The following is a 115,013-nucleotide window of genomic DNA, read 5'->3' on the forward strand; positions in this document are numbered from 1 at the left end:
CGGTCGTCATCGCGATGGTCTTCCGGGGCCAGGTGCTTGCCGCGAACGATGGCACCGAGAACATGAAAACGATCGCCGCGGCGGTTCAGGAAGGCGCCTCGGCGTACCTGAACCGGCAGTTCCGGACATTGTCGATCTTCGCCGTGGTCGCGTTCCTGCTGCTGTTCCTGCTGCCGGCGCACACCGACGGCGGCAACGAGACCACGCTGAAGATCTTCCGCTCTGTGTTCTTCCTGGTCGGCGCGGGCTTCTCCGCCGCGATCGGCTACCTGGGCATGTGGCTCGCGACGCGCGCCAACGTCCGGGTGGCCGCGGCCGCGCGGGACGAGGGCCGCGATCCGGCCATGCGGGTCGCGTTCCGCACCGGCGGCACCGTCGGCATGGCGACCGTGGGCTTCGGCCTGTTCGGCGCCGCGCTGGTCGTGCTGCTGTTCAAGGGTGACGCCCCGACGGTGCTCGAGGGCTTCGGCTTCGGCGCCGCGATGCTCGCGATGTTCATGCGGGTCGGCGGCGGTATCTTCACCAAGGCTGCCGACGTCGGCGCCGACCTGGTCGGCAAGGTCGAGCAGAACATCCCCGAGGACGACCCGCGGAACGCCGCGACGATCGCCGACAACGTGGGGGACAACGTCGGTGACTGCGCCGGTATGGCGGCCGACCTGTTCGAGTCGTACGCCGTGATGCTGGTGGCCTCGCTGATCCTCGGCAAGGCCGCGTTCGGCGAGCAGGGCCTGATCTTCCCGCTGATCGTGCCGGCCATCGGCGCGCTCACCGCGGTCCTCGGTGTCTTCCTGACCCGCCCGCGGACCGGCGAGAACGGTCTGCGCACGATCAACCGCGCGTTCTACATCTCCGCGGTGGTCTCCGGTGTGCTCTGTGCGGTGGCGGCGTTCGTCTACCTGCCGGGCAGCTTCAAGGACCTCACCGGCGCGACCGAGGCGATCGCCGCGCACGACGGCGACCCGCGGCTGATCGCGACCTTCTCGGTCCTCATCGGCATCGTGCTGGCGGCGATCATCCTGGCGCTGACCGGCTACTTCACCGGCACCGAGGACAAGCCGGTCAAGGACGTCGGCAAGTCGTCGCTGACCGGTGCCGCGACCGTGATCCTGTCCGGTATCTCGGTCGGCTTCGAGTCCGCCGTCTACACCGCCGTGGTGATCGCGGCGGCCGTGTACGGCGCCTTCCTGGTGGGTGGCACCGGTGTGGTCGCGCTGTTCGCGATCGCGCTCGCCGGTTGCGGTCTGCTGACCACCGTCGGCGTCATCGTCGCGATGGACACCTTCGGCCCGGTCTCCGACAACGCGCAGGGCATCGCGGAGATGTCCGGTGACGTGGACGGCGAGGCGGCCCAGATCCTCACCGAGCTGGACGCCGTCGGCAACACCACGAAGGCCATCACGAAGGGCATCGCGATCGCGACCGCCGTACTGGCCGCGACCGCGCTGTTCGGTTCGTACACCGACGCGATCCGCACCTCGCTGGCCGAGAACTACGCCAAGTTCGAGGCGGACGCGCTGGTGTTCAACCCGGGCACGCTGGTCGGCCTGATCCTCGGTGCCGCGGTCGTGTTCATGTTCTCCGGTCTCGCGATCAACGCCGTCGGCCGCGCCGCCGGTGCGGTCGTCTACGAGGTACGTCGCCAGTTCCGCGACATCCCCGGGATCATGGAGGGCACGGGCAAGCCGGAGTACGGCAAGGTGGTGGACATCTGCACCCGCGACTCGCTGCGGGAGCTGGCCACCCCGGGTCTGCTCGCGCTGACCGCGCCGATCGCCGTGGGCTTCGGTCTCGGCGCCGCGGCGCTGGCCGGCTACCTGGCCGGTGCGATCGGCTCCGGCACGCTGATGGCGGTCTTCCTGGCCAACTCCGGTGGTGCCTGGGACAACGCCAAGAAGCTGGTCGAGGACGGCAACCACGGCGGCAAGGGCTCGCCCGCGCACGAGGCCACCGTCATCGGTGACACCGTCGGTGACCCGTTCAAGGACACCGCCGGTCCCGCCATCAACCCGCTGATCAAGGTGATGAACCTGGTCTCGGTGCTGATCGCGCCGGCCGTGGTGGGGATGTCGTCGATCGGCGACGACACCAACACGCCGCTGCGGATCGTCATCGCGGTCGTCGCCGTGGTGATCCTGGCCGCGGCCGTGTACGTCTCCAAGCGCCGGGAGTCGGTCATCTCCGACACTCCGGCCGAGGTGAACGCCGCAGCCTGATCGCAGGATCTGCCGAGACGGCCCGCCGGTTCCGACCGGCGGGCCGTTCCGTATGTCTGGACCCGAACCGTCCGCTCACTTACTGTCATGGTGTGAGGATTGCCCGGGTGTCCGCGCTGCTGCTTCTCGTTGCGGCGGGCGTTCTGGCAATGCTGCCGCCGGCGAACGCGGCGACACCGCAACCGGATGTCTCCTATCTCAACGCCGCCCACCAGCTCAACCTGACCATCAGCGAGTCCGCCCACACGGCGGCGGCCAAGGGCCGCACCTCCTGCGTACGGCGGGTCGCCGCCCAGCTGGAACGTGACCATCGCAAGCTTTCCGCACAGGAGCTCGACGTCGCCACGCGGCTCAATATTCTGCTGCCGACGGCACCCTCGGCGGCTCAGCGTCGTCAGCTCGACGCACTTGCGGCCAAGGCCGGCACCACGGCGTACGACGCCGCGTGGCTGGCCTTCCAGCGTCAGGAGCACCAGCAGTATCTGGCGCTGGTAGAAGGCGAGCTGCCGATCAGTGCGTCGCCTGCCGTCGAGGCACTGGCCGACGGCGCCAAGCCGGTCATCCAGATGCACCAGCGCTCGATCACGGGTACCTGTCGCGTCGGGACCACCACCCCGGTGGTGCCGACTGGAGAGGGCGGCCAGCAGGCCGAAGCCAACCTTGCCCGTACCAGGGCCGCACTGATCCTCATGGGTATCGGAGTGGTGCTGCTTCTGGTCGGCAAGTCGATCTCGCTGAAGCGACGCGTCCTGGGGATCGCAGCACTCGCGGCGGGTCTCGTGATGATGTTCGGAGGCCAGCCCGCCAACACTGGAAAGGTCCCGGATGCGGGTAAGTCGACCGCGGACCGAGAGGCCGCCGTACCGCCTGTCCGTCTGAAACTGCCCGGTGTGCTGGAGGCCTCGGTGCAGCCGGTTGCTGCCGGCGGCGACGGTCGGCTGGAGGTACCCAAGTCGGCCGCTGACGTGGGTTGGTGGGCCGCAGGTGCGGCGCCAGGCTCTGTTGGTGGCACAGTGCTGCTCGCGGGTCATGTGGACACCACTCGCGGGCGCGGGGTCTTCGCAGCGCTCTCCGGCGTACCGGTCGGCGCCAGGGTCGCGGTGACGGGTGGAGACGGCGGCGAGCACTGGTACCGCATCGTTGCGCGCCGTACCTATAAGCAGGAGGCCCTGCCCGCCGACCTGTTCCACGGTGCAGCGAAGCCCCGGTTGGCGTTGGTGACCTGCACGGGTTCGTACGACCGTACGGCGCACCGCTACAGCGAGAACCTCGTGCTCTACGGCGTTCCGCTGGACTGACCTTCTGGTAGTCACTTCCAGACCGAAGTACGTCGTACGTCGACTTTCGGCTGATGTGCGGGACCCTCCGCATGGGGGATCGTCGGGGTTGTGGTCAGGGGCATAACCGATAGCAGCCGCCCGCGGACCGGCGGCAGAATCAACCCAGGGGTGGACACACCGGATCCGCCCGGGGTCCGATGCCCGGCACCCGTCCGGCCTCGATACTGATCTCATCACGACACAACCCGCCCGACCGGGGACACTTCACGCAGGCGAACGAGGAGCACGGCGATGATCGAGGCAAAAGGCCTCACCAAGCGATACGGCGCAACAGTTGCCGTTGACAACCTGTCTTTCGAGGTGAAACCCGGCAGGGTGACCGGCTTCCTGGGCCCGAACGGGGCCGGCAAGTCCACCACCATGCGGATGATCCTCGGACTCGACACCCCGACGTCCGGCGAAGTCACCATCGACGGACAGCGGTACCGCGACCTGCACCGGCCGCTGACCAAGGTCGGCGCGTTGCTGGACGCCAAGTGGGTGCACCCGAACCGCTCGGCGCGGTCCCACCTGATGTGGATGGCCGCGTCCAACAAGTTGCCGAAGTCATCGGTCGACAAGGCGCTCGACATGGTCGGCCTGACGTCGGTCGCGAACAAGCGGGCCGGCGCCTTCTCGCTGGGCATGTCCCAGCGGCTCGGTATCGCCGGCGCGCTGCTCGGCGACCCGGAGGTGCTGCTGTTCGACGAGCCGGTGAACGGTCTCGACCCGGAGGGCATCGTCTGGATCCGGACCTTCATGCACCGGCTGGCCGACGAGGGCCGCACCGTGCTGGTCTCCAGCCACCTGCTGTCCGAGATGGCGCTCACCGCCGAGGACCTGGTCGTCATCGGCCGCGGCAAGCTGATCGCGCAGAGCACCACCCAGGAGTTCGTCGATCGCGCCAGCGGTACGACGGTGAAGGTGCGGACGCCGCAGCTCGACCAGTTCGCCGGCGTGCTGAACCAGCAGCACCTGACCACCCGGATCGAGGACGTCGAGGACCAGGGCAAGGTGCTGTTCGTCGAAGGCGACCTGACCACCGACCAGATCGGCGAGGCCGCCGCCGCGCACGGCATCGTGCTGCACGAGCTGACGCTGCAGCGCGGTTCGCTGGAGCAGGCATTCATGCAGATGACCGGTGATTCGGTCGAGTACCACGCGCACGAGGAGATCGCCGCTGTGACCTCGCTCGACGCACCCGACGCCGCCGAGGTGGCCGCGGGTCCGAAGGAGGACAACTGACATGTCGGTGATCGCTGTCGAACGCATCAAACTCTTCTCCACCCGCTCACCGTGGTGGTGCATGATCATCGCGGCCGTGCTGACCGTCGGGTTCGCGGCCTTGACGACCGGCTTCCTGAAGGGCGCCGACGAGCAGCAGGCGACCATCTTCATCACCCAGCCTGGCGCGCAGCTGAGCCAGATGGTGATGATGGTGATGGCCGCGCTGGCCGTCACCACGGAGTACCGGTTCGGCACCATCCGGACCAGCTTCCAGGCCGTTCCGCAGCGCGCCGCGCTGCTGCTCGGCAAGACCGCGGTGGTTGCGTTCCTGGCCGGCGTCATCGGCCTGATCGCGTCCTTCGGCGCCTGGGGGATCGGCAGCCTTTTCGCGAGCAACGCGGACCTGGCGATCGACACCGGCGCCGAGTGGCGGCTGCTGGCCGGTAAGGGCCTGGTGTTCGCGATCTCCGCGGTGATCGCGGTCGCGGTCGGCATCCTGATCCGGCAGAGTGCCGGGGCGATCGCGATCCTGATCCTCTGGCCGCTGCTGGTCGAGAACCTGCTCAATTTGATCCCCAAGGTCGGCGACGACCTGTCGATGTGGTCGCCGTTCCAGAACGCCGTCTCGTTCATGAACCAGGGCCAGGACTTCGGTCTCGCCGGTCAGCAGGGTGACTATGCACTGAGTCCGTGGTGGGCCTTGCTGTACTTCGCCGGCTGGGCGGCGGCGCTGATGACGATCGCCCTGGTGTCGGCGAGCAAGCGCGACGCCTGACAAGTCCACCCCGGTCAGCGGTTGAGGGGCCCCTGACCGGGGCAGGGGCCCGGCCGGGCTGAGGGGTCCTGGTCGCGACGGCCCGTGGTGCATCCGGTCTCCGGATGAACCACGGGCCGTTTCCCGTCCTTATTCCGGCCTGGCCGCGTGGCCCGCCGACGCATTACGGTGCCGCGCATGACGGACTGGGCGCAGGTGCGGGATGCGGGGTTCGAGGTTCCGGGAGGTCGGCCGGTGGGCGAGATGGTGGCCGAGCTGGTAGGGATGCTGCGGTCACCGGATCCCGTCGTGCGGGACCGGCAGGCGTACTCCGTGTTGGCGACCTGGATCGGGCGCGGCGTGCTGTCGACGGACGAGCTGCGGGCGCTCGGCGACGAGATGGTGCCGCGGTTCACCGACCCGGAGATCCAGGCGCGGACGTTCGCTCCGCTGATCCTGGACTCGATCGTGACGGCCGGCGTCTTCGAACCGAGCTGGGTGCCGCCGTTCGAGCGCTGGTACGTCGCCGAGGAGGACCTGCGGGGGTACGACGAGAAGCTCGGCTGGTTGCACGCGGTGGCGCACGGCGCGGATCTGCTCGGGGCGCTCGGGCAGCACGCGGCGGTGGAGCCGGTGCAGATGCTGCGGCTCGGGATCGGGCGGTTGCTGACCCCGACGCCGTACGTGCTGCGGGACATGGAGGACGACCGGCTCGGGTACGCGCTCGCGGCGACGCTGACGCGCGACGACCTCACCGGCAGCGACGCGACCGACTGGCTGGACCCGGCGATCCGGCAACTGTCGAACCCGCCGGCCGAAGGGATCACGCCCGAGGTGACGAACACGATCCGCACGCTGCGGGTGCTGTACGTGCTCGCCGACCACGGTCTGCGGGTCGGGGATGCGAAGAAACTCACACCGATTCCGCAGGCCGATCAGGTCAAGACAAAGCTCGCGGACGTGCTCCGGATCGTCACGCCGTACTATCTCTGAGCCTGAAGTGGTCGGCGGCAACTACCTGCAGGGGTACGACGCATCCGACTTTCGTCTGGACTTTCCCTGAATCCTCCCCGAGGAACGGCACGTCGTAGTCCAGGGCGGAGTACAGGTGGTTTCAGGTGGCAGTGGAGGCTCGGTCCGTGACAAGGTCTCTGCTGGCACGCCATGGCCCCCTCCCATGGTGGAGCCAACGCCACTACCGGAGTAGTGCCAACACCATCAGATCTGGTCCCCGGCGAGGTTAGCTTTGACTTACACAGCCGCTGGGGGCAGCGGGTTTCAGAGAGGGCGCGTGGAAGTCATGGTTGCGACATACCTGAAGAGATGGGTGGGCAACCGCATTCTCAACAGGACCACCCGCAAGGGTGGCCTCGACCTGTCGAAGATGCGGATGTTCCCGCGCCAGGTCTCGATGCCGTTGCGCCGCGAGGGGCTCGATCCGGTCCCGGAGCTGGCCCAGGTGCGCGAGACCGAGCCGGTGCACAAACTGGCTCATCTGTTCGGGCTGAACGTCTTCGTCGTGAGCGGTCATGCCGAGGCGAAGGCAGTGCTCGCCGACAGCACGAACTTCAGCAACGACATCCGGCCGCTGGTCGGCTCGGACCCGAACAAGCCGTCCGAGGGCATCGGGGGTCTCGGGTTCACCGATCCGCCGGACCACACCCGGCTGCGGAAGCTGCTGACGCCTGAGTTCACCAAGCGCAAGCTGGCCCGGCTGGAGCCGGCGATCGAGAAGATCGTCAACGACCAGCTGGACCTGATGGAGGCCAAGGGCCCGGTCGCCGACATCGTCGCGGACTTCGCCTTCAACGTGCCGTTCCTGCTGATCGCGGACCTGCTCGGTGTCGAGGAGTCCGACCGCGATCGCTTCCGTGCGCTCGGGCCTGCCCGGTTCGACCTGTCCGGCGGCGGGATCGGGGTGTTCGGGTCGGCGTCGGAGTCGCGGGACTTCCTGTTCGAGATCGTCCGCAAGCAGCGGGAGAACCCCGGCGACGGGCTGATCGGGTCGATCATCCGCGAGCAGGGTGACGACCTCGACGACATCGAGCTCGGCGGGCTGGCGGACGGGGTGTTCCTGGGCGGGTACGAGACGTCCGCGAGCATGCTGGCGCTGGGCACGCTGGTGCTGTTGCGCGACCCGTCGAACTTCGAGCGGATCCGCAACGAGCCGGGTGCGGTCGACGTGATCGTCGAGGAGCTGCTGCGGTACCTGACCGTGGTGCAGGTCGCGTTCCCGCGGTTCGCCCGGCACGACCAGGAGCTGTTCGGTCAGCAGGTGAAGAAGGGCGATCTGGTCGCGGTGTCGCTGTCCGGCGCGGATCGGGACAAGAAGGTCTTCGGCGCGGACGCCGAGGACTTCTACCCACGCCGTACGGTGTCGTCCGCGCATCTCGCGTTCGGACACGGCATGCACCGGTGCGTCGGCGCCGAACTGGCCCGGATGGAGCTCCGCGCGGCGTTCACCGCCCTCGCGCACCGCTTCCCGGACCTGTCGCTGGCCGTCCCCGAGGAGCAGCTCCGCTTCCGCGACTTCTCGATCGTGTACGGCGTCGAGTCCCTACCGGTCCGCCTCCACGCATCCCCCGCCGAACAGGTCGCCGGCTGACCCGTGGGTTAGGTCAGCTGGAACCGTTCGGCGAACTGGGTCAGTTCGTCCAGGTCTGGGGTGGTCACTACCAGGCGGGTGACGCCTTGGGACTCGTAGGTTGCTGCGGCTTCTGGTGTTAGGTCGATGGAGGCCCAGCGGCTGTACTCGAGGTTGGGGCGGGTCGACGTGGCCAGCTTCCATTGGGCCGCGCGTTCGGCCGGGGTCAGCGCGCCGCCTGGGAAGTACCCGTCGCCCCGGGTGCCTGCGCGGCGGGCGGCCGCGCGGCTGGAGCCGCCGATGTGGATCGGCAGGGGCGCCAGCGGATGCGGGAAGCTGCTCAGGTCCTCGAACTCGAAGAACTCGCCCGAGTAGCTGACGCGATCCCCCGACCACAGCAGCCGCAGTACGTCGATTGCCTCGTCCGTACGTCGTCCGCGGGACGCGAAGTCCACACCCACCACCCGAGCTTCCCCCGGCAGACTGCCCACGCCGACGGTCAGCAAACGCATCCGCCCCTTCGACAGTACGTCGAGGGTCGCCAGCCGCTTCGCCAGCACCACCGGGTGGTGGTACGGCAGCAACAGCACCGCAGTCCCGAGCAGGAGCCGTTCCGTGGACGCCGCCACGAACCCGAGCAGCTCGAGCGGATCGCCGTACGGCAGGTCGGTCGGCATCTCGTACCCGCCGAAGGTGGCGCCGCGATACAGCGCCATGTGTTCCGGCACGTACAACCCCTCGAACCCGCACTCCTCCGCGCGCCGCGCGAACCTGACCAGCCGCTCCGGATCCATCCCGTACGCCGGCGTGCTGTAACTCACCGCGAATCTCATCGCCGAACCGTAAAACCCTGTCCCCGGGGTCAACGCAAACAAAGAGAAAATCTGTACGCCGAGTGCGGTTCTTGTGGCACTAGGTGGTCGTTGGCTGGATCGGGTCGTGACAGGACCGGGGGTGGGTGGTCACAATGGGCGGTCCGGCCCGAGGTGCGGGTGACGGAACAGGGAAAGGCCGTCGCGGTATGGGGAATGGCGAGATGGCGGCGGACGACGCGCTGACCGCACGGATCGCCGCCGCGATGACCGCGGCCCAGTCGGGTGGGCATGCGACGGCGGCTGCGGAGATCGAGGCAGTCCGGGCCGAGCTGGGCGGAGTGCCGAGCTACACGTTGGCGGCCGCGGAGTACGTCCGGGGTGTGACGGCCCACCATGCCAGTGACGCCGACGAGGCACTCAGAGCGGTCGATGCGTGTATCGAGATCGCCCGCGCGATCGACGAACCGGGCTGGGAAGCGAACGCCCTGCCGATCCGCATCATCAACCTCGCCCGCAGCGGCCGTGGCGGCGACACGGTCAACGACCTGGTCGCCGCTGAAGCAGCCTTGAACCGCACCAGGGACCCCGGCCTGACCGCCTGGGCGCACACCGGCCTCGGCTACGCGTACGACGTCCTGCGGCTTTTCGAACTGTGCATTCCGCATTACGAGCTCGCCACCCAACTGGACGCCGATGTCTTCGAGCTGGCGGAGTCGCAGGCGATCGACCGGCTGAACCTCGCCGAGACGCACCTGCGCTGGGCGCACGAACTCGAACGCCTCGGTGATCCTTTGTATACAAGGGAGATCGAGGAGCGCCTGGCGTCGGCGGCGTACTGGGCGCGCGAGGCCGAGCGGGTGGTGGTCGACGACGAGACCCAGGAGTTCTGGAAACTCAGCGCCCGGCTGTGGATCGCCGCCGCCGCGACCGCCGCGAACCCGGACCAGGCGGTCGCCGACCTGACCGAGATCCGCGACGAGATCAGCAAGCTCGGCGAGACCGAGCGGCTCGCGATCGCCGGCGCCTACCTGGCCCGGGCCCTGCAGGCGCAGGGGAAGTCCGAGGAGGCCAAGGTCGCGGCGGACCGGGCGGCCGACGACCTGCTTCCGTTGGCCGACCCATCGACCCACGTCCTGGTGCTGCAGACCCGTTCGGAGGTCGAGGCGGTCGACGGTACGGCGGGTGCCCTGGCGGGCCTGGCCTACGCGCGATCGGTGGCGCGGGGGTGGTGGAAGGAGCGGCAGCGCGCGCTGAACGCCGTACGGCATGCGCTTGCCGCGCACGACCTGCCGGCCCGGCACGACGCCGAGTGGCACGCGGCGCGGCAGGATCCGCTGACCGGGGTGGGGAATCGCCGCGCGCTGGACGAGCGGCTGACCGCGGCCCGGGACTCGGGCCGGGCGGTGACGTTGCTCGCGATCGACGTGGACGATCTGAAGCTCGTCAACGACACGTTCGGCCACGCCTGCGGGGACGAATTGCTGCAGGTTGTTGCAAATCTCCTGGTAGAACAGGCGCGAGCGACCGATGCCGTGATTCGATCAGGTGGCGACGAGTTCTTCGTGGTGCTCGACCAGCCGGACGCCAAGGGCGGTGCCCAGCTGGCCGAGCGGATCCGGGTGGCCGTCGAGGCGATCGCGGCGACGACGGACACACCGTGGCTGCGCCGGGTCGGGTTGAGCCTCGGGTACGCCGCAACCGCCGAAGGAATCGCCGTGGAGCAGTTGATCTCCCGGGCGGACGAGCGTCTGTACCGGGAGAAGCGCCGCAAGAAGTGACGAAGGGTGGGAGGTGTGGTGCGGGAGACGTCCGGGGTGACGACGCGGATCGCGGCGGCGATGACGCGGGCACAGTCGGGCAATCCGGCCGAGGCGGCGCTCGAGCTGAACGCGTTGCTCGCCGAGCTGGGCCCGGAGCCCACCCACGAGCGGGCCGCCGCGGAGTACGTGCGAGCCGTCGCGGCGCATCACGCCACCGACTCGGTCGAGGCGCTGGACGCAGTCGACAGTTGCATCCGGGTGGCCCGCGCGATCGACGAGCCGGGCTGGGAGGCGAACGCGATCGCGCTCCGGATCGTCACGCTGATCCGGACCGGCGAGGGCGGTGACTCGGTCGCCGATCTGGTCGCCGCGGAGAACGCGCTGTCCCGGACCCGCGACCTCGGCCTGGCAGGCTGGGCGCACACCGGCCTCGGCTACGCGTACGACCTGCTTCGGCTGTACGAGCTGTGCATCCCGCACTTCGAGCTCGCCGCCGAGGGCGACCACGACCCGCTCGGCCTGCCCGAGGCGCCGGCGATCAACCGGCTGAACCTCGCGGAGTCGAACCTGCGCTGGGCCCACGAGCTCGAGCGGCTCGGCGACACGTCGTACGACGAGGAGATCAAGGAACGTCGGCGCGCCGCACACCGCTGGGCCGGCGAGGCGGTCGAGGTGATCCTCGCCGCCGACCTGCTCGGGTACTGGCCGATGGCCGGGCGGATGTGGCTCGCGGCGAGCAACGACAGCGCGGACGCGGGCGAGGCGGCCGTGATCCTGAAGGACTGCCGCGACCAGCTGGCCAAGCTCGGTGATCTCGAGCTGGCTGCGATCGCGGGCGCGTACCTGGCCAAGGCGTACCTGGAGTGCGACCGGATCGGTGAGGCGATGGACGCCGCGGACCGGGCGGCGAGTGACCTGCCGCCGACGTCCGATCCGCCCGTGGAGGCGTTGGTCCGGCACACCGCCGTACAGATCAGTGCGGAGTCCGGGGACACTGGTGCGTCCTCCGGGCTGCAGTACGCGCGGGCGATCAGCCGGGGCTGGTGGGCGGAGCGGTTGCGTGGGTTGTACGCCGTACGGAGCGCACTGGCCAACCACGAGCTCTCGATCCGCCACGATGCCGAGTGGCGCGCTGCGCGTGAGGATCCGCTGACCGGCGTGGGGAATCGGCGTGCGCTCGACGAGCGGATGTCGGTGGCGCAGGACTCCGGCCGCTCGATCGCGGTGATCGCGATCGACGTGGACAACCTGAAGGTCATCAACGACAGCTACGGGCACGCCAGCGGCGACGAGGTGCTGCGGCGGGTCGGGACACTGCTGACCGAGCAGTGCCGCGCGGAGGACGTCGTCGCGCGCGCGGGCGGGGACGAGTTCGTCGTCGTACTCGACAACCCGGACGAGCGTGGTGCGCCTGAGCTGGTCGAGCGGATCAAGTCCGCGGCGGATCGTGAGGCGGAGCGGGCGGAGGAGCCCTGGTTCGCGCTGCTGCGATTGAGTGTCGGGCAGGCAAGCAGCACGGACGGTACGGCGGTTGCGGAGCTGCTGAAGGAGGCGGATCGGCGCATGTACGCCGAGAAGCGCCGACGCCGGCGCGCCGCTCAGTAGGTTAGGAAGCCTTCTATTACGAGGTTTCTGATCTGTGGGAGGTAGTCGGCGAGTACGTCGACCACTGGGCGGTCCATGAGGTCCGCCAGCGCTGCGAGGATCTGTCCGGTGCTCAGGTCGCCGTCGCAGGCGCCGACGAAGCCGGCCATCACGGTGTCGACCTGCTCGGCCCTCCGCATGCCGCGCTGCCGTCGGAGCACGATCGTGGCCGGGTCCTCGGCTCCTGGCTGCCCGGTGGTCTCCTGGATGACGTCGTCGGCTACGTGCAGGTGCAGAGCGGTGAGGTCGGCCGGGAGGCCTTCGAGGCGTTCGAAGCGGTGGAGGACGTGCGGGCCGATCGGGCGCTCGATCTCGTACGGCCAGGCCTCCGCGGCCAGGGATCCTTCGACGTTGTGCAGCGTGATCCAGCCCATGCCGATCGCCTCGACGTTGTGCTCTTCGAGGTAGCGCATCCATTCGTCGTACCTGGTGGTGTACTGCGGTGTGCCGTGCAGACCGGCGTCGCGGAGCCAGAGCTCGACGTACTCGGACGGGTCGAGTTGCTCGCGCTGGACCGCCCAGGCCGAGCGGTCGCCCGTCCAGGCGGCGATGCGGTCCTGCCAGTCCTCGCCGCGGACACAGGTCCAGTTGGCGAGCAGTTGGCACCATCCGCCGTCGGTCAGGTGGTCCGGTGCCTGGCGGACGAGCTGCTCGACCACGGCGTCGCCGGTGAACTCGGTCTCGCGGTAGGTGAGATCGCCGCCGGGCGGGGAGATCACGTACGGCGGGTTGCTGACGATCAGGTCGAAACGCTCGCCCCGGACGGGCTCGTACAGACTGCCGTTGCGGAGATCGAGGTCGATGTGGTTGAGCGCGGCCGTCGCTCTGGCGAGTTGAAGGGCGCGCGGGTTGACGTCGGTTGCTGTGAGCTGGTTGACGTGGTCCGCGAGATGCAGCGACTGAATACCACATCCGGTGCCGATGTCGAGCGCCCGATCAGCCTTGATCGGGACGGTCAGGTGGATGAGGCTGAGGCTGGCCGGCGCGATGCCGAGCACATAGTCCGACCGCATCGCCTCCCGCCGCCCGTCGAGCCCCGGCGTGAGGTCCGCCACCACCCACCAGTCCCGCCCATCCTCCGCAAACGGCCTGATGTCCAGCACCGCCCGCACCTCGTCCCCACCACGCTCTGCGATGCCTAGGGCAATCAGATCGATCCCCGGAAACGCCTGCTCTACAAGGCTTTCCGGAACCGCCCGCTGGAGCAGGAACAGACGGATCATCGTGTCGAGCGCATCACCCGACGCCGTACGACGCGCTGCCGCCGCAGTCTCGTTCCGCGCCAACGCCCCGTTCGCCTGTACGCCGAGCCGCTCCGCAACCCCTTCCACGGTGTACCCCGCCCCGGCGAACGCCGTACGCAGCCGCTGCACCACCTGCCCCGTCAGTTCCCGCATGCCCATATCCTCGCACTCCGCGACTTGCCTACTGAGGTGGAGGGTTGCCCCCTGAGATTTCCGGCGGGCAACCCTCCAGCTGTGGGGGCTAGGGGTTGCAGGTGAGTTTGGCGTCGGCCCAGTCGGCGTGGTCGCTGGTGACGCCGTCGCCGCCGTCCGTTACTTGGAGCGTGAGGGTTTGGGCGCCGGTGACGTCGACCGTGGTGGTGGCGGTCGGTGAGGTGCCGGTCAGTTGGTCCGACGTGTAGCGGGCGGTGCCGTCGGTCAGGATCTTGAAGGTGACCTTGCCGCGGTCCTCCATTTCGTCGTCGATGCCCAGTTTGGTGGTGAAGCTCGTGCAGTTGCCGCCGAGGCGGACGCTCACCGACGAGGGGGCGTGAGCGCCCAGGCCCTTCGCGTACTGGACGCCGTCGAGCGTGATCGGGCCGCCGTCGCCGGCCGCGTCCTCGCCGTTGCTGTGGTCGCGCTCGACCGGGCCCCAACCGTTGGTGGAATCAAGGAACTCGAGGTCGCTGACCCAGTTCTCCCCGGTCGGTGCCGGCGGCAACGGCTTGTCGGCGATCGTGGCCGCGAAGAAGCCCAGCCCGCCGCCTGGCAGCTTGATCGCCTTCACGGTCTTCCCGGGATCGAGAGGTACGGCGGTGTAGAACACCCGGTAGTCCGTCGTCGTGTTGCTCAACCCGGCCGCCGTGTACCGCCCCTTGACCGACACGGCCAGCTTGGCGCCACCCGTCGTCGGATCCTGACAGCACCAGTTCGGCAACTGGAACGTGCCCTCGGACGTCGACCCGTCGGTGTAGATCACCGTCACCGTCCCGCGGGCGTTCAGGCTCGCGCCGGCGCCTAGCAGTGCTAGATGCGAGCCGGTCCCCGACACGAGGATCGGAGCCGACTGGTTCTTCACGAGGTTCGGCGTACCGGGCGCGCCGCTCGGCCAGGTGAAGTCGGCGCCCTGCACGTTCACGGTCGCGCCGGGTGTGTACCCGGCCGCCGCCAGTGCCTCGCCGTTGAAGCTGTTGCCCGACCCGTCGAAGTTCCCTTGCTTGTACGTCGACGCGTCGCTCACCCCGACCACGTTCGCGGCCTGCGACACCGAGGCGTACGGCAACTGCGCCGTACCTGTCGAGGTGTTCGTATAACTATTGCCTTGAGCAACATACGACGCCTTCAACGTCAACGTGAAGCTCGCGGGTTTCACGTTCGCGCCGGGCGTCACCTGCAGCTTGGTCGTCACGGTTCGACCGGGATCCACCGACGCGAAGGTGTTCGCGCCGCTGACGCTCCACCCGGCCGGAACCTGGACGTCGAGCCGTACGTCGCGCACCGTCGTCGCGGCGCCGTTGCGGAAGGACGCGGTCACCTCGGTCGCCTGACCCGGAGCGTTCCACAGTGACGGCGTGGTGAGCTCAGGCGTTCCGAAGGTGTTGGTGACATCAGGCCCGCCCACAGCGGACGTTCCCGACAGCACCACGACAGCGGTGCGGGAGGTCGGGATCGATACCGTCTGCACGCGGACGATGCCATTGGCATAGGTGAAGGCGGCCAGGCGCCCGTCGATCGTGACGTTGCGCGGGGCGGAGCCGGTGTGGACGGTGAGCTCGTACGGGCGGGTGGCCGGCTTGCCGTCGTACGACCCGATGCCGGCGCCGATCTTCACGGTCACGTCGCCGCGGCCTTGCGTCGGTGCGTCGACCGCGAACGTCTGCGTCGCGGACTTCCCGGACCGGGTCACGCGATCGTCCTCGTACATCGAGAACGACGACTTCCCGGACGGGTAGATGTCGAGGCTCACCCGGTCGCCGAAACCCTGCTCGGCGGCGGTGTTGATCCCGGGCTTCCACATCGGCACCACCGCGCCCGCCTTCACGAACAGCGGCAATGTGTCGAGTGCGGCGTGGTACCCGTTCACAGTCGTCGGGCCTTGGTACACACGGCCCGTCCAGTAGTCGATCCACCGGCCCGCGGGCAGGTAGATCCCGTTCTTCACCTCGTCCGCGCCGTACATCGGCGCGACCAGGAACTCCTTCCCGGCCAGGAACTCGTACTTCGTCGTGTCGTCCCACGTCTTCGGGTCGGTCGGGTACTCCAGCACCAGCGACCGGTTCAGCGGAGCGCCGGTCCGGTGGGCCTCGGCGGCGTACGTGTAGAAGTACGGCAGCAACCGCTCCCGCAGTTTCAGGTACTTGCGGTTGATCGAGGTGTACGGATCGCCGTACGCCCAGGGCTGCTTGTACGCCGGGGTCGACCAGCCGGACATCGTCATGAACGCCGGGTTGAACACCTTCCACTGCATGTCCCGCACGTACGACGTCGCGGAGCCACCGAAGATCCCGTCCACATCGCCCGCGCTGTACGCGATGCCGGAGTTGCCGGACCCGGTGATCGCCGGGATCTGCCACTTGATGGCGTCGAGCGAACCGCTGTGGTCGCCGGTCCACTGCACCGCGCACCGCTGCGCGCCGGCCCAACCCTCGACCATCCACGCGAAGCCGCGGGCGTTGCTGTACTGCTCGATCCCGTCGTGCGCGGTGTCGCAGGCAGTCAGTGCGTACCGGTACCCCGGACCGACCCACGCGACGTCGAGCTTCCGGACGCGGACACCGGCTTCGCCGACCTCGGCCGGCTGCCGGTCCAGGTTCGACTGCGTCCACAGACCCATCTGGATGTTGCGCGCCCGCAGGTCGTCACCGGCCTGCTTCAGCGCCGGGATGTCCCGCTTGCCCCACCAGGTGCCGTCGACCTGCTCGGACTCGGTGTTGGCGGAGTACCCGCAGCCGTAGTCGTCGTTGACGAGCATCCAGCCGCCCGGCATGTCCTCGTCCTTGAAGCGCTGCGCGACCTTGACCGCGTCCAGCGTCGTCACCTTGTCCGGGTTGACCTTCCAGTCGTTGCTGGGATCCGGATCCGTCCCGTAGTGCCCGCGGTTGTAGCAGTCCGAATCGCCGTACTCGAGTCCGTAGATCGGCGGCATGAACGGCCGGCCGGTGAGCTCGGTGTAGCGGTCGAGCGAGGTCTTCAGGTCGCCGATGAAGTAGTACGCGTCGAACCGCTTCTCGTCGTGCGTAGTGACAACGGGACTAGTGAAGTTGTAACTACCCGGGCTGAACGTGTTGCGGAGTACGCCGTACCCCGCGGTGCTCATGTAGTACGGCGAGGCGTTCGGGTTGCCGCCGTCCTCCCAGTTGAAGTCCCGCGAGATCTTGATCGTCTGGTCGCGGTGCGAGAAGCGGCCGTTCTGCATGCCGCCGCCGAAGAACTGCTCGTTCGCGCCGCGGCCGAGGGTCTGCGTGGTGGACGTGTCGGTCCAGGACAGTGGTGTCGCCTCGGCCCACACGAGTTGGCCGTTCGAGCGGTACACCGAGAACGTCAGCGGCTGCTTCTGCGCGCGGACCTCGATCTTTCCGGTGCTCAGCGAGTAGTAGGCGCCGCGGTCCCGCCAGGTCGTCGGCGGCGTCCCGTAGTCGGTCTTGGTGACGATCTTCGAGCCTTCGCCGGTGTTGGCGGGATCGGTGAAGTTCCCGTCCGGCGCCATCCAGAGCCGGAACACGTCGTCCTTGAGGAACACGACCCGGACCTTCGCGGCCCCGGCGCTGAGGGTGTACGTCGCCTGGTCGGCGGAGAACCCGCTGACGTCACCGAGCGTGATGCCGGCGGCCTGCGCGGAGCCAGCGGTGTGCACCAGCGCGCCGGCTAGCAACGCTAGTGCGACTACTGAACGTTTCATGCGGACAAAGATGCTCACGACTGCCTCACTTCACGCATCAATGAACAAGGTGCGGACATTGAAGCTCACCGGCGACCGGTTGTCATCAGGTCAGCTTCATCAAGTTGAAACGGTGTCGCTATCACGGAGTGAAACTCCGCGATGACGATGAGTCGCATGACGAACAGGCGTCCCACCAGCCCCAGCGGCCACGTCTTCACCAGGCGTCACGTCCTGTCGGCCGGTGTGCTGGCCGGTCTGGCGGCGGGTGTCGCGGCGGCGACGCCGGGTCTGGCCAAGGCCTCGCCGTTCGACCCGGACGCCGCGGACGGCCCCGCGCTGGACCGCGTCCGCACGCAGGGTGATCCGGACTTCCACCCGGTGCGGTTCCGGCTGCCCGAGCCGACCGGGCGCAAAGCGCTCGGGACGACGGCGATCCACCTGATCGATCGGTCCCGGCCGGATCCGAGTATGCCGAGCGGGCAGCGGGAGCTGATGATCAGCCTCTGGTACCCGGCGGGCATGTTCGGCCGAGCACCGTTCGCGAAGTACATGCCGCCGCGGACCGCGGTCGAGGTGGACGACCTGTGGACGGGTGACTACGGGCTCGCCCTGCCGAGCGGTTCGTTCGACTTCGCGAACACCGAGACACATGCGCGCGTCGACGTACCGATGCAGCGGCTGCGGCATCCCGTCGTACTGTTCTCTCCCGGCTACCGGTACAGCCGGTTCGTGAACACCGCGCAGGTGGAGGATCTGGCCGGGCGCGGGTACGTCGTGGTGACTATGGACCACTCGCACGAGACGCCGGTGGAGTTCCCCGGCGGGCGCTTCCTGCCCGGTGCGCCGACCGCGGAGCCGGCCGATCCGGCGGAGATCCGGAAGGCGGTCGAGACCCGGACCGCGGACGCGCGGTTCGTGCTGGACGCGTTGGAGCGGCTCGCCCGCGGCGAGAACATCGATGCCGAGGGCAAGGATCTCCCGGACGGGCTGGCGGAGGGGCTGGAGCTGCGCAAGGTCGGCATGTTCGGGTTCGCGCTCGGCGGTTACACGGCCGCGAACACGATGCTCGAGGACGAGCGGGTGCTGGCCGGGCTCGACCTGGACGGCACGCTGCAGGACGACCGGCTGAAGGGCCCGCTCGGTGAGGTCGCGGAGAAGGGGCTGGACCGGCCGTTCCTGCTGTTCGGCTCGGCCGAGACGCAGCGGACCGATCCGGGCAAGGAGTACTACGACAGATCGTGGGCGAGTTTCTGGGAGGCGCAGCGCGGCGGGAAGCTGAACCTGACGCTGGCGAGCACGAAGCAGCGGGCGTTCACCGACTACCAGTTCATCTTCTCCCAGCTGTTCCATGAGATCTACGGCGAGGACCCGATCATCACGTCGGTGATGAAGGCGCTGGTGGGCAGCGCCAAGCCGGCGCGGAGCGTGCTCGCCCAGCGCGAGTACGTCGCCGCTTTCTTCGACCAGACACTGCGCCGCCGCCCGTCTCTTCTGCTCCGCGGAGACTCCTCCAAGTTCCCCGAGGTCCGCTTCACCCGCTGAGACGGCGTACGCTCGTTAGGCGCCCAAGGGCAGTCTGTGGCAGTCTCGCGACGCGCGGTGACGGTGGGTTGTTCGCCACTTTCTGGAACCCTGAGGGGCATAAAGGGGGCCGCAGCGGTTACCGTGCGTTGAGAAATGCGTTGCCGTCGGCCGTACCCTGTCCTCGGGCAGGGTCGGTCTGTGCCCGGGGGAACAGACGACGGAGTAGGGGCGTTGTCGGCAGGACGAGAGTAGGGAGCGCAGTGGCAGGGGCAGCAGGGACGAAGACAGCCGCAGGGACCCGTCTGGTGATCGTCGAGTCGCCGAAGAAGGCGCGGATGATCGCCGGTTTCTTGGGGTCCGGGTACGTGGTGGAGTCCAGCTTCGGCCACATCCGCGACCTGCCGAGCGGGGCGGACGAGATCCCCGCCAAGTACAAGGGCCTCCCGTGGGCCCGGCTCGGCGTGAACGTCGAGGACCACTTCGACCCGCTGTACGTCGTGCCCGCCGACAAGAAGGCCCAGATCCGTAAACTCAAGGACCTGCTCAAAGGCGCTGACGAGCTTTTCCTGGCGACAGATGAGGACCGCGAGGGCGAGGCGATCGCCTGGCACCTGCTGGAGGAGCTGAAGCCGACCGTCCCGGTCAAGCGGATGGTCTTCCACGAGATCACCCCGAAGGCGATCCAGGACGCGGTCGGCAACGCCCGCGACATCGACGAGGACCTGGTCGACGCGCAGGAGGCCCGCCGGATCCTCGACCGGCTGTACGGCTACGAGGTCTCGCCGGTGCTCTGGAAGAAGGTCATGCCGAAGCTGTCGGCGGGCCGGGTGCAGTCGGTTGCGATCCGGATGGTGGTGGACCGCGAGCGCGAGCGGATCGCCTTCCGGAGTGCGTCGTACTGGGACCTCGATGCCACGCTGGACGCCGGTGAGAGCCGGACGCCGCGGCAGTTCCCCTCCCGCCTGGTCTCGGTGGACAGCAAGCGGGTGGCGCAGGGCCGCGACTTCAGCTCGACCGGTGAGCTCAAGGGCGCGAACACGGTTCATCTGAACGAGCAGACCGCGACCGCACTGGCGGCCGCGCTGCGTGACTCGCAGTTCACCGTCCGGTCGATCGAGTCCAAGCCGTACACCCGCAAGCCGTACGCGCCGTTCCGGACCACCACGCTGCAGCAGGAGGCCGGCCGCAAGCTCGGCATGTCCGCGTCGCAAACCATGCAGGTCGCCCAGCGGCTGTACGAGAACGGCAACATCACCTATATGCGTACCGACAGTGTCACGCTGTCGGACACCGCGATCACCGCGGCCCGGGCCCAGGTCCGGGAGCTGTACGGCGCGTCGTACCTGCCGGACAAGCCGCGTGTCTACACCTCCAAGGTGAAGAACGCCCAGGAGGCGCACGAGGCGATCCGGCCGGCCGGCGAGGTCTTCCAGACCCCGGCGCAGACCGGCCTGAGCGGCGCCGAGTTCCGGCTCTACGAGCTGATCTGGATGCGGACGATCGCGTCCCAGATGAAGGACGCCGCCGGGAACAGCGTGTCGATCAAGATCGACGCGACCGCCTCCAGCGGTGAGAAGTGCGAGTTCACCTCGTCCGGCCGGGTGATCACGTTCCACGGGTTCCTCAAGGCGTACGTCGAGGGGCAGGACGACCCGTCCGCCGGCAGCGACGACCAGGAGACCCGGCTGCCCAACGTCGAGGAGGGCGATGTCCTGCCCGCGATCGACGTTCTCGCCTCGGGCCATGAGACGAAGCCGCCGGCACGCTACACCGAGGCCACGCTGGTCGGTGGGCTGGAAGAGCGGGAGATCGGGCGGCCGTCGACGTACGCCTCGATCATCGGCACGATCCAGGCCCGCAAGTACATCTACAAGAAAGGCCAGGCGCTGGTTCCGGCCTGGCTGGCGTTCGCGGTCGTCCGGCTGCTCGAGGAGCACTTCACCCGGCTGGTGGACTACGCGTTCACCGCGACGATGGAGGACGTGCTCGACGAGGTCGCGGCCGGTGACCTGCAGCGTGAGGGCGTGCTGTCCCGGTTCTACTTCGGCGACGACAACCTCGAGGGCCTGAAGTCGATGGTGACCGACCTCGGCGACATCGACGCCCGGGAGATGTCGACGTTCCCGGTCGGCGGCGACGACAGCGGGATCGTCGTCCGCGTCGGACGGTACGGGCCGTACGTCGAGGACAAGGACGAGCGGCGCGCGAACGTGCCCGAGGACCTGCCGCCGGACGAGCTGACCGTCGACAAGGCGAAGGAGCTGCTGGAGCAGCCGTCGGGTGTCGAGCACGAGCTGGGTACGGCGCCCGACACCGGTCTGCGCGTGGTGGCCAAGGCGGGCCGGTTCGGGCCGTACGTGACCGAGGTCCTGCCGGAGGACGCGCCGAAGAGCGCGAAGCCGCGGACCGGGTCGCTGCTGAAGTCGATGACCCTGGAGTCGATCGGGCTCGACGACGCGATGAAGCTGCTGTCGCTGCCGCGCGTGGTCGGGAAGGACCCGGAGTCCGGTGACGAGATCACCGCGCAGAACGGGCGCTACGGGCCGTACCTGAAGAAGGGCACGGACTCGCGGTCGCTGTCGTCCGAGGAGCAGATGTTCGACATCACGCTCGAGGAGGCGCTGGCGATCTACGCCGAGCCGAAGCAGCGCGGCCGGCGGGCCGCCGCGCCGCCGCTGAAGGAGCTGGGCGAGGACCCCGAGTCCAAGAAGCCCGTCGTGGTGAAGGAGGGTCGCTTCGGTCCCTATGTCACCGACGGGGAGACGAACGCGACGCTCCGCAAGGACGACTCGGTCGAGACCATCTCGCTGCTGCGTGCGGCCGAGCTGCTGGCGGAGAAGCGCGCCCGCGGTCCGGTGAAGAAGACGGCGAAGAAGGCCGCCAAGAAGACCGCGGCCAAGAAGACGGCCGCCAAGAAGACGGCTGCGGCCAAGAAGACGACTGCTGCGAAGAAGACGGCGGCGAAGAAGACGGCCGCCAAGAAGACGGCCGCCAAGAAGACGGCTGCGAAGAAGAGCTGACCGGCCTCAGCCGCCGACGCTGCTGAAGCCGCGGATGATGAAGTAGAGCACGAACGCGAAGAACGCGATGAAGAGGATCGCGACCGGCACCGCCACCCACAGCGGCGGCCGCCGGGCGCGGAGCGAGGCGCCGGTGGTCTGACTGACCACCTCCTTCGCGACGACGCGGCCGTTGCGCCACTTCCCGGCGACGGTCACCTCTTCGCCGTCGGCGACCTGACCCTCCAGCGACAGCCCGCGCAGCTCGACCAGCACGGGCTGCAACTGCTTGCCGACGGCGTCGTGCTGCTCGAGCTGGAAGGTCAGCACCTGGACGGAGCCGTTCTCACCGCGCAGTTCGGAGCGGAACTGCACGTTCCGCACCACACCGCTCAGTTCGGCGGCGCCGCGGCGTACGACGGCGTTCGACTGATCACTCATCGCAGTTCCCCAAGGTGTGAGACGTCGTACGCGGAAAGTACATTGGTCTGGGTGCTCACCGGGGGACGGCTCGGTAGCTGAAGCCCGATTGCAAAGGAGCGCCTGTGACGAGTGCGGTGGAAGTCAGCGCGCAGCGGTTGCGGGAGCGTGGGGAGCGAGTCACTCCGGCGCGGCTCGCGGTGGTGGAGGTGCTGGCCGGCACCGAGGAGCACCTGAGCGCCGAGCAGATCGGTGAACGGGCCGAGCAACTCCGTCCGGGGATCCACCGCGCCACCGTCTACCGGGCGCTCGACGCGCTGGGTGAGTTCGGTCTCGTCACGCATGTGCATCTGGGCCGGGCGGGTACGACGTACCACTTGGCCGGGGACCTCGCGCCGCGGCACCTGCACCTGCGCTGCTCCGAGTGCGGCACCGTGTACGACGCGCCCGGCGACGTCCTGGAGTCCGCCCGGAAGAAGCTCGCCCGCGAACTCGGCTTCCATCTCGCCCCCGAGCAGGTGGCCCTGGTTGGAGTCTGCAAGAACTGCGCCGAGAGCACCTGACCCAAGCTCTGGGCGCAGGGGCCGAGCGGGCTTACGCTGACGCCGGACACGTTTGTCACGGCCCAGGCCATTCCCGTGGTGAACCCTCCGCTTGCCCGGACCTGGGCCGCGCGGAGAGGAGTCCCCCGTGCGTTCCCTGCGACGATGTCTGATCCTGGCCGCTGCCCTCGCGCTCAGTGCGATCGGAGTTCAAGCCGCACAGTCCCAGACGGTGACCGACGCTCTCGTCAGCGTTGCCAGCCCCACCAACCTCCACCCCCGGAACTCGTCCAACGAGCCGTCCCTGGCGGTCAGCGCCATCCGGACGAATGTGCTCGCCGCGGGTTCCAACGACCTGGTCGACATGCAGCCCTGCTCGCGGTTGGCCGCCACGGAGCACGCCGCCTGCTCGTTCCCGCTGGGTACCTTCAACCTTGGCGTCGGCTTGTCCGCGGTGCACTTCTCCTTCGACCGCGGTCACACCTGGATCCAGCCGACCTACTCGGGCCTGACAGCAGCCGACTGCAGCCCGACCGTCGAGCCGTGCGTCCCGCACGTCGGCCCGATCCACACCGTGCCCAACTACTACGAGAACGGCCTGCGCTCGCGCAGTGACACCGGCGTCGCCTTCGGGCCTGCGCCCGGACCGAACGGGTTCTCCTGGGCCAATGGCGACCGGCTGTACTTCTCCAGTCTGGCCACGAACCTCACCGACACTGTGATCCGGAACGGGACCGGCCAGAACAGCAATTTCGCGGTGACCGTGTCGAGCATCGACAACGTGACGCCGGCCCGGATCGCCAACCAGGCGAACTGGTCGAGGCCCTACTTCGCCGCACCGCACGCGGCGTTCAGTGCTGGCCTGGACAAGGAGCAGATCTGGGCGGACAACGCCGAGTCCAGCCCGTTCTTCGGCAATGCCTACGTCTGCTACTCGGACTTCCACAGCTTCAGCCAGGGCAACGCCTTCCCGCTGAAACCGATGGTGTCCACGTCCCGTGACGGCGGCGTCACCTGGAAGCAGCACCAGGTCGCGCCGGCCATCGCCAACGCCAGGCAAGGCGCGTACGACGGCTGCACCGTGCGGACCGACAGCCACGGTGTCGTCTACGTGTTCTTCACGCACTTCGGCGGGACGAGCCTGGCCGGCTTCCACACGGTGATCAAGTCACTGGACGGCGGTCAGACCTGGCGGAAGCCACAGGATGTCGTGGCGATCACGGATCCCTGCTTCCACAATGACCCGGTGACCGGGCGGTGCGTCATCGACGGTGTCGCGGGGGCCCGGACCGACCTCTCCGCGATGCCGAGCGTCGACATCGCGAACGGGGCGCCGACCGGTGTGGACGCGACCAACGAGATCGTGGACGCCTGGGTCGACGGGCGGGACGGCCCTGACCACGAGCGGGCGTTCTTCGCGTACTCGATCAACGGGGCGGCCTCGTTCAGTACGCCGACACCGATCTCGCCGCCAGGAGACATCACGGCGTACGCCGCGCCGGCCATCAGCCCGAACGGCAATCGCGTCTACGTGGTGTCGCAGGCGTTCACGTCGCCGTTCCAGGCGACGACAACCAACCCACGGCCAGAGCATGGAGTGCTTCAGACCGCCGCTATCGGGGCAGGTGGTGCCCCGGGCGCCTGGACGACGGAGTACTCCGGACCGCTCGGTGACGCGCGTGGTTCGTCACAGGGCCGGATCCTGTACAACGAGTTCCTTGGTGACTACGTCTATGCCATCGCGACGCGCGCCTACGGCGCCGGAGTATGGACGGACGTCCGCCGCACCGCCGACTGCCCGGCCTTCGACGCCTGGCGTCAGGCGTCCGCGAATGCCGGCACGGTGGTCCTGCCGGCGCCCTGGCCGCTGGGAGACTGTCCGGCGGCCTTCGGCAACAACGACATCTTCAGCGCCACTACGGGATAGGAAGTGCACCAGCCAGCCCTGGCCAGATGAGGCCAGTGCTGTCCATATCTGTTGATCGGTGTGGAGTTGTGAACGGGATGGGCTTAGGGTCGACTCCTGTGACGGACTATGTCGAGGACTTTGCTTCGGGCTTGAACGTGCTGGCGCCGCGGGCCTGGCTGGATGACGACTCCGGGCGTGTGGCGCTCAGCGGGGACTGGAGCTTCCGGCTGTCCCCGACCGTGGCGGATGCGCCGGACGACCTGAAGGACCCGGACACCTCCGGCTGGGACACGATCGCGGTCCCGGGCCACTGGCAGCTGAGCGGGTACGGCGCGCCGGCGTACACGAACGTGGTCTACCCGTTCCCGCTCGAGCCGCCGTACGTGCCGACCGACAACCCGACCGGCGACTACGTCCGGACCGTGACGTTGCCGGCGGACTTCGAAGGCGCCCGGATCGTGCTCCGGTTCGAGGGCGTGGACTCGCGGTTCGCGGTGTACGTGAACGGCGAACGGGTCGGCTGGTCGTCCGGCTCCCGGCTGCCGTCGGAGTTCGACGTCACCTCGTTGGTTGCTCCGGGCAAGGAAGCGCGGATCGCGGTCCGTGTCCACCAGTGGTCGACCGGCAGCTACATCGAGGACCAGGACATGTGGTGGCTGTCCGGGATCTTCCGCGAGGTCAACCTGCTCGCGTTGCGCCCGGACGCGCCGACCGATGTTTTCGTCAAGGCTGCGTGGGACCACGTGGACGGCGCGGGCACGCTGCTCGTCGAGTCCGACGTACCGGGCACGGTGACCGTCCCCGAGCTCGGGCTGGAGCTGCCGACCGGCGAGCACACCCGGGTCGAGGGCGTGCAGCCGTGGAGTGCCGAGGTGCCGCGGCTGTACGACGCCGTACTGCGGACTGCCGGTGGTGACGTGCGGCTGCGGATCGGATTCCGGACCGTCGCGATCGTCGACGGGATCTTCACGGTCAACGGCAACCGGGTGCTGTTCAACGGCGTCAACCGGCACGAGTTCCACCCGGACCGGGGCCGCTCGCTGACCGAGCAGGACATGCTGGACGACGTACTGATCATGAAGCGGGCCGGGATCAACGCGGTCCGCACCAGCCACTACCCGCCGCACCCGCACTTCCTGTCGCTGTGCGACGAGTACGGGCTGTACGTGATCGACGAGTGCGACCTCGAGACGCACGGGTTCGGGTACGAGCCGCAGCCGCCGAAGCTGCCGAACCCGGTGATGGACGAGCGGTTCCGCGACGACATGGTGCTCCGGATGCGCCGGACCGTCGAGCGGGACAAGAACCACCCGTCGATCGTGATCTGGTCGCTCGGCAACGAGTGCGGGATGGGCGACAACCTCAAGGCGATGTACGACCTGGTCAAGGAGCTCGACCCGTCGCGTCCGGTGCACTACGAGCGCGACACCGAGGCCGAGTGGGTCGACATCTACTCGCGGATGTACACCTCGCCGGAGGGTTGCGCGGAGATCGGCGCGGACAGGGGCCTCTACCGGAACCTGCCGTTCATCCTCTGCGAGTACGGCCACGCGATGGGGAACGGGCCGGGCGGGCTGGTCGACTACCGCGAGGTCTTCGAGAAGTACCCGCGCTGCCAGGGCGGGTTCATCTGGGAGTTCATCGACCACGGCCTGCGGACCACGATCGACGGCCGCGAGGTCTACGCGTACGGCGGGGACTTCGGGGAGACGATCCACGACGGGAACTTCGTCTGCGACGGTCTCCTGTTCCCGGACCGGACGCCGTCGCCCGGCATGCACGAGTACATCAAGGTGATCGAGCCGCTGCGCATCGTTGCTGATGGCAACCGTGTGTCGATCACCAACCGCTACGAGGTCCTCGACACCAGCCACCTGAGCTTCGGCTACGTCGTCGAGACCGAGGGTGAGCAGGTGGACTCCGGGAGCCTGTCGGTTCCCGTGATCGCACCTGGCGAGACCGTGACGGTCGAGCTGCCGTCGGTGGATCCCTCGAAGCCCGAGACCTGGGTGACCGTGACCGCTTCTTTTACCGAGGCGACGTCGTGGGCGGAGGCCGGACACCGCATCGCGTGGGGCCAGATCCGGCTGGACGAGCCTGCTGCCGCCGAGGTTGTGGTGAACGGCTCTCCGGCCACAGGTGAGGCCGGGATCGACGGGATCACGGTTGCCGGCGTGAAGAACGCTCGGCTGGATGTCTGGCGGGCGCCGATCGACAACGACGCGATCCCCGGTGTCGCCGCGGCCTGGCGCGAGGAAGGGCTGCACCGCGTGCAGCACCGGATCGTGTCGCAGGGCGAGCGCGACGGGGCCTGGGAGGTCGTCACCCGGACAGCGCCGCCGCAGTTGCAGTGGGGCCTGCGCGCCACCTGGCGCTGGACCGCTGTCGACGACGGCGTGGTGCTGGAGCTGAACGTCGTACCGGAAGGGCTGTTCCCCGAGGTGCTGCCGCGGCTCGGCATCACGTTCGAGCTGCCGAAGGTGCGGCGGGTCGAGTGGTTCGGCACCGGCCCGAACGAGGCGTACGTCGACACCCGCGAGGCCGCCGCGGTCGGCAAGTACTCCGCCACGGTCGCCGAACTGCAGACGCCGTACGTCCGTCCGCAGGAGAACGGCCACCGCATCGACACCCGCTGGGCCACGCTCGACGGCCTGCGGATCGAGGCGGTCGACCGGCTCTTCGGCCTGACCGTCCGCGACTGGACGTCGGCCGACCTGGAGAACGCGACCCACACCGCGTTCCTCACCCCGGGCGACACCACCCACGTCACCATCGACATCGCCCAAACCGGCGTAGGCACCGCCGCCTGCGGCCCCGCCCTCCCCGACCGAGACAAACTCAAAACCGCCCCGGCTAACCTGACCCTCCGCTTCAGGAACGTGTAACGAGCGGACCTGGGCCACTCACCAACCGGCACACCCCACGCTCACCACCAACCCGGTCACGTCCCACCGACCGGGTTGGTGAGTGCGGCAGGTCCGCCCTCAGATGGCGATGGCTGGGCGGGGGTGTACTCGGTCGGTGGGTGGGTGGTATGCCGACCAGGCTTGGGTCAGGCGGTGGATGGCTTCGGTCAGGTCGGCGGGACGGGCGCGGAAGTGTAGGCGGACGTAGGCGTCGCTGGCGCCGGTGACGTCCAGGCCGGAGCCGGGGAGGATGGCCAGGCCGTGGCGGAGGGCGGTCTGGGCGAAGGACGTGCCGTCGCCGTACGGCAGGCGGGCCCAGATGCACTGGCCGCCTGTCAAAGGTGTGGTGTGCCAGGTGGGGAGGGCCCGGGTCAGAGCGGCAAGTAGGTGGTCGTGGCGGGCCTTGAGGGTTTCGTGCAGGGCTGGGCCGTCCAGGAGCGGTAACAGGTGTACGGCGGCCAGCTGGGTCGGGACGTTGCCGCCTAGGTCGTGGACTGCGCGGAGGCGGGCCAAGCGGTTGATCAAGGGCGGCGTTGCGCGGATCCAGCCGATCCGCAACCCGCCCCAGATGCTCTTGCTGAGTGAGCCGATCGAGATCACAGAGTCGCCGTACGCCGCTATCGGCGTGGGCAACGCCTCGCCAGGGAACCTGAGGTCGGCCGGCACCTCGTCCTCGATCACCGGGATCCCCGCGCCGGCCACCCGCTGACGCGCGAGTGCCGACATCACTGAGCCGGTCGGGTTCTGGTACGTCGGGATCACGTAGGCAAGCGCCGGTCGCCGCTCCCGGATCGCCGCCTCGAGGCCCTCGAGTCCCACCGGCAGACCACGCAGTACGGCGCCCTCCTCTCGGAACACCTCCAGCGCGCCCGGGTACGTCGGCGCCTCGACGAGCACCTGGTCCCCAGGCGACACCAGCGCGTGAGCCAGCAGGGACAGGGCCTGTTGACCGCCGTTCGTCACCAGAATCTGCCCCGGACCGGTTGGCACGCCGCGAGCCGAGTAGCGATCCGCCAACGCCTCGCGGAGCGCTGGGTGACCGTACGGGTAGTAGCCGATGTCGTCGGTGATGCGGGCGAGCTCTGGCGCGATCTTGGCGAACGCTTCCGCCAGTTGCGGCGGCGGATCACCTGGTGCGGCACAGATGGCCAGCAGTACGTCGTCGTCCCGGGCCTCCAGGGAGTCCAGGAAGATCGGGTCGACCGGAGCGTCCTCGACCTGGCCGTTTCGAGGTACACCGGCCACGCGTGTGCCGCTGCCCTGCTTCCGGGTGATGCGCCCTTCCGCCCGAAGCAGGTCGTAGGCGGCGACCACCGTCGTACGGCCGACCGCCAGAGCACCTGCCAGCGCGCGGTCCGGTGGAAGTAGCACGCCCGGCGGGAGTTCGCCGTCGTCGATCAGTTGCCGCAGGCGGGCCGCGAGCAGCACGTACAGCGGGCCGCGGCCGGACGACCAGCGGCCCAACCGGTCGACTACCTCGATTGGTCTCATCTGCGAACCAATTCTGCCGGATTGGCTCTCCACCGACCAGTGCGAGTCCAGAACGATGGCGGTATGCCGACCTTTCCGAGAAACCCGATCATGTCCCTGACCGCCGAGCAGCCGCGGCACGAACTGGGGGAGAGCTACGGCCCGGACCTCCGGCTCGCGGACCTGCTCACACCCGAACTGGGCGACCTCGAACTCGGCTATGGCACAGCGGCCGGTGACGTGAGGCTCCGTACGGCGATCGCCGACCGGCACGGTGTACGGCCCGAGGAGGTGGTCGTCACTGTGGGCGGGATGCACGGGATCTTCCTCCTCGCCTACTTGCTGGAGGGCGAAGTGGTGACGACGGCGCCGCAGTTCCCGATGACGCGCAACGCGTTCGACACGGTCGGTGCGTCGGTGCAGGTCGTTCCGCTGACCTTCGACGAGGGCTACCGGCTCACTGCGGACGCGGTGCGCGCGCAGCTCACCCCACAGACCAAGCTGGTGAGTCTGGCAACGCCCCAGAACCCGTCCGGTGTCGCCGTACCGCTGGAGACCCTGCGCGAGATCGTCGAGGCGATGAGCGAGATCTGCCCGGATGCGTACCTGATGGTGGACGAGACCTATCGGACCGCGGCGTACGGCGACGATCCGATCGTGGACACGGCACTCCGGCTCGGGCCGAAGGTGGTGTCGGTCGCGTCGCTCTCGAAGTGTCACGGGGCGGCGGGGTTGCGGATCGGGTGGGTGATCAGCACGGACAGCGACCTGGTCGAGCAGTTGAGGACGGCGAAGTTCAGCACGGTGGTGTCCGCCTCCACGGTCACGGAGGCGCTGGCGATTCGGGTGTTCGAGCAGGAGGACGAGATCCTCGCCGTACGGCGGACTTGGCTGGAGCAGAACCTGCTGATCACGCAGGACTGGGTCACCGCGAACAGTGAGCTCGTCGAGTGGGTTCGGCCGGATGCCGGGGCGTTGTGCGTGATCCGGCTCAAGTCGTCGGTCGATCTCGAGCGGTTCCGGCGTACGGCGGCGGAGGTCGGCGTCCGGCTGGCCGAGGGGAACTGGTTCGGGGACGAGCCGCGGGTGTTCCGCCTCGGGTTCGGCTTCCTGCCCGCGGGCGAGTTGAAGGCCGCACTGGACGCACTCGGCGAAGCCCTCCACGCCGCCCGCCGATGATGCGCTGCGATGCGCTGTCCGACCCGCCCACTAGGCTGGCGGTGTGCCGGAGGTTTATGACCCGTTGACCGATCCTGCACCGGCGCACGATGTGCGGGCGGTGTTGCGGATCCGGGCGTTCCGGCGGCTGTGGATCGGGTTCGGGCTGTCCAGCCTCGGGGACTGGATCGGCCTGCTGGCGCTGACCGCGATGGCGAAGTCGTTCGCCGGCGACGACTACCAGGCGGCCAACTTCGCGATCGGCGGCGTGCTGTTCCTGCGCGTGCTGCCCGCCCTGGTGATGGGCCCGGTGGCGGGCTGGATCGCGGACCGGCTGGACCGGCGCTGGACGATGATCGTCGGCGACCTGATCCGGGCCGCGTTCTTCGTCAGCATCCCGATCGTCGGCACGCTGACCTGGGTGCTGGTGGCGACCGTGCTGATCGAGATCGTCAGCCTGGTCTGGGGTCCGGCCAAGGACGCCAGCGTGCCCAACCTGGTGCCCCGGCACCGGCTCGAGGCGGCCAACCAGCTCAGCCTGATCACGACGTACGGGACCGCGCTGCCGGCCGCGGTCATCTTCACCGCGATCACGCTGGTGTCGCGCTGGGCCGGCGACTTCGCCATCGACCTGGCCGTGTACGTGAACGCCGCGACCTTCGTCATCTCGGCGTTCGCGATCGTGTCGGTCGCCGAGATCGGCCGCGCGATCCACGAGCACGAGGACCATCCGACGCTGTGGCGGACCGTCGTCGAGGGCTGGTCCTACGTCACCGGCACTCCGGTGGTTCGCGGTCTGGTGATCGGGATCTCCGGCGCGTTCGCGGCCGGTGCAGTCGTGATCGGCCTCGGTCGCACGTACGTCGAGGGGCTGGGCGCCGGCGACCCCGGGTACGGCGTGCTGTTCGGTGCCGTGTTCGGCGGTCTCGCGCTCGGCATGGGGTTCGCGCCGCGGATCTTCTCCGGGTTGTCCCGGCGCCGGCTGTTCGCGGCCGGGCTGGTCGGGTCCGGGATCTGCCTGGCCGGGCTGGCGTTGATCCAGCAGATCGAGATCGCCACGATGATCGCGGTCCTGCTCGGGTTCTGCGCCGGCGGCTCGTGGGTCTCCGGGTACACGTTGCTCGGTCTCGAGGTGCCGGACGCCGTGCGCGGCCGGACGTTCGCGTTCGTGCAGTCCGCCGTCCGCACGGTGCTCGCGATCACGCTGGCGATCGCGCCGTTCGCCGCGGGCGCGATCGGCCGGCACACGTGGACGATCGGCGGCCGTTCGGCGACGTACAACGGCGCTTCGATGACGATGGTCGCGGCGGCCGTCCTGGCAGGGGTGATCGGCCTGCTCGCCTGGCGGCAGATGGACGACCGCCCGGGCGTTCCGTTCTGGCGCGACGTACGGCGCAGTTTCGGCAAGACGCGTGGTGACTATCCGACGACCGGCCTGTTCATCGCCCTCGAGGGCGGCGAGGGCGCCGGCAAGTCGACGCAGTCCGCGCTGCTGGTGAAATGGCTGGAGGAGCAGGGCCAGCAGGTGCTCCTGACCCGCGAGCCCGGTGCGACCGAGCTCGGCAAGACACTGCGACAGATCGTCCTCGACCCCGCGACCGGTGACATCTCGCACCGCGCGGAGGCGCTGCTGTACGCCGCCGACAAGGCCGAGCACGTCGACTCGGTGATCAAGCCGGCGCTGAAGTCCGGCGCGGTCGTGATCACCGATCGGTACGTCGACTCCGCGCTGGCGTACCAGGGGTCCGGGCGGGACCTGGACCTGTCCGACGTCGAGCGCGTGAATCGTTGGGCCACCAACGATCTCCGTCCGAACCTCACGATTCTGCTGGACCTGCCGCCGAAGAAAGGGCTCGGCCGGTTCGCCGAACGGGACCGGATCGAGGCGCAGTCCGACGCCTTTCACGAGCGGGTGCGGAACGCGTTCCTCGAGCTGGCTGCCGCCGAGCCCCAGCACTACCTGGTTCTCGACGCGACCCAGGACCGCGAGGACATCGCGCAACAGATCCGCGCCCGGCTGCAACCGATGCTTCCCAAGGTGAGCTTATGAGTGTTTGGGACGACCTGGTCGGGCAGGAGCCCGCGGTCGCCGTACTGCGGAAAGCTGTCGAAGGCGCTGCTGCCGTACTGCGGGGTGAGCGAGGTCCTGCGGTCGCCGGGATGACGCACGCGTGGCTGATCACCGGGCCACCCGGATCCGGCCGGTCGAACGCGGGTCGCGCGTTCGCGGCCGCGCTGCAGTGCAAGAACAACGGCTGTGGCGAGTGCAACGAATGCCGTACGGCGCTCAGCGGCGCGCACCCGGACGTGTCGCTGATCCGCACCGAGCTGCTGTCGATCCGGGTCAGCGAGGTCCGCGAGCTGGTCCGCCGGGCTGCGATGAGCCCGACGCAGGGCCGGTGGCAGGTGATGGTCGTCGAGGACGCGGATCGGCTCACCGAGCAGGCCGCGGACGCGTTGCTGAAAAGCATCGAGGAGCCGTCGCCGCGGACCGTCTGGGTGTTGTGCGCGCCGACGGTCGAGGACGTCGTCCCGACGATCCGGTCCCGCTGCCGTCTGCTGGTGCTGCGGACGCCGCCGGTCGCCGCGGTTGCGGAGATGCTGAGCCGGACCCTCGACATCGGCCAGGACCTGGCCTGGTTCGCGGCGCGGGCCGCGCAGGGGCACATCGGCCGGGCACGGGCGCTGGCCCGCGACGAGGCGGTGCGCGAGCGGCGGAACAAGGTGCTCGAGGTGCCGTTCGCGCTGCGCGATCTCGGGGCCTGCCTGAAGGCGGCGCAGCGGCTGGTCGAGGCGGCCAAGGAAGAGGCCAAGGCCAGCGCCGAAAAGGTCGACGAGAAGGAGCGGGCCGCGCTCGAGCAGGCGCTCGGGGTCGGCACGAAGGGCGCCCGGCCGCGCGAGGCGAACGCGGCGCTGAAGGAGCTCGAGGAGCAGCAGAAGGCCCGCGCCAAGCGGTGGGAACGCGACGTTCTGGACCGTTCGCTGGTCGACCTGATGGCGCTCTACCGCGATGTGCTGGTGGTGCAGACCGGGGCCGGCAGCGAGCTGATCAACGCCGAGCTGCAGCGCAACATCGAGCAGCTCGGGAGCCGGACGACGCCCGAGCAGACGGTACGCCGGATCGACGCGATCGCGATGTGCCGGGACGCGATCGAGGCGAACGTGGCGCCGCTGGTCGCCCTCGAGGCCATGACGGTCGGACTGTTCGAGGGCCGCAGCGACGGCTTCACGATCCCCAGGCGCCCGCAGCGCTGAGTTGTGCGTCACGCACGTCCGATAACTGGGCGGAACGTGTAACACCGAGACCCGTGGGTCCGATGACTGGGTGACTGGGCGGAGCGGTCCGCCCGGCCTCACCCTGCCGTGAAATGGACCCCAATGACCGTGCTTATGCCACGCCTCCGGCGCAGCGGGTCATGGGGCTGTGACTCCCAGCCTTCCCTCGTCGCTCCAGTCGCTTCGCTCCTTCCGCTCCTCAGTCCAGGCCGGGAGGCCCCATGACCGGGCCGCCCTCCCCGATGCAGCCTGCGCGGCAGTCGTTGCCGTCGGCTGAGTCGTGGTTGGAGGGCATTCCGACGCCGAAGGGGCGGCAGGACGGGTACGCCGTCGCGGCCTTCGCGGTCAGCCTGCCGGGGCTGGTGCCGATCGCGGTCGTACTGGCCGGGGTGGCGCTGCGGCGGATCAAGCGCGCCGGCGGGCACGGGAAGCGGCTCGCGTACGGCGCTTTGGCGGTGTCGCTGTGCTGGGTGATCGCGATCGGTGTCGCGGTCACGCTCAACCTGGTCGGCGAGCACCGGCGCGGCATCGGCAAAACCGTGTCGATCTCGCAGGTGGAGGTCGGCCGCTGCTTCGACGCGGACCTCGAGGCCGCGACGCTGCGGCTGGTACGGATCGCGGACTGTGCCGCGGCCCACACCGGAGAGGCGTACGCGAAGGTGCAGGCCGCACTGGTCGGGTTGTCTACCGCGCAGACCGGGACCGTCGCCACACAGCAGTGCGCCGGCGCGTTCGTCGAGTTCGTGGGGACGCCGTACGAGCGGTCCGAGCTGGACATGTACTACGTCGTCCTCGACGACCGCGCTGTTGCTGACGGCAACGTCCTGTGTCTGGTCGGCATCCCCGGGACCCACCTGACGGGTACGATGCGCGGATCACAGCGGTAATGCCCGCGGGGGATTCAGTGGGGGTAGTAGCGTGAGTCAGCCACCGTACGGCCCGGAGCCGGAACGACCACAGGACGACCGGCCACAGGATCGGCCGCACGATCCGACGCGGGCGTTCCCGACGTACGGACGGCCGCAAGCGCCTGGGGGACCTGGAGCGCCCGGTAGTGCGCCCGGTAATGCGCAGGGCGGGGCGCCGTGGGCTGCGCCTGGGCAGCCGTCGTACGGGTCGCAGCAGTCGCCGTACGGGCAGGCCCCCGGTGGTCAGGCGTACGGGCAGGGTTACGGGCCCGGGCAGTATCCGCCGGCCGGGCAGGCGCCGGGGCCGTACGGATACGGCTATGGGTACGGCGGTTACGGCTACAGCGGCTCAGGTGGGACGAACGGGCTGGCCACCGCGGCGCTCGTGACCGGGCTCGGCGGGTTCGTCATCGGGGTGTCCGCGCCGGTGGCGATCGGGCTCGGCATCGCCGCGCTGGTGCAGATCAACCGGAACAAGCAAGAAGGCAAAGGGATGGCGATCGCCGGTCTGGTGATGGGATCCCTGGTGACGCTCGGCTACACGCTGCTGATCGTCCTCTTCGTCGCGCTCGGTTCCTCCGACGACGACTACAGCGGACCGGATCCGGTGACGTCCTCCAACTCGGGTCCGACCACGTACGTCGACGAGCTGGCGGTCGGCGAGTGCTTCGACGAGGGCGGAGAAGAGGACGAGGTGGTCCGGCAGCCCTGTCCGGACGAGCACGACGGCGAGGTCGTGGGGGTCGTGACGCTTCCCGGTACGACGTACCCGGGTGACAGTGCCATCAACAAGCAGGCTGACCGCGCTTGCGGACCGGTGTTCGGCACGTACGTAGGGAAGTCGCGTGACCAGTCCGAGCTGTATCTGGACTGGTGGACACCCAGCAAAGGTGCCTGGAACGACGGCGATCATCGGGTTCTGTGCGCCGCGTTCGGCCCTGACGACGACAAACTCACCGGCACCGTGAAGAACAGCCACCGGTAGGGGCGTAACCCGCGCGCCGGGGGCGGTGAACAGGCTATTTCCTGTGTAGGGCGACCACTTCCTGTGCAACGCCCCGTACTCTGACCCCGTGGGCATGGTGATGGCGGTGTCGTTCGAGCGGTACGGGCGGCTTTACTACCTTGACCCGGGTGAGTTTCGGCCTCGGGTGGGGGAGAAGGTGCTGGTGCCTACCGACGACGGCCCCGAGGTGGCGGAGTGTGTGTGGGCGCCGCAGTACGTGACCGAGGACATCGGTGGGCTGCCGTTGTGCGCGGGGATCGCGACCGCCACGGACCTGGACCGCGACGAGCAGAACCGGCAGCGGCGCGCGGACGCGCGGGTGATCGCCAAGCGGACGATCCGGGAGCACGACCTGCCGATGAAGGTGGTCGGGATCGATTTCGTCGACCGGCGGCCGGACATCGACCAGTTGGTGATCGTGTACTTCTCGGCGCCGCACCGGGTCGATTTCCGTGAGCTCGTCCGGGATCTGGCGCGGGCCCTGCGGGCGCGGATCGAGCTGCGGCAGGTCGGCGCCCGCGACGAGGCGCGGTTGCAGGGCGGTATCGGGCCGTGTGGGCGGGACCTGTGTTGCGCGACGTTCCTGAAGGACTTCGAGCCGGTCAGTGTCCGGATGGCGAAGGACCAGGACCTGCCGCTGAACCCGTTGAAGATCTCCGGCGCCTGCGGCCGCCTGATGTGCTGCCTGAAGTACGAGCACCCGCTCTACCAGGAGTTCAACGCGAAGGCTCCGGCGCTCGGGACCGCGGTGGAGACCCCCGCGGGTGATGGAGTGGTGGTCGGGCACAACGTGCCGAGCGACACCGTGGTCGTCCGGCTCGCGGCGTCGGGCCGGCGCTGCGCGTGCAGCCGGGCGGACGTCTGCTCGCCGCGGCAGCAGTACGAGGCCTCGGATACGACGACCCCGGACGCAGCACCCGTCGTACCGGAAGCGAGTGCAGCGCCCGAACAGCCGGAGCCGACCGAGGAGCGGCGGGCGCGGAAACCACGCCGCCGGCGCCGCCTGCACCATGACGACGAGGGAGAAACCGGGCAGTGAGATTCCGCAGGTCGACCGTGCTGGTGGCAACTCTGGCGGTGCTTGCGAGCGGATGTGGGGTAGCGAGTCGCGCGCAGGACGCCGACGGCGGTACGGCGCCCGGCGTCGGCAGCAACCCGCCCAGCGGACCGGTGGGCCCGATCCCCGCCGGACTGGAGAAGTTCTACCAGCAGCAGCCGGACTGGGAGCGCTGCGGGACCAACCAGCAGTGCGCGACCATCGAGGTCCCGCTGGACTACACCAAGCCGACCGGCCAGACGATCGAGCTGCGCGCCCGCAAGGTGCTCGCCAAGGACCGCGGCGGCCGGATCGGCACGCTGTTCATCAACCCGGGCGGCCCCGGCGCCTCTGGACAGGACTTCGCCGCGCAGGCGCCGATGCTGTTCGGGTCGTCGCTGCTGCGGAAGTTCGACATCATCGGCTGGGACCCACGCGGCGTCGGCGAATCCACTCCGGTGAAGTGCCTGGACACCGCCCAGCTGGACGCGATGATCGCCGCCGACGGCAGCCCGGACACCCCCGCCGAGGTCGCCGACGTCGAAAAGCAGGCCAAGACCTTCGTGGCCGGCTGCAAGCAGCGCTCCGGTGAGCTCCTGCCGCATGTGAACACCAAGGACGCCGCCCGCGACATCGACGTACTGCGCGGCATCGTCGGGGATCCGCAGCTCTACTACCTGGGGATGTCGTACGGCACCTACCTCGGTGCGACGTACGCCGAGTTGTTCCCGAAGAACGTCGGCCGGCTGGTGCTGGACGGCGCAGTCGACCCGGCGATCTCGTCCCAGCAGATGGGGATGGCGCAGGCGAAGGGCTTCGACAAGGCGCTGGACGCGTTCGCGGAGGACTGTGCGCAGCGCTCCTGCAAGCTGGGCAGCAGCAAGAACGAGGTGCTGGCCAAGGTCGACAAGCTGATCAAGGACAGCGACGCGCATCCGCTGCCGGGCGACGGGCAGCGCCAGGTCACCCAGGCCCTGGTCGTCCTCGGTCTGGTCTACCCGCTGTACCTGAAGGAGTTCTGGCCGCGGCTCGAGGACGCCGTCGTCGACGGGCTCGCCGGGAACGGCGCGCGGCTGCTCGCGATGGCCGACGAGTACACCGACCGCAAGCCGTCCGGATACTCCGACAACGCGAACGAGGTCCAGATCGCGGTCAACTGTTCCGACCGGCCGGACGTCACCTCGATCGCGCAGCTCCAGGCGGAGGTGCCGGAGTTCAAGGCCGCCTCACCGCGGTTCGGGGAGTTCCTCGCCTGGTCGTCGGCGTCCTGCATCAACTGGCCGGTGAAGCCGACGGACAAGCCGCACCAGATCAAGGCGGCCGGCTCGAAGCCGATCATGGTCCTCGGTACGACGCGCGACCCGGCCACGCCGTACGAATGGGCGGTCGGCCTCGCGCACCAGCTCGAGAACGGCATCCTCGTCACCCGCGAGGGCGACGGCCACACGGCGTACCTGTCGGGCAACGCGTGCGTGAAGAACGTCGTGGAGAGCTACCTCGTGCAGGGCAACACGCCCGCCGCCGACATCAAGTGTTAGTTCGGGCGGTCGTCGCCCGGGTCGACCGGGAGTTTGAGGGTGTCGGTGGCCTGCTGGAGGACAGCACGCAGGCCGGCCTCGTCCTGCGGGCGGCCGCCGACGGTGATCTCGACCGCTGACGTCTTGCCGTCGTCGAGCGAGACCCAGCGCGACAGACCCATCCGGGGACCGCGGCTCTGGTCGACGTACGTGTAGACCAGCGTGCCGTTGTCGCGGCTCAGCACCTTCAGGCCGGGCTCGTCGATGCTGCGCTCACGGTTCGCGACCAGCTCGTCCGGGGTCTGCTTGCTGCCCCGTGTGTCGAACCGGATCTGCCAGACGCCGGTCGGGTCGACGAACTTCGGGCGGGTGCCGCTCTGAGCGCTCTTCCACCCGGCCGGGACCTCGGACGACACCGGGTCGTCGTCGGTGCCGAAGTTCTGGACGACGTACTGCAGCCCGTCGGCCTGCAGTCCGTCCCCACGGCTCGGGGTGCCGGACGGCGACGGACTCACGATCCCCACCGGCGTGTCGTGGGCGGTGAACGGATTGCCACCGTTCACGGCGACGACTGTGCCGAACACGGCGACACCGACGGTCATTCCCGCCAGCGTCATCAGCAGCGCCTGGTGCCTGGGCGTGAGCATCCCGACCTCGCTTCCCTCTCTCCGGGCCGATTATCCCCGACGAGAGGGGCGTCACCGCAAACTGCCGCGTACGCTGGCACGTCGTGGAGATGTCCGATGCCGCGTTCCGGCAGGCCTTGCGACGCTACGACGACGGTACGGCGGAACGCGCCGACCTGAAACTGCTCACCAAGGAACTGTTGCAACGCCTGGTCGCGAAAGCACCCGGCCACGCGGTCGAGGTAAGAGTCCCGCCGTACGGCGCCGTGCAGTGCATCGAGGGCCCGCGACACACCCGCGGTACGCCGGGCGCGGTCATCGAGATGCCGCCGGACCTGTGGATCGACGTAGCCCTCGGCCGCACCACCTGGCCCGACGCCCGGATGACCGGCAAACTCCGCGCGAGCGGCGAGCGCACCGACCTGAGCGGTTTGCTCCCCCTGATCCCGCATTTGCCTGGCTGACCCCCGACTTGCTGGGTCAGCCAGGCAAATTGCTGGGTCAGCCAGGCAAATGGGTCAGGCGGAAATCAGGTTCGTTTGGTGTGGTCGGACCTGTCACTATGTTCCGGTGGCAGCAAGTCTGAGCGCGCGGCTGGCCCGGTTGCGTGTCGATCTGACTCCGTGGCGTGGTTCCCGCGATTTCCGCATCCTGCTCGTCGCGGGGTCGGTGTTCTTCCTCGGCGGCATGGTCGGGTACGTCGCCCTGCCGTACCAGCTCTACCAACTCACCGGATCGAACTTCGCGGTCGGTGCGATGGGCCTGGTGACGATCGTCCCGCTGGTCGTGTTCGGCCTGTACGGCGGTGCGCTCGCCGATCACGTCGAACGCCGTACGCTGCTCGTCGCCACCGGCCTCGCGCAGGTCGTGATCTCCGCGCTGATGGTCGCCAACACGCTGCTCCCGAACCCGCAGGTCTGGCTGATCTACGTCTGCGGCGCCCTGAACGCGATCGCTACCTCGCTGCAGCGGCCTTCGCGCGAAGCGCTCCTTCCGCGGGTGGTGAAGCACCAGGAGATTCCGGCCGCGGTCGCGCTGAGCTCACTGACCTCGCAGATCGGTCAGCTCGCCGGTCCGGCCCTGGGCGGTGTCCTGGTCGGATCGGTCGGCGTGACCTGGGCGTTCTCGGTGGAGTTGGCCGGCATCGTGTTCGCGACGCTGCTCTACGCCCGGCTCGGTTCGTACCGCGCCGGCGAGCAGTCCACGGCGCCGAGCCTGCGGGCGATCGGCGGCGGCATCGTCTACGCGTTCCGCCGCAAGGACCTGCTGGCGACGTACCTGGTCGACATGGTCGGGATGTTCCTGGCGATGCCGATCGTGCTGTTCCCGGCGTTCGCGACGGACGTCCTGAAGGAACCGAAGCTGCTCGGCCTGCTGTACAGCGCCGAAGCGATCGGGGCGATGTGCGCCAGCCTGACCAGCGGCTGGGCGAAACACGTCCATCACCAGGGGCGGGCGGTGGTGCTGGCCACGATCGGCTGGGGCGCCGCGGTCGGGATCGCCGGGCTGGCGCCGAACATCTGGTTCGCGATCGCGTTCTTCGCGGTGGCCGGCGCGGCCGACATGGTGTCGGTGCTGTTCCGTTCGGTGATCTGGAACCAGACGATCCCCGACGAGATGCGCGGGCGGCTGGCCGGGATCGAGATGCTCGGCTACTCGCTCGGGCCGCTCGGCGGTCAGGCCCGCTCCGGGGTGGTCGCCGACCTCACCACGGTCCGGACCGCGATCGTCAGCGGCGGCGTGCTGTGCGTCGCCGGCGTGGTCGCCACGTCCGTCTGGCTGCGCGAGTTCTGGCGGTACGACGCCCGTACCGACGAACACGCCGTCCGCGAAAGAGAGCTCCGATCCGCGGGCTAAGGTTCCTGTCATCATGCGTATCCGCCGGGTAGTGACCGCCTCCGCGCTGACCGTCGTACTGCTCGCAGGCTGTAGTGGTCCGGCGGACGAGAACTCGCCGAGCGTGCCGCCGCTCGTGTCGATGAGCACCGCACCGAACTCGGAGACCCCGTCGCCGACGCCTTCGGTGACGCCGTCCGGGACGTCCAAGGTCGCGGACACGTTGTGCGTGCGGATGGACCCGACGCTGGTGCAGACGACGCTCGCGGTGCCGGTCGCGAACATCCAGCCGAAGGCGCCGCCGCCCGAGTTCGACATCCCGACGTACGACGTGTGTCAGTTCGCGCTCAGTGCCGGCCCCAACGGCCCGGTGCTGAGGGTTGGGGTGTCGGTGCTTCCGGCGACTCCGGCGATGCTGGCGGCTACCCAGAAGGCGTACGCCGCGCATCCGCGCGAGCCGGCCAAGCCCGTCAAGATCGGTCGAGGCGGGTACGGCACAAGTACGTTCCTGGTGTTTCTGTCGGCCGGCAGGATGTACAAGCTCTCCGGGCCGCAGGCGACCCTCGCGAAGTACGTCGCACTCGGCCAGGAGGTCGTGCGGCAGGCTGCCGGGCTGGCGGACGCCGATCGGCTGATCACGCGCCCCGAGTGTGATCGCGGTACGGCGGCGGCCGGGAAGGTGATGGGCGCACCGGCGATGGCCCGGCGCGACGGTCAGACCCTCGCCGGCGACCCGGTCTGCGGCTGGCTGACCTCGACGAGCGTGATCTCCACCTCGGTACGCCGGGAGCGGGACGCCAAGGCCCTGATGGCCCCGATCCGCAAGCTCGCGACCTCGCAATCCATCCCGCTCGGCGACGAGGGGTACGTCGACACCGCCACCGGCCGTACGACGATCCGCGTCGGCGACGACAAGCTCGTCGACCTGGTCCCGCTTCCCGCCCGCGCGATCAACCCGGATCTGATGACCCAGTTCGCCCTCGCGATGTCCCCGCTCTACACCCGCTGATCGAGCGGGGTCAGGTAGCCGACCAGGGCCTGGTTGAGTTCGCTGATCCATCGTTCGCGCTCGGTGGCGGGAGTGGTGACGATGGTGCCGAGCAGAGCGGCGAAGATCTGGGTCGCGACGGCCGACGTGGTCGCGAGGCGATCCGATGGCAGGTCGGGATAGCGAGCGGCCAGGACCTCGGCGACGCGGCCGGTGACAGCCTTCTGCAGCGCGCGGGTCGGCGCCGTGAGCTTGTCCGGCAGGTCGCCGCTGCCGAACAGGGCCTTGAACCCCGGGTTCTCCAGGTTGACCTCGACCATCGGGCGGATCATCCGGTCGACCAGTTCGGGCAGCGGGAGTTGCGCCGTCCCCGGGTCGAACGCCTTCTCGTGCGCGGCGGCCAGCTCGCTGCGGTAGCGCTCCGCGAGCGCCTCGGCGAGGGCCTCCTTGTTCGCGAAGAACTGGTACAGCGTGCCCGGGGAGACGCCGGCCTGGCGGGCGATCGCGTTGGTGGTCGCCTTCGCGTACCCGGCCTCGGCGAACACGACCGCGGCGGCGTCCAGCAGCTGCACCATCCGCCGCTGCCCCCGTGCCTGGCGACGCGGCTCCTCAGGCATGGGTCGACCTCCGTTGACAAACACGAGTAAATGCTCGTATTTTTCTGTATGCGAGCAACTGCTCGTGTTTGGTCATCCTACCCCCGCTCGCCCGGAGGTCCGCCATGCCCGAAACCACCCCGCCTGTGCTGCCGGAAGGCTCAGGTCCCCGTCGCGAGGCCGGTCTGCTCGAGCGCCTCGGTCGGCTGGTGGTTCGGCGCCGGCGTGTTGTCGTGCTGCTCTCGCTCGTCCTGACAGCGCTCGTGCTCGCCGTCGCGGCCGGGGCGCTCAACGCCCTCTCGCTGTCCCGGATCGCCGATCCGGCATCGGAGTCGGATCGCGCCCGCCGGGTGCTCGCCGAGCAGTTCCGGACCGGTCCGCCGAACCTCGCGTTCCTGGTCACGGCGCAGACCGGGACGGTCGACGATCCCGCCGTACGGGCCGCTGGTGTTGGGTTGACCAACGAAATCGCGCGGCAGTCAGGCGTTGCCGAGGCGGCGTCGTACTGGTCGCGTGACGACAGTCCAGCCTTGCGGAGCAGGGATTCCCGGCAGGCGCTGATCCTCGTCCATGTGCCGGGCGAGGTGAACGAGGCGCGACAGCGGGTCGGTGACCTCGCCGCTCAGTACGCCGGATCGCGCGCCGGGATCACCGTGCAGCCGGGCGGTCAGGACGAGGTGTTCCGCGAGATCGGGGCCCAGGCTCGTGCGGACTTCCTGCGGGCTGAGGTGATCGTGATCCCGATGGTGCTCGGGCTGCTGATCCTCATCTATCGCAGGGTTTCGGCGGCCCTCATGACGCTGGGGATCGGGATCTTCGCGACCGGCGGCGCGTTGGCCGGGCTGCGGGTGATCGCGGCGTTCACCGAGGTCTCGACGTTCGCCGCCAACCTCGCGCTGGTGATGGGACTGGCGCTCGGCGTCGACTACTGCCTGTTCGTGATCGCGAGGTTCCGCGAGGAGTTGGCGGCCGGTGCTGAGGTCGACGACGCCGTGGTGACCGCGGTGCGCACGGCCGGGCGGACTGTCTTTTTCAGTGGAATGACGGTCGCCGTCTCCCTGCTCGCACTGCTGCTGTTCCCACTGTCGTTCCTGCGGTCCTTCGGGTACGCCGGTGTTCTCGTCGTCCTGTCCGCGTTGATCGGCGCGCTCGTCATCCTCCCGGCCGCGCTGGCACTCCTCGGCCGCCGAGCGGTCCGTCCCGCGGCGGCGAGGTCCGGCTCCGGCCGCTGGGCAGCACTCGCGATCGCGGTGATGCGGCGCCCGGCGCTCATCGGCGGCGCCGTCCTTGCACTGATCTTGTTGCTCTCGTCACCCGCGTTGGGCCTGCGCCTCGGCCTGCCGGACGCGCGGATCCTCCCCGCTGACGCGAGCAGCCGGATCATGGCGGACCAGGTGCGCCAGAACTTCGGCCAGGAGGAGTCCGATGCCCTGTACGTCGTGATGCCCGAGGCGGGCGATCCGGCGCGACTCGCGCCGTACGCGAAGACCCTCAGGCAGTTGGACGGGGTGGCGCAGGTCGACACCTACGTCCGCAACGGCGGGGCGTACCTGACCGTCATTCCGACCGCCGAGGTGCTCGAGGGAGACGTCGGGCACCTCGTTGAACAAGTCCGTGCGGCCGAGGCGCCGTACCCGGCGATGATCGGCGGCTCGCCGGCGGAGATGACGGACTGGCGTTCGGCACTCACCGAACGGATCCCGTTGGTGCTCGGGTTGATCCTGCTGCTCAGCGTGCTCGTCCTGTACATCGCGACCGGCAGCGTGCTGCTGCCGTTGAAGGCGACCGTACTGAACCTGCTCAGTCTCGCGGTGATGTTCGGCGTCATGGTGTGGGTGTTCCAGCACGGCAACCTGTCCGGGCCGCTCGGCTTCACCGCGACCGGCGTGCTGGAGGCCAGTATGCCGACGCTCATGTTCTGCATCGTGTACGGGTTGTCGATGGATTACGAGGTGTTCATCGTGTCGCGGATCCGGGAGGAGTACCTGCGGACCGGGGACACCGAGCGGGCGGTGGCGACGGGGCTGCAGCGATCGGCGCCGTTGGTCACGACCGCGGCCGCCGTCCTCGCGCTGTCGTTCGCGGTCTATGCGACCGGCGGGGTCGTGTACCTGAAGATGATCGGAGTCGGGATGGCCGTCGCGGTGCTGGTGGACGCGACGGCGATCCGGGGCGTGCTGCTGCCCGCGTTCATGAAGCTCGCCGGGCGCGCGAACTGGTGGAGTCCGATCAGCTGACCTTCGCGATGGTGGCGATGGCTTCGGTGATTTCGGTGGGGGTTCGGGCGGCGTAGCCGAGGACCAGGCCGGGGGCGTGCGGGAGTTGGCAGTGCCACGAGAGAGGGTGGGTTTTCACGCCGGCTTCCAGGGCGGCCGCGGCCAGTTCGGTGTCGTTTTCGTCGGCTCGATCCGCGAAGGTGATCGTGAGGTGCAGGCCGGCGGCGGCGCCGTGGATGGTTGCGCTGGGCAAGTGGTTGCGGATGGCGGCGACCATCGCGTCGCGGCGGGTGCGGTGCCGGCGGCGGAGGAAACGGAGCTGGCGCTCGAGCTCGCCGGACTCCATCAGAGCGGCGAGGGTGAGTTGCGGGAGACCTGCGTTGCCGAGGTCCGCCAGGCGCTTGCGGGCGATGAGTTCTTCCTTGTACTGCGGGGGTGCGAGCATCCACCCGATCCGTAGTGCCGGGGCGAGCAGCTTGGAGATGCTGCCGGTGTAGATCACCTGGTCGGGCAGCATCGCGCGGAGCGCGGGGACGGGCGGCCGGTCGTACCGGTGCTCGGCGTCGTAGTCGTCCTCGATGACCAGTCCGCCGTCCGTCGCCCACTGGATCAGCTCGCGACGACGCTCGCCGTCCAGTACGACGCCGGTCGGGAAATGGTGCGCCGGTGTCACCATCACCGCGCCGGCCCCGGAATTCCGCAGTACGTCGACCTGCAGCCCGCGATCGTCGACGGGGATCGGCGGCGTCCGCATGCCCCAGTTCTGCAGGTGCTGACGGGAACCGAGCGAGCCGGGGTCCTCGACCGCGATCTCGTGGATGCCGTGCCGGTCGAGCATCTGAGCCACCAGCCCGATCGCCTGGGCCACGCCGGCCACGATGATCAGGTCGTTCGGGTCCGCGGTGATCCCGCGGTACTGCGCCAGCCACGCCGCGACCGCACGTCGCAACGTCGGCGTACCCGCAGGATCGCCGTACCCGAAATCGGCAGACTCCAGGTCCGCCAGCACCGCTCGCTCCGCGCGCAGCCAGGCGCTGCGCGGAAACGCCGCCAGGTCGGGCACCCCGGGCGTCAGGTCGATCCGCGCCGGCAGATCCCGCAACCGGTCGAACACGTCGTCGGCCACCACCAGGCTCTTGCGCCCGACGGAGCGTGGGCCCTCGGACGTTCGGACGTCGCCGAGCATCGGGGCGGCGACGACGACAGTTCCGCGGCGGCCGTGGGTGGAGACGTGGCCGTCCTCGGTGAGGCGCTGGTACGACTCGGTGACCACGCCCCGGGAGAGGCCGAGGTCGGTCGCCAGGGTGCGGGTCGCGGGCAGGCGGGTGCCGACCGGGAGGTGGCCGGTGGAGATGGCCGTCCGCAGCCGATCGGTGAGCCAATCCGCGAGACCGCCGGGCGGTGCGTCGGCCGGGTCGAGCTGGAGGAAGTCCGCCCCGCCATTGGACCTGCCACTTATCGCCGGATTGGACCTGTTCACAGGACCATTGTGGCGCGACCTTGGAGGTATGGGAACCGACTACGTCCACGGCTACACCCCGGCGGAGACCCGCCGGCTGTCCGACCAGGCCGGCACGCTCGCCGACCTGCTGCACGGCGGCACCACCTACCCACCCGGCAGCCGCGTGCTGGAGGCCGGCTGCGGAGTGGGAGCACAGACCGTTCAGCTGGTCACGCGAAGCCCTGGCATCGACCTGGTCTCGATCGATATCTCCGAAGCGTCGCTCGCCCAGGCCAAGGCCCGGGTCGCCGACCAGGCACCGGACGCGACCGTCGACTGGCGGCACGCGGACCTCCACGACCTGGCCGGCGAGAAGTTCGACCACGTCTTCGTCTGCTTCGTCCTCGAGCACCTCCCGGACCCCGTTGCCGCACTCGTCGGGCTCCGCGGCCTCCTCAATCCGGGCGGCACGATCACCGTGATCGAGGGCGACCACGGGTCCGCGTTCTTCCACCCGCGCAGCGCGCAGGCCCAAGCCGTCATCGACTGCCTCGTCGACCTGCAGGCCTCGGCGGGCGGCGACTCGCTGATCGGCCGACGGCTCCAGCCCTTGCTCGAGCAGGCCGGGTACGACGCCGTACAGGTCGGCCCGCGCACCGTGTACGCCGACCAGACCCTGCCGCACCTCGTCGACGGCTTCACCCGCAAGACCTTCATCGCGATGGTCGAGTCCGTCCGCGACCGCGCGATCGCCGCCGGCCTGCGCACCGAGGCCGAGTGGGCCGCGGGCATCCGCGACCTCGAGAAGTCCGCCGGACCCGGCGGCACGTTCCACTACACGTTCTTCAAAGGAGTGGGCACGACATGATCGCCTTCCTCGTCCTGATCGGATTGATCTGCTGGGCCCTCAATCACAATCGGCGCAGGCAGCTCCGGCCGACGATCGGCGGCCGCACGGACCGCGATCTGCAACGGCTGATCGCCGATCTCAGGGCATGTTCATGAACGCCTGGTAGACAAGGGGTATGGCCCCGACTGAGCAGCTCGAGATCGAGACGAAGTACGACGTCGACACGAGCACGACCCTGCCGGCGCTGCACGAATTGCCCGGGGTCGCGAGCGTCGCGCAACCGGTCGAGCTCGACCTGGAGGCGGTGTACTACGACACGCCTGAGCTCGACCTGGCTGCGAACAAGGTGACGCTTCGCCGGCGTACCGGCGGCGAGGACGACGGGTGGCATGTGAAGTTTCCGGCGTCGTCCGGTGGACGGCTCGAGGTTCGATATCCGCTCGGCTCGGCGCGCACCGTACCGATCGCGGTCGTCCGTACGGTCCGCGTGCATGTCCGCGACCAGCCGTTGGCGCCGGTCGTGACGCTGCAGACCCGACGCATCGTCCATCGGCTGCTCGACGCGGACGGCGGTGTCCTCGCGGAGCTTGCCGACGACCACGTGACCGCGACGGTCGAGGGCGGTGAGCCGGAGCGCTGGCGGGAGTGGGAGGTCGAGCTGGTCGACGGCGACGGCCCGCTGCTCGAGGATGCGGGCGAGTTGCTGAAGGCTGCGGGCGCTCGTCCGGCGAGCGGTCCGAGCAAGCTCGCAAGGGCACTCGGCGATCGCGTTCCGGCGTACGACGAATGGACCTTGCCCAAGAAGCCGCGGACGTCGGACCTGTTCCGCGCGTACGCCGGCGCACAGGTGCAGGCGATCCGCGAACGGGACCCCGAGGTACGGCGGGACGTCCCGGACTCGATCCACAAGTTCCGGGTCGCGACGCGGCGGCTGCGCTCGGCGCTGGCGACGTACCGGCCGGTGATCGACCGTGCGGTCGGTGACCCGTTGCGGGCCGAGTTGAAGTGGCTGGCCGGTGAGCTCGGCGTCGCCCGGGACGCGGAGGTGCAGCGTGAGCACTTCGCGGCCGAGGTCGCGGAGCAGCCGGTCGAGCTGGTGATGGGACGCGTCGCGGGGCGGATCGACGACCATCTGCGGCAGGTCTACAAGGACGGACGCGCCGGGGCGCTGGCCGCGCTGGAGAGTCCGCGGTACTTCCGGTTGCTGGATGCTTTGGACGAGCTGGTCGCGAATCCGCCGCTGACTGACGACGACCGGAAGGCGAGCAAGCAGATCGGCGAACTCCTCGAGCACGACTACCGGCGGATGCGCAAGGCGGTACGCCGTTCGCAGCAGGCCGAGACCGTGGCGGAGCAGGACCACGAGCTGCACGAAGTACGTAAGGCGTCGAAGCGCCTGCGGTACGCCGCGGAGTCCGCCGTACCCGTCCTGTCCGACGAAGCCGCCGACCTGGCGGCCCGCGCCGAGGAGGTCCAGGAGATCCTCGGCGAACACCAGGACTCGGTCGTCTCCCGCGAACTCCTCCATCACCTCGCCCTGCAGGTCTACGCCGAAGGCGGCAACCCCTTCACCTACGGCCTCCTCCACGCCACCGAACAATCCCGAGGCAACACCTCCCGCGAGTCCTTCTACAAACTCTGGCCCACCCTCGAATTCAGCATGTAATACCCCGCGGTTGACGTGTGAGACGGACCCGGGTGGAGGGGGCCGGGTCCGTCTCTTTGGGGCGGGGGTGGGGCTGCCAGGCAGGACCGCGTCGATTCAGCAGGGCCTGCCTGACAGGTCTTTCAGTGGCGGACCGCCTTCTCGGCGCCGGCGCCGGTGAGCGAGCGGACCTCCATCTCGGCGAAGCGGTCGACGTCGACCGGCTCCTTGCTGGTGATCGTGCCGAGCCAGCCGAGCAGGAACGCCAGCGGGATCGAGACGATGCCGGGGTTGTCCAGCGGGAACCAGTGGAAGTCGATCCCGGTGTCGGTGATCATCGACAGGCTCTTGTGAGTCTTCGCGTCCACCTTGCCGGAGACGACCGGGCTGAAGATGATCAGGATGATCGTCGAGGCCAGACCGCCGTAGATGCTCCACAGTGCGCCGCGGGTGTTGAAGCGTCGCCAGAACAGCGAGTACAGGATCGTCGGCAGGTTCGCACTCGCCGCGACCGCGAACGCCAGGGCCACCAGGAAGGCGATGTTCTGGCCGTTCGCGAAGATGCCGCCGATGATCGCGACGATGCCGATCACGACCGCGGTGTACCGCGCCACGCGGACCTCGCCGTCGCCGCTGATCTGGCCCTTCTTGATGATCTGGCCGTAGATGTCGTGCGCGAACGACGTACTCGCGGTGATCGTCAGACCGGCGACCACGGCCAGGATCGTTGCGAACGCGACCGCCGAGATGACGCCGAGCAACACCTCACCACCGAGCTCGAAGGCGAGCAGTGGCGCGGCCGAGTTCGCCTTGCCGGGTGCGGCCTTGATCCGGTCCGGTCCGACGATCGCGGCAGCGCCGTACCCGAGGACCAGCGTGAACAGGTAGAAGATGCCGATGATCCAGATCGCCCAGCTGACACTGCGCCGCGCTTCCTTGGAGTCCGGCACCGTGTAGAACCGCATCAGGACGTGCGGCAGGCCGGCGGTGCCGAGCACCAGGGCGAGCGCGAGCGAGATGAAGTCCAGCTTGGTGACGCCGGTGACGCCGTACTGGAGACCCGGGCTGAGCAGCTTCTCGCCGGCCGCCGGGCTCTTGTCGACGGCCGCACCGAGCAGGCCGGACAGGTTGAAGGTGTACTTCGCCAGCACCCAGATCGTCATGATTCCGGCGCCGATGACCAGCAGCACGGCCTTGACGATCTGCACCCAGGTGGTGCCCTTCATGCCGCCGACCAGGACATAGGTGATCATCAGGATGCCGACCACCGCGATCACGATGCTCTGCCCGGCCCGGTTGCTCACGCCGAGCAGCAGGGCGACCAGACCCCCGGCGCCTGCCATCTGCGCCAGCAGGTAGAAGAAGCAGACGCCGAGGGTCGAGATCGCGGCCGCCATCCGGACCGGCCGCTGCTTGAGCCGGAACGACAGTACGTCGGCCATCGTGAACCGGCCGGTGTTCCGGAGCAGCTCGGCGACCAGCAGCAGCGCGACCAGCCAGGCCACCAGGAAGCCGATGGAGTACAGGAAGCCGTCGTACCCGTTCAGCGCGATCGCGCCGGCGATGCCGAGGAACGACGCGGCGGACAGGTAGTCGCCGGCGATCGCGATGCCGTTCTGCGGGCCGGTGAACGACCGGCCGCCGGCGTAGAAGTCGGCCGCGGTCTTGTTGTTCCGCGACGCCCGGAAGACGATCGCCAGCGTGGCCAGCACGAACAGCGCGAAGATCACGATGTTGACGGTCGGGTTACCGATGTCCGTTGCCAGCGGCAACATGAGCGGGGCGGTCACTGCGGTGCTCCCTCGATCTGGTGGCGCAGCTTCTCGGCGTCCGGGTCGATCCGGCGGTCCGCCCAGCGGACGTAGATCATCGTGATCGCGAACGTCGACACGAACTGCCCGAGGCCGAACAGCAGGGCCACGGTGATGTTGCCGCCGCCGATCTTGTGTGACATGAAGCCGTGCGCGTAGTCGGCGAGCAGGACGTAGACGAAGTACCAGACCAGGAACAGCGCGGTCATCGGGAACACGAAGCGCCGGAACCGGCGACGCAGCTCGGAGAAGTCCGGTGACAGCTGGACATCCCGGTACGTCGTCAGGTCGCGATCGCGCATATCACTCATCGCGAGACCTCCAGGGGATAAAGCCGGGCGGTATGGAGCCGGCGTGGCTACTGTGGCCTGGGTCACGGCGCTCCCGACAGCACCGGCGCGCATCGGTCGCTCAGCGGACCACACCAGTCGCTCGGTGGATCACTCAACTGCGGTGAACGGTAGGAATCCTGGGACGAACGGTCACCGCTACGGCAGGCCTCGGTCGACATCGACGGCCTCGGGGGTGTGCAGCCGGACCATGCTGCGGGCCGTGCCGGCCGGGATGCGGTCCGGAGTCAGTTTGGAGACCACGATGACGGTGAGGAACGCGAGCGGCATCGTCCACGCGGCCGGCTGACCGACGAGCGCCCGCGGCCAGCCGCCCTGCGGCGCGCCGGACACGTTCACGAGTGCGGCCGCGCTGGCCGCGATCCCGCCGACGACCAGGCCGGCCGCGGCGCCGGTCGTCGACATCCGCCGCCACCAGATCCCCAGCACCAGCAGGGGACAGAACGTCGACGCGGCCAACGCGAACGCGAGTCCCACGGTGTCCGCGAGGCTCAGCGCCCCGGTCACCGTGAACGCCAGGTACGGCACGATCATCGCGATCAGCGCCGCGATCCGGAAGCTGTTCACCGCGACGTAGTCACCACCGGTCCACCGATGCAACCGGCTCCGCAGCAGGTCCTGGTCGATCACCCCGGCGATCGCGACGGTCAGCCCCGACGACGTCGACAGGAACGCCGCGAACGCCCCCGCCGCGACCAGTGCACCGAGCAGATCCCCTGTAGTACCAGGGAAAACGCGGCCGGGCAGCTCGAGTACGACGGTGTCCCCGCCCGCGCTCACCAGGTCGGGCGCGAACGTCCGCCCGAGTACGGCGTACATCGGTGGGAAGAGGTAGAACAATCCGAGCAATGCCAGTACGACGACGGTGGTACGCCGGGCCGCGCGGCCGTCGGGGTTCGTGTAGAAGCGGACCAGGACGTGCGGGAGCCCCATCGTTCCGAAACAAAGGGCCAGGAGCAACGAATAGGTCGCGTACAGCGGGTGGTCGCGACCGCCCGCGCGGGACAGCGGCTCGGCCCATTCGGCGGCTGCTCCGTGCAACGAGTCGAGCACTCCGACGGGCTGGTGCCAGACGAGCAGGATGACGAAGATCGGCGTCGCGAGCGCAGTCAGCTTGAGCCAGTACTGGAAGGCCTGGACGAACGTGATCGACCGCATCCCGCCCGCGGCCACGTTGATCACCACGATCACCGCGACGATCATCGCACCGACCTCCGGCGGCGCGCCCGTGACGGTCTGGACCGCGAGGCCGGCGCCGTGCAGTTGCGGCAGGAGGTAGAGCGTCCCGATGCCGACCACGAGCCCGGCGCAGATCCGCCGTACGACCGGGGACTCGAAGCGTGTCTCGGCGAAGTCGGGCAGCGTGTACGCACCGGACCGGCGCAGCGGAGCGGCGACCAGGACCAGCAGCATCAGGTAGCCGACGGTGTAACCGACCGAGAACCACAGCATGTCGGCGCCGTTCACCAGCACCAGCCCGGCGACACCGAGGAACGACGCTGCGGACAGGTACTCGCCGCTGATCGCCGACGCGTTCCAGCGTGGGCTGACCGCGCGGCTGGCGACGTAGAAGTCGCTGGTGGTCCGCGAGATCCGCAGGCCGAACAACCCGATCCCGATCGTTGCCACGACCACCAATCCGATCGCGGTCAGGCTGAGCGCCGGAGACATCGCTACTGCCGCCCCACGAACTCGATGAACTCTGCTTCGATTCGCTCGGCGTTCCGGACGTAGATGCGAGCGGCGACGTACACGACCGGGTACACCAGGATGCCCAGGATCACCCAGGGCAGGGGGAGGCCCAGTACGGACATCGTGCGGGTTGGTGGGACCAGCCAGAACAGCAGCGGGAAGCTGCCCAGCACGAGCACCACGCCGCCGATGACGGCCAGAGTGAGTCGTAGCTGCGACTGGATCAGTGACTGCATGTAGACCTGGCCGAGGCGGGTCTGCTCGTCGATCTCGCGCGTACCGGTGGGCATGATCGGACGTCGGGCCGCGCTCGTCCGCGGGCTGGTGACGCGGACCCTGCGTGGTCCTTCCGGCGTACTCATGTCAGCTCAGGTCATCTCAGCGACGTCGAACGGACCAGGAGGTCGCGGAGCTCGCGCGTGTGCCGCCGGCTGACCGGGAGCCAGTCGTCCCCGACCCGGACCGCGCAGCGGCCGCTGTCGACCCGCATCTCGTCCACGTGCTGCAGAGCGACCAGGGTGCTGCGGTGGATCCGGGTGAAGCCGGCGTCCCGCCAGCGCTCCTCCAGCGTGCTGAGCGGGATGCGGACCAGATGCGAGTTCTGGCCCGTGTGCAGGCGGGCGTAGTCGCCCTGTGCCTCGACGTACCGGACCGTGGAGCGCTGCACGAACCTGGTGATACCGGCCAGCTCCACCGGGATCACCTCGTCGTCGGTCTCCTCCGGTGACGGCAACGCGGGCGCTGCTCCGTGGGTGACGACGCGCTGGATCGCCTGGGACAGGCGTTCCGGTCGCACCGGTTTCATCACGTAGTCGGTGGCCTCCAGCTCGAACGCCGCCACCGCGTGCTCGTCGTACGCCGTGACGAACACGATCTGTGGGCGGCTGGCGAACTTGGACAGCACCTTGGCCAGGTCGATGCCGTCCAGCCCGGGCATCTTGATGTCGCAGAACACAACGTCCAGGTCGCTGGCCTGCAGGATCTTCAGCGCGTCCGGTCCGTTGGAAGCCGTCCGGATCTCGCCGATCCGGGGGTCCTGGCTCAGCAGGTACACCAGTTCGGCCAGCGCGGGCTCCTCGTCGTCCGCAACCAGCGCGCGCAGGGGAGAGTCGGCCATAAAACGAACACTAAACCCTCAGATGCCGGTCTGCGGGTTACGGCGATGCATGCACTCCTGAGGAGTATTTGGGGATACGGAACGTCACCTTGGTTCCGGCCTCCACGGCGGTTTCCACGACCAGGCCGTACGTGTCGCCGTACACCTGCCGCAGCCGGGCGTCGACGTTGCCGAGGCCGACCGAGTCACTGCCGGACCCGCCGGACAGGGCCGCCCGGATCACCTCCGGCTCGCTGCCGGCGCCGTCGTCCTCGACGCTGATCTCCGCCTCGTTGATCTGGTCGCGCGCGCGGATCGTGATGTGGCCGACTCCCGTCGTACCCTCCAGGCCGTGGCGTACGGCGTTCTCCACCAGGGGCTGGACGACGAGGAACGGGATGACCACCGGCAGCACCTCAGGAGCGATCTGCAGCGACACCTTGAGCCTGTCGCCGAAACGAGCCTGCTCCAGCACCAGGTAGCGCTCCACGTTGCGCAGCTCGTCCGCCAGCGTCGTGAACTCGCCCCCACGCCGCAGGGCGTAGCGGGAGAAGTCTGCGAACTCCAGGAGCAGCTCACGCGCTCGCTCCGGGTCGGTGCGTACGAACGACGCTATGGCCGCCAGAGCGTTGTAAATGAAGTGCGGGCTGATCTGGGCGCGTAGTGCGCGCAGCTCCGCCTCCATGGCTCGGGTGCGCTCCTTGTTGAGCTCTGCGAGCTCTACCTGACCGGAGACCCACCTGGCGACCTCCTCAGTCGCTCTGACGAGTGCTGCGGAGGTGTTGTTGCTGTACGCGACCAGTACGGCGACCACGCGCTCCTCGATGACGATCGGCGCGACGACCGCCGTACGGATCGGGCATTGCGGGTCGCCGCACGCCACATCATGCGCGCCGAGTACCGCCGTACGGCCGGAGCGGAGTGTCAGTGCGGCGAGGTCCTTGGCGTCGCGGCGGTGGTTGCTCTCGTACGGTCCGCCTACGCCGTCCCACGCCAGTACGCCTGAGGAGTCGCAGATCGCGATGGCCGCCGTACCCAGGAGGTCCCTCAGGTGGCGGCTGGCCTTTCCGGCCGCAGCGGGTGTCAGGCCCTCGCGCAGGTGCGGGCTGGCCAACGAGGCGGTATGCAGGGTCGCATACGTCGCCTTGTCGGCCGGAGTCCCGAAATGCTTCCGCCGCCGCACGAACACACCCTGACGGTAACCGCTCAGCCTTCCGCGCGCGGCCTGAATGCCTCCAGCGCCTCCGTGTCGGAGTAGGTGTGCAGCAGGTACTCCGCTACCCACTCCACACGGCCTGGGTACGTCGACTCGCTCTCGATCCTGTCTGCGGCTTTGGCCGCGTCGAGCGGTGCGCGCCGCAGCTGTACGCCGTCCTCGGTCAGGAGCGCCCAGCTCGGACCGGGAGCGCCGTACGGCATCCCGACACTGCCGGCGTTCACCACCAGCCGCCGATCGACCTGGCGCGCGAACGGCATGTGCGTGTGCCCGCAGACGACCGTCCTGACCTCGTCCGACAGCCCCGTGAACACCTGCGCCCACCGCGCGATCGGGCTGTCCACCAGCACCATCTCCTCGTCGTCGCGCGGAGTGGCGTGACAGAACAGCACGTCCCCGATCGTCACGGTCGTCGGCAGCCCGGCCAGCAGCTCAACCTGGTCCGGCCGCAACTGCTCCGCCGCCCACGGAGAGACCGCATCCGGCGGCTCGGCGTCGTACGTCCCCCGAGCCATCTCCACAAGCTCCCGGTCCGCGTTGCCGCGCACCCACACCACCCGGTCGCCCAGCGCCCTCAACACATCCAGCGTCTCGACCGGCTGCGGCCCACTGGCGATGTCCCCCGCCAGCACGATCCGGTCGGCCGCCTGCACGTCCGGCTCATCCAGCACAGCCTCCAGAGCAGGCAACACCCCATGAACATCAGCAAGAACAGCAACCGTGGTCATGCCGGCAGTCTGCTCCTGAAGCCCCGCAAACACAGAGCAATCTGCTCAAAGCAGATCAGCTACCGATGAGCAGCTGTCCTTTGGCGAGCGGGGTCGCCCGTTCGCAGGCACCGGTCGAGATGGTGCAACGGACAATCGACGCCGGAGTCTCCTCCCCGTTGTCGGCGAGCAGCAGCAGGTGCTGGTCGTCCTCGGGGACGCTCTGCCGGAACACACCGGACCACTCGTGCAGCAGCATGCCCGTCTTCGCGTTCAGGGCTCCCGCGATGCCGTCGCCGTACCCGTCCTGGTACTTCGGTCCGGCGATGACAGTCGCGGCGTCCGGGGTGAAGCCAGTGATCAGGTAGTCGCAGGTGCGCCACAGGCGCTTCCCGAACGGGACGGTGAGGAGGCTGCTGCAGCTGCTCTGGTCGTTCAGTGTGGTCAGCGAGCCCGCCGTACCCGCGCTGGACACCGCCATCGGATTCGGGACGGCCTTGAGCTGAACGGGCTTCGATGTACCCGGCGTCCACTCGTACAGACCGCTGTCGCCGTCCTGGGTCGTCGATGCGTCGAAGTAGACCTTGCCGTCGAGGTAGCTGAGCAGCCTGGTGTTCCAGATGTCCGGTACGGCGACCTTCTGGACCTCGGTGCTTTCGGCGTAGATGGTCGCACCGGCCAGTTCCTCGCCGGTGTCCTTCAAGCGGGTGGCTACGTACGCCGCGGCGCCGCCGTCGTCGGTGGTGACGATCTGGGTCACGTCGGGCGTGCGGCGGGTGATCTTGCTGTCGCTGTCCAGGTTCAGCATCTCGGTGCCGAACCCCTTGGTGACTACGGCGAGCGCCGAGCTGCGGAGCCGGGCGACGTCCTGGATGTCGGTGGTGCCCGGGACCGTGACGTCCTCGCCGGCGCCGCCGCGGATGGTGCGGCCACTGAGGTACGTGACCTGCGGCGCCCTGCCCTGGGGGAGCTTCTTCAGGTCGATCTTGGTCTTCATCGGCCCGGACGGAGTGCTCGTCGCCGTCGACGGCTTGCTGGACGTCGGCGTCGGCTTGGCCGTGGGGGTGCTCTTGGTCGGGGTGCTGGTCGCCGGCGACGGGGAGCCGGACAGCGGAGAGGGGGCTTCCGCGTTGGCCTGCGGGCCCTGGCGCCACGCGAGGGCTCCGCCGCCCGTGATGGCGGCGACGGCGACAGCTGCGACGAGGGCGACCAGGCGGCCGTTCTGCACTCGCATCGGCGATCTCCTCAACAAGTCATGGTCAGGTCACGGTTACGGACCGTGCGGCGGACCACGGTCGGGCGGTAGATCAGCGTCCCGCTGTCGGAGATGTGACGCCGGGAAATACCGCTTTGTTCACTCCAGCGAATGGGTCGCAGAACGGATCGAGCATAATTACGCCATGGACCAGCCACCGCGGATCGGCCGGTACTCCCTGGTCCGCCGGGTGGGTGCCGGGGGTTTCGCGACCGTTTGGCTGGCGCGCGACGAGCAGCTGGACGCCGAGGTCGCGGTCAAGATCCTGTCCGAGAACTGGGTCGAGGACGAGGACGTCCGGCGCCGGTTCCTGGCCGAGGGCCGGTTCCTGCGCAAGGTCGACTCGCTGTACGTCGTCGGCGTGCACGACATCGGCGAGGCCGACGACGGCCGCCCGTTCATGGTCCTCACCTACGCCGACGGCGGCACGCTCGCGGACCGGATCAAGGCCGGCCCGCTGGAGTTCGGCGAGGCGGTCCGGATCATCACGCAGGTCGGCCGCGGCCTGAAGCACCTGCACGCCCGCGGCGTCCTGCACCGCGACGTGAAACCGGCCAACGTCCTGTTCCGCACCGATCCGAACGGCGACCGCGCGATGCTGTCCGACCTCGGGCTGGGCAAGTCGCTCGCCGAGGTCTCGCGGATCACGATGCCCGGCGGCACCCCGGCGTACGTCGCTCCCGAACAGGTGATGGGTGAACGCCTGGACCACCGCGCCGACCTGTACTCGCTCGGTGCGGTCGCGTACGCCGCCTTCACCGGTCAGGCGCCGCATGGTGTGGCCAGCCTCGGTGCGGTGATGCAGATCGAAGCACCACCGCCCTCGATGACCACACTGCGCGAAGACGTGCCGGATGCGATCGATGTCGTCGTACGGCGTGCTCTCGAGCCGGACCGGGACAAGCGCTGGCCGGACCTCGACAGCTTCCTCAACGCACTGCGCGAGGCGCACACCACGGGCAAGATCCCGGCGGGGCTCGTGCCGGCCGCCGAGATGCCCACACCGAGTGCGGCGACCGCTCCGGTCGACCAGGCGACCGCCCTGGCCAGCTCCAACCAGTCCACCGTCGCGACAGCGCCCAAACGCCGGCGTCGCGCCGCCGTCCTCACCACACTCGCCGCGCTGGTCCTAGCCGCAGGCGGCGGGTACGGCGGCTACCAGTACGTCATGACCCGGCCGGTGAAGGTGGAGAGCAAGCCCCTCTCGGTAGAGGTCCCACGAAACTGGCACCAGAAGGCGGTCGACGACGGGAAGTCCCTCGTGGTCAGCACCAACACCTCCAAGTGGCAGACCGACCCGAACACCGAAGGCGTCTACGTAGGAGTGGAGAACGCCACCCAACTGCCGACGAGCGCCACTGCTCCCGAGGGCTGCACGGGCGGCACACCGGAAAAGTCCGGCAATGTCGTCACCTTCAGGTACAGCTGCGACGACGTGCCAACCGTCATCGAGCAGTACAAGCAGGTGAACGCCACGACCCTGCTGAGGATTCAGGTCCGCGAGGACAACCCGACGACGCGGCAAGAGGTGCTCGACTCCGCGAAGTACGGCTCCTAGGGCACCAGCGACGTCAGCGACGAGATCGTTGCCTTGTGCATGCGGGGGATGACGTTCAACGTCGCGGGATCGGACGCGTACAGGTACGACCCGGACTCGTAGACCAGGTACGCGATGCCGTCGTACTCCGTGATGCCCTCGGTCATGCTCGGGGCGCGGAAGCAGCTCAGCGCCGCCGCATCCAGATCCTTCTGGCCGCGCTTCACGACGTAGATGTTGCTGCGGTTCCCACGCCCGTACGACGTGCTGTAAATGAAGTGGTTGGCGGTGATCGTCAGCCCCTGCGTCTTCGTCGGGACCTCCCACGCGCCGGCCAGCGTGGTCAGCGTGCCGTCGTCCGCGATCTTGTACTCGTACATGGTCCCGCGGCCGGTCTCGTTGAACGTCCCGGAGAACAACGAGTCCCCGTAGCTCCCGATGAACGACGATCCGGCGACGTCGCGCGCCGTACCAACTTGTCCGAGGTACGGCGTACCGGCGGCCTTCAACGCGTCACGCAACTCCGTCAACCGGTACTTGCGGATGCTGCTGCCCTGGCCGGACACGAACGCCCAGCCCTTGCTCACGGTGATCCCGCCGACGTGGGACTCGGCGATCGCGACCACGCCGACGGTCGAGCCGGTGGACGGGTCGATGCCGTAGATCTGCGAGTCGGCGCCCTCGCGGTACGCCGCGATCAGGATCAGGTTCTTGCCGGAGCCGTCCCAGTTGTACCAAGTACCGGCGCCTTGCGGGGTGTGCGTGCTGAGGTTGGGGATGCTGGCGCTGTTGCTGAACCGGGCGTCGTACTTGTAGGACGCCGACGGTCCGTCGTAGAACGTCGAACTGCCGCTGGTCGAGGTGTCGCAACTGATCGCGGCGTGCGCGGGCGCGGCGCCCGTCAGGGACGCCGCGACGACGGTGAGAACGATGGCAAGGGGGCGCTTGACCATGGGAGCCTCTTCGGTTGTGGGCGAAAACCTACGAGATTTTCAGAGTAGATCGGCAATGAGTAACGCGCGAGGGTTCACCGGGCGTCAGCTCTGCGAACGGACGCCGTACGGTTGTCGCATGAGCGATCTGTCAGCGGCGATCGACCGCGTTCTGCCCAGCGTCCGTGCCGACCTCGAGGACCTCATCCGGATCCCGTCGGTCAGTTACGAACCGGCCCGTGCGGCCGACGTCCAGCGGTCCGCGGAGGCGACCGCGGCGTTGTTCGAGGCCGAAGGCTTCACGGTGAAGATCGTCCGGGCCGGTGAGGGCGCGCCTGCGGTCATCGCCAAGAAGGCCGCGCCGGCCGGCAAGCCGACGGTGCTGCTCTACGCGCACCACGACGTCCAGCCGACCGGGCCGGTCGAGCAGTGGACGTCGGACCCGTTCGTGCCGACCGAGCGGGGCGACCGGCTGTACGGGCGGGGCGCCGCCGACGACAAGGCCGGGATCGCCGCGCACCTGGCCGCCGTACGGGCCTTCGGCAACGATCTGCCGGTGGGCGTGACGGTGTTCGTCGAGGGTGAGGAGGAGATCGGTTCGCCGACCCTGCTGCAGCTGCTGGACGAGTACTCCGACGAGCTCGCCGCCGACGCGATCGTGATCGCGGACTCGGGCAACTGGGATGTCGGCCGGCCGGCGCTGACAGTGTCGCTGCGCGGTCTGGTCGAGGCGTACGTCGAGGTTCGGACACTGGATCACGCGGTCCACTCCGGCCTGTTCGGTGGGCCGATCCCGGACGCGTTGTCGGCGTTGTGCCGGCTGCTCGCGACCCTGCACGACGACAAGGGCGACGTTGCGGTGGACGGGCTGCACGCGTCCCGGGCGGCCGATGTGGAGTACCCGGAGGACCGGCTGCGGGCCGAGTCGAGCGTGCTGGACTCCGTTCGGCTGACCGGCTCGGGTTCGCTGGTCGACAGGTTGTGGACCCGGCCCGCGATCGCCGTACTGGGGATCGACGCGCCGTCCGTGGCGGAGGCGAGCAACACGCTGGTGCCGGTCGCGCGGGCCAAGGTGAGCCTGCGGGTCGCGCCGGGGGACGACGCGATCAAGGCGAGCGCGGCACTGAAGACGCATCTCGAGAACCACGCGCCGTGGGGTGCGCAGGTCACCGTCACCGAGGGGCAGACCGGTCAGCCGTGCAGTGTGAACGCCCTTGGCGCCGGGTACGAAGCGGCCCGCGCGGCCTTCAAGACCGCGTGGGGTGTCGAGCCGATCGACATGGGGATGGGCGGGTCGATCCCGTTCATCGCGGAGTTCCAGGAGACCTTCCCGCAGGCCTCGATCCTGGTCACCGGCGTGGAGGATCCGGACACCCGCGCCCACGGCATCGACGAGGGTCTGCACCTCGCGGAGTTCACCAAGGTCTGCCTCGCCGAGGCATTGTTGCTCAAGAACCTGGCAGACCAGGCGTGATCGGGCTTTTCGGCGACCCAGTGTTTGGCATAGGTTTCGGCGAGTGAAGATCGCAGTCGTACGGGAGACCAGACCGGCGGAGCGCCGGGTCGCGCTGGTGCCGGAACAAGTCGCGAAACTGATCGAGCTCGGATACGAGGTCGCGGTCGAGCCGGCCGCCGGTGAACGCGCGTTGTTCTCCGACGACCAGTACCGCGCCGCCGGCGCCGAAGTGGCCTGGGGCGCCGACCACGCGGCCACCATCGTGGCGTCGGTGCAGCCGCTCGAACGTGAGCGCCTGCAGCGGTTGCACGCCGGTACGGCGTTGATGTCGTTCCTGCCGACGAACCCGCCAGACGTGGTCCGGACCGCAACCCGGGCCAAGCTGACGGTGTTCTCGATGGAGCTGATCCCGCGAATCTCCCGGGCCCAGACGATGGACGCCCTGTCGTCACAGGCACTCGTCGCCGGGTACCGGGCCGCGATCGTCGCCGCCGAACGGCTGCCGCGATTCTTCCCGCTGAACATGACCGCGGCCGGCACCGTCCCGCCGGCCCAGGTCCTCGTCCTCGGCGCCGGCGTGGCCGGTCTGCAGGCGATCGCCACCGCGAAACGCCTCGGGGCGGTGGTCAAGGCGTACGACGTACGTACTGCCGCCGCGGAGGAGATCGCGTCGATGGGCGCCGTACCGATCGAGCTCGAACTCGGCACCCTCGACGGGCCTGGTGGATATGCCCGCGAGATGACGCCCGAACGCGCGCAACTCCAGCGTGAACTGCTCACGCCGTACGTCGCCGCCGCGGACGCCCTCATCACGACGGCCGCCGTACCGGGCCGGACCGCGCCGATGCTGGTGACGCGGTCGATGGTCGAGCAGATGAAGCCTGGATCGGTTGTGGTGGACCTGGCGTCGGAGCAGGGCGGCAACGTCGAAGGCTCCGTTGCCGGGACCGAGCTGACGATCGGCGACGCACTGGTCTGGGGCGGGGCGAACGTGCCGTCGCAGATGGCCGGCCCCGCCTCGCGGCTCTACGGCCAGAACATCGCGAACCTGATCCGGCTGATGACCCGGAACGCCGCCTTCGATCCCGACTTCGACGACGAGATCGTCCGCGGCTGCTGCGTCACCCACGACGGCTCAGTGCTCCACGAGCCCACCCGCGAGCTTTTGAAGGGCCAGGCATGAGTGAGTCCATCGCGTTGCTGACGATCTTCGTCCTCGCGGCGTTCGTCGGTGTCGAGGTGATCAGCAAGGTCTCCTCGACGCTGCACACCCCGCTGATGTCGGGGGCGAACGCCATTCACGGCGTCATCCTGGTCGGCGCCATCATCGTCACCGGCGCCGCCGAGTCCACGATCGTGGTGATCGTCGGGCTGCTGGCCGTCGTACTGGCGACGGTGAACATGGTCGGCGGGTTCGTGGTCACCGACCGGATGCTGGAGATGTTCAAAGGTCCGGCGGCTCGCAAGAAGGAGCTGCACAAGTGATCCCCACCTGGGCCCAGATCGGGTATCTGGTCTCCGCGGTCTGCTTCATCGTCGCGCTGAAGGCACTGTCGTCGCCGCGCAGCGCGCGCACCGGCAACCTGATCGGCGCCGCCGGAGCCGTCCTCGCGGTGATCATCACGTTCGCGGCGTACAAGCCCGACCACCTGGTGCCGATCCTGATCGCGCTCGCGATCGGCACCGTCGGCGGTGTGATCGGGTCGCGGCGGGTGCAGATGACCCAGATGCCGCAACTCGTTGCCTTGTTCAACGGCGTCGGCGGCGGCGCGGCCGCGTTGGTCGCCCTGCTCGAGCTCGGGGACGTGCCCTCCGACGCGACCGTCGCGGCGATCGCCACGGCGTTCACGATCCTGGTCGGCGCGATCAGCTTCTCCGGCTCGGTGGTCACGTTCGCCAAGCTGCAGGAGCTGATGACGACCCGTCCGGTGACGTTCCCGGGTCTGCCCGTGCTCTTCGTCGCCTCACTGCTGGGCGGTATCGCGCTTGCGGTCTGGCTCGTGTCCGATCCGCGGGTGTGGGTCGGCGTACTGCTCTGCCTCATCGGTCTCGCGATCGGCGTGATGCTGGTGCTGCCGGTCGGCGGCGCCGACGTACCGATCGTGATCTCGTTGCTCAACGCCTTCACCGGTCTGACGGTCGCCGCGGGCGGTTACGTCCTCGGGAACACGGTGCTGCTGGTCGCGGGCACCCTGGTCGGCGCGGCCGGTACGTTGCTGACCAAGCTGATGGCGGACGCTATGGGGCGGTCCGTGTTCAACATCCTCTTCGGTGCCGTGCGCGGCGGATCGACGTTGGGTGCAGGCACGGCGTCCGACCGGCCGGTGATCTCGGGCGGACCGGAGGACGTCGCGATCCTGCTCGGGTACGCGAACAAGGTCATCATCGTGCCCGGGTACGGTCTCGCCGTCGCGCAGGCGCAGCACACGCTCCGCGACCTCGTCGAGGAACTGCAGAGCCGCGGGGTAAAGGTCGACTACGCCATCCACCCCGTCGCCGGCCGCATGCCCGGCCACATGAACGTGCTGCTCGCCGAGGCCCAGGTGCCTTACGAGCAGCTGCGCGAGATGGACGACATCAACGGCGACTTCAAGACCACGGACGTCGTCCTGGTCGTCGGCGCCAACGACGTGGTCAACCCGGCCGCCCGCAACACCCCGTCGGCCCCCATCTACGGCATGCCGATCCTGAACGCCGACGAGGCCCAGCGAGTCATCTTCCTCAAACGCTCCATGCGCCCCGGCTTCGCGGGAATCGAGAACGAACTGCTCTACGACCCCCGAACCACCCTCCTGTTCGGCGATGCCCGGGACTCCCTCACCAAACTCCTCGCCGCCCTGAAAACGGTCTAGACCCGGACCAAAGACACCGGCCGTCGGCGCCCGCTGGAGCGGAGCGCCGACGGCCGACCTGTTCGCGGTAACCATTTGGCGCCCAGTGGCAGAAAGTTTCCGCAAAGCGCCGGCGCCGGAGCTTCTGCGGGTGGACAGTACGTATACGCCCACTGCCAGGCAATTGAACTGGTGCGCAGGCGTACACGAGGCGGTGCTGGACGTATATGTACTGTCGACCTGCAGACCCGGCCGCGCATCTGGCCGCCCCCGGCCAACGACCTCCCCCGGCCAGTGCCGACCGTTGCCCGCGCCGCGTTCGCTCTGTTTGACTCTCGTACCGAGAGGCCGGGCGGCGCACCCATTCCTCTCACCCTTCCCGCCCAACCGAGGAGAACACTTTGTCCTGCCTTACGAAACCCCTTTCCCGAGCCTGGGACTGGGGCTAATCCACCCACCCCCGCTGCGCCGCCCGGACCCCCAGTTCAAACCGCCCCGAAGCCCCCACCTGCCCACTCAACTTCGCCGCAATCCGCCGCACAGTCCGCAGAGAAACGCCCAACTTCCGGGCTACCTGCTCATCGGTAGCCCCATGCACCAACAGCCGAAGAAACTCAGCCTCCTGAGCACTGATCCCACCGTCCCGAGCACGCTGTTCCTCCCCGAACGGCTCGAACCCCCGGTCCCAATAGCTCAGGTGCAGTTCCATCGCCATCCGCACGACTGCCTGGCTGTGGTGCACGACAGCGCCAACCGCTTTGTCCTCGGGGTCGATCGCCATCACCGCCGACTCGTTGTCGAAGATGATCAAACGAAACGGGACGGACGGTGCAATTCGAATCTTGCCGCCAAGATCCACGATATATTGCAGGATCTCGCCCACCCCTGGTCGCTTCCAGTACGCCTCAGGGAACAGGTATCGAATCTCCACACCGCGCGCGAGATGTTCCCGGTCGGGAAACGTCTCGGGCTTCCAGCCGGCCGGGTCGGAATCTTGAAGGATGCCCCAGATTGATTTCTCCGGACGGAATCGTTGCATTCGCTGGTTGGCGAGTTCGCGTCCTTTGAGGATCTCGACATCTCGTGTCGTGCGCTGGACCAGGAAGTTTTGCCAGGTCGGCGGTGAATTTATTGGCGGCGAGCTGGTCGGCCCGGAGCTGTGTGCTCAAGGCGTCAATTTCCTGCTGCCGACTTGCGGCCAGACGGCCGAACGTGACCGCCGGATCCAGCGGATACTCGACGCCTTCCGTCCAGCTCGGCACTACGAAACCGAGATCGCGTAGTTTCTGCAGATCGTGGGACAGTTCGTCCTCGCTGCGTCCCAGTTCGGCGGCGAGTTCATTCAGCCGGACTGCGTGCCCCAGCTCAGGTCGCTGCAGCAGGAGTCGGTAGACCGCGAGCAGGTCCTCCGTGAGTCCTGAGGAGTCGAACAACGTCAGACCCAGCCGCGCTTTGCGGCCGCCACCCCGAGTTCGAAGCGGCTGGCGGCGTCTAGGCGTTCGGAGAGGTTGGCGGTGATGCGGCGGGCGGTGCGGAGGGAGATGCCTAGGAGGCGGGCAACCTGTTCGTCTTTGGCGCCGCCGGCAAGCAGACGCAGCACCTCGGCCTCGTGAGGCGTCAGCGGCGTCTCGTCGTCGCGGTCGTCGGCGTCGAACATCTCCGTTGCGCGGGACCAGTAGGCGTCGAACAGGGCTAGGGCGACGGAGACCACAGCGGGAGTGCGGTGGATCACCGCGCCGGCGGTCGGGTTCTCCGGATCCATCGGCATGACCGCGATCTCCTGGTCGAAGATCAGGAGCCGCATCGGCAACGTCGGCGTCACCCGTACCTCGCCACCGAGCCTGTGTATGGTCTCGGCGTACTCCACCGCCAGTTTCGAGGCGGTCATGCTCTGGAGGTACACGGTTCTCATCTTGATGCCGCGTCCCAGGAGCTCGAAGTCAGGCGACCGCTCCGCCCTCGGGACTGCGTCGTCAAAATGCGCTGGCACCAGGCCCCAAGAGGTGTCCTTGGTCTTTAGCGCGAGCTCTTCGATCCGACGTGAGGCGTTGGCGCGGCCTTTGAGGACCTCGACGTCCCCGCTGCTGCGAGATGTCAGTAACTCGTTGTACTGCTCTGCGATGACCTCGGCGGAGGCTTCGGCTTCTTTCAGCTCGCCGAGCGCCTTGTTCAGCTCGGTTCGCCGCCGTTCGGCCAGGCCGGTTAGGCCGACGCGAGGGTGGACTGCGTGTTCGCCTTCTGGGTTGGTCCAGGTCGGCACCAGAAGCTCCAGTCTTCGGAGCTGGTCCATCAGTTCGTCGACTTCGGCCGTCGAGCGATCTACTAGCGCGGCAATCTGCTCGGGCGTACTGTCTGGATGGCTGAGAAGGGCGTGATAGACCGCAAAAGTGGCTTCGTCCACCCCCAGCGGCTCCAGCACGATCCTTCTCCTCCAGAAACTTGTCGGAACCGACCATATACAGAGTGCGTCGACATTGAGCACCCAATGATGGTTTCGGATTATTTCTGAAGGGACGATACGTGATCAAGAAGCTGCTGACGGTAGTCGGTGTTGCGCTGCTTCTCTTCGCGGCCACGCCCACGGTTTCGTTCGCCGCGCCGAGCAGCCCCGACTGCATCGGCCAGATCTGCTGGTAGGACGCTGGTAAGCCGCCATCGGCGCGTCCCGTAGACTGCTGGTGTGGCTCGTGGCGATGGTCGGCTTACTCATGAACTCGACCCGCAGGATCTGGGTCCGCAGGACGCTTGTGGCGTCTTCGGGGTCTGGGCGCCGGGGGAAGAGGTTGCCAAACTCACCTACTTCGGGCTCTATGCCTTGCAGCACCGGGGGCAGGAGTCGGCGGGGATCGCGGTCAGTAACGGGAGTCAGATTCTCGTCTACAAGGACATGGGGCTGGTCAGCCAGGCGTTCGACGAGGCGACTCTCGCCTCGCTTCGCGGGCACATCGCGATCGGCCACTGCCGGTACTCGACGACCGGGTCCAGCGTCTGGGCGAACGCGCAGCCGACGTTCCGGTCGACCGCGACCGGATCGATCGCGCTCGGTCACAACGGCAACCTGACCAACACGAGTGAGCTCGCCGCCAGCTTGAACGGCGAAGGTGATCTCGATCTCGGTCTGGACGCCGACGTCGACCACGCGAAGGCCAACGCGAAGCACGGCGCGTCGAGCGACACCGACATCCTCACCTCGATGCTCGCCGGGTACCCGGACCTGACCATCGAGCAGGCGGCCGCGAAGATCCTCCCGAAGGTCAAGGGCGCGTTCAGCCTGGTCTTCATGGACGAGAACACGCTGTACGGCGCCCGCGACCCGCAGGGCATCCGCCCGCTGGTCCTCGGCCGGCTGGAGCGCGGCTGGGTGATCGCCAGCGAGACCGCGGCCCTGGACATCGTCGGCGCGAGCTTCATCCGCGAGGTCGAGCCCGGTGAGATCGTCGCGATCGACGCCGAAGGGCTCCGCTCGACCAAGTTCGCCGAGCCGGACCCGAAGGGCTGCCTGTTCGAGTTCGTCTACCTGGCCCGCCCGGACACCCAGATCTCCGGTCAGCGGATCCACTCCACCCGGGTCGAGATCGGCCGCCGGCTGGCGCGCGAGCACCCCGCCGACGCCGACCTCGTCATCGCCACCCCGGAGTCCGGCGTACCGGGCGCGATCGGGTACGCCGAAGAGTCGGGCATCCCGTACGGGGCAGGCCTGGTCAAGAACGCGTACGTCGGCCGCACGTTCATCCAGCCGAGCCAGACGATCCGCCAGCTCGGTATCCGCCTGAAGCTGAATCCGCTGCGCGAGGTGATCGAGGGCAAGCGCCTGGTCGTGGTGGACGACACGATCGTCCGCGGCAACACCCAGCGCGCCGTCATCCGGATGCTCCGCGAGGCCGGCGCGAAGGAGATCCACGTCCGGATCACCGCGCCGCCGGTGAAGTGGCCGTGCTTCTACGGTATCGACTTCGCCAGCCGCGCCGAGCTGATCGCGAACGGCCTGAACACCGAGGAGATCTGCCGCTCGCTCGGCGCCGACTCGCTCGGTTACATCAGCCTGGACGTCCTGGTCGAAGCCACCACGGTGCCGAAGGAGCGACTCTGCCGGGCCTGCTTCGACGGGGTCTACCCGGTCGCGCTGCCGGACCCGGAGCACCTCGGCAAGCACCTGCTCGAGCTGCCGGTGGCCACCGACGTCGACGGCCTGGCCACGGTCTCCGGCGGAGCCGGCGCCGCGGACGCGCTCAGCCGTCCGTAGTACTTCTAGGGAGAACAGAACGTGAGTCAAGGCGCGAGTTACGCCGCTGCCGGGGTCGACATCGAGGCCGGTGACCGGGCCGTCGAGCTGATGAAGGAGTGGGTGGCGAAGGCGACCCGTCCCGAGGTGGTCGGCGGGCTCGGCGGATTCGCCGGGTTGTTCGACGCGACCGCGCTGACGTCGTACCGGCGGCCGCTGCTGGCGACGTCGACGGACGGGATCGGGACCAAGGTCGCGATCGCGCAGAAGCTCGGCAAGCACGACACGATCGGGTTCGACCTGGTCGGGATGGTCGTCGACGACCTGGTCGTGTGCGGCGCGGAGCCGTTGTTCATGACCGACTACATCTGCACCGGCAAGGTCGTGCCGGAGACGATCGCGCAGATCGTGAAGGGCATCGCGGAGGCGTGTGTCGAGGCCGGTACGGCGCTCGTCGGCGGAGAGACCGCGGAACACCCGGGGCTGCTGGAGCCGGACGAGTACGACGTTGCGGGTGCGGCGACCGGTGTGGTCGAGGCCGACGAGGTGCTCGGCGCGGAGCGGGTGCGCGAAGGGGACGTCGTACTGGCGATGGCGTCGTCGGGACTGCACTCCAACGGATACAGCCTGGTGCGGCACGTGTTCTTCGACCGCGCGAGGTGGGAGCTGGACCGGGTCGTGCCGGAATTGGGTACGACGCTCGGTGAGGTCCTGCTGACTCCGACGCGGGTGTACGCCAAGCACTGCCTGGAGCTGATCCAGGAGCTGAACGGCGGTGACGACAAGCCGCTGCACGCGATGTCGCACATCACCGGCGGCGGCTTCGCCGCGAACCTGGCACGGGTGATCCCGGATCAGCTGTCCGTGCGGATCGACCGCTCGACGTGGACGCCGGCACCGATCTTCGGGCTCGTCGGGCTACTCGGCGACGTGGCACTGCCCGAGCTCGAGAAGACGCTGAACATGGGCGCCGGCATGGTCGCAGTACTGGACCGGTCGGCCGCTGACGCCGCCGTTCAGGCGCTGGCCGCCCGTGACATCCCCGCCTGGATCTGCGGCGAAGTCAGCGCGACTCCTGGCGGCACCGTCACCCTGGAAGGCACCTACGCCAAGTAGGCCGCTGCACAGCCGCCGCCTGCGAGCGGGTCGCTATCGAGCCGTCCGACGCCTCGGACTGCTGGAATCGCCGATCCGCCACAGGCGGTGCTGTGTGAAAATTCGTCGGGCGCACGGTGAACTGCTCAGGCACCCCGAAGGGCGCTGAGCAGCTCAGCCGGGCTGATATTGCTTACCGACGGGGGTGGTAGTCGTCGGCGTCGTCTCCGTCGCCGTCGTTCTCGCCGTTCGCAGAACGGTCGCCACCCTGGTCACCGGACAGCTCTCGCTTGAGCTGGTCCAAGTCGGTGTCCCAGGTGCGGTACTTCAGGTCGCGTGCGACCTTCGTCTGCTTGGCCTTTGCACGGCCGCGCCCCATAGCGTCGACCCCCTCGCACAAGTCAACCGGGTACGCTGCGTGGCGCCCACGGATCAGTCGTCAGTAATCGTGGTTCAAGGATACCCGGAGCGGCGGATCGACACACGCACCGCCCCCTGGCCGGACCTGGCAGAGGTCCGAGCACCGCGTCGGCGGGGCGGGCCGGCCCCCTCGAACCAGCCCGCCCCGCCGCCTTCGGCCCCGCTACTTGACCTCGCGACGTGAGCTTGCCCACAGTCCGACGATGGTCGGAAGAACGATCCAGACCCCCACCGCGACCAGCGTCTCGGGCACCATCCCGTGCAGATCGCGCTCCGCGATCCGGCCGAGCGCGCCGAACACGTCGAGCCAGTTCGCGTTGTCCTTGAACAGCGCCGGCCCGGCCAGGGACCACGCGGTCGGCGCGATGAAGAACGCCAGGATCGCGACCGCGGTCTGCGGGATGACGGCACCGAAGGCGGCGCCCATCACGACGTTCAGCGCGACGGTCAGGTAGGCCCCGGCGAGCTGCCCGCCGAGATCGGGGTACGACGCCGCGTGGTCGGTGACTGCACCGGCCAGCGCCGTACTCGCGAGCGCCAGGCCGACGACCGCGGTCATCACGACCACGCTCAGCACGACAGCGGAGACGAACTTGGCCAGCTGGACGCGGACCCGGCGCGGGGACAGCGTGAACGTGGTCAGCGCGGTCCGCTGGGTCCACTCCGACGTCATCGCCATCACGCCGATCACCGGCAGCAGCAGCATCACACCGGTGGACGCGGCGCCGAGGAACCCGTCGAAGCCGGCGTCGCCCTTCGGCAGGTGCGTGAACTGCCAGGCCAGCGCCGCGAGCGCGAGCAGCAGGACCGCGGCGATCAGGACCCGGCCGCTGCGGGTGTTGACGGACTTGCGGAGCTCGATGGTGACGAGCTTCAGGAAGGACTGACCGCGCGCGGGCGGCAGACTGGTCGCCACCTCGCTCCGGTGCTTGGCAGGCGTCGTCGGCGCGACGTCGGTCACGGTGGTCATGTAAGTCTCCAGAGAAGTTTGGGTGATCAGGCGGCTGTGGCGACGGGCGTGGTCAGCTGGAAGAACAGGTCCTCCAGGCCGGCGCCGTCGCTCTGGCGGAGTTCGAGAAGGATCTGACCGGCAGCGGCGGCGGCGCGTCCGACCTGCTCGGCGGTGGCGTCGACGCGCAGCGCGCCGTCGTGCAGCGGCTCGAGGTTCAGGCCGGCAGCGGTCAGGGCCTCGTTCAGGCCGATCGGGTCGAGTCCGCGGACGAGTGTGCCGGAACCGGCCAGCAGCTCCTCCAGTGAACCGTTGGCGACGATCCGGCCGCCGCCGATGACGACCAGCCGGTCGACTGTCGCCTGCACCTCGCCCAGCAGGTGGCTGGACAGGATCACCGTGCCGCCGCGGGACGCGAAGTCCTGCAGCAGTCCGCGCATCCAGCGGATGCCTTCCGGGTCCATTCCGTTCGCAGGCTCGTCGAGTATCAGTACGGCGGGGTCGCCGAGCAGCGCGCCGGCGATACCGAGCCGCTGCCGCATACCGAGCGAATACTGACCGACGCGGCGCTTCGCGGCGTGGCCGAGTCCGACCGCTTCGAGCATCTCGTCGGCGCGGGTCTTCGGCACGCCGAGCAGGCTCGCGTTCAGCAGCAGCGTCTCGCGGCCGGTGCGGCCCGGGTGCTGCGCGGCGGCATCCAGCATGACCCCGACGACACGACCCGGGTTCGGCAGGTCGGCGTACCGCTTGCCGGTGATGGTGGCGGTGCCGGAGGTCGGCGGCGTCAGCCCGGTGAGCATCCGCAGCGTCGTGGACTTACCGGCGCCGTTCGGGCCGAGGAAGCCGGTGATGCTGCCGGGCTGAACGGTGAACGACACGTCCTGGACAGCCGTGGTGCTGCCGTAGCGCTTGGTCAGGTTCTCGACGGTGATCATGACATCGAGTCAACCGTCACCGACCCCGGTCGCACATCGGACGAGCGGCTGTCGTCACCCCCTACGAAAGTCGTCGGATCGGCCCTGGAACCCACCCGGAAGAGGGACGTGATCGCGTCGGCCGTCGAACTACAGTGACGGAATGCGACGGTTGCGCCGGTGGTACGCCTGGTGGGTCAGGCACGCCCCGCGCCTGCGCGACTTCCTGTACGTCGGCTTCAGCCTGCTGACCATCGTCCTGCAGGCCGCGTCGGGCGCGGGCGGCTGGAGCCCCAAGGACTGGTACGTGCTCGGCGCCGGCATCGTCGCCTCGGTCGCACTGCTCTGGCGCCGGCGGTTCCCGGTGACCGTCACCGCGATCGCCGTGCTCGCGATGCTGACCGGGTCGATCTTCGTCCCGATGGGTCTGGCCCTGCTGACGCTGGCGATCCGCCGCCGCGACCTCGCACTCGTGATCCTCGGCCTGGCCGCGTACGCCGCCTATGTGCTGAACAGCTGGGGCACCGAGAACCAGATCTGGGTGTCGATCTTCACCGGACCGTTCCTGGTCGGCACCTGGATCGCCATCGGCGCGTACGTCGGGGCCCGCCGCGACCTGATGGCGTCGCTGCGGGACCGCGCCGAGCGGGCCGAGGCCGAACGCGAACTGCGCAGCGAGCAGGCCCGCCTTGGCGAGCGCGCCAGGATCGCGCAGGAGATGCATGACGTCCTCGCCCACAAGGTCTCGCTGATCGCCCTGCACGCCGGCGGTCTCGAGGTGAACCCGTCCGTCGGTCCGGACAAGGTCGAGGGCTCGGCCCGGTTGATCCGTGAGACCGCGCGGCAGGCGATGGAGGATCTCCGCGAGGTCCTCGGCGTACTGCGGTCCGACATCAGCGTCGACGGCGCGGACCTGACGCCCGTCCCGAAGGTCTCGGACCTCGAGCGGCTCATCATGGCCTCGCGGGACGCCGGAGTCGCCGTCGGGTACGACGTCTCGCTGCCGGACGACGTACCGGTGTCCGTCGGGCGGACCGTCTACCGCCTGGTGCAGGAGTCGCTGACCAATGTGCACAAACATGCGCGCAGCGCCGCGACCGAGGTACAGGTCCATGGCGCACGGGGTGAGGGCGTGACGGTCAGGGTGACGAACGTCCGGCCGGTGGCTGCTGGTTCACTGCTGCCTGGCGCCGGTGCCGGCCTGGTCGGTCTGCGGGAGCGGGTGCAGTTGGTCGGCGGCCGGCTCTGGACCGGACCGACGACGGAAGGCGGCTGGCGGGTGGAGGCCTGGCTGCCCTGGGCCGACGACCGCGAGCAGGTATCGGACCAGGTCGAGACGCTGCGCGCAGATGCTGTGTTGCATACGGAAGAAGGAGAGCGATGACCCGGCTGCTGATCGTGGACGACGAGGCGCTGGTGCGGGCCGGGCTGAAGATGATCCTCGAGTCCGACGACGGGCTCGAGGTCGTTGCCGAGGCCGAGGACGGCGCGGACGCGGCGAGGATGGTGAAGGAGCACCGGCCGGACGTCGTCCTGATGGACATCCGGATGCCGCGGCTTGATGGGCTGGCCGCGACGCGGGAGGTTCAGGCGCTGCCGGATCCGCCGAAGATCGTCGTACTGACGACGTTCGACCTCGACGACTACGTGTTCCGGGCCTTGCAGGCCGGGGCCAGCGGGTTCCTGCTCAAGGACACGCCGCCGCGCGAGCTGGTGCAGGCGATCAAGGTGGTGGCGGCCGGGGACGCGATGCTGTCGCCGGCGGTGACGCGGCGGCTGATCGGGCACTTCGCCGGGGACCCACGCGCCGACCGGAAGCGGGTCGCGCAGGAGCGGATCAACAAGCTGACCGAGCGCGAGCGGGAGGTGCTGGTCGCGGTCGGCCGCGGCCTGCAGAACTCCGACATCGGCCGGAAGCTGTTCATGAGCGAGGCCACCGTGAAGGCGCACGTCTCGCGGGCCCTGGTGAAGCTCGACGCGACCAACCGCGTCCAGGTCGCGATCCTGGCTTACGAAGCCGGCCTCCTCGACGACTGAGCCGGCACGAAGACGGCACAAAGAAACCGGCCCGATCCGTCGGAGGGGTGGGGGCGACGGTTCGGGCCGGTTTCGCAAGTCAGCGTGCCTGGGGGGATAGGACGCTGACGACCGGTGGCGCCCAATGGGGGGAAGGGCGCCGGCCGGTCAGGACTCAGACGCGGCCGAAGGCCACGCTGCTGGTCCAGATCTTCGCCTTCGCGACCGGGCGACCCGGCCTCGAGGCGTGCCACAGCATGTTCCCGCCGGCGTAGATGCCGACGTGGTACACGCCGCCGCCACCGTTGCGGAAGAACACGAGGTCACCGGGCTTGGCGGCCTTGCGGCTGATGTGCTTGGTCGCGCTGTACTGCTGGCGCGACGTGCGCGGCAGCTTCTTGCCGGCCTTCTTGTACACGAAGCCGGTGTAGCCGGAGCAGTCGAAGCCGCGGGTCGTCGTGCCGCCGTAGCGGTACGGCGTGCCCTTGAGCTTGGCCGCCTCCCGGAGCACCTTGGCGCGGAACGTGGTGGTGCCGCTGCTGGCGCCGTACTTGCCGTAGAGCACCTTGTGCTTGGCGGCCCAGGTCAACCGGCCCCAGGTCTTCTTGTCCATGTAGCCGGTGGGCTTCAGACCCCAGGAGGTCTGGAACTTCTTCAGCACCCGGACGGTGCTGGGGCCGAAGTAGCCGTCCGGACCCAGGTGCAGGGCCCTCTGGACGAACTTCACGGTCGGGCCGCTGTCGCGGAACCGGAGCAGCGGCCTGCTCGGGACGCTCCAGTACCCACGCGGCGTCGTCGTCGCGGTGGCGGAGGTGGTCGCCGCGGAAGCGGCAGGAGTGGTGGTGACGGTGAGAGCAGCTCCACCGCCTACCGCGAGGCCGACCGTCAGAACGGCGGCGGCAGCCCGGGGAGTCCCCGGACGGGTGGTGGTCCTACGGTGCTTCGCCAGAGTCCGGCCGACAGGCCGGTTCGTACTGGACTCAGCGGTCTGGCTGACGGCGCGCACAAGCGGCGTCCGTCGGGCAGTGACGGGCATGGTTGTCTCCCGACGCCTGTGAAGTTAGCTGTCGGGTTCGGGCTGGGATTCATAGCCCGGTCCGCTCCCGCGGACTTCACCCCAGGGTCTCGGCCACTCACGGTCGAGACCCAACTTCCTGGGTCCCCCACCCCTGCCATGTAGTTCGAGGGGAGCACATGGGCCCTGGCAGGGCTCGGCGTTGACCCGTGTGCAGTTCGTGTTGTTTACCGAACCGCCGACGACTGTATAACAGAACGATCACGACGCAAACCCTCAGATCGACAAAGTCGCTCCCAAATGGCCCTGAGCGGCCCGCTGACGGGTCAATAAGTCGGGGTGAACACCTGGTGTCCTGAGCGCGTCTGAGCGGGGCTGAGGCGGCAAATGAGAGATTCAATGTGGCCTCGGTCACATTTCACGGTGGCTTTCTGTGACAACGGGCACAGAGGGTGGTCAGGGCACCCTAAAGTCCTTGCGACTTCAGCTATTTCCGAGCAGCGCGTGGAAGCGCTCCAGCCCCACGTTCCCGCCTGACAGCACCACTCCGACGCGCTCCGGCAGCCCGTGGATCCGTCCGGCCAGCAATGCGGCCAGCGCACTCGCCCCGCTCGGCTCCAGCACGATCTTCAGCCGCTCGAACGCGAACGCCATCGCGTCCAGGATCTCCGCGTCGCTGACCAGTTCGAACGACTCCACCAGCCGCTGGTTCACCGCGAACGTGAGCTCGCCCGGCGTCGAGATCGCCTGCCCGTCCGCGATCGTCCGCGGTATGGCGATCTCCACCCGCTCACCCGCCGCCAGCGACCGGGCGTGGTCGTCACCCGCGGCCGGCTCGACGCCGATCATCCGGATCCCGGGCGACATCATCGCCGCCGCGGTCGCGCAGCCGGCCATCAGCCCGCCGCCGCCGACCGGCACGAGCAGCGCGCCGAGGTGCCCGACCTCCTCGATCAGCTCGAGCGCCACCGTCCCCTGCCCGGCCATCACGTCGTAGTGGTCGTACGGCGGAATCAACGTCCGCCCGCGCTCGGTGGCCAGCTCCTGAGCCAGCGCGGTCCGGTCCTGCGTGTACCGGTCGTACGTCACCACCTCGGCGCCGTACCCACGCGTCGCGGCCAGTTTGGTCGGCGGGGCGTCCTCGGGCATCAGGATCACCGCCGAGGTCCCGGCGAGGCGTGCCGCCAGCGCGACGGCCTGCGCGTGGTTGCCCGACGAGTACGCCGCGACGCCTGCTGCGAGCTGCTCCGGGGTGAGGCCGCTGACCGCGTTGTAGGCCCCGCGGAACTTGAAGGCGCCGATCCGCTGGAAATTCTCCGCCTTGAGAAACACACGCGCCCCGACGCGCTCGTCGAGCGTCCGCGACGTGAGGATCGGCGTACGGTGCGCGACACCCTTCAGGCGCTCTGCGGCGGCCTGGACATCTGTGAGACTCAGCACGGTCCGACGTTAGCCGCGGGCGATGTCAAAGTACGCCGACTCGCTCCGTACTGATGGTTGAGAGGCGCCCACCAACGGGGGCCGCGTGCGAAGGAGACATCGTGAAGTACCTACTGGTCCTGAACATCAACCCCGACGTGCTCGCCGCGCTGACCGAGGAGGAGCAGCAGGCCATCGGCAGCGGGCACCAGAAGTTCATGGACACCATCAAGGCGTCGGGCGAGTTCCACAGCACGGTCGCGCTGCAGCAGCCGGCCGACTCCGCGGTGGTCAAGGTCCGCGACGGGCTCCCGGCCGTCACCGACGGGCCGTTCGTGGAGTCGAAGGAGTTCCTCGGCGGCTACTACCTGGTCGACGTGGCCTCCCGCGAGCGCGCCTGCGAGCTGGCCGCGATGATCCCGGACGCGAGCATCGAGGGCCTCGGTGTCGAGGTTCGCGGGGTCGAGTTCGCCGACGGCCTCTGAGAACGACGAAGGAGGGTTTCTCCACAGGATCGTGGAGAAACCCTCCTTGTTTTACAGGGTTTTACAGGGTTTTACAGGGTCTCAGCTGGTCTGGTCGTCGACCTTCGCGTCGGCCGCGTTCTTCTTGATCGACTCGATGCCGTTCTCGGCCGCGGCCTTGGTCGCGTAGCTCTCGCTGCTGGTCGCGATCACCTCGCCGTTGCCGGCCTTCAGACGAAACCGGAACTCGCCGGACCTGTCCTTGTACAGCTCGAACTTCCCCGCCATCGGTGTACCTCCATAGAGAGTGGTATCGCTCCGTCTCGGAGCGTAGTCCTCTCCGGTCCCCTACGCTGCGCATACACGCCCTAGCTTCTGGCGACGCCGCGGATGCCGGCGACGACGAGTTCGAGGCCGAGGTCGTAGTACCGGTCCCGTGACGAGGGGCAGACCAGCGCGCCCGCTGCGGACGTGATCAGTGGGTAGCGTTCGGGTGACAGGGCGCCGAGTGAGGCACGTTTCCGCCGCAGCGACGCCTCACGGGCCTCTGGGTCGCTGACCTCGCGGACGATTGGGTCGGTGGTGACCAGCGCGATCAGTGAGCAGATCGACTGCCGGCCGACCTCGGCTGCGTCGTCGACGGAGAATCCACCCTCGATCAGCAGCCCCAGTGCCCGCTCGGACAGCGCGAGCCCGGGCTCGGCGACCAGGATGCGGGGCAGCGTCAGGTCCGCCAGCCGTGGGTGCGCGCGCAGCGCGGTGACGAACGCGCCCAGCAGCGCCTCGAGCTGCACGTCCCACGGCTCCTCGGTCGGCTCCGGCAGTACGACGTCCGCGAGCAAGCGATCGCCCAACGCCGCCAGCAGGTCGTCCTTGTCCTTGAAGTGCCGGTACAGCGCCATGGGCGTCACGTCGTGCTGCGCGGCCAGCTTCCGGAACGAGACAGCGGCCGGCCCCTCGTCGTCGGCGATGGTCAGCGCCGTGTCGACGACCTTCTCCGGATCGAGGCGGCGCGAGGTCTCCTTGGTGATCACGTTGACAAGTCTACACCGTAGACCTACTGTCTACTCCGTAAGCTTACGCCGTATACATACGGTGTAGACAAAGTCTGTTGACCGAATGAGGTACGGCGATGCGACGCAGTCCTTGGGCCACCCTGGCGGTGCTGGCCCTCGCGCAGTTCATCGTGGTGCTGGACGTGACGATCGTGAATGTCGCGCTGCCCCACATCCAGGCGGACCTGAACTTCTCCGCCGACTCCCTGCAATGGGTGATCAACGCGTACACGTTGCTCTTCGGCGGCTTCCTGCTGCTCGGCGGGCGGATGGCCGACCTGCTCGGGCCGCGCCGGGTGTTCACCGGCGGTCTGTTGCTGTTCGGTCTCACGTCGCTGGTCGCGGGGCTGTCCAACTCGCCCGAGTTCCTGATCGGGGCGCGAGCCGTCCAGGGCCTCGGCGGCGCGCTGCTCTCGCCGGCCGCGCTGGCGATCCTGACCACCACCTTCGCGCACGGGCGTGAACGCAACATCGCGATGGGTGTCTGGGGTGGTCTGGCCGGCCTCGGCGGGACGCTCGGTGTCGTCGCGGGCGGCGTGCTCGTCGACTCGCTGAGTTGGCAGTGGGTGTTCTTCGTCAACGTGCCGATCGTGCTCGCACTGGTCGCACTGATCCCGGTGTTCGTCCCCGACGCACGGCACGCGACAGGTCGCCGTACCTTCGACACGCTCGGGGCGGTGCTCGCCACGACCGGCTTGATGGCAGTCGTGTACGGCGTGGTGCGGTCGGAGCCGTCCGGATGGGGATCGTTCGAGGTCGTCGGCGTACTGACCGCAGGGGTTGTATTGCTGGCGGCATTCGTCCTGGTCGAAACCCGGTCGGCCGCTCCGCTCGTCCCGATGCGGTTGTTCCGGTCGCGCGCGTTGAGTGTGTCCGGCGCGTCGCTCGCGTTGAACGGCGCCGGGTTCCTGTCGATGTTCTTCCTGACGGCCATCTACCTGCAGCAGGTGCGCGGAGACAGTGCGCTGGATGCCGGCATTCACTTCCTGCCGATGGGCGGTGCGGCGATCGTCGGCGCGGTGCTCGCGTCGCAACTGGTGCAGCGGTTCGGGACGCGGACGGTTCAGCTCGCGGGTGCGGTGCTCAGCGTGATCGGACTGCTTCTGCTGTCCCAGGCGGATGCCACCGGTAGCTACAGTTCGCAATTGCTCCCCGGCCTGATCGTCTTCGGATTCGGCATCATCGGCGTCGGCGTACCCGGTCAGATCAACGCGGTCTCCGAGGTCCGTCCCGCTGAGGCGGGCGCGGCGTCGGGTGTCGTCAACGCGATGTACCAGGTGGGCGGAGCGCTGGGGCTGGCGATCGTCACGACGCTCTCCATCACCCACACCACCAACGAGCTCACGCACGGCGCGACCCAGCTTCAGGCGCTCCAGTCCGGGTACGAGCGCGGCCTGCTCGCAGCTGCCGCATTTGCCGTCGCCAACGTCCTGCTGACCTTCGCCACACCGCAGCTCCAGCCCACGCCGGAGCAGCTCGCCGAGGCCACCGCCGCGGCATAAGTTGCCCACCGCAACGTCCGGCCGATCTAGGGTACTTGCCGTGCACCCTCTGATCTGGCCGGACTGCCGCAACGTCAGAGACCTCGGCGGCCTACCGACCCCAGTCGGCGAGCTCCAGCCAGGCCGCCTGATCCGAAGTGGCAACCTGGATCAACTGACCCCGACCGGCCGCTCCAGCGTCGAGGCCCTCGGAATCACCAGATTCGTAGACCTCCGCAGCGCCTGGGAATGCGAGACGTTCCCCTCGCCGTACGCCGATGACGCACGCTGGCGGAACGTCCCACTCTGGGATCCGGCGGACGAGGATGTGTCCGACCTGGGATTGTTCGAGCAGTACGTCGTGCTTGTCGACGACTACGGCGCCCGCGTCGCGTCGGCCGTGGCCGCGATCGCCGACGCACCACCCGGCTGCGTGGTCGTGAACTGCCACGCGGGCAAGGACCGGACGGGTGTTGTCATCGCGCTGACGCTCGACGTGGCCGGCGTACCGCGAGACCTGATCGCCACCGACTACGAAACCTCCGAGGCCACCGCATCCACGATTCTGCGCCTGCTTTCTCATGTGCAGCAGCGGTACGGCGGGACGCGTGAGTACCTGCTGAAGTCAGGGGCTACCACTGAAGAATTGAAGGCGTTGACCAGTCGTCTGACGGGGTGAATCCCAGGGCGATCCCCGATGTTTGTGTTGTCCGCTGCCGGAAGGGTTGAGGCCATCGGACACACAAGAGGAGATCGGGATGCTGGTGGCATTGGTGACGGCGGCGGTTGTTGGATTGACGTCGGGGGTGGCTTCGCCGTTGCAGAAAGGGCTCGACGACGTGGTGGCGATCGGGGCCGTGGCTGAGGTGCGGGACGGCGGGGCGGTCTGGCGGGGGACTAGCGGGGTTGCGGAACTCGGCAGTTCACGGAAGGTCCCGGTGGCGGGGCGATTCCGGATCGGGAGTATCACGAAGACCTTTGTTGCCACCGTCGTACTGCAACTCGTTGCCGAGAAGCGGATTCGGCTCGAGGACTCGGTAGAACGCTGGTTGCCGGGTGTCGTGCCGAACGGCGCGAACATCACAGTGCGCCAATTGCTCAACCACACCAGCGGTTTGTACGACTTCAAGGAAACGTTGCCGATGCCACCGAGCGCGGAGTTCTACGCGCTGCGCTATCGCACGTGGACCGCACCCGAGCAGATCGAGCGGGCCCTCGCGAATCCGCCGGTGTTCGACAAGCCGGGCTCGCAGTACGACTACTCCAACACCAATTACCTGCTGATCGGCGAGATCATCGAGAAGGTGACCGGCCGGACGTACGCCGAGGAGATCGAGCGGCGCCTGATCCGCCCGCTCGGGCTGCACGGTACGTCGCTTCCCGGTACGTCGCCGTACATCAAGGGACCGCACGCGCACGGCTACATCCCGAAGGACGGCGGTCAACTCGACTTCACCGAGATGAACCCGACGCTGTTCGGAGCGAGTGGCGACATGATCTCCACGACGCGCGACCTGAACCGCTTCTTCGCGGCCCTGCTCGGCGGGCAGTTGCTCCCGGCCCGGCTGCTCGACGCGATGAAGACGCCTGGTACCGCGGACGGGAAGTACGGCCTCGGGCTGGCGTGGCACGACACCAGCTGCAAGGTGCGGGTGTACGGCAACGACGGCGACGCGCTCGCGTACCAGGCGTACTCGTTCTCGACGGAGGACACCCGGCGGCAGGTCACCGTGGCCGTGACTCCGCACCTGCCGGACAACCCGGACAAATCCGTGGACGCCTTCGTGGATCAGGCGATCTGTCGCTGAAACCGGTTACCGCATGTGACATGTCGCCTCGTCGGTTTGGTGACCGAGAGAAACGGCGACACTGGTATGGATGCCTTGTTGCCATCTCCCGAAGGGGTCCGGGACCTTGGAACTCGCCATACTCGGTGCCGACGACTGGCCGATCGCCCGGGACGTCCGTCTCCGGGCCCTGAAGGATTCTCCGTCGGCGTACATCGCCGACTACGAGGACGAGGTGACCGTCGGTGAGGACGGCTGGCGCGAACGTTTCACCCGTATGCAGTGGGCCGTGGCCCGGGAGGAGTCCCGGGTCATCGGCCTGGCAAGCTCCGTCCGCGTCGCCAACCGCCCGACGTACGAGCGCCACATCGAGTCGGTCTGGGTGGACCCGAGGTACCGCCGCAACGGCGTACTGCGAGCGGTCCTCGGGCACCTGTCGGCGGTCGAACCCGACGTCACCGAGTGGCGCGTCTGGGTCCTGGACACGAACACCATCGCCCGCCAGGTGTACGAGCGACTGGGCTTCTACGCGACCGGAGAACGTCAGCTGCTAGCAGACGGCTCCGGCCGCCGCGAGATCCGTCTGCGATTCGGTGGGTAGCCCGTAGCCACAGGAGATCCAGGTCGGCAACTGGAGCTCGGCCAGCGCGTCGCGTTCTCTCCTGACCTGCGGGAAATGAGTGAGCATCTTCTGCCAGCGACGCTCGTCCTCCTGCCAGTTCACGATGAAATCCGCACACAGGTCCGGCGAGATGCTCTCCGCTCGCTCCTGCGCGATCCTCAGCGACTCCTTCGCGCTGTCGCGGTCGGCCTCGCTGATCCACAGCTGGGCTCGCCGAAGTGCCTCGGTCGTTTCGGCGATCGTCTTGAGCCGGATGCCCTTGAAGTCCTCCCAGTAGCTGGTCCGGGTCGCGATCGCGAGTTGCTGCTCGAAGCTCGAGCCTGACCGGCGCTCGAACGCTGCGTACAGTCCTTCGGCCAGCAGGTCGCCGAACTCCTCGCGGGCCGCTCGCTGCGGATCGGCGAAGGGCCGGTACTCGAGCTGGCTGACCTCACCGATCTTCATCAACGACCGCTCCGCTGCATGCCGTGCGAAGAAGAACCAGTCCTCGTTGTAGACATCGGCGAAGAACGATTGGTCCGGATGCTGCAGGTTCACGCCAAGGGTTGCGCCGCTGACGAACACGTCCTGCTTGAACCCCGCGAGCCGGCGCGCGTGGCAGACCACCGAGTTGTCGGGGAAGTACCGGCTGACCATCGACGCGACCGGATGCCGGTCGAGATACCCGGCAAGACGCCTGACGTCCCGAGGGCTGAACCCTCTGATGTCGTCGTCGACGAACAGGATCTTGCTCCATCCGCACATCCGGCCGAGCAGCAGACCAATGTTGCGCTTCGTGCTGAGATCACTGGATCGATTGGCCGAGGCCGCCTGGAAGTCACCGCTCGACGTCAGCGGCGTGTCGCACGGAGGCCGGTAATCCTCGGGCACCTCGACAACGATCGCCTGTGCGCCCAAGGTCTTCTCTACGCGGCGCGCGACCTGCCTGACCTGCGCCTGCCGGCTGCACAGGATGACGAGCGGCACGGACAACGCGGCGGACAGGCTGATGACGTCCTGCAACGCGAAGGCCGGTCGCGCGGCCGGGACCACGATCGCGTCCAGGCGGGTGTTCGCAGAGGCCGCCACCGGAGCGGAGCCGTCACGGAGCAGTCCCGCATGGGACTGGCCGTGCCTGATCTGACGGCTCATTCGCCATCCCCCTCGGGGGACCATTCGAAGAGGCGGTTGTCCGCGATTTCGAGGTCCGGGGTGACGGCTTCGCCGTTGATCACGGGAACTCGCATCAGCAGGCCGAAGATGCCACCTGGAAACCTGTCGGCCAGGTAGGCCTCGTTGCGGTCGCGGACCGCGTCATCGGTGAGCATTCGGACTGCGCCGAGCACTCCCCGGCTGTAGACCCCATTGCAGATCGTGATGGTGCGGCTGTGGTTGAAGGGGTTGGGCAGCCGGGCGAACAGAGCGACGTCCTCGGCGAGTTCCTGGGGGGTGTCGTCACGCCACGCGTCCTGGGCCTGCTCGGCCTCGAGGTCCGCCTGCGACGGCGCCTCGTTCTCGGGGACGGGTTCCTTGCTTTCCTCCCAGACCGGCCGGTACTCCTTGCCGTCGCGGGAGCGGAAGATCTCGCCGTCGGCCAGATCCGGCACCGACAGCTGCCGGATCGGCAGGTTGTCGAGAACCCGCAGCAGCCGACTGGTGACGCGGTTCCAGGCGATACCGCCGATCAGGATGAGATGGCCGGACAGGTGATCCGCGCTCACCTCCGTCGGCAGGCGGTGCCGCACGCGCAGCTCCGGGTTGGACGCGCGGACATGACCCCACATCTCGATCAGTGCGTCGAGGTCGGCATATCTGTACAGCTTGGTGTAGTTCGGGTTCTTCTCGTCCGCGAGCGGAGAGCGTCCCAGCTCCGGGACCTCCGGGCAGATGAGCGTGATCCGCCCGGATTCGAAGTCAAAGGTGTACGAGTTGCCGGAGGACGGGGAACCGGTCTGCTGGTGGCGTACGTCCTCCCGGAGCGTGCCCAGCTCACGGTGAAGTGCATTGAAGCGCTCCCGCTCGGCTCCGCTCAGGTCTTGCTCGCGAGGCAGCCGTTCGGGTACTTCGGACATCGCGAAGAGCAGCGCGTACGACCGCAGCCGCTCCTCCGGGGGGAGCTTCGGGTTGGACTGCGACTCCCACGAGCTGATCGTTGCCACCGCGACGCGGGTCTCGCCGGTGCTGAGCGCACTCGACAGTTCCTTCTGAGTCAGTCGCCCGGATTCCCGTAGGTCCCGAAGTCGCCTGGCGAGTCGTACGGCCTCTGGAGAAGGGGCCACTCTCACTCCCGTAAATGGTCGACCAACTTGCGGGTGCGGCGGATCGGCTGATCCTACACCCGCTCTACCCGACTTCACCGAGCCCTGCTGTACCGCGCACCGCCGGGGGTCACCCAGCCGTCCTGCTGTCCTCGGAATGGGGGCTCTCTATACGGCTCGGATCACCATTGCTCCTGACAAACTGGCGATTGACCGCAGTTACACCGTGGATCTACCGTAATACTGAAGTCGACCTGAAGCCAACTGAAACCACGCGACGCGCGGAGATAGCCATCCTGTCCGACGGCTTCACCAACCACCCGCTCCCTGACGATCTCTCCGTCCCTGACTGCCGCAACGAATTGCCATGGAGAGCGCGTCGTCTAGGTATGAGGACCATTAGCTGTCTGGTTGTGCTCAGCGCCCTGACTTTGTCGGCATGCGGGAACGAGGCGGCGCCAACGTCTGCGGCAAGCAGTGCGACGGCCACCTCCCAGCCGGCTCATGACGCGGTTCCGGGGCAGATCCCATCAGGTCCTGGGACTCCGGCGTTTCTCGAACGGGCTCGCGCTGTCGCAGCAGCCGTCCGGGCCGCAGGGATCCCGAAACCGCCGGAAGGAATCTTTCTGTACTCGTCCCGAACGCCCGGTCTGGGCTTCGACACGACCGAGCAGAAGGTTGCGTGGATGGCCGGGTACGTGACCATCGCGCCGGGCGTGAAACTCCGATCCGGCGGCAAGACCCGCATCGATTTCGGCGACGGACCGAGTGTCTCCGCGGATGTCCTTGATCCCCGGCGTGCGCTGACCGAAGCGATCGGAGACGCCTATGACAACTGCGGACACATGGCGGTGCCGGTATCGCAGTGCAAACTCACGATCACCGGCGGCTCTTTGAAGACAGTTGACGTGGACACGAGCGCGGGCCGCGCGACCGTGCCGGCGTGGTCCTTCACCGCGAAGGGCTTGTCGAGACCGATTGTCGCGTTGGCAGTCTCCGCGGCGGTACTCCAGCCCCTGGTCGACCCCGCCCCATTGCCGGGCCTCGCCGAGCTGGACCGCAACCTTCTCCCGGTCGGCAGGCTCACGAAGGTCGACGGCAACTCGCTGACCTTCAACCTCCACCACGGAAAGTGCGACCCGAACCTGACAGCCCATGTCGTCGAGTTCGAGGACATGGTGATCATCGGCGGAAGCCACAGCCCACTGAAGGGCGGCTGCGTGGATGTAGGCCTGAGCACCCCAGCCACCTTAACCCTCACCGCCCCGCTCGGAGACCGAGCCATAATCAGCTCCTCCACAGGAGCCAGACTCTCCCTCCACGCCCACCTCAAGTAGCCCAGCACCTCGTACGTCGGACGTAGTGTCGGCGCATGGTGTTTACGTCGCCCGTGGATCGGGCTGTGCCGAATCGTCTGGCTGACGAGCGCGACGCGCTGACACAGCAGCTCGACTTCCACCGCGCCACCTTGCTTCGCAAGCTGGACGGGCTCGAAGCCGAGCCACTGCGCCGCCCGATGACAGCGTCTGGACTCAGCCTGCTGGGTTTGGTGAAACACCTCGCCGAAACGGAGCATGGCTGGTTCCTCAAGATCTACGCAGGGTTGCCCGAGCCGGATCTGTTCCCGATCGACGGTGGCCCAGATGCGGACTTCCGCGTCGGTACTGATGAGACGGCCGACGTCGTGGTCGGACAGTACCTACGGACCTGCGAACGGGCCCGGGCCGTCGTGGCCGCCGGCGACCTCGACGACGTGGTCGCAACGCCGTCGGGAGCGGAGGCCAACCTGCGAGCGATCCTGCTCCACATGATCCAGGAAACCGCCCGTCACAACGGCCACGCCGACATCATCCGAGAGTCCCTCGACGGCACAACAGGCGACTGACGCCGCTCTACTCGGAAACACTGACCGATTCACGCTCAGAGATGGCGACCACGGGCGGTCGCCGGTTGAACCAAGCCGGCGTCCACCAGTTGGCGTCGCCCAGCAGTTTCATCAAGGCCGGTACGAGAACCAGTCGCACGATCGTCGCGTCGACGAGGACGGCGGTGGCAAGGCCCAAGCCGAACATCTTGGCTGTTGGGTCGTCGGCGAGGGAGAAGCTGACGAAGACCGCGATCATGATCAACGCTGCCGAGGTGATCACGCGGCCGGTGGTGGTGATGCCGTGGATGGTCGAGGCGGTGTTGTCGCGGGTCCTGAGGTACTCCTCGCGGATCCGGCTGAGCAGGAACACCTCGTAGTCCATCGAGAGCCCGAACACCACGGCGAACATGAACATCGGGATGAACGGAAGGATCGGAATCGTCGACTCCAGCCCGATCAGGTCCGCGGCCCAGCCCCACTGGAAGATCATCACCATGACGCCGAACGAGGCGCCGATGCTGAGCAGGTTCATCAGCGCGGCCTTCAGCGGTACGACGACCGACCGGAAGACCACGGCGAGAAGTACGACCGACAACAGAATCACGGCGCCGATGAACCACGGCAGCCGATCGTTGACCTTCGCTCCCACATCCGCGAGGGTCGCCGTCTGACCACCGACATGAGCTTTCGCCGGACTGTCCCGCAGTACCGAGGGAAAGACCTCCTCGCGGAGCCGCTTGACTGTCGTCATCGTCGCAGCGTCCTGCGGCCCCGTCGTCGGTACGGCGATCAGCGACGCGACACCGGCCGCAGTGTTCACCGAAGGAGGTGCGACCGACGCGATGCCCCGATCGGCGCGGACGGCGTTGAACAAGGGCTGTACGACGGCCGGATCTCGAGAGATGTCGACAGCGATCACCAGCGGACCGTTGCTGCCGGCACCGAATCCCGCGGCCACCAGTTCGTAGGCACGACGCTCGGTGCGTTGCACGGGCAGCGCGCCGTCATCGGGCGTTCCGACGCGGAGTGCGAGCACGGGTGCGGCCAGCGCCAGCAGCAGGATGGTGGCGCCGACGGCGTACGCCGCGGCGTGCTTGGACACATGCCCTGCCCACCGCTGCCAACCCGTACCAGGAGACGACTGCACCCGCCGTACCCGAAGGCGGTTGATCCAGTGTCCGGCCAGTCCCAGGAACGCGGGCAGCAAAGTGATCGAAGCGAGCACCATCGTCAGCACGATCAGTGAGATGGCAATCCCGCCGGCGGTCATGAACGGTACGCCGGCCACCACCAGCCCGAGGATCGCGATCACCACTGTGCCACCGGCGAAGAGCACAGCCTGTCCCGCCGTGGCGACAGCATTCCCGACTGACTCCTCGATCGCCATCCCGCGGGCCAGATACTCGCGATGCCGGGTGACGATGATCAGCGCATAGTCGATGCCCACCCCGAGCCCGATCATGCTGCCGAGCACCGGCGCCCAACTGGGCAGCTCGATGAGGTACGTGACCAGGGACAGCGAGCTGATCGCCAGCGCGAGGCCGAACACGGCCATCCCGATCGGAAGTCCCATCGCGATGATCGATCCGAACGCGAGCAGCAGGATGACCATCGCAGCGATCAGCCCGACCGCCTCGCCGAGACCGGCCTGACCTTGCTCGAACGCGTAGAAAAGATCCCCGCCCAGCTCGATCCGCAGCGGCACGTCAACCGCCGCGAGCGTCTTGAGCTGCTCGAGATCGCTCGGCTCCAGCTTGTCCAGCACCGGGTATTGAAGCCGGATCAGCCCGACGCGGCCGTCTGGCGAGATGACGGGATCGCCGGCTCCCAGCACGTGGGGCAGCGACGCCGCGGTCGACCGTAAATGGGCCAGCGCAGCCCGCAGCTCGGGTGAGGCAAGTGTCGCCGTCGAGTCGAGCGGAGTCACGACCACCTTCGCGGTCAGCCCGGCCTGATCCGCGCCTGCGGCCGACAACAGGTCCGTCGCGTACTGCGAGTCCACGCCAGGCGCTCCGAACGATTCCTCGAGCTTCTTGCCGAAGGCGCCGGATGCGGCGACCACGAGCGCTGCGACCACCAGCCACGCCCCGATCACCACCCAGGGCCGACGTGCGGCGTACCGGCCCAGTCTGTACAGATTCGACCTCATCATGGATCCCCTTCAGCCAGAGTTGGACTCATCGTGTGGCCGAGGGCCCGGCCCTCACCTCGGGCGATGAGCCAGACTTCCCTCGGCCGAACAGCTGGGTCGCGTCCCGTACTTTGAGCCGATCCGATCGGCGGCCGGAGTCCCTACGCTGTGGTCATGGTGAGAAACGCCGTACGCTCGCTGCTGGCCGAGCCGCGAGCACCCGACGCACCCAGGCGGGTGTGGCGCGACTGGGTGCTCGTCGTCGGTCTGCTGACGGCGGTCGTTCTCGAAGGCGTACTCCGTGAGGACGTCGTCTGGAGGCCCGTCGCGGTCGTGGTGGCCGGCGCAACCGCGTGCGCTCTGCTGTGGCGTCGTACCCGCCCGTTGGCCGTGGTGGCCGCCGTGTTCGGCACCCTGATCGTGGTCAACGTCGTAACTCTGATCAGCGGGAACGCGACCTTCGGCCTGTACTCGATGATCTGCGTGGTGTTGCTGCCGTACTCACTCGTTCGCTGGGCATCCGGCCGCGAGATCCTCATCGGGCTGGTGTTCGTCCTGGTGGCGCTGGTGCTAGGAATCGCCAGCGACTTCACCGGGTACGGCGAGGCCGCCGCCGGCAGCATGTTCCTGTTGTCCCCGGCGACGCTCGGGGCCGCGTTCCGCTATCGGTGGACCGCCCGGAACCGCGAACTGGGCCAGGTGCGACTCCGGGAGCGCGAGCTGTTGGCCCGGGAACTGCACGACACAGTCGCTCATCATGTCTCGGCGATCGTCATCCGGGCCCAGGCCGGCCGAGCCGTCGCCGCCACGCGCCCGGACGCCGCGGTCGACGCGCTCGCCATCATCGAGGCGGAGGGTACGCGGACCCTGGCCGAGATGCGGGCGATGGTCGGCGTACTGCGGGACGACGGCACGGCGGCGCTCGCCCCACAGCCGGGAGTGGCCGACCTGGAGCGGCTCGCTCGCAGCGTCGGAGAGCGTCCGCGGGTCGAGGTCGAGCTGTCGGGAGACCTCGATGAGCTCGGACCGACGGTCGGCGCAGCGATCTATCGCATCGCGCAGGAGTCGATCACCAACGCCGTACGGCATGCCCGGCAGGCAACTCGCATCGACGTCCGGCTGACGTCGTACGACGACTCCGTCCGGCTGACTGTCCGCGACGACGGGGAGGCCACCTCGAGGAACCCGGGAGGTTATGGCTTGGTGGGGATGACAGAACGGGCCACGCTGCTCGGCGGGACGCTCGCGGCGGGTCCTGATCCGGACCGCGGCTGGTCTGTTGACGTGGTGCTGCCTCTTCAGCGATCGGCTTCCGGCCGATGACGATCCGGGTGCTTGTCGCCGACGACCAGGATCTCGTCCGGACCGGACTCGCGATGATCCTCGACGCCCAGCCCGGTATCGAGGTGGTCGGTCAGGCGGCCGACGGCCTGGAAGCAGTGGAGTTCGCCCGCCGACTGCGGCCTGACGTGTGTCTGCTCGACATCAGGATGCCCGGGCTCGACGGGATCGCGGTGACCCGCGAACTAGCCGGACCTGGCGTCGTCGACCCACTGCCGATCGTGGTGATCACCACCTTCGATCTCGACGAGTACGTGTACGGCGCTTTGAAGGCCGGAGCGCGCGGATTCCTCCTCAAGGACGCCGGGCCCGACCTTCTCGTCCAGGCGATCCACGCCGCCGCCAACGGCGACGCACTGATCGCCCCGAAGATCACCGCTCGGCTGCTGTCCGCGTTCTCCGAACCACCGACCGGCCGCACCCCGGTCCAACCCGTCGATCCGCTGACCACTCGCGAAGAACAAGTCCTGATCGCCGCAGCCACCGGCCGCACCAACGCCGAGATCGCGACCGAACTGCACATCAGCCTCAGCACCGTAAAGACCCACCTGACCAGCATCATGGCCAAGATAGGCGCCCGAAACCGCGTAGAAATAGCCATCTGGGCCTACGAAACCACCCGCATCAAGCCCTAGTACTACGGCCGGACTTCGTGAGGTCGGGGCGCCGGACGTGTGCCACTCACCAACCGATCGCAGCTGTCCGGGATCACGCGTGAGGCGCCGTCGCTCGGCGCCGGCGCCGCGGGTTAGTGAGTGCCGGCGATCCACCCAACCGCCTCGTCGCACACTGCCGCCGCCGCGGCGCCGGGTTGGGGAGGGCTTTGTACCCGATTCGGCACGAAATCCTCCCCAGGCCAGGTTGGGCACCCGGGCTGGAGCTCCTGTCACAAAGCCCGGCTGTAGTACTAGCCCACCCAGAGCCTCTCCAACTTCTTGGTCTGGCTCTGCACGTCGAGTCCGTCTACCTGGAGACGGTGATCGGCGGCCGGAGGATTCGCGGCATCGGCCTCGTGAAGCATCCGAAACTCATCATCAGTCAGCCAGACCTTCCGCGACGCCGCACGCCGCAACGCCTCCGGAAAGCTGACCGTCATGTGCACAATCAGGCACCCCGGCAGCTCATGCCTGTACAAGTCGCAGGTCTCCGGCGTAAGCACATCAGCGACGACAACTTCAATGCCCACGGCCACGAAATTCCGAGCCAGACCGCAGGCATTAGTTACGCCAAGCCGTTGCTGTTCCTGCCCTTCCACTCCCTCCCACGGAGCAGCAGCACCCGCGACAACCAACTGCCGCACATCATCCACATCAACAAACGCACACCGCAGCCGCCCTCCCGCAAGAGCCCGCCCCGTCACACTCTTCCCCACCGCAGGCCCACCCGTAAGCACCAACGCCCGACGAGTCACAGCTCAGCCGCCCAACGCGGATGCGTGAGCTCCACGCTTACAGGCGATCGGACCAACCCGGTATGGCCTGCGCAGCCGGTACGAACTCGTCAGCTCGATCCTCACGGGCCGCCGCCAGCGCCTGGTCAAAGCCCAGACCGGAGTACGCAACCGCCCGCAGACGCCAGAGGCGCAACACATCTCGCAGCTGCTGGAACCCCGCATCGACTGAGCAGGCATGTCACGAGATTACTCTGAGCAGACTCTGCGCATGTCCTGTCCACACCCACCGAACTGGGGACGGTCCTGGCGAAGCGGTTGTTCGATTCCCAGAACCCGCACGTGAGAAGGACGGTTACGGGCGGCCAGGCCGACATCCACCGGCTGGCGTGAGGCCTGGCGTGCCCGCGTACAGCAGGAGCATGTCGAGCTCCCAATCGGGGGCCCGGCTAGAGGGTTGGCGCGGTATTTTGTCCCGGACGGACCAGCAGCGGAGGACGATGTGGGTTTCTGGGGCACCTTTGTAGTCAGCCGGTCCACTGCCTCTCCGCGTGAGCTCGTCGACGGACTGGAAGACGTTCTGGTAGAGCGATGCACTGGCGGATGGCTGGACTCGTTGCCCGCTCCCTGGGCTGTATGGCAGGTGTGGGCAACATCGGCACAGCTGACGGAAAGCACCTGGCAGGACCTCGAAGTGTCTTCGAAGGGTCCTGTCATCGCCTGCGAGGTCTTCGACAGTGACGGCGCTCGACTGGACATGTTCAGCGAACCGTCCGGTCACTGGATGACCTATCTGGAGATCAAGGGTGTCGTCAGCCACCAACTGCTTCCGCCGGCGCCGTTCGATGCGGACGGCAATTGGTTGGACGATGCCTCGATCACGAAGATGAACGCCGACTACGAGCGCGAGTTCGAGGCCGAGTGCGCTCGGCTGCGCGCTGCGGTGCCGACTGGTCTGGCCGCCGCCGAGCGCGCGCGTTCGTGGGCTCTGGATGCGGGTCTGGCGGTGCCGTGCCCACCGTCAGAGCTGGCTGCACGCTTCGAACACGAAGGGGCGTTCGTGGAAGATTCGTTCTTCGAGCTGCTCGCATGCTTGGGCCTGCGGCAGGGAAGCTCCTGACCGGGAGCGCCTGGGTCGTACGGTCGCGAGGCTGGGTTGGCCTCACTGCCCGGCGCCCACCTTGGTGATCTTGCATTCAATGCCGGCCGGTCCGATGGGAGCCTGCGCCGGGGTAGTTCCTCCGAAGGTGGTCGTGTCGCGGACCTCGAAAGTCTGTCCGCCGATCCTCTGCTGAGAGGCTGCGTCCAGGACCTCAACGGTCACTGAATAGCTCGACGCGTCGCCTGTGATCGTGCCGTTGATCGTTACCGTGCCCTGCGATCCGACTGTGTTGACCTGGCAGTCGACGTTGGTCTTGTAGCTCGTCGCATCGAGGACCGGAGTACCGTCTCCTGGCGCACCTGTCATGTAGCGCACGGCGAAGACGCACAGGCACGCCAGCACACCCAAGCCGATGACGATCTGAACCCTCCGCCACGGGCTCCGAGGCGACCTGTATCCATCGTTCGCTGCGGTCCACTCGTACGTCGGCATTTCCTGTCCCCCAGAACCCTGATCGATCGTGCTGCACCGCAGCAAGCGCCGGTCAGCCTACATCGCAGGGATGTGAAGTCGGCTCATTCGCCCTTGTAGCAAAGGCAGAACGGGTGGCCGGCGGGGTCGGCGTACACGGGACAGCTGCCGCCCTGCGGTGGTAGCAGGGTTCCTCCGAGCCGGAGGGCAAGGCGTTCCTTCTCGGCCCGATCGTCGAAGCCGATGTCGAAGTGCATCTGTGGCGGGTATTCGGGGTCGGGCCAGCGCGGTGGTTGGTAGTTGGGGACGCGCTGCAGGGCGATCATCGGCAACCGGTCGTCCTCGCTGGCGATCGCGATCCGGTCGGGTGAGTCTTCGACCGTACGGCGCATATCCAGCACACCGCCCCAGAACCGGGCCAGCGGTAGTGGATCGGCGCAGTCGATCACCACGCGGACGAGTGTGCCGAATCGGTCCGTGGGTTCGGTGAGGCCGGGGTAGAGGCAGAACGGATGGCCCACCGGGTCGGCGTACACGCGCCAGCCGGGGAACTCCTCCAGCTTCGTCGCCCCGTGCTCCAGCACCGCTTGCTCGGCGGCCTCCAGGTCCGCGACGTGCACATCGAGGTGGATCTGTGTCGGATGTGCCGGGTCGCGCCAGCGGGGAGGGCGCATCCGGCCCTCGCCTGTCCCGATCCGTCCATGGGTGAGCATCGTGTAGAACGCGCGCAACTCGTCCTCGCGCTCCTCGGGGCAGCCCACGACAACCCAGAATCGTCCGTCGTGCTCGTCGGCGTCGATCGACGTGCCGACAACCTTGGCAGCCTCGTCGAGCACCACACTCACGAACGCCTGCCCCCGGTTGCCGACCAGGACAACGCGGACCATGCGGTCGTTGACCTGCCGCGCACTGCTCACCGCCCGGTCCGAACCCGCGAGCTCCTCCACATCTGGCTCCCACGCCTCGGCGATCCACGGACCTGGATCCCATCCGACGAGACCGCTGACCGCGTTGGCCGCCGGTACGTCCGCCTGCTCCAACGCGTCGACCCAGCGGCATGCAACTTCGACGAGATCTCGAGGCATCTCCGCAGTCTGACCCCGACGGACCACCCGATCAAGACTCGACCTTCCGGAGCGCTGGACCTGGACCAGCGAACTGGCCGACGGCGTCGCGACATCGAACTGCAGGTCAGGGCGTCGTCAGGGGCGGTTTCGAACCGCCAACCTTCTGCCTTTCGGGTCCGACGGTGCTTCCCGCACTGCGCGGGGTCGCGCCACTGCCAAGCACGGCTTGCCGTCGCAGGGGGCGCGAGTGGGCACAAGAAAAACCCGCCCCACGAGGGGACGGGTGGTTGATGTCGCCCACTTTAGCCCGGCAGATTATCTGCGGCAAGCTTGCCGGGAAGCCGCGGCCTACCAGCCTGCGGGGCAAGCGTAGTTGCCGACCTGGAGTGGGAACTGGGAGCTCGTGAAGTCCGACGCGTCCAGCCGGTACCACCAGTGGCCTCCCACGCCGTCCGTCGGGCGCCCCTTGAGGTCGCCCGCGAGGTAGCTCTTGGTCGGGTTGATCACCCCGACGGGGACGCGCTTGCGAGCCTCTTGGGTAGGGAACTTGAGATCGCTGTCGTTCGACACGATCACAGCCGCATCGACGGCACTTGTGAGAGCGTCGATCAGCAGATGCGATGCGACGTTGACGTCTGAGCCCTTCTCCTCTGTGTTCAACACGCTGACGAGGAACTGCGCGTTAGGCACAGGGTGCGACGACGAGTCCTGGACCATGACGGGCCAGCCAGAAGTCACGACGACAGGGCGACCTTGCCTGTCCTTTGTTGCCAGCGGCGCGGTCTTCGTCCGTGCAACGTACTTCCCGTACTCGATATGGTCCACGCATCCACTGCTACGCAGTGCTTTCAGGTACGTGTCCTGATCGAATTGACCCGAGGGGTTCGTGCGGGCGTCGATCCGCGCTGTGCAGTAGACGAGGCGATGAATCGTCGCGGTTGACCAGCCTGACTTCCGGACGAGGATCCCGTCGATCATCTGGCGGATGTCCAACCAGCGCCAGCCAGGTTGACTGCGGCCGCACCAGTCACGACCCCCGTAGTACAAGTTGTAACCGTCCACATACACGCCGACACGCATGCGCAGAAACTAGTCCACGTCGAGCCGATTGAGTAATTGCCCGTCGGGCCTTGTGGACAGTGCGATCGGTCGCGTTGGCTCAGGTGTGGGTTGCGACACCGGGTGGCTGTAGAGCTCCCCACAATTCTGCTCGATCCTGACAGGCGCCAGCGGCCGGCTGCCTGCTCTCCAATGTCCTCAGGCTGACCATCCACTTCTTTGGCAAGGCCGACAGCTCGGGCCGACTCGGGCACGGTAAACATCTGGGCGGCGAGGCGAGTTCGGCAGTTCGCCGTGGGCACGGTCACGTTGTGAGCGGTGGTCGACGTTGGCCGTCGGGGCGCGCGATAAGCGCGCAAGCCGCGAGCGGCAGCTCGCAACATTGCCGGCGATAGCCGGAGCGTGCGTGGGAAAGAAAAGCCCTCCCCGGTTGAGCGGAGAGGGTGGTGGTGGTCAGGGGCGGTCTCGAACCGCCGACCTTCCGCTTTTCAGTTCGACTGAACTCCCCGGCCGGGCTTGCAGCGGTGATGCTGCACGCCGCCAGTTGAGGGGCCGCGCGTGTAGGTGGCGCTGGCTGTTGCTGGACCCGTCGCTGGAGCAGGCACGACATCACCGCACAGACATGAGGGCGGCGGGGTGGTGGCTGGCAGACTGCACCTCGACGGCTTCGGCGGAATCGGTGAAGAGGGCAGATTGGTATGGACAAGGCGTCAGCGAGGAGCCTGCGACGGCGCGCTACCCGCCGAGATGCATCGCCCGAAGGTGACCCGATCTCGGTCGCTCGCATCGTCCGCACGGCTACTTCACTCACAGCGTTCGGAGCGCTGTTCTCAACTCTCCTATTTGCTGGCCGCGTGCTTGTTGTCGCTCGATTTGACCCCGACGTGTCAGCCGCGCTGCTAATCAATACTTCGCTGACCGTGGTTCTTCAGGCGGTCGTCTTGCAGCTATTTCCGATCCTGGCGTACTTCGGCGGGCTCATTGGTATTTATGTCGGAGCCTATCGACTAGCGGATAAGCCTCGCCGTGAGGCGATCGTTTTCCGCAGTCTGGTACTCATTGGTGGCGGACTGGCGCTCATGGCTCCGCTGGTATTCACGCAATTCCTCGACGGGCTTCCACTCACTGGCGTGGTCGGGATCGTGATCCCACTCGTATCTTTCATCTACGGTTGGACGCGGCGGAGCATAGTCGATTTCGAGTCGATGTTCGCGCTCCCGCTGGTATTGATGGCTCTAGCATCCATTATCACGGCGTTGGTTGCTGGTATGTGGCTCGCACCAGAAACTGCAAAGGTGAATGGTGGCACCGAGACTGTGCTCTACACGCTGGCGAGCGACGGGTCGGATGTCGTCGTGTTCTCTCCCGGCGACCATGCGGTCCTGCGATTCCCTGCCTCTGCTGTGGCTGATAGGCAGTATTGCCGGAGTCAACCGGAGCTCCCCACGCTCGCCGACAAGGTCTTCCGCCAGCCCACAATTCCAATCTGCCCTCGGCCTCGTCGCCTGGTCGAAGGTTAGGCGTTGTTTTACGCTCCGCGTCGCGTGAGGACCACGGCAGGCTCGAACAGCTTGCGGAAGCGGGCACCGGGTAGACGTTGATGGTCGAGTCGCAGGGTTCAACCATCCGTGGGACCGTCATCCTCAGGAAGTCATCAGCAGTGCATTCTGTGTCGCGTCGAGCTGCGCGAGTAGCGAGCCCAAACCAGCCTCAGATACGACAATGCACCGTGATAGAGGCAGCTCAGGGGACAGGCGGACAGCAATCTCAGTCCGATGGATCTCTTTTAGATCGGTATTGCCTTGCTCGTTGAGCCAACACCGGAACAACTTCCCAGACGTCACAACGACAGGAGCGTAAATAATCGCGACATGTCCCACGTGTGATGAAACGGCTCGGAGGAATTTCTTGCTTCCTTCGAGTAGGCCATGAGCGGCGGCGGTTGCCGATTGAACCGCAGCCCAAGCCTTGTTGGTTTCGTTTGAGTTTGAGGTTTCTCGCAAGGAAATTTCAACAATGGCGGTACTCATGCCCTTTTCTATTGGCGAGAAGATAGTGCTGGCCGTATGCGTATCCTCGAAATTAATGAGGCTCTGGAGCAGGAGTTGGTTCGTGCCGTCGCCGCCATATAGGTGCGGCGTCATCAGCAGGTTGTCCTCTGGCTCTTCGGGGGGAGTCCGTATTCCGCCGTCGAATGCGACCCACGGCTGCGGCTTGGACTTGCATTCCACGACCAGGTAGAAATACGTGGCAGATACTGAGGAGTGCCCTTCAATATCGATGACCCAGCTCGCAAGGACGTCTGTTTCCCGGATTTTGTTGGTGACCGGGTCAACGTAATTTTGCGACTGGCTCACGTTGAATGGGCCGTGCTCTCGAATCTTGGCCGCGACTCTCATCTCAAGCGGATAACCGGCCTTCTCTAGTCGTGCCAGAATCTTCTTGCGCAACTCCTCATCCTCGGTCACAGGTCATCCCCTGTCGCAAGTTTCCCCCTGCAAAGCACGGAGGCCGTGGCCGCCGCCCGACTGGTTGTGGTGATCATGCGGATGCCGTGGCTGCGCCGGCCGCTGGAACGTCATGGGCGCCGTAATAGCGACCGGGACCATCTCGCCGCCTAGCTCGAGGTCACCCACTCTCCCCTGGATGCCTACCTGATGCATTCCGCCGATGACGTGAAACCGACATGCCCACAGCGAGCACACGGGTGCCTAACGCCGACGGCCTGCAGGCGGTTGATGATCTGTTGCTGAGCCTGGCTCAGGAGCGTACCCCGCCGCGGTTCCTCGGTCATCTAAGGATTATGGGGGAGGCGTGAGTCGACCGACACACTGATCGTCCGCGGAGCTGGTCGACGGGCGGGTTGCTGGACTTGCGGAGGATCGGCGGTTCTCCGATGGAGAAACCGCAGGTGAGAGGGGTGGTCAGGGGCGGTCTCGAACCGCCGACCTTCCGTTTTCAGTCAGCGGTGCCCGTGACAGCCCACGAGACCGTTTTCCTAGCGTGCTTCCTGGTCGGATCGTGGCGATGGGCGGTGGTAGCTGTTGCGGTCCACCTTGCGGTCCTAGCTTGCGTCGCTAGCGGTCCATGATTCGCCGCCGGGCGGAAGCATCCCGGTCGGGAGTGCCAGGTTCGAACCAGGCTGTGCTTGCGGTCCGACTGGGGGCGGACGAGCGGCTCGCTTTGATGCCAACAGTCGGCGTGTCGCGCTCACAAGTACGGCGACGTATGCTAAAGGGGCGCGGTGAGCGCTTCGCGCGGTGTCGCGGCACGTTTACGGATCGATACGAAGCGTTATGAGCGGAGAGAGGCAGACCACTGACAGGTAGCCCCGAGTCACGCTACCCTCCGGGCATGCGGCAGAAGTGGACGTCAGCATACATGTTCGAATGGACGCCGATCTTGACGTTCACGCGCCGCCGGTTGGGCCTGCTGGAGTGGTTCGACGAGCATCTCCAGCCGGTGGCCTTTGTGGAAGATCCGAAACAGATTGGGATAGCCATAGTTTCGCCCGGTCTGAGGCTGCGGGTTGACCGCGACAGCATGATCATAACTTCGGCTGCGACAGAACCTTCTATCGACCTGCTTGAGCCAGCTATCGAAGGTGTCATCGAGATCCTCCAACCGAAGGACATGACCGAGACCTTCTGCACGTCGTTGTGGACGCACTCGCTGGAGGGTCAGAGCTACAACGAGGCCAGAGCCAAGTTTGCTGTTCGGATGTCTGGAATCACGGCAGAGTCGCACGGATACCGGCCGATTGACGGTTCGGCACTCATGGATATCGAGTCAACCGAGTGCACTGGCCAGGTCGAGTGGGGCGTTGTGGAACGTCCTGAGCTGGCAAAACGTATGAAGCTCACAGAGATGAGTCGTACATCCGGAGCGTCGTCAAGACCCGCCGGACGAGCGAACGAGGAAGATTTGCCAGAGGTAGCGTTGTTGGTAGATGTTGACTTGCGTCGGCGGCTTGGTGGGGCAGTAGGAGACGCCGGCGCCGTGTTAGCCGCGGTTCGTAGGGCCGACACCGCAGCTGAGAAGTTTGTGGAAGCGTTGTATCCGAGGTTTACCAATGAAGGGGGCAGAGATGAGTTCGCTGAAGCTCAGTGAGGACACCCGCATCGATGCGGCGACTACCGAGGAATGGGTAGCCGTGCGGTCACCATTGCGTGAGCGACCCCTGCCCGAGGCAAATGGAGTGATCCTCTCGATCGCCGCACTCCGCGACCGCTACCGGCGTGGCGATGCGCCGTCCGTGGAGCTCGACCTCGATCAGATTCCGAAGGATGATGACGAGTTCATGGATGACATCCAAAAGGACATCGACGAGCGCTGGGACGACTAGGCAATACGAACCTTCTGCTGGTGGCCACACCGCTCAGGCTCACTGCTGGTGAGATTCGTTACGCCAGGGTGCCTTACACAGATGATCCAAGTCAGGGCAAGCGTCGCCCTGTCATCGTGCTTGGCTGGTCGAAGTTCGGTTTTCAAGAAGACAACACCGTCCTGCTAGTTCCCATCAGCTCATTTGATGGGGTGCCGAAGGTGAAGAACGGCGACGTCGAACTAGACTGGAAGGCCTGTGGGCTCAACAAGCCATCCTGGGCCCGCGCACGTCGGATCTGGGGAGCGAACCCCCACGCCGTGGACCCTAGGCCCAGCCTGGGCCATGTGACTGCGAATGAGATGGCGCTTATCCTGCTTGAGCTAGAAGCCATGTTCATGGCTCACGGGACGGCGCGGTAGCCTTCAGAGCAGGCAAGCCTTGCGCGGTCATCTGCACGCGGTGGCCGGATACGAGGAATGCTCCGAGTCAGCATATTGCGCTCAGGGCATCCTCTGCCGAACGGCTGGCATGATTCGGGCAGCGACGAACGGGCGAGTAGCGGTGGCGGTCGTCATAGCCCGGTGACGTAGTCGAAGGCGATTGGGCTCAGAGCATGTTCTTCCACCAGCCAAGGACTGCGCCATACGAGCACGCCGCCCACTGTCGTAGGTTCGCCTGCCGAGATGTCGAGTTCGATCGAGTGGACGATGGCGAGCGCATTGTTGGGGTAGGCAGCTTTGTGAAGTGCGACCTCGCCCCGCGTGAGGATGACCTGCGAGCCGGATGAAGTCGTTCCTTTGACCTCGACCTGTAGCCGATCGCGGTCCTTCCGGGCGTCGAGGTCGAAGGGCTGGGTTGCGCCAACGTTGTCCACGCTGTAGCCGAGCTTTCTCAGGAAGGTTGTCGTGACCGAGACCGCGTGAGCCTCGATCGCCAGTCGCGCCTTGACGTCCTGCCTGAAGCCCTGTCCGCGTGGCGGCCTTCCTGCACCTATGTCGGCGGCGAGGTGCGCATCGGCGACTTCGGGCGCAAGTCCCTCAGATGTGGGGGAGGGCAGGTTCGTGACCTGTAGAAGAGCCTTGATCTGGTCGAGATCCCTGCCATTTGGAACCGCGAAAGTCAGGCGGATCCGTTTTCGTTCGTTGCCGCCGCCTGCGCGCGCCGTGGACGCAATGTTTCCCTGTGGACGAGTGAGCGCCAGCCGGAGCCGCGGGTAGTCTGCAACGTCGTTCAGACGGACAGGGTACGTCCATGGAACGGGGTGTACGCGTCTGTCTTCCGGTGGCAGCGATTGAGCTGTGCGCGACTCGACCAGGACATCTAGAAGGCTTGCATCAGCCAAGGAAAACCGTCGTAGTAGCGTTTCGAGGGCCAGCGGGTATTCACGGTTTCTCGATTGCCGCGACCCACCCGTTCCGCCGGCGCTGTCGAGCACTACTTCGACATCCCCACGGGCTGTCTGCTCGACTGTGAGCCTTGCGTCGATGTGCCTTCCATCGTCATCAACGAGCTTCATGTGCGCAGCATCTCGTACCACCTAGCGGACGTCGACCTCGGGTGTAACCGTGTCTGAATGAGCCTGAACGCAAGGGCAGCCCCGGGGCTGTCATTGAATGGCTGCTGCTACCTGGGTCATCGTCTCCGCCACGATGTCAGCGCCGGCGATAGCTAGAGCATCGACCTTTCCCGGCTTGTTCGCATACCCGACGGTCCGGCAGCCCGCGGCCCGGCCTGCCTCCATGTCACTCGTCTGATCACCGATGAACACACAGGACGTGGCGCGGACCTCGAGCGCTTCAGCAGCGCGCTCGATGAGGTGCGGACTTGGCTTCATCAGGGTCGGATCGCTCGCGTTACGTCCCTCGACGTGCGCCACCAGATCCGCGAGTCCGGCGTGCATGAGGTAGCTGGTCACCGCCTCCGCGTAGTTGTTGCTGACGATCGCAACCCGCTTTCCGCGCTCGCGGCAAGCCGCCAAGCTTTCAGCAGCTCCGGGGGTCGGAAGGGCAGTCCTGACAGCTCTCATCTCGGCAGACTGGAGTGCGCGTTCGAGCAGGGCGGATAGTTGCGGATCGCTCGCGGCTACCAGCAACAGTTCGTGTGGGCTGGTCGGTTTTTCGAGCGCGTTCTGGAGGTCGTGGCGAACCTTACTGGCGAGATGGCGAAGCTCCTGAGTTATCTCCGGTGCGGGGTAGCCGTCGAACACAGAACAGATTGGTCCGTCGAAGTCGAACAGAACGGCTTCTGCAGAGCTGAACAGCTGTTGTAGGTCAGTGGTCACAGGTCGCGCGCCTGCCCTAGGGTGCCCCAGAGACTGTCGAACCAACGCCGTGCCTGATCGACGTACTGCGACCCTGTTGCCTGGTCGTTGTCGCTCGTTGAGTGGTGAAACAGGACGGTGTCTTTGCCTACGGCATCGAATATCGAGGCGGTCTGTCCTTCTACCTCGACTTCTCGCTCCACGACCGGGTAGAACCCGAAGAAGATCTCTTCATCGTTCAGTGCGTAGAGCTTGAACATCATCGGAAGTCCTGCGACCACGCGTGTTTCCACCTCGGTCTTGGGGACGAGTCCCAGCTCTCCGAGTTCACGGATCGATTGGGTGATCTCGCCCGCGGACCGGTGAGCAATCCCCGCCACGCGTGCCCGGACGCTCGGGTCGTCCCCGGGATCGCTGCCAGCGCGTGACGGCACAGCGATCGGCTGGTTGAGGTCCGGCAGAAGCATGCGGATGTTGATCGACTGCGGAGTGAGGCGACCTCGCCTGATGCGGTCGATCGGCTCCTCTAGGGCGCCGAGGAGCGTTTCGCCGGTCAGACCTGCGAAGTCGATACGTACGGTGTCCTGCTCGAACGCCTTTTCAATGTGCGGACGCAGACCGACGGCCTGGTCTGCCTGCTCGCGTACGTACACGCCGCTTCCGACGCGGGAGACGATCAAGCCCTCGTCGCGCAAGATCCGTAGTGCCTGCTGGATCGTCATCCGAGCAACGCCGTACTGCGTCGCCAGCTCGTTCTGCGACGGGAGCTTTTCGCCCGCCTTCACCTTCTTCGTGAGGATCGCCGCGCGTAGAGCGTTGGCGACCTGCTTGAACGGCGGTCGCGGGTCAGACGGATCTAGCTGCTGCTCCATGCCCGCAAGCCTACTAGCTGACTAGGCAGGCTAGGGCAATCTCGTCCAGATGCTTGACCTGACTAGCCAGCCTATGTAGCTTTCTGTCTAACCAAACCTGGCTAGGCAGGCTAGGCCGACTGGCCAGGTGGTGGCGTCCCGGCGGTGGCACCCGCCGAGACGCCTGGGTCGTACTAGTCATCTGAAGAGGAGCACAACCCATGAGCATCATCCACCTGTCGGCCGTCAGCAGCGAGGAGCCGACCGCTGCGGATCTGGCCGGTATCGAGGCGGAGTGGCCGCTGATCGCGGCCGAGCTGGACCTGTTGGACGCACAGATCGCGTGCATCAACGCCGGGCCGCACGCGTCGGAGCTGGAGACGCGCCGGATTCGGCGCGCAGAGCGCCGGGTGCTGGAGGCGGGCCGGGAGCTGGCCGACCGTGCCCCGGAGACGGAGGGCGTGGCATGACCGCGCAGGTTGTCGAGATGCCCCTGCCGGATCTCATGCAGGTCGATCTGGGCTGGTGGAAGGTGGCGGGCTACGACCTGGTGCAGGTCGTCTCGCCCCGTACGGCGCTGGGCACGGCGTGGATCGTCTGGCTCGGTGACCACGTCTTGCACACCACCGACTCCCTGCCCGACGCGGGCGGCTGGGTCGCTCGCCACCTGACGGGAGGTCAGGCGCGATGAGTACTCCGCTTCGCACGTCGTACCCGGTCCCGGTCGAGGACCTGATCCCGGCCGGACGCAGCCTCGCCGCTGAGCTGGGCGAGGTCCCGTCGCAGAACCGGCTGATGAAGCACCTGCGCGTTGGCAAGGACAAGGCCAAGGCCGTCCACGCTGCCCTGATCGAGGAGCGCACCGCCGACCACGCCGAGGACCACCCCGAGACCCGGCTCCACTCGGTGCCGGACCCGGACGAGACCACCACCGAGTCTGACACCACCGACACGCCCTCCGAGGACGCTGCGGAGGAGTTTCTGCAGGTCACGCCGCCCACAGCCCCGGTTCCGGCCCGCCGTAAAGGCTGGCTGAGCCGGTTCCCGCGGCTGACCCGGCGCGGGGGCATCTCCCCGGCCGACGAGCCGACCACCGGTGCCGAGTCCGGGAACGAGATGCGCCCGGTTCGGTCGTGGCCGGTGCTGCTGCTGGCGCTGCCCGCGTTCGTCGCGGTCTGGTCCGGGTGGGTCGGGCTCGGTGAGCTGACCGGGTTCGGTGTCGTGCACCCGCTGCCAGGTATCGCGGACGAGTTCACCATCAACTCTGCGATCACGCTCCCGATCGGTCTGGAGACCTACGCCGCGTTCGCGCTGCGGGTGTGGCTGTCCGGTCGGGTCCCGGCCACGGCTCGGAGGTTCGCCATGATCTCCACCCTGACCTCGCTTGCTCTCGGTGCGCTGGGGCAGGTCGCCTACCACCTGCTGGAGGCCGCCGGCATCACCCGTGCGCCGTGGCAGATCACCACCGTCGTTGCCTGCCTGCCTGTAGCCGTACTCGGCATGGGCGCCGCGCTCGCCCACCTGATCCACACCCGCGAGAACGGGAGCCACTGACATGTCTGAGAACCACGCTGAGAACCTTGCCGACCCGATCGACCTGGACGCGCGCCGCGCCCGCCGCGACGACAGCCCGCGAGTCCCGGAGGAATCGGCCGGCGCTTTGGTGCCGCTGTCGGCGGGTGAGGTGGAGTCGATGGACACCGCCTACGAGATCGCGCTGGACGGCGACACCGACGATGACCCGGCGACGGGGAAGGTGCTGGTGCCGGTGGATTCGCCGTCGCTGCCGGTGTCGGTGCAGTTGGGGGAGCGGCTGCCGATCGTGCCGGTGCATCTGCGGCCGAAGGCGCTGCCCGCGACGATGCGCCGCGCTGGCGGCCGGGCCGGGCACGTGACGGCGTTCCACGCGGTCCGATCCCCTTGGTATGCAACGAAGTTCGCCTGGTTCGCCGGTCGTGGCCTGTCGCGGCTGATCGGCAAGCAGCTGCGCTGGTGGTGGGTCCCGAACTCGGTGCAGTTGGAGCAGAAGGCGGCCGACGCGGGCGAGCTGAAGGAGTGGGAGAAGATCCACCGCCAGCTCAAGGCCACCCGCATGTGGCGCGGCGGTGTGCTGGCGTTGCAGAACCTGGGTTTGGCGATCGGTGTCCCGGTGCTGTGGAACGCGGCTCCCGCTGCTGGTCTGGTGGCGGTGGGTGCGGCTGCGGTCGCGGGTCTGGCGCACTACGGCCGGCCGGCAGGTCAGACCTTGGTGGGTACGGCGGTGGTCGCGCCGCGGTTCCGCAAGCTCAACTCCGACATCGTGCTGCGCGCCTACTACGCGGCCGGTCTGGGCAAGCCTGACCGGGCCGACCAGGAGGTGCGGTTCGGTTCGGCCATGTCGCGGGATGCACGTAATACCGGATCTCAGGTGGTCGTGGATCTCCCGTACGGCAAGGGCTGGTCCGATGTGGCCGGTGCGCGGGAGAAGATCGCGTCTGGGCTGGATGTGCACACCAATCAGGTGTTCCTGACCCCGGACAAGACCAGCTCGCGGCGGCACACGCTGTTTGTTGCGGACCGGGACCCGCTGGCGGTCGCGGTGGGCCGTTCGGATCTGCTGGACTGCAAGCCGCGGTCGATCTGGGACCCGGTGAAGCTGGGCAAGGACGAGCGGGACGCGCTGGTCACGCTGTCGCTGATGTGGAACTCGCTGCTGGTCGGCGCGCAGCCCCGTAAGGGCAAGACGTTCTTCGCCCGGCTGGTCGCTTTGCATGCGGCGGCGGACCCGTACGTGAAGCTCATCGTTGCTGACGGCAAGAACTCTCCGGACTGGCTGGCGTTCAAGAAGGTCGCGCACCGGACCGTGTTCGGGACGCACCCGAACCCGAACGACAACAACCCGATCGAGAACCTGCAAGCGATCCTGGACGAAGTCCTGGCCCACATCGACCGCGTCAACAGCATCCTGACCAAGCTGCCCGTGACGATGTGCCCGGACGGCAAGCTGACCAGGGAACTCGCACGGGACCCGCGCTACCCGGACCTGCGGGTGTTGGTGATGGTGATGGAGGAGTTCCAGGTCTACTTCGAGACCGAGGACCAGGCCGTGAACAAGGAGATCGCGGCCAAGCTGTCCCGGATTCAGGCGGTCGGCCCGTCGGCCGGTGTCGTGATCGAGTCCAGCTCGCAGAAGCCGTCCGGTGTCGGTGCGGGCGACGTGGGCCGCCTGTTCAACCGGTACCGCGACAACCACTCGGTGCGGTTCGCGCTCAAGTGCGGCAACCGGCTCGTGTCGGAGGCCGTGCTCGGTGGCGACGCGTACGCCGAAGGGTTCGACGCCTCCGCGCTGCCGGTCGGCGACGAGTACCGGGGCGTCGGGTACCTGTACGGGGTCACCGACAACACGCCCACGGTGCGGTCGTTCCTGGCTGACGCGGCCGACGCGGACAAGATCCTGACCGCCGCCCGCAAGCGCCGCGAACAGCTCGGCACCCTGACCGGCGAGGCGGCCGGGGAGGAGCTGGAGCGCGCCTCCCGGGACGTGCTGGCCGACCTGCTGGCCGTGATGGGGCCGGACGGCAAGGCGCACTGGGACACACTCGCCGGACGCCTGGGCAACCAGATGCCCGAGCAGTACGAGGGCACCACCCCGGACGCGATCTCCGCGCAGGCCCGCGCACTCGGTGTCCAGTCGGTGAACGTCAAGCGCGACGGCGTGGTCCGCAAGGGCGTCAGCGCCGATGACCTGCGCGCCGCCATGGCCCGCCGCGACAAGACCGGCTGACCTCCCGATTGATCTACAGAGCGTAACCAACTCAACTGAGGGTGCGGGACGGGTGAAGTAGCGGCCTCGACGCTACTGGTAGCGGCTGCGCTACCCGTCCCGCTACCCCGCAACCCGAACCTGACCAGGCCGTTCGCTCACGCGTAGCGAGTAGCGGCCACGGCTCCTCACGCCCAAAAACAGCCCGTTGGAGGCTCACCATGCTGTCCCGCGCCGCTACCGCTATCCCCATCGCCGCTACTCACAGTAGCGACAGTTCCGGACTTGTCGCCACCCTCGCCGCCACACTCCACACCGCCGGCCTGGTCGCGACGGTCCTACTGATCGTGACCGTCGCCGTCGCGTTCTACCTGTTCACCTGCGTGGTGTGGCCGTTCGGCAAGTGCCGCCGCTGCAAGGGCGTCGGCAAGTTCAAGTCCCCGTTCGGATGCGCCTACAGGCACTGCGGGAAGTGCCAGGGGTCCGGGCTGCGGGTCCGGCTCGGCCGGCACGTCATCAACCACCTGCGCGCCGTCCGCGGCGCGGGCGAGAACTCGACCAGCAAGGGCAAGCGCTCGTGATCGGCCCGACTGTGCCGACGACGGCTGGCCTACAGCTCGTGTCGCTGTGCGCGGGCATCGGCGGCATCGACCTCGGGTTTCACCGCGCCGGCATCCCCACGACTGCCGCTGTCGAACTCGATCCGCGGGCGCGGGGCGTGTTGACCGACCGGTTCCCCGAAACGCATCTGTTCGAAGACCTCACGGAGGTGAGTGCTGATGACCTCAGATCAGTTGGAGTTGTTCCCGACCGAACCGTCCTGGCTGCCGGGTGGCCCTGCCAGGGCAACTCATCTCGCGGCCGTCGTGGCGGCCTGGCAGATCCACGCTCGGGTCTGTGGGTGCACGTCGCGAGACTGCTGGGTGAGCTTCGTCCCCGTTGGTTCGTCGGGGAGAACGTCCCTGGCCTTCTGTCCGTCAACGACGGCCGCGACTTCGGCACCGTGCTCGCGGACCTGGCCGAGCTCGGGATGGACAGTGCCTGGCGGGTGCTGGACGGTCGCGGTTTCGGAGTACCGCAGCGACGCCGCCGACTCGTCCTTGTCGGACATTCTGGAGACCGGACCGCACCTGTCCGCGTACTCCTTGAACCCGACCGTCTGCCGGGGCATCCTCACCCGCACAGCGAGGCGACGCCGCAACCTTCCGCCGGCGCTCCGTACGGCGCTAGAGACAGTCGCAGCGACAGTGACAACACAGCCGACCGAAGCGGCCTGACGACCTGGGCACCGGCCTACGCGCACTCGCTGGTCAGCCACGGCGGAAACGACAAGCAGGACCCGTCGATGGTCACCTACGTGGTCCAGCCGAACACAGGGCCGCGCCGGTTGACCCCGCTGGAATCCGAGCGGCTACAGGGGTTCCCGGACGGTTGGACCGCCACTTCCCACGGTGTCCCGCAGTCCGACCGCGACCGGTACGCGCAGCTCGGCAACTCGGTAGCCGTGCCGGTGTTCGAATGGGTCGCCCGCCGCGTTTCCGCTGTTCATCAGACGAACGCCGGCGCGGGGGTGAAGGCATGAGCACGGCGTTGGATCGTGCGACGTTGCACCCGGCCGCGTCGCGGTGGATCGAGCTGTGGAACGGCCAACAGGCTCTCGGCTGGGACCACCACGGAACCCCGGTGTTCCGGTTCCGGTGGGCACCGGCCGGGTTGGCCACACGCCGCCAGCTTCGGGCGATGCGCATGTCGCCGGGCGGTCAGGAGCCGTACGCGCTGCTCGTGTGGCGCAACGGGAAGCGGTGGGCGTGGCTGTACCGGCTCGACCTCGCCCGGCCCTCGCGTGTGCCGTCGCCAGCGCAACTGAACGCGCTGGACAAGGCGATGCAGGCGCGGCGTACCTGCCAGCTCTGCAAAGCCGTCACCGACTACTGCATCCCGACCTCAGACGGCCGGTGCAACGACTGCATCGACACCGCCCACTACCCGACCGCTGCCTAGCCCACCTCAAGGAGGAACCATCGATGAACGACCTGCTGACTGCCGCGTTGGAAGCTGCCGAGTGTGGCTGGCCGGTGTTCATGCTCGGTCGCTCGAAGCGGCCGGTTGCCAACTGCGACGACTGCCCCCGCGACGCCCACGACCCGGCGACCTGCGGGCACCTGACCTGCCACGGGTTCTACGCCGCCACCACCGACCCCGACCGCGTCGCTGCGATCGTGGCCGCGGTCCCGGGCGGACAGCTCGCCGTCCGGACCGGTGCCGTGTCCCGGCTGGTCGTGGTCGACGTGGACCCCGCGCACGGCGGTGGCGTGAGCCTGGCGGAGCTGGTGGCGCGCCAGCTGGTGCCGCGCACGCTGTGGGTTCGCACCGGCTCCGGGGGAGTTCACCTGTACTACCGCCACCCCGGCCGGGGGGTCGGGTCACGGCCGATGCCGAACCGGGCCGGGATCGATGTGAAGGCTGACGGCGGGTACGTCGTACTGCCACCGTCGATCCACCATCGCACTGGCCAGCCGTACACATGGGGCGAGGGACCGGGCGAACCGGTCGAGATGCCCCCCGCGCTCGTCGTCGCCTGCCTGCCCAGTGCGCCGGCCATTTCCATCACCCACCCGGCCGGGCCGATCCGTACCACCGAAGCGGGGGGCATCTCCCACCCGGAACGGCTGCTAGACGCGCACCTGGCCGCCGTCCGGAACGCACCCGAGGGGAAGCGCCGAACGACGCTCTACGGGGCTGCGAGAGGCGTTGCGCGAATGGTCGCGGCCGGTGCGATCGCCCACGCCGACGCAATCGCCGTACTCACCGCTGTGGGGCAGCAAGCAGAGCAAACCGCCCGCGACATCCGAGCCGCTATCGCTGGTGGCTTCCGTGACGAAGGGATCGCCGCATGACCACCCCAGACACCGCGCTGAACGAGACCGCTCCCGAGCAGATCGACGGTGCCGAGCTGCTGGACGACGTGGCCGCGACAATCAGCCGGTACGTCATCCTGCCCAGCAACTCCGCGCTGATCGCCGTCGTGTTGTGGATCGGCGCAAGCCACGCCGTACCGGCGTGGAACTGCGCGCCCCGGCTCGTGATCCGGGCACCCGAGAAGCGGTGCGGCAAGTCGCGACTGTTGGACATGGTCGAGGGACTGTGTCACCGGCCGCTGATGACGACGAACGCGTCACCGTCTGCGGTCTACCGATCGATCAGCATGAAGCCGAGCGATCCGCCGACCTTGCTGATCGATGAGGCCGACGCGATCTTTGGCGCCAAGGCCAACGGCGACGAGGATCTGCGCGGACTGCTGAACGCCGGACACCAACGCGGCCGGACGACGATCCGCTACAACGCCGGTCGGGACGCGGTGGAGAAGCACCCGACGTTCGCCATGGCAGCACTCGCGGGCATCGGTGCCATGCCTGACACGATCGAGGACCGCGCCGCCGTCATCCGCATGCGCCGACGCGCGCCGGGCGAGTCCGTACAGCCCTACCGGGTACGCCGTGACGGTCCCGAGCTGGACGTGTTGCGGCACAGCCTGAACCGCTGGCTGACTGCGCACCTGGACGAGCTGACCGACGCCGCCCCGGAGATGCCGCTCGAAGACCGAGCGGCGGACACCTGGGAGCCGATGATTGCCGTTGCCGACCTGGCGGGCGGGCAGTGGCCACGGGCCGCCAGGAAGGCCGCTGTAGCACTCACCAGTGACCGCGACGCGGGCGATGAGGGATCGCTCCACACTCGATTGCTGGCTGACTGCCGGATCGCCTTCCAGGACGCAGACGCGCTGCCGACCGCCGAACTCTTGGACCGGCTCAAGGGCGACCCGGAAGCGCCATGGGCAACCCACGGGCCGAACGGGCTGACCCCGATGAAGCTCGGCAACCTACTGCGCGACTTCGAGATCCGTTCCAGCAACATCCGGTTCACCACCGGACAGGCCAAGGGCTACACCCGCAGCGACTTCACCGACGCGTGGAACCGCTACTGCCCAGAACCCAAAACGACCGCCGAGGGGGAAGCCGTCCCAGCCGTCCCAGGCGTCCCCGCGCAGGTCACGCCGGGGACGGCTTCCAGCCCTGGGACGGCTCAAGCCGTCCCAACCAAACAAGCCGTCCCGGACCTGACCAGGGAAGTTACGGCTGGGACGGCTGGGACGGCTTGGGGACCCAGAGCTGTTCCCGACCTCTCCGACGACGAGCACGGCACCCGAGAGACCGCATGAACACGGCCGAACAGAACGGAGCCACACGCGACATGACGACGGTTCAGATTGCTGACGCCGAACGGCTGTTGATCACCACGGACGACGCTGCCGCCCGGCTGGGCATTCACCGCTCGACTCTCTACGACCTGATCCGCACTCGGAAGCTGAAGACCGTGAAGATCGGCGCTCGCCGGTTGGTGCGGGTCTCGGCTCTGGAAGAAGCAATTCAACTCCTGGAGGAGGAAACCGCAGCATGAAGGCGTCCAACGGTGAAGGGTCGATCTACTACCGCAGCAGCAGGGGACTGTGGGTTGGATCGGCGTACTTGCTCATGGCTGACGGCACCTATCGGCGGAAGGAGGTATCGAGCAAGACGAAGGACGCCGTTGTTCGCAAGCTGCGTGATCTGCAATCGAAGTCGGATAAGGGGATTCCGGCTGAGGCGACGAACTGGCACGTCGACGCGTATCTCACGTACTGGTTGGAGCACATCGTGAAACCGTCGAGGAAGCCGAAGACGCATCAGGGGTACGACGTGGTAGCGAGGGTGCATCTCATTCCGCACCTCGGTCGGAAGAAGCTGCACAAGCTGACCGGTGCCGACGTTCGGCTACTCATGAAGCGCGTTCGGAACACGTGCCTGTGCTGCAAGCACGGATACGACGAGCGCCGGGGCGACAAGGCGAAGTGCTGCGCGATCGGACAGTGCTGCGAGCGATTCCCGTCGGATCGGCTCGTGGAGCAGGTTCACGCCGTACTGCGGAACGCCTTGCAGGCCGCGGTTAGGGAGGAGGTTTTGCAACGGAACGTTGCCAAGCTGGTTCAGGTGGAAGGTGCGCAGTACGACACGAATCGGGGCGCGACCGAGGAACAGGCGCGGCTGTTGCTGAAGGAGGCGAAACCGACGCGGCTATATGCGTTGTTCGTCCTTGCGCTGTTCATGGGGCTGCGACGCGGCGAGCTGCTCGGGCTGACGTGGGAAGACATCGACTGGGTGGAGAAGACGGTGACGATCCGCCGTACCTTGCAACGCGTTGATGGGGCGCTGCGAGCCGTGACTCCGAAGACGAAGAAGTCGCGCCGGACGGTGCCGCTGATTGACCTCTGCCTGGACGCACTGAGAACGCACAAGGCGTTGCAGGCCAAGGAGAGGCTGGCGGCCGGGGAGAAGTGGGTGGACACCGGCTACATCTTCACGACCGAGATCGGTACGGCGATCGAGCCGGACAACCTGCGCCGGGTCTGGTACCCGCTGCGGGAGTCGGCCGGCATGGGTGAGATGCGCTTCCACGACCTGCGGCACTCGTGCGTGACCCTGCTCCTCCGGCTGAAGGTGCCGCCGCACATCGTTCAGGCGATCGTGGGGCACGCGGACGTGCAGGTCACCATGGCGATCTACGCTCACGCATCGCTGGAGGACCAGCGGAAAGCGCTCGACCAGCTCGCGGAGGCGGTCGCTGGGTAGACGTTGCTGGACCTGTTGCTGGACTAGCGGGAGGATCGGCGGTTCTCAGATCGAGGAACCGCAGGTGAGAAGGGTGGTCAGGGGCGGTCTCGAACCGCCGACCTTCCGCTTTTCAGGCGGACGCTCTACCAGCTGAGCTACCTGACCGGGGAGAAAGTTCGGCGGCGGTGTTGTGGACACCGCCGCCTTCTCCTGGCGACCCAGACGGGACTCGAACCCGCGACCTCCGCCGTGACAGGGCGGCACGCTAACCAACTGCGCCACTGGGCCAAATGACTCGATGATCTTACAGCATCTTCGAGGTACTTCTTGCACCGGTCTTTCGACCGTATCCCCAACGGGATTCGAACCCGCGTTACCGCCTTGAAAGGGCAGCGTCCTAGGCCACTAGACGATGGGGACTCGGACCCGCGGGAGCCGAAGCTCCAGGGACAGCCGTAAGCATAGAGGACTTGGTGTCAGGCTCCAAAACGAGTTCTCGAGGGGCGCCGTACGCCGCGGAGGAGCTCGGCGTACGGCGCCCCGGGCCGGGTGGGCGTGACCGGCCCGGACAGCTGATCGCGCGACGTCAGGTGGTCGCGTCAGGGGCGATCAGCTGCGGGTATCGGGCAGCGAACAGGTCGTAGAAGCTCCGCGCCGGGAGGACTAAGCCCTGCGATCACCGGCGGGACCGAGCTGAACGACGTGACGGCCGGTCCGAGCCTGGAGGCGAAGCGGCTGTTGACGTACCTCAGCGCGGGCCTCACGGACGAGTCGATCGCCCGCGAGTTCGGCGTCAGTGAGCGCACCATCGCTCGCCGGATCGGCCGGCTCCAGGAGGCGCTGGGTGCCCAGACCAGGTTCCAGCTCGGCGTCCAGGCATCCCGTCAGGGCTGGCTCTGAGTCACTACGCTGGCGGGGTGATCGAGATGAGTCGGGGCGACTTCGAGGGGCTCGTGGCGCAGGCGCTGGATGAGGTGCCGGAGGAGCTGGCGGGGCTGATCGACAACGTGGCGGTGTTCGTCGAGGACGAGCCGCCGGCGAGCGATCCGGAACTGCTCGGGATCTACGAGGGCATCCCGCTGACCGAGCGCGGGCACGACTACGGCGGCGTACTGCCGGACCGGATCACGATCTACCGCAATCCCACGCTCGCGATCTGCGAGAACGTCGACGATGTCGTCGATGAGGTGAACATCACGGTCGTGCACGAGATCGCGCACCACTTCGGCATCGACGACGCCCGGCTGCACGAACTCGGCTACGGCTGACCCTAGGCCGATCGCGGCTGTGTGAGGTAGCCTCTGGCGGCCGGTTTCGGGGACCGGATCGCCCAACCTTTTGAACGATCTAGTGAGGCTCTCGCCGTGAGCGATCAGCAACCGCCCGCCTGGAACCCCGACCACCGCCCGACCGGGCCGTACGGCGCCCCGCCGCCTCAGGGCGGTACGCCGTCTCAGCCGTACGACGCACCGCCGCAACACACTGCTCCACTACCGCGGTACGGCCAACCGCCGCACCAGGGCCAACCACCGCAGCCCGGGCAACCGCCGCTGCACTCCGGCCCGCCCCAGTACGGCAACCAGGCACCGCAGTACGGCACCCAGCCACCGCCTTACGGCAGTCAGCCGCCCCAGTACGGCGGTCAGCCACCCCAGTACGGCGGTCAGCCGCCGCAGGGCCTGTACTCGGGCAGCCACCAGCCGGCGACCAAGCGTCCGAAAGGCCCCTGGCTGCTGGTCGGCGCTGTCGGTGTGGTCGTCGCGCTTGTCGCTGGTGCCGTAGTCCTCCTGACGACCCGCGGCGACGACACCCCGGATGCCGGTGCCCCGGTCCCGACGGCCACCTACACGGACGCGGTGGAGACCCCAACGGCAAGCCCGTCCAGCGAGCCCCCGTCGACCACCCCGTCGACCACGCCGACCCCGTCGTACACCCCGAAGCCCACGCCGGCCGAGCGGCGCCGGACGCTGAAGGACGTCGACAAGGGCATCGCCGTGTACGACGACGTGTACGTCGCCCCCGCCGCGGGCTGGCGTAAGAGCCGCTCCACGACGTACTCCGTCACGCTCGGCGCCACGACCAAGGCCGGTGCCGCCATGGTCGTGGTCAGCCCAGCCGGCATCTCCCCACGGACCGCGGTAGTCGCAGTTGCGCAGGCGCTGATCAAGGCCGACCATCTGAAGGCCGCCAAGCAGGGGCCGGTACGGACGGTCAGCCCGGCGAACTCGAACATCGGCGCCCAGGCCGAGATGACCTACTCGGGCCGCTATGCCGCACCGAACGGTGCCGTGTTCTCACTCGTCTCCAGGTGTACGACGATGACCGGCGTCGAGTCGATCCACAACGTGACGGTCACGCTGTGCGTCGCGGCCCGGAAGGACGCGCAGAAGTCGGTGTTCAAGGACGGCGACCGCATGCTCGCCTCCATCGCCCGCTCGATCTGATAACGACCGAAGAGCCCTAGGAGCGGCCGAAAAGGAGCTTCCAGGGCATCAGGGCCGACTCGAGTTGGACCTTCAACGACATCTTGGAGACGCCTTCGGTGCGTTCCTCGAAGTGGATCGGGACCTCGGCGATCCTCAGGCCGCGCTTGACCGTGCGGTAGTTCATCTCGACCTGGAACGAGTACCCGTTGCTCTCGATCGACGACACGTCGATCCAGCGCAGGGTGTCGGCCTTCCAGGCCTTGAACCCGGCCGTGGCGTCCTTCACGTGCAGCCGCAGGATCGCGTTCACGTAGAAGTTCGCGAACGCGGACAGCGCCCGCCGGTGCCAGCCCCACTCGGCCGCTGCCGAGCCGCCCGGAACGTACCGGGAGCCGATCACCACGCCGGCGTCCGTGGTCCGCAGCGTCTCGACCATGGTCGGGACGACCGAGGCGGGGTGCGACAGGTCCGCGTCCATCTGGATGACGATGTCGGCGCCTTCGTCGAGCGCGCGGGTGATCCCGGCGACGTACGCGCGGCCGAGCCCGTCCTTCGCGGTCCGGTGCAGTACGCCGACCTTCTCCGGCGACTCCTTCGCCAGTTCGTCGGCGACGTCGCCCGTACCGTCGGGGGAGTTGTCGTCGACGACGAGAAGCTCCAGGCCGGGCAGGTTCAGGTCGGACAGCAGCCCGGCCAGCACGGGCAGGTTCTCCCGCTCGTTGTAGGTCGGTACGACGACCACGATCTTGGCTAGCTCACCCATGACTTTCCTTCGTCGGAGACACCGAAAGCTATCGCATCTCCGGTTTAGGGTCGTGCAGGTGATAGCGCTTGGTGTCGATATAGGTACGACGAACCTGAAGGTGTGCCGAGTTCCCGACGGCTCGGTGCGTTCGGTCCGTACGCCGGACGACGCGGAAGCCTTGCAGCACGCCGTACGGCGGTTGGTCGCGGAGCTGTCGGAGGGACAGCGCGTCGATGCTATCGGTATCACCGCGATGGCGGAGACCGGCGTACCGCTCGACCGGGAACTGCGGCCACTGACGAAGCTGATCACCTGGCGTGACCAGCCCGGTGTGGAGCAGGCGCGGCAGCTCGATCCGGCAGACCTGTACGCGCGGACCGGTCTCCGGCTGAGCGCGAAGCTCCCCGTGGTGACCTGGCGGTGGTTAAAGGAGACACAGCCTGCTCTGCTCGCGCGGACTCGTCTCTGGGCCGGTGTGCCCGATCTGGCGCTGGCTGCGCTGACGGGTTCTTACGCGATGCATCTGACTCATGCGCAGCGTCTCGGCGTACTGGATCTGCAGAGCCGTCAGTGGGACCAGGAGCTGCTTGAGTACGGCGGTCTGGACCGCTTGCCTGCTGTGGTCGAGCCGATGGCCGTCGCCGGCACCACCCCCGCCGGTGTGCCGGTCGTCCTGTGTGGGCACGACCATCTGGTCGGTGCGTGGGCGGCGGGGGTACGAGAGCCGGGTCAGGTCGCGGACTCGCTCGGTACGGCGGAGGCGATCATCACACCGAGCTCCGGGCTGGTGTTGAGCGACGTACTGCGCCAGCAGGGCATCAGCATGAGCTGGTACGTCGACGGGCGGCACGGCTGTGCTGTGTCAGGGAACGGCGCCGCGGGCGGTCTGGTGGAGCAGCGGCTCGCCTCGCTCGACCGCGACTACACCTGGTTGAACGCAGCACTCGAACCCGTGGGCATGCCTAGTGATCAGTTCATCGCTCCATATCCCCAAGGCCGTCAGGCGCCGGCGCCGTCCGATGAGTCGACGTACGACGTGACGCGGCCGGTGAGCGATCCGGCCGAGGAGATGCGGGCGCTCGTGGACGCGTTGAGCTTCCATGCGCGATGGATGGCGGAGGAGCAGGCGCGGCTGCTCGGGATCGACTGGCAGCACACGGTCGCGTTCGGCGGTCCGGTGCGGCTGGGCGGGTGGATGACGCGGAAGGCGCTGGCGTCCGGTGGGCGGTCGTTCGCCGTACTGGAGAGTTCGGCCACCGCTGCGCAGGGTGCTGCGTCGATGGCGGCCGAAGTGGTGAGTGGTGTGCCGGCGGAACCCTTGCAGGCAAGGCGGATCGAGGTTCGTCCACAGGATGCTGAGACGTGGGATGGCGCATTCTGGCATCGATTCCATAAGGTGGTCTCATGAGCCTCGACGCACTGGCGTACCCTGACGGAACCTTCGCGATGGTCGCGATGGACCAACGCGAAAGCCTGCGCACGATGCTGGCCGACCACGGCCGACCCGACGCGCCCGAAGACCTGCGCGCATTCAAAGCAGCCGTCGCCGAGCACCTCGCCCCGCTGGCGTCCGGTTTCCTGATCGACAAGGGGTACGACGCTCCTTCACGACCCGGCTGGATCCTCGCCGCCGACGCGCTGACCCAGGAGCGCGGCGGACCGGTCACCGACACCCACCTGGACGAGACCGTCGACCCGCAGGCCGCCCGTGCGGCC

At 67.9% G+C, this 115,013-nt stretch carries 105 protein-coding genes, 3 tRNA genes and 1 riboswitch (2 of these 109 cut by a window edge); of the genes, 67 read left to right on the plus strand and 41 right to left on the minus strand.

Annotation, left to right across the window (positions count from 1 at the left end):
- From EV647_RS13165 to EV647_RS13190, 6 genes are all read left to right on the plus strand, one after another.
- Nucleotides 1-2,216, plus strand: the 3' portion of a protein-coding gene (locus tag EV647_RS13165; RefSeq protein ID WP_134002536.1) for a sodium-translocating pyrophosphatase. The gene continues 88 nt to the left of window position 1, outside the view; 2,216 of the gene's 2,304 nt are visible here — the last part of the coding sequence; its start codon lies off the left edge, out of view; it ends in the stop codon at nt 2,214-2,216.
- Between the two features lie 92 nt (nt 2,217-2,308).
- Nucleotides 2,309-3,514 carry a DUF4142 domain-containing protein gene (locus EV647_RS13170; RefSeq protein WP_134002538.1) on the plus strand — a complete coding sequence of 402 codons (1,206 nt, stop codon included), beginning with the start codon at nt 2,309-2,311 and terminating at the stop codon, nt 3,512-3,514.
- A 273-nt stretch (nt 3,515-3,787) separates the two neighbouring features.
- Nucleotides 3,788-4,780: an ABC transporter ATP-binding protein gene (locus EV647_RS13175; RefSeq protein WP_134002540.1), complete on the plus strand. Its 993-nt coding sequence runs from the start codon at nt 3,788-3,790 to the stop codon at nt 4,778-4,780.
- Nucleotide 4,781: 1 nt separating this feature from the next.
- Nucleotides 4,782-5,537: a hypothetical protein gene (locus EV647_RS13180; protein WP_134002542.1), complete on the plus strand. Its 756-nt coding sequence runs from the start codon at nt 4,782-4,784 to the stop codon at nt 5,535-5,537.
- Nucleotides 5,538-5,714: 177 nt separating this feature from the next.
- Entirely contained in the window at nt 5,715-6,509 is a 795-nt protein-coding gene (locus tag EV647_RS13185; RefSeq protein WP_134002544.1) for a DUF2785 domain-containing protein, read from the plus strand.
- A 334-nt stretch (nt 6,510-6,843) separates the two neighbouring features.
- The gene (locus EV647_RS13190) at nt 6,844-8,121 is read left to right on the plus strand and encodes a cytochrome P450 (RefSeq protein ID WP_238177183.1); all 1,278 of its coding nucleotides are present in this window, start codon (nt 6,844-6,846) and stop codon (nt 8,119-8,121) included.
- 8 nt (nt 8,122-8,129) lie between these two features.
- Here EV647_RS13190 and EV647_RS13195 read toward each other — a convergent pair whose 3' ends face one another.
- Nucleotides 8,130-8,933, minus strand: coding sequence for a TIGR03619 family F420-dependent LLM class oxidoreductase (locus EV647_RS13195; protein WP_134002546.1), 804 nt, complete (start codon nt 8,931-8,933; stop codon nt 8,130-8,132).
- Between the two features lie 188 nt (nt 8,934-9,121).
- Between EV647_RS13195 and EV647_RS13200 the strand changes: the two genes are divergently transcribed.
- Together EV647_RS13200 and EV647_RS13205 are read left to right on the plus strand one after the other, a co-directional pair.
- Nucleotides 9,122-10,693, plus strand: coding sequence for a diguanylate cyclase (locus tag EV647_RS13200; protein WP_238177184.1), 1,572 nt, complete (start codon nt 9,122-9,124; stop codon nt 10,691-10,693).
- Nucleotides 10,694-10,708: 15 nt separating this feature from the next.
- Entirely contained in the window at nt 10,709-12,280 is a 1,572-nt protein-coding gene (locus EV647_RS13205; protein WP_238177185.1) for a diguanylate cyclase, read from the plus strand.
- Here the strand turns inward: EV647_RS13205 and EV647_RS13210 are convergent.
- A complete protein-coding gene (locus EV647_RS13210) occupies nt 12,274-13,716 on the minus strand; it encodes a methyltransferase (RefSeq protein WP_166680307.1) in 1,443 nt (480 codons plus the stop codon). The genes EV647_RS13205 and EV647_RS13210 overlap by 7 nt on opposite strands.
- Nucleotides 13,717-13,804: 88 nt before the next feature.
- A complete protein-coding gene (locus tag EV647_RS13215; RefSeq protein WP_134002550.1) occupies nt 13,805-17,440 on the minus strand; it encodes an NPCBM/NEW2 domain-containing protein in 3,636 nt (1,211 codons plus the stop codon).
- 156 nt (nt 17,441-17,596) lie between these two features.
- Between EV647_RS13215 and EV647_RS13220 the strand changes: the two genes are divergently transcribed.
- Nucleotides 17,597-18,964 (plus strand): lipase, encoded by a 1,368-nt coding sequence (locus tag EV647_RS13220; protein ID WP_134002552.1) that lies wholly within the window; start codon nt 17,597-17,599, stop codon nt 18,962-18,964.
- 242 nt (nt 18,965-19,206) lie between these two features.
- Complete coding sequence (gene topA, locus EV647_RS13225) at nt 19,207-21,966, plus strand: type I DNA topoisomerase (RefSeq protein ID WP_255517903.1); 2,760 nt, start codon at nt 19,207-19,209, stop codon at nt 21,964-21,966.
- Between the two features lie 6 nt (nt 21,967-21,972).
- Here topA and EV647_RS13230 read toward each other — a convergent pair whose 3' ends face one another.
- Nucleotides 21,973-22,386 (minus strand): hypothetical protein, encoded by a 414-nt coding sequence (locus tag EV647_RS13230; protein ID WP_134002554.1) that lies wholly within the window; start codon nt 22,384-22,386, stop codon nt 21,973-21,975.
- A 104-nt stretch (nt 22,387-22,490) separates the two neighbouring features.
- Here EV647_RS13230 and EV647_RS13235 point away from each other — a divergent pair, with 104 nt between their 5' ends.
- The 3 genes from EV647_RS13235 to EV647_RS13245 all read left to right on the plus strand — a co-directional run bounded on the left by EV647_RS13235 (nt 22,491) and on the right by EV647_RS13245 (nt 27,701).
- Nucleotides 22,491-22,928, plus strand: coding sequence for a Fur family transcriptional regulator (locus tag EV647_RS13235; RefSeq protein WP_134002556.1), 438 nt, complete (start codon nt 22,491-22,493; stop codon nt 22,926-22,928).
- 127 nt (nt 22,929-23,055) lie between these two features.
- Nucleotides 23,056-24,834 carry a sialidase family protein gene (locus tag EV647_RS13240; RefSeq protein WP_134002558.1) on the plus strand — a complete coding sequence of 593 codons (1,779 nt, stop codon included), beginning with the start codon at nt 23,056-23,058 and terminating at the stop codon, nt 24,832-24,834.
- A 98-nt stretch (nt 24,835-24,932) separates the two neighbouring features.
- Complete coding sequence (locus EV647_RS13245) at nt 24,933-27,701, plus strand: glycoside hydrolase family 2 TIM barrel-domain containing protein (protein WP_238177186.1); 2,769 nt, start codon at nt 24,933-24,935, stop codon at nt 27,699-27,701.
- A 99-nt stretch (nt 27,702-27,800) separates the two neighbouring features.
- Here the strand turns inward: EV647_RS13245 and EV647_RS13250 are convergent, their stop codons facing one another.
- The gene (locus EV647_RS13250; protein ID WP_134002562.1) at nt 27,801-29,213 is read right to left on the minus strand and encodes a PLP-dependent aminotransferase family protein; all 1,413 of its coding nucleotides are present in this window, start codon (nt 29,211-29,213) and stop codon (nt 27,801-27,803) included.
- 63 nt (nt 29,214-29,276) lie between these two features.
- Here EV647_RS13250 and EV647_RS13255 point away from each other — a divergent pair, with 63 nt between their 5' ends.
- The 7 genes from EV647_RS13255 to EV647_RS13285 all read left to right on the plus strand — a co-directional run bounded on the left by EV647_RS13255 (nt 29,277) and on the right by EV647_RS13285 (nt 38,114).
- On the plus strand, nt 29,277-30,371 hold the full coding sequence (locus EV647_RS13255) for a pyridoxal phosphate-dependent aminotransferase (RefSeq protein WP_134002564.1): 1,095 nt from the start codon (nt 29,277-29,279) through the stop codon (nt 30,369-30,371).
- Between the two features lie 43 nt (nt 30,372-30,414).
- Complete coding sequence (gene tmk, locus EV647_RS13260) at nt 30,415-32,400, plus strand: dTMP kinase (RefSeq protein WP_134002565.1); 1,986 nt, start codon at nt 30,415-30,417, stop codon at nt 32,398-32,400.
- Nucleotides 32,397-33,605, plus strand: coding sequence for a DNA polymerase III subunit delta' (locus EV647_RS13265; protein ID WP_134002567.1), 1,209 nt, complete (start codon nt 32,397-32,399; stop codon nt 33,603-33,605). Before tmk ends, EV647_RS13265 begins: the two co-directional genes overlap by 4 nt.
- 242 nt (nt 33,606-33,847) lie before the next feature.
- Complete coding sequence (locus tag EV647_RS13270) at nt 33,848-34,513, plus strand: DUF4190 domain-containing protein (protein WP_134002569.1); 666 nt, start codon at nt 33,848-33,850, stop codon at nt 34,511-34,513.
- A gap of 31 nt (nt 34,514-34,544) precedes the next feature.
- Nucleotides 34,545-35,519: a DUF4190 domain-containing protein gene (locus tag EV647_RS13275; protein WP_134002571.1), complete on the plus strand. Its 975-nt coding sequence runs from the start codon at nt 34,545-34,547 to the stop codon at nt 35,517-35,519.
- A gap of 94 nt (nt 35,520-35,613) precedes the next feature.
- Nucleotides 35,614-36,579 carry a regulatory iron-sulfur-containing complex subunit RicT gene (locus tag EV647_RS13280; RefSeq protein WP_134004297.1) on the plus strand — a complete coding sequence of 322 codons (966 nt, stop codon included), beginning with the start codon at nt 35,614-35,616 and terminating at the stop codon, nt 36,577-36,579.
- Nucleotides 36,576-38,114, plus strand: a complete 1,539-nt coding sequence (locus EV647_RS13285) for an alpha/beta hydrolase (RefSeq protein ID WP_134002573.1) — start codon at nt 36,576-36,578, stop codon at nt 38,112-38,114. The genes EV647_RS13280 and EV647_RS13285 overlap by 4 nt, the downstream gene beginning before the upstream one ends.
- On the opposite strand, the gene EV647_RS13290 is transcribed toward EV647_RS13285, so the two are convergent.
- Nucleotides 38,111-38,740 carry a hypothetical protein gene (locus EV647_RS13290; protein WP_134002575.1) on the minus strand — a complete coding sequence of 210 codons (630 nt, stop codon included), beginning with the start codon at nt 38,738-38,740 and terminating at the stop codon, nt 38,111-38,113. The two genes, EV647_RS13285 and EV647_RS13290, sit on opposite strands and share 4 nt — an antisense overlap.
- 89 nt (nt 38,741-38,829) lie before the next feature.
- Between EV647_RS13290 and EV647_RS13295 the strand changes: the two genes are divergently transcribed.
- The 3 genes from EV647_RS13295 (at nt 38,830) to EV647_RS13305 (ending at nt 41,564) form a co-directional block, all read left to right on the plus strand.
- Nucleotides 38,830-39,183 carry a sterol carrier family protein gene (locus EV647_RS13295; protein WP_134004299.1) on the plus strand — a complete coding sequence of 118 codons (354 nt, stop codon included), beginning with the start codon at nt 38,830-38,832 and terminating at the stop codon, nt 39,181-39,183.
- A 106-nt stretch (nt 39,184-39,289) separates the two neighbouring features.
- Nucleotides 39,290-40,576, plus strand: a complete 1,287-nt coding sequence (locus EV647_RS13300; RefSeq protein ID WP_134002577.1) for an MFS transporter — start codon at nt 39,290-39,292, stop codon at nt 40,574-40,576.
- A 13-nt stretch (nt 40,577-40,589) separates the two neighbouring features.
- Nucleotides 40,590-41,564: a hypothetical protein gene (locus EV647_RS13305; RefSeq protein ID WP_134002579.1), complete on the plus strand. Its 975-nt coding sequence runs from the start codon at nt 40,590-40,592 to the stop codon at nt 41,562-41,564.
- Here the strand turns inward: EV647_RS13305 and EV647_RS13310 are convergent.
- Nucleotides 41,552-42,160, minus strand: a complete 609-nt coding sequence (locus EV647_RS13310) for a TetR/AcrR family transcriptional regulator (RefSeq protein WP_202871051.1) — start codon at nt 42,158-42,160, stop codon at nt 41,552-41,554. The two genes, EV647_RS13305 and EV647_RS13310, sit on opposite strands and share 13 nt — an antisense overlap.
- A gap of 104 nt (nt 42,161-42,264) precedes the next feature.
- On the opposite strand from EV647_RS13310, the gene EV647_RS13315 reads away from it, so the two are divergent.
- Nucleotides 42,265-44,376, plus strand: coding sequence for an MMPL family transporter (locus EV647_RS13315; protein ID WP_134002581.1), 2,112 nt, complete (start codon nt 42,265-42,267; stop codon nt 44,374-44,376).
- Here EV647_RS13315 and EV647_RS13320 read toward each other — a convergent pair.
- Entirely contained in the window at nt 44,369-45,835 is a 1,467-nt protein-coding gene (locus EV647_RS13320) for a PLP-dependent aminotransferase family protein (protein WP_134002583.1), read from the minus strand. The two genes, EV647_RS13315 and EV647_RS13320, sit on opposite strands and share 8 nt — an antisense overlap.
- A 28-nt stretch (nt 45,836-45,863) precedes the next feature.
- Here EV647_RS13320 and EV647_RS13325 point away from each other — a divergent pair, with 28 nt between their 5' ends.
- The 3 genes from EV647_RS13325 to EV647_RS13330 are packed head-to-tail and all read left to right on the plus strand — an operon-like array spanning nt 45,864 to nt 48,312.
- Entirely contained in the window at nt 45,864-46,664 is an 801-nt protein-coding gene (locus EV647_RS13325; RefSeq protein ID WP_134002586.1) for a methyltransferase, read from the plus strand.
- Entirely contained in the window at nt 46,661-46,801 is a 141-nt protein-coding gene (locus EV647_RS41985) for a hypothetical protein (RefSeq protein WP_166680309.1), read from the plus strand. The genes EV647_RS13325 and EV647_RS41985 overlap by 4 nt, the downstream gene beginning before the upstream one ends.
- Nucleotides 46,802-46,821: 20 nt before the next feature.
- Complete coding sequence (locus EV647_RS13330; RefSeq protein WP_134002588.1) at nt 46,822-48,312, plus strand: CYTH and CHAD domain-containing protein; 1,491 nt, start codon at nt 46,822-46,824, stop codon at nt 48,310-48,312.
- Between the two features lie 122 nt (nt 48,313-48,434).
- On the opposite strand, the gene EV647_RS13335 is transcribed toward EV647_RS13330, so the two are convergent.
- The 8 genes from EV647_RS13335 to EV647_RS41990 all read right to left on the minus strand — a co-directional run bounded on the left by EV647_RS13335 (nt 48,435) and on the right by EV647_RS41990 (nt 56,397).
- Entirely contained in the window at nt 48,435-50,066 is a 1,632-nt protein-coding gene (locus tag EV647_RS13335; protein WP_134004303.1) for a cation acetate symporter, read from the minus strand.
- 11 nt (nt 50,067-50,077) lie between these two features.
- A complete protein-coding gene (locus EV647_RS13340; protein WP_134002590.1) occupies nt 50,078-50,413 on the minus strand; it encodes a DUF485 domain-containing protein in 336 nt (111 codons plus the stop codon).
- A 177-nt stretch (nt 50,414-50,590) separates the two neighbouring features.
- The gene (locus EV647_RS13345; protein WP_134002591.1) at nt 50,591-52,123 is read right to left on the minus strand and encodes a cation acetate symporter; all 1,533 of its coding nucleotides are present in this window, start codon (nt 52,121-52,123) and stop codon (nt 50,591-50,593) included.
- 2 nt (nt 52,124-52,125) lie between these two features.
- A complete protein-coding gene (locus EV647_RS13350; protein WP_134002594.1) occupies nt 52,126-52,506 on the minus strand; it encodes a hypothetical protein in 381 nt (126 codons plus the stop codon).
- Between the two features lie 11 nt (nt 52,507-52,517).
- The gene (locus EV647_RS13355; protein WP_134002597.1) at nt 52,518-53,261 is read right to left on the minus strand and encodes a LytTR family DNA-binding domain-containing protein; all 744 of its coding nucleotides are present in this window, start codon (nt 53,259-53,261) and stop codon (nt 52,518-52,520) included.
- Between the two features lie 37 nt (nt 53,262-53,298).
- Complete coding sequence (locus EV647_RS13360) at nt 53,299-54,429, minus strand: histidine kinase (RefSeq protein WP_134002599.1); 1,131 nt, start codon at nt 54,427-54,429, stop codon at nt 53,299-53,301.
- A 17-nt stretch (nt 54,430-54,446) separates the two neighbouring features.
- Nucleotides 54,447-55,184: a metallophosphoesterase gene (locus EV647_RS13365; RefSeq protein ID WP_134002601.1), complete on the minus strand. Its 738-nt coding sequence runs from the start codon at nt 55,182-55,184 to the stop codon at nt 54,447-54,449.
- Nucleotides 55,185-55,239: 55 nt separating this feature from the next.
- Complete coding sequence (locus EV647_RS41990; RefSeq protein ID WP_166680310.1) at nt 55,240-56,397, minus strand: hypothetical protein; 1,158 nt, start codon at nt 56,395-56,397, stop codon at nt 55,240-55,242.
- A gap of 166 nt (nt 56,398-56,563) precedes the next feature.
- Here EV647_RS41990 and EV647_RS13375 point away from each other — a divergent pair, with 166 nt between their 5' ends.
- The gene (locus EV647_RS13375; protein WP_134002603.1) at nt 56,564-57,976 is read left to right on the plus strand and encodes a serine/threonine-protein kinase; all 1,413 of its coding nucleotides are present in this window, start codon (nt 56,564-56,566) and stop codon (nt 57,974-57,976) included.
- Here the strand turns inward: EV647_RS13375 and EV647_RS13380 are convergent.
- The gene (locus EV647_RS13380) at nt 57,973-58,908 is read right to left on the minus strand and encodes a hypothetical protein (RefSeq protein ID WP_134002605.1); all 936 of its coding nucleotides are present in this window, start codon (nt 58,906-58,908) and stop codon (nt 57,973-57,975) included. The two genes, EV647_RS13375 and EV647_RS13380, sit on opposite strands and share 4 nt — an antisense overlap.
- Nucleotides 58,909-59,026: 118 nt before the next feature.
- Here EV647_RS13380 and EV647_RS13385 point away from each other — a divergent pair, with 118 nt between their 5' ends.
- From EV647_RS13385 to EV647_RS13400, 4 genes are read left to right on the plus strand one after another with little or no spacing between them, the layout of a single operon-like run.
- Nucleotides 59,027-60,361, plus strand: coding sequence for a dipeptidase (locus EV647_RS13385; RefSeq protein ID WP_134002607.1), 1,335 nt, complete (start codon nt 59,027-59,029; stop codon nt 60,359-60,361).
- Nucleotides 60,362-60,404: 43 nt separating this feature from the next.
- Nucleotides 60,405-61,526 carry an NAD(P) transhydrogenase subunit alpha gene (locus EV647_RS13390; RefSeq protein ID WP_134002609.1) on the plus strand — a complete coding sequence of 374 codons (1,122 nt, stop codon included), beginning with the start codon at nt 60,405-60,407 and terminating at the stop codon, nt 61,524-61,526.
- Nucleotides 61,523-61,828: an NAD(P) transhydrogenase subunit alpha gene (locus EV647_RS13395; RefSeq protein WP_134002611.1), complete on the plus strand. Its 306-nt coding sequence runs from the start codon at nt 61,523-61,525 to the stop codon at nt 61,826-61,828. The genes EV647_RS13390 and EV647_RS13395 overlap by 4 nt, the downstream gene beginning before the upstream one ends.
- Nucleotides 61,825-63,195: an NAD(P)(+) transhydrogenase (Re/Si-specific) subunit beta gene (locus tag EV647_RS13400; RefSeq protein WP_134002613.1), complete on the plus strand. Its 1,371-nt coding sequence runs from the start codon at nt 61,825-61,827 to the stop codon at nt 63,193-63,195. Before EV647_RS13395 ends, EV647_RS13400 begins: the two co-directional genes overlap by 4 nt.
- Before the next feature lie 424 nt (nt 63,196-63,619).
- Here EV647_RS13400 and EV647_RS13405 read toward each other — a convergent pair whose 3' ends face one another.
- Complete coding sequence (locus EV647_RS13405; protein WP_134002615.1) at nt 63,620-64,213, minus strand: helix-turn-helix transcriptional regulator; 594 nt, start codon at nt 64,211-64,213, stop codon at nt 63,620-63,622.
- Nucleotides 64,214-64,262: 49 nt separating this feature from the next.
- Here EV647_RS13405 and EV647_RS13410 point away from each other — a divergent pair, with 49 nt between their 5' ends.
- Complete coding sequence (locus tag EV647_RS13410) at nt 64,263-64,457, plus strand: hypothetical protein (protein WP_134002617.1); 195 nt, start codon at nt 64,263-64,265, stop codon at nt 64,455-64,457.
- 152 nt (nt 64,458-64,609) lie between these two features.
- On the opposite strand, the gene EV647_RS13415 is transcribed toward EV647_RS13410, so the two are convergent.
- Nucleotides 64,610-65,593, minus strand: a complete 984-nt coding sequence (locus EV647_RS13415; protein WP_238177187.1) for a LuxR C-terminal-related transcriptional regulator — start codon at nt 65,591-65,593, stop codon at nt 64,610-64,612.
- A gap of 261 nt (nt 65,594-65,854) precedes the next feature.
- Between EV647_RS13415 and purF the strand changes: the two genes are divergently transcribed.
- Together purF and purM are read left to right on the plus strand one after the other, a co-directional pair.
- Complete coding sequence (gene purF / locus EV647_RS13420) at nt 65,855-67,417, plus strand: amidophosphoribosyltransferase (protein WP_133787636.1); 1,563 nt, start codon at nt 65,855-65,857, stop codon at nt 67,415-67,417.
- A gap of 21 nt (nt 67,418-67,438) precedes the next feature.
- The gene (gene purM / locus EV647_RS13425; RefSeq protein ID WP_134002619.1) at nt 67,439-68,512 is read left to right on the plus strand and encodes a phosphoribosylformylglycinamidine cyclo-ligase; all 1,074 of its coding nucleotides are present in this window, start codon (nt 67,439-67,441) and stop codon (nt 68,510-68,512) included.
- Between the two features lie 172 nt (nt 68,513-68,684).
- Here purM and EV647_RS13430 read toward each other — a convergent pair whose 3' ends face one another.
- From EV647_RS13430 to EV647_RS13440, 3 genes are all read right to left on the minus strand, one after another.
- Nucleotides 68,685-68,870, minus strand: coding sequence for a DUF3073 domain-containing protein (locus tag EV647_RS13430; protein WP_130387089.1), 186 nt, complete (start codon nt 68,868-68,870; stop codon nt 68,685-68,687).
- Between the two features lie 204 nt (nt 68,871-69,074).
- On the minus strand, nt 69,075-69,881 hold the full coding sequence (locus EV647_RS13435; RefSeq protein ID WP_134002621.1) for an ABC transporter permease: 807 nt from the start codon (nt 69,879-69,881) through the stop codon (nt 69,075-69,077).
- Between the two features lie 26 nt (nt 69,882-69,907).
- Nucleotides 69,908-70,795, minus strand: a complete 888-nt coding sequence (locus EV647_RS13440) for an ABC transporter ATP-binding protein (RefSeq protein ID WP_134002623.1) — start codon at nt 70,793-70,795, stop codon at nt 69,908-69,910.
- Nucleotides 70,796-70,937: 142 nt separating this feature from the next.
- Here EV647_RS13440 and EV647_RS13445 point away from each other — a divergent pair, with 142 nt between their 5' ends.
- Both EV647_RS13445 and EV647_RS13450 read left to right on the plus strand, forming a co-directional pair.
- Nucleotides 70,938-72,158, plus strand: coding sequence for a sensor histidine kinase (locus EV647_RS13445; protein ID WP_134002625.1), 1,221 nt, complete (start codon nt 70,938-70,940; stop codon nt 72,156-72,158).
- Nucleotides 72,155-72,811: a response regulator transcription factor gene (locus EV647_RS13450; protein WP_134002627.1), complete on the plus strand. Its 657-nt coding sequence runs from the start codon at nt 72,155-72,157 to the stop codon at nt 72,809-72,811. The genes EV647_RS13445 and EV647_RS13450 overlap by 4 nt, the downstream gene beginning before the upstream one ends.
- A gap of 154 nt (nt 72,812-72,965) precedes the next feature.
- Here the strand turns inward: EV647_RS13450 and EV647_RS13455 are convergent, their stop codons facing one another.
- Nucleotides 72,966-73,826 carry a C40 family peptidase gene (locus tag EV647_RS13455; protein ID WP_134002629.1) on the minus strand — a complete coding sequence of 287 codons (861 nt, stop codon included), beginning with the start codon at nt 73,824-73,826 and terminating at the stop codon, nt 72,966-72,968.
- Nucleotides 73,826-74,017, minus strand: a riboswitch (cyclic di-AMP (ydaO/yuaA leader). (Overlaps the previous gene by 1 nt.)
- 271 nt (nt 74,018-74,288) lie before the next feature.
- Nucleotides 74,289-75,245 carry a pyridoxal-phosphate dependent enzyme gene (locus EV647_RS13460; RefSeq protein WP_134002631.1) on the minus strand — a complete coding sequence of 319 codons (957 nt, stop codon included), beginning with the start codon at nt 75,243-75,245 and terminating at the stop codon, nt 74,289-74,291.
- 101 nt (nt 75,246-75,346) lie between these two features.
- Here EV647_RS13460 and EV647_RS13465 point away from each other — a divergent pair, with 101 nt between their 5' ends.
- Complete coding sequence (locus EV647_RS13465) at nt 75,347-75,709, plus strand: YciI family protein (RefSeq protein WP_134002633.1); 363 nt, start codon at nt 75,347-75,349, stop codon at nt 75,707-75,709.
- Nucleotides 75,710-75,790: 81 nt separating this feature from the next.
- Here the strand turns inward: EV647_RS13465 and EV647_RS13470 are convergent, their stop codons facing one another.
- Entirely contained in the window at nt 75,791-75,976 is a 186-nt protein-coding gene (locus EV647_RS13470) for a YegP family protein (protein ID WP_134002635.1), read from the minus strand.
- Between the two features lie 80 nt (nt 75,977-76,056).
- The gene (locus EV647_RS13475) at nt 76,057-76,722 is read right to left on the minus strand and encodes a TetR/AcrR family transcriptional regulator (protein WP_134002637.1); all 666 of its coding nucleotides are present in this window, start codon (nt 76,720-76,722) and stop codon (nt 76,057-76,059) included.
- Nucleotides 76,723-76,820: 98 nt separating this feature from the next.
- On the opposite strand from EV647_RS13475, the gene EV647_RS13480 reads away from it, so the two are divergent.
- The 4 genes from EV647_RS13480 (at nt 76,821) to EV647_RS13495 (ending at nt 80,612) form a co-directional block, all read left to right on the plus strand.
- Nucleotides 76,821-78,245, plus strand: coding sequence for an MFS transporter (locus EV647_RS13480; RefSeq protein WP_134002639.1), 1,425 nt, complete (start codon nt 76,821-76,823; stop codon nt 78,243-78,245).
- A 40-nt stretch (nt 78,246-78,285) separates the two neighbouring features.
- A complete protein-coding gene (locus tag EV647_RS13485; RefSeq protein WP_166680311.1) occupies nt 78,286-78,903 on the plus strand; it encodes a tyrosine-protein phosphatase in 618 nt (205 codons plus the stop codon).
- A 79-nt stretch (nt 78,904-78,982) separates the two neighbouring features.
- Entirely contained in the window at nt 78,983-80,032 is a 1,050-nt protein-coding gene (locus tag EV647_RS13490) for a serine hydrolase (protein WP_134002643.1), read from the plus strand.
- Nucleotides 80,033-80,138: 106 nt separating this feature from the next.
- Complete coding sequence (locus EV647_RS13495) at nt 80,139-80,612, plus strand: GNAT family N-acetyltransferase (protein ID WP_166679951.1); 474 nt, start codon at nt 80,139-80,141, stop codon at nt 80,610-80,612.
- Here the strand turns inward: EV647_RS13495 and EV647_RS13500 are convergent.
- Together EV647_RS13500 and EV647_RS13505 are read right to left on the minus strand one after the other, a co-directional pair.
- On the minus strand, nt 80,562-81,764 hold the full coding sequence (locus EV647_RS13500) for a hypothetical protein (RefSeq protein ID WP_134002647.1): 1,203 nt from the start codon (nt 81,762-81,764) through the stop codon (nt 80,562-80,564). The two genes, EV647_RS13495 and EV647_RS13500, sit on opposite strands and share 51 nt — an antisense overlap.
- Nucleotides 81,761-82,891: an XRE family transcriptional regulator gene (locus tag EV647_RS13505; RefSeq protein ID WP_134002649.1), complete on the minus strand. Its 1,131-nt coding sequence runs from the start codon at nt 82,889-82,891 to the stop codon at nt 81,761-81,763. The genes EV647_RS13500 and EV647_RS13505 overlap by 4 nt, the downstream gene beginning before the upstream one ends.
- A 665-nt stretch (nt 82,892-83,556) precedes the next feature.
- On the opposite strand from EV647_RS13505, the gene EV647_RS13510 reads away from it, so the two are divergent.
- Nucleotides 83,557-84,207 (plus strand): hypothetical protein, encoded by a 651-nt coding sequence (locus EV647_RS13510; protein WP_134002651.1) that lies wholly within the window; start codon nt 83,557-83,559, stop codon nt 84,205-84,207.
- 65 nt (nt 84,208-84,272) lie between these two features.
- A complete protein-coding gene (locus EV647_RS13515) occupies nt 84,273-84,755 on the plus strand; it encodes a DinB family protein (protein ID WP_166680312.1) in 483 nt (160 codons plus the stop codon).
- Between the two features lie 7 nt (nt 84,756-84,762).
- Here the strand turns inward: EV647_RS13515 and EV647_RS13520 are convergent, their stop codons facing one another.
- Nucleotides 84,763-86,886 (minus strand): MMPL family transporter, encoded by a 2,124-nt coding sequence (locus EV647_RS13520; RefSeq protein ID WP_134002655.1) that lies wholly within the window; start codon nt 86,884-86,886, stop codon nt 84,763-84,765.
- Nucleotides 86,887-87,042: 156 nt separating this feature from the next.
- On the opposite strand from EV647_RS13520, the gene EV647_RS13525 reads away from it, so the two are divergent.
- A complete protein-coding gene (locus EV647_RS13525; RefSeq protein ID WP_134002657.1) occupies nt 87,043-88,191 on the plus strand; it encodes a sensor histidine kinase in 1,149 nt (382 codons plus the stop codon).
- Nucleotides 88,188-88,844, plus strand: a complete 657-nt coding sequence (locus tag EV647_RS13530) for a response regulator transcription factor (protein ID WP_134002659.1) — start codon at nt 88,188-88,190, stop codon at nt 88,842-88,844. The genes EV647_RS13525 and EV647_RS13530 overlap by 4 nt, the downstream gene beginning before the upstream one ends.
- A gap of 272 nt (nt 88,845-89,116) precedes the next feature.
- On the opposite strand, the gene EV647_RS13535 is transcribed toward EV647_RS13530, so the two are convergent.
- Nucleotides 89,117-89,518, minus strand: a complete 402-nt coding sequence (locus tag EV647_RS13535) for a hypothetical protein (RefSeq protein ID WP_134002661.1) — start codon at nt 89,516-89,518, stop codon at nt 89,117-89,119.
- A 583-nt stretch (nt 89,519-90,101) separates the two neighbouring features.
- Between EV647_RS13535 and EV647_RS13540 the strand changes: the two genes are divergently transcribed.
- Nucleotides 90,102-90,719 carry a hypothetical protein gene (locus EV647_RS13540; protein ID WP_134002663.1) on the plus strand — a complete coding sequence of 206 codons (618 nt, stop codon included), beginning with the start codon at nt 90,102-90,104 and terminating at the stop codon, nt 90,717-90,719.
- A gap of 42 nt (nt 90,720-90,761) precedes the next feature.
- On the opposite strand, the gene EV647_RS13545 is transcribed toward EV647_RS13540, so the two are convergent.
- The 3 genes from EV647_RS13545 to EV647_RS13555 form a co-directional block, all read right to left on the minus strand.
- Nucleotides 90,762-91,109: a hypothetical protein gene (locus EV647_RS13545; protein ID WP_134002665.1), complete on the minus strand. Its 348-nt coding sequence runs from the start codon at nt 91,107-91,109 to the stop codon at nt 90,762-90,764.
- Nucleotides 91,110-91,276: 167 nt separating this feature from the next.
- Nucleotides 91,277-92,257, minus strand: coding sequence for a VOC family protein (locus tag EV647_RS13550; RefSeq protein ID WP_134002667.1), 981 nt, complete (start codon nt 92,255-92,257; stop codon nt 91,277-91,279).
- Between the two features lie 330 nt (nt 92,258-92,587).
- On the minus strand, nt 92,588-93,319 hold the full coding sequence (locus EV647_RS13555) for an NYN domain-containing protein (RefSeq protein ID WP_134002669.1): 732 nt from the start codon (nt 93,317-93,319) through the stop codon (nt 92,588-92,590).
- 833 nt (nt 93,320-94,152) lie between these two features.
- On the opposite strand from EV647_RS13555, the gene EV647_RS13560 reads away from it, so the two are divergent.
- Nucleotides 94,153-94,818 carry a hypothetical protein gene (locus tag EV647_RS13560; RefSeq protein ID WP_134002671.1) on the plus strand — a complete coding sequence of 222 codons (666 nt, stop codon included), beginning with the start codon at nt 94,153-94,155 and terminating at the stop codon, nt 94,816-94,818.
- A gap of 123 nt (nt 94,819-94,941) precedes the next feature.
- Here the strand turns inward: EV647_RS13560 and EV647_RS13565 are convergent, their stop codons facing one another.
- A complete protein-coding gene (locus tag EV647_RS13565; protein ID WP_134002673.1) occupies nt 94,942-95,766 on the minus strand; it encodes a hypothetical protein in 825 nt (274 codons plus the stop codon).
- Between the two features lie 886 nt (nt 95,767-96,652).
- Between EV647_RS13565 and EV647_RS13570 the strand changes: the two genes are divergently transcribed.
- The 3 genes from EV647_RS13570 to EV647_RS13580 are packed head-to-tail and all read left to right on the plus strand — an operon-like array spanning nt 96,653 to nt 98,044.
- Complete coding sequence (locus tag EV647_RS13570) at nt 96,653-97,408, plus strand: hypothetical protein (protein ID WP_134002675.1); 756 nt, start codon at nt 96,653-96,655, stop codon at nt 97,406-97,408.
- Entirely contained in the window at nt 97,386-97,643 is a 258-nt protein-coding gene (locus EV647_RS13575) for a hypothetical protein (protein WP_134002677.1), read from the plus strand. The genes EV647_RS13570 and EV647_RS13575 overlap by 23 nt, the downstream gene beginning before the upstream one ends.
- 20 nt (nt 97,644-97,663) lie before the next feature.
- Nucleotides 97,664-98,044 carry a type II toxin-antitoxin system PemK/MazF family toxin gene (locus tag EV647_RS13580; RefSeq protein ID WP_166680313.1) on the plus strand — a complete coding sequence of 127 codons (381 nt, stop codon included), beginning with the start codon at nt 97,664-97,666 and terminating at the stop codon, nt 98,042-98,044.
- Between the two features lie 152 nt (nt 98,045-98,196).
- On the opposite strand, the gene EV647_RS13585 is transcribed toward EV647_RS13580, so the two are convergent.
- The 3 genes from EV647_RS13585 to EV647_RS13595 form a co-directional block, all read right to left on the minus strand.
- Entirely contained in the window at nt 98,197-99,141 is a 945-nt protein-coding gene (locus tag EV647_RS13585; RefSeq protein WP_134002681.1) for a protein NO VEIN domain-containing protein, read from the minus strand.
- Nucleotides 99,142-99,231: 90 nt separating this feature from the next.
- Nucleotides 99,232-99,906 (minus strand): HAD family hydrolase, encoded by a 675-nt coding sequence (locus tag EV647_RS13590; RefSeq protein WP_166680314.1) that lies wholly within the window; start codon nt 99,904-99,906, stop codon nt 99,232-99,234.
- A complete protein-coding gene (locus tag EV647_RS13595; RefSeq protein WP_134002685.1) occupies nt 99,903-100,757 on the minus strand; it encodes a GntR family transcriptional regulator in 855 nt (284 codons plus the stop codon). The genes EV647_RS13590 and EV647_RS13595 overlap by 4 nt, the downstream gene beginning before the upstream one ends.
- 200 nt (nt 100,758-100,957) lie before the next feature.
- On the opposite strand from EV647_RS13595, the gene EV647_RS13600 reads away from it, so the two are divergent.
- The 11 genes from EV647_RS13600 to EV647_RS13650 all read left to right on the plus strand — a co-directional run bounded on the left by EV647_RS13600 (nt 100,958) and on the right by EV647_RS13650 (nt 110,144).
- Nucleotides 100,958-101,206: a DUF6284 family protein gene (locus tag EV647_RS13600; RefSeq protein ID WP_134002687.1), complete on the plus strand. Its 249-nt coding sequence runs from the start codon at nt 100,958-100,960 to the stop codon at nt 101,204-101,206.
- Entirely contained in the window at nt 101,203-101,427 is a 225-nt protein-coding gene (locus tag EV647_RS13605; RefSeq protein WP_134002689.1) for a hypothetical protein, read from the plus strand. Before EV647_RS13600 ends, EV647_RS13605 begins: the two co-directional genes overlap by 4 nt.
- Nucleotides 101,424-102,290, plus strand: a complete 867-nt coding sequence (locus EV647_RS13610) for an ABC transporter permease (protein ID WP_134002691.1) — start codon at nt 101,424-101,426, stop codon at nt 102,288-102,290. The genes EV647_RS13605 and EV647_RS13610 overlap by 4 nt, the downstream gene beginning before the upstream one ends.
- Nucleotide 102,291: 1 nt before the next feature.
- Nucleotides 102,292-104,499, plus strand: coding sequence for a cell division protein FtsK (locus tag EV647_RS13615; protein ID WP_134002693.1), 2,208 nt, complete (start codon nt 102,292-102,294; stop codon nt 104,497-104,499).
- 200 nt (nt 104,500-104,699) lie between these two features.
- Complete coding sequence (locus EV647_RS13620) at nt 104,700-105,059, plus strand: hypothetical protein (protein ID WP_134002695.1); 360 nt, start codon at nt 104,700-104,702, stop codon at nt 105,057-105,059.
- Between the two features lie 38 nt (nt 105,060-105,097).
- Nucleotides 105,098-106,060, plus strand: a complete 963-nt coding sequence (locus EV647_RS13625; protein WP_238177272.1) for a DNA cytosine methyltransferase — start codon at nt 105,098-105,100, stop codon at nt 106,058-106,060.
- Entirely contained in the window at nt 106,057-106,479 is a 423-nt protein-coding gene (locus EV647_RS13630) for an RRQRL motif-containing zinc-binding protein (protein WP_134002699.1), read from the plus strand. The genes EV647_RS13625 and EV647_RS13630 overlap by 4 nt, the downstream gene beginning before the upstream one ends.
- A gap of 23 nt (nt 106,480-106,502) precedes the next feature.
- Nucleotides 106,503-107,375, plus strand: a complete 873-nt coding sequence (locus EV647_RS13635; protein ID WP_134002701.1) for a bifunctional DNA primase/polymerase — start codon at nt 106,503-106,505, stop codon at nt 107,373-107,375.
- Nucleotides 107,372-108,697, plus strand: a complete 1,326-nt coding sequence (locus EV647_RS13640) for a DUF3631 domain-containing protein (RefSeq protein WP_202876156.1) — start codon at nt 107,372-107,374, stop codon at nt 108,695-108,697. The genes EV647_RS13635 and EV647_RS13640 overlap by 4 nt, the downstream gene beginning before the upstream one ends.
- Entirely contained in the window at nt 108,694-108,936 is a 243-nt protein-coding gene (locus EV647_RS13645) for a helix-turn-helix domain-containing protein (RefSeq protein WP_202876157.1), read from the plus strand. Before EV647_RS13640 ends, EV647_RS13645 begins: the two co-directional genes overlap by 4 nt.
- Complete coding sequence (locus EV647_RS13650) at nt 108,933-110,144, plus strand: site-specific integrase (protein ID WP_134002702.1); 1,212 nt, start codon at nt 108,933-108,935, stop codon at nt 110,142-110,144. The genes EV647_RS13645 and EV647_RS13650 overlap by 4 nt, the downstream gene beginning before the upstream one ends.
- A gap of 74 nt (nt 110,145-110,218) precedes the next feature.
- On the opposite strand, the gene EV647_RS13655 is transcribed toward EV647_RS13650, so the two are convergent.
- The 3 genes from EV647_RS13655 to EV647_RS13665 all read right to left on the minus strand — a co-directional run bounded on the left by EV647_RS13655 (nt 110,219) and on the right by EV647_RS13665 (nt 110,546).
- Nucleotides 110,219-110,291: transfer RNA gene (locus tag EV647_RS13655), tRNA-Phe, on the minus strand.
- Between the two features lie 46 nt (nt 110,292-110,337).
- Nucleotides 110,338-110,414, minus strand: a tRNA-Asp gene (locus EV647_RS13660).
- Nucleotides 110,415-110,473: 59 nt separating this feature from the next.
- Nucleotides 110,474-110,546 (minus strand) — tRNA-Glu (locus EV647_RS13665).
- Nucleotides 110,547-110,828: 282 nt separating this feature from the next.
- On the opposite strand from EV647_RS13665, the gene EV647_RS13670 reads away from it, so the two are divergent.
- From EV647_RS13670 to EV647_RS42525, 3 genes are all read left to right on the plus strand, one after another.
- Nucleotides 110,829-111,026: a LuxR C-terminal-related transcriptional regulator gene (locus tag EV647_RS13670; protein ID WP_202876158.1), complete on the plus strand. Its 198-nt coding sequence runs from the start codon at nt 110,829-110,831 to the stop codon at nt 111,024-111,026.
- Nucleotides 111,027-111,043: 17 nt separating this feature from the next.
- Entirely contained in the window at nt 111,044-111,394 is a 351-nt protein-coding gene (locus tag EV647_RS13675; protein WP_202876159.1) for a metallopeptidase family protein, read from the plus strand.
- A gap of 96 nt (nt 111,395-111,490) precedes the next feature.
- Entirely contained in the window at nt 111,491-112,570 is a 1,080-nt protein-coding gene (locus EV647_RS42525) for a hypothetical protein (RefSeq protein WP_202876160.1), read from the plus strand.
- Between the two features lie 16 nt (nt 112,571-112,586).
- Here the strand turns inward: EV647_RS42525 and EV647_RS13685 are convergent, their stop codons facing one another.
- Nucleotides 112,587-113,315 carry a polyprenol monophosphomannose synthase gene (locus tag EV647_RS13685; protein ID WP_134002706.1) on the minus strand — a complete coding sequence of 243 codons (729 nt, stop codon included), beginning with the start codon at nt 113,313-113,315 and terminating at the stop codon, nt 112,587-112,589.
- Nucleotides 113,316-113,373: 58 nt separating this feature from the next.
- Here EV647_RS13685 and EV647_RS13690 point away from each other — a divergent pair, with 58 nt between their 5' ends.
- Both EV647_RS13690 and EV647_RS13695 read left to right on the plus strand, forming a co-directional pair.
- Nucleotides 113,374-114,705, plus strand: a complete 1,332-nt coding sequence (locus tag EV647_RS13690; RefSeq protein WP_166680316.1) for an L-fuculokinase — start codon at nt 113,374-113,376, stop codon at nt 114,703-114,705.
- Nucleotides 114,702-115,013, plus strand: partial view of a hypothetical protein gene (locus tag EV647_RS13695; protein ID WP_134002710.1) — the 5' end (the start) only. 534 nt of this gene lie beyond the right edge of the window; 312 of the gene's 846 nt are visible here — the first part of the coding sequence; its start codon is at nt 114,702-114,704; the stop codon falls past the right edge of the window. Before EV647_RS13690 ends, EV647_RS13695 begins: the two co-directional genes overlap by 4 nt.

It is taken from the genome of Kribbella sp. VKM Ac-2566 (assembly GCF_004366005.1).
In the GTDB taxonomy this organism is placed as follows: domain Bacteria; phylum Actinomycetota; class Actinomycetes; order Propionibacteriales; family Kribbellaceae; genus Kribbella; species Kribbella pratensis.

What these genes read in the sequence shown, in the direction of transcription:
- EV647_RS13575 (WP_134002677.1), top strand. Translation starts at nt 97,386, where the DNA reads ATGAGTTCGCTGAAGCTCAGTGAGGACACCCGCATCGATGCGGCGACT.
- EV647_RS13200 (WP_238177184.1), top strand. Translation starts at nt 9,122, where the DNA reads ATGGGGAATGGCGAGATGGCGGCGGACGACGCGCTGACCGCACGGATC.
- EV647_RS13445 (WP_134002625.1), top strand. Translation starts at nt 70,938, where the DNA reads ATGCGACGGTTGCGCCGGTGGTACGCCTGGTGGGTCAGGCACGCCCCG.
- EV647_RS13385 (WP_134002607.1), top strand. Translation starts at nt 59,027, where the DNA reads ATGAGCGATCTGTCAGCGGCGATCGACCGCGTTCTGCCCAGCGTCCGT.
- EV647_RS13610 (WP_134002691.1), top strand. Translation starts at nt 101,424, where the DNA reads ATGAGTACTCCGCTTCGCACGTCGTACCCGGTCCCGGTCGAGGACCTG.
- EV647_RS13435 (WP_134002621.1), bottom strand. Translation starts at nt 69,881, where the DNA reads ATGACCACCGTGACCGACGTCGCGCCGACGACGCCTGCCAAGCACCGG.
- EV647_RS13500 (WP_134002647.1), bottom strand. Translation starts at nt 81,764, where the DNA reads ATGAGCCGTCAGATCAGGCACGGCCAGTCCCATGCGGGACTGCTCCGT.
- EV647_RS13335 (WP_134004303.1), bottom strand. Translation starts at nt 50,066, where the DNA reads ATGTTGCCGCTGGCAACGGACATCGGTAACCCGACCGTCAACATCGTG.
- EV647_RS13630 (WP_134002699.1), top strand. Translation starts at nt 106,057, where the DNA reads ATGAGCACGGCGTTGGATCGTGCGACGTTGCACCCGGCCGCGTCGCGG.
- EV647_RS13525 (WP_134002657.1), top strand. Translation starts at nt 87,043, where the DNA reads ATGGTGAGAAACGCCGTACGCTCGCTGCTGGCCGAGCCGCGAGCACCC.
- EV647_RS13185 (WP_134002544.1), top strand. Translation starts at nt 5,715, where the DNA reads ATGACGGACTGGGCGCAGGTGCGGGATGCGGGGTTCGAGGTTCCGGGA.
- EV647_RS13585 (WP_134002681.1), bottom strand. Translation starts at nt 99,141, where the DNA reads ATGAAGCTCGTTGATGACGATGGAAGGCACATCGACGCAAGGCTCACA.
- EV647_RS13365 (WP_134002601.1), bottom strand. Translation starts at nt 55,184, where the DNA reads ATGACCACGGTTGCTGTTCTTGCTGATGTTCATGGGGTGTTGCCTGCT.
- EV647_RS13640 (WP_202876156.1), top strand. Translation starts at nt 107,372, where the DNA reads ATGACCACCCCAGACACCGCGCTGAACGAGACCGCTCCCGAGCAGATC.
- EV647_RS13305 (WP_134002579.1), top strand. Translation starts at nt 40,590, where the DNA reads ATGCGTATCCGCCGGGTAGTGACCGCCTCCGCGCTGACCGTCGTACTG.
- EV647_RS13280 (WP_134004297.1), top strand. Translation starts at nt 35,614, where the DNA reads ATGGTGATGGCGGTGTCGTTCGAGCGGTACGGGCGGCTTTACTACCTT.
- EV647_RS13555 (WP_134002669.1), bottom strand. Translation starts at nt 93,319, where the DNA reads ATGCGTGTCGGCGTGTATGTGGACGGTTACAACTTGTACTACGGGGGT.
- EV647_RS13685 (WP_134002706.1), bottom strand. Translation starts at nt 113,315, where the DNA reads ATGGGTGAGCTAGCCAAGATCGTGGTCGTCGTACCGACCTACAACGAG.
- EV647_RS13595 (WP_134002685.1), bottom strand. Translation starts at nt 100,757, where the DNA reads ATGGAGCAGCAGCTAGATCCGTCTGACCCGCGACCGCCGTTCAAGCAG.
- EV647_RS13310 (WP_202871051.1), bottom strand. Translation starts at nt 42,160, where the DNA reads ATGCCTGAGGAGCCGCGTCGCCAGGCACGGGGGCAGCGGCGGATGGTG.
- EV647_RS13530 (WP_134002659.1), top strand. Translation starts at nt 88,188, where the DNA reads ATGACGATCCGGGTGCTTGTCGCCGACGACCAGGATCTCGTCCGGACC.
- EV647_RS13250 (WP_134002562.1), bottom strand. Translation starts at nt 29,213, where the DNA reads ATGAGACCAATCGAGGTAGTCGACCGGTTGGGCCGCTGGTCGTCCGGC.
- EV647_RS13295 (WP_134004299.1), top strand. Translation starts at nt 38,830, where the DNA reads ATGTCCGATGCCGCGTTCCGGCAGGCCTTGCGACGCTACGACGACGGT.
- EV647_RS13490 (WP_134002643.1), top strand. Translation starts at nt 78,983, where the DNA reads ATGCTGGTGGCATTGGTGACGGCGGCGGTTGTTGGATTGACGTCGGGG.
- EV647_RS13395 (WP_134002611.1), top strand. Translation starts at nt 61,523, where the DNA reads ATGAGTGAGTCCATCGCGTTGCTGACGATCTTCGTCCTCGCGGCGTTC.
- EV647_RS13570 (WP_134002675.1), top strand. Translation starts at nt 96,653, where the DNA reads ATGCGGCAGAAGTGGACGTCAGCATACATGTTCGAATGGACGCCGATC.
- EV647_RS13315 (WP_134002581.1), top strand. Translation starts at nt 42,265, where the DNA reads ATGCCCGAAACCACCCCGCCTGTGCTGCCGGAAGGCTCAGGTCCCCGT.
- EV647_RS13290 (WP_134002575.1), bottom strand. Translation starts at nt 38,740, where the DNA reads ATGCTCACGCCCAGGCACCAGGCGCTGCTGATGACGCTGGCGGGAATG.
- EV647_RS13215 (WP_134002550.1), bottom strand. Translation starts at nt 17,440, where the DNA reads ATGAAACGTTCAGTAGTCGCACTAGCGTTGCTAGCCGGCGCGCTGGTG.
- EV647_RS13600 (WP_134002687.1), top strand. Translation starts at nt 100,958, where the DNA reads ATGAGCATCATCCACCTGTCGGCCGTCAGCAGCGAGGAGCCGACCGCT.
- EV647_RS13650 (WP_134002702.1), top strand. Translation starts at nt 108,933, where the DNA reads ATGAAGGCGTCCAACGGTGAAGGGTCGATCTACTACCGCAGCAGCAGG.
- EV647_RS13180 (WP_134002542.1), top strand. Translation starts at nt 4,782, where the DNA reads ATGTCGGTGATCGCTGTCGAACGCATCAAACTCTTCTCCACCCGCTCA.
- EV647_RS13255 (WP_134002564.1), top strand. Translation starts at nt 29,277, where the DNA reads ATGCCGACCTTTCCGAGAAACCCGATCATGTCCCTGACCGCCGAGCAG.
- EV647_RS13645 (WP_202876157.1), top strand. Translation starts at nt 108,694, where the DNA reads ATGAACACGGCCGAACAGAACGGAGCCACACGCGACATGACGACGGTT.
- EV647_RS13450 (WP_134002627.1), top strand. Translation starts at nt 72,155, where the DNA reads ATGACCCGGCTGCTGATCGTGGACGACGAGGCGCTGGTGCGGGCCGGG.
- EV647_RS13520 (WP_134002655.1), bottom strand. Translation starts at nt 86,886, where the DNA reads ATGAGGTCGAATCTGTACAGACTGGGCCGGTACGCCGCACGTCGGCCC.
- EV647_RS13195 (WP_134002546.1), bottom strand. Translation starts at nt 8,933, where the DNA reads ATGAGATTCGCGGTGAGTTACAGCACGCCGGCGTACGGGATGGATCCG.
- EV647_RS13550 (WP_134002667.1), bottom strand. Translation starts at nt 92,257, where the DNA reads ATGCCTCGAGATCTCGTCGAAGTTGCATGCCGCTGGGTCGACGCGTTG.
- EV647_RS13270 (WP_134002569.1), top strand. Translation starts at nt 33,848, where the DNA reads ATGACCGGGCCGCCCTCCCCGATGCAGCCTGCGCGGCAGTCGTTGCCG.
- EV647_RS13355 (WP_134002597.1), bottom strand. Translation starts at nt 53,261, where the DNA reads ATGGCCGACTCTCCCCTGCGCGCGCTGGTTGCGGACGACGAGGAGCCC.
- EV647_RS13380 (WP_134002605.1), bottom strand. Translation starts at nt 58,908, where the DNA reads ATGGTCAAGCGCCCCCTTGCCATCGTTCTCACCGTCGTCGCGGCGTCC.
- EV647_RS41985 (WP_166680309.1), top strand. Translation starts at nt 46,661, where the DNA reads ATGATCGCCTTCCTCGTCCTGATCGGATTGATCTGCTGGGCCCTCAAT.
- EV647_RS13325 (WP_134002586.1), top strand. Translation starts at nt 45,864, where the DNA reads ATGGGAACCGACTACGTCCACGGCTACACCCCGGCGGAGACCCGCCGG.
- EV647_RS13230 (WP_134002554.1), bottom strand. Translation starts at nt 22,386, where the DNA reads ATGAGTGATCAGTCGAACGCCGTCGTACGCCGCGGCGCCGCCGAACTG.
- EV647_RS13615 (WP_134002693.1), top strand. Translation starts at nt 102,292, where the DNA reads ATGTCTGAGAACCACGCTGAGAACCTTGCCGACCCGATCGACCTGGAC.
- EV647_RS13480 (WP_134002639.1), top strand. Translation starts at nt 76,821, where the DNA reads ATGCGACGCAGTCCTTGGGCCACCCTGGCGGTGCTGGCCCTCGCGCAG.
- EV647_RS13350 (WP_134002594.1), bottom strand. Translation starts at nt 52,506, where the DNA reads ATGAGTACGCCGGAAGGACCACGCAGGGTCCGCGTCACCAGCCCGCGG.
- EV647_RS13405 (WP_134002615.1), bottom strand. Translation starts at nt 64,213, where the DNA reads ATGCAACGATTCCGTCCGGAGAAATCAATCTGGGGCATCCTTCAAGAT.
- EV647_RS13220 (WP_134002552.1), top strand. Translation starts at nt 17,597, where the DNA reads ATGACGAACAGGCGTCCCACCAGCCCCAGCGGCCACGTCTTCACCAGG.
- EV647_RS13430 (WP_130387089.1), bottom strand. Translation starts at nt 68,870, where the DNA reads ATGGGGCGCGGCCGTGCAAAGGCCAAGCAGACGAAGGTCGCACGCGAC.
- EV647_RS13210 (WP_166680307.1), bottom strand. Translation starts at nt 13,716, where the DNA reads ATGCGGGAACTGACGGGGCAGGTGGTGCAGCGGCTGCGTACGGCGTTC.
- EV647_RS13605 (WP_134002689.1), top strand. Translation starts at nt 101,203, where the DNA reads ATGACCGCGCAGGTTGTCGAGATGCCCCTGCCGGATCTCATGCAGGTC.
- EV647_RS41990 (WP_166680310.1), bottom strand. Translation starts at nt 56,397, where the DNA reads ATGCGAGTGCAGAACGGCCGCCTGGTCGCCCTCGTCGCAGCTGTCGCC.
- EV647_RS13265 (WP_134002567.1), top strand. Translation starts at nt 32,397, where the DNA reads ATGAGTGTTTGGGACGACCTGGTCGGGCAGGAGCCCGCGGTCGCCGTA.
- EV647_RS13175 (WP_134002540.1), top strand. Translation starts at nt 3,788, where the DNA reads ATGATCGAGGCAAAAGGCCTCACCAAGCGATACGGCGCAACAGTTGCC.
- EV647_RS13340 (WP_134002590.1), bottom strand. Translation starts at nt 50,413, where the DNA reads ATGAGTGATATGCGCGATCGCGACCTGACGACGTACCGGGATGTCCAG.
- EV647_RS13455 (WP_134002629.1), bottom strand. Translation starts at nt 73,826, where the DNA reads ATGCCCGTCACTGCCCGACGGACGCCGCTTGTGCGCGCCGTCAGCCAG.
- EV647_RS13470 (WP_134002635.1), bottom strand. Translation starts at nt 75,976, where the DNA reads ATGGCGGGGAAGTTCGAGCTGTACAAGGACAGGTCCGGCGAGTTCCGG.
- EV647_RS13375 (WP_134002603.1), top strand. Translation starts at nt 56,564, where the DNA reads ATGGACCAGCCACCGCGGATCGGCCGGTACTCCCTGGTCCGCCGGGTG.
- EV647_RS13620 (WP_134002695.1), top strand. Translation starts at nt 104,700, where the DNA reads ATGCTGTCCCGCGCCGCTACCGCTATCCCCATCGCCGCTACTCACAGT.
- EV647_RS13635 (WP_134002701.1), top strand. Translation starts at nt 106,503, where the DNA reads ATGAACGACCTGCTGACTGCCGCGTTGGAAGCTGCCGAGTGTGGCTGG.
- EV647_RS13330 (WP_134002588.1), top strand. Translation starts at nt 46,822, where the DNA reads ATGGCCCCGACTGAGCAGCTCGAGATCGAGACGAAGTACGACGTCGAC.
- EV647_RS13510 (WP_134002651.1), top strand. Translation starts at nt 83,557, where the DNA reads ATGGCCGGGTACGTGACCATCGCGCCGGGCGTGAAACTCCGATCCGGC.
- EV647_RS13345 (WP_134002591.1), bottom strand. Translation starts at nt 52,123, where the DNA reads ATGTCTCCGGCGCTCAGCCTGACCGCGATCGGATTGGTGGTCGTGGCA.
- EV647_RS13440 (WP_134002623.1), bottom strand. Translation starts at nt 70,795, where the DNA reads ATGATCACCGTCGAGAACCTGACCAAGCGCTACGGCAGCACCACGGCT.